Here is a 115,343-nt window from a genome sequence, read left to right as displayed (position 1 = left end):
CTAAAATTTGCTTTTTAATAATAATATCTAGCCCATCCATAGGTTCATCTAGTAATAAATAACGCACATCTAAAGAAAAAGCTAAAATAATGAAAAATAAAGCTTTTCGTCCTTTCGAAAAAGACATTAATTTCGCCTTCATTGGTAATTCGAATTGTCGCATTAAATCATTGAAAAAAGTTTCATCAAAAGTCGGATAAATTTTCCGATAAATCTTGACGACGGTTTGTACACTATATGTATTAAAGTGATTCATATTGTCTTCCAAGAAAAACAACTGCTGCTTGACTTCAGGATGTTCAAAAATACTTTTCCCGTCTAAAAAAACATCTCCCTCATCAGGCAAATAAATTCCCGTCATTGTGGAAAAAAGCGTCGTTTTCCCAACACCATTTCTTCCTATAAGTGCTGTTATCTCTCCTGCTTTCAAACCAAATGAAATATCCTTCAAAACCAAGTTGTCTTCCATCTTTTTAGTTAAGTTCCGAATCTCCATTTTTTCACCTCTTGCACTCATTATATAAGTTCAGTAGTATTTTTTCTACATTTTTTAAAATTTTCTGCACTATTGTAAATCACAAATCAATTATTATACTAATTTCACATATTGCGGTAAAATATCTCTATATGAACTTATTTAAAACCCCTGAGGTGAAAACATGATAAAACTTGATATGACGATGCTCGATTCTTTTAAAGAAAACGAAGCTCTCCGGAAATACTTATTTTCTGGTCATTTTGGTTTGGAAAAAGAGAATATACGCGTAACTTCTGATGGAAAATTGGCTCTTACGCCTCATCCAGCAATTTTTGGCCCAAAAGAAGATAACCCCTATATTAAAACCGATTTTTCGGAAAGCCAAATTGAAATGATTACGCCAGTGACCGACTCGATTGACGCTGTATATGAATGGCTTGAAAATCTTCATAATATCGTTTCACTACGCGCAGAAAACGAACTGCTTTGGCCTTCTAGCAATCCGCCAATTTTACCAGCAGAAGAAGATATTCCCATCGCAGAATACAAAACGCCTGACAGCCCTGATAGAAAATATCGCGAGCACTTGGCTAAAGGCTACGGTAAGAAAATCCAATTATTATCCGGAATTCACTATAATTTCTCTTTTCCTGAAGCGCTAATTGACGGGCTTTATGCCGAAATCAGCCATCCTAACGAATCTAAACGCGACTTTAAAAATCGCTTATATTTAAAAGTAGCTAAATATTTCATGAAAAATCGTTGGTTGCTTATTTATTTAACTGGCGCAAGTCCAGTTTATCTCGCTGATTTTACAAAAACAAAAAGCGAAGAAGTACTGAACGATGGTAGCAAAGCGCTTCATCGCGGGATTTCCCTTCGCAATAGTAATGCCGGCTATAAAAACAAAGAATCGCTTTTCGTCGATTACAATTCATTTGACGCTTATATTTCGAGTATTTCCAACTACATTGAAGCTGGTAAAATCGAAAGTATGCGCGAATTTTATAATCCAATCCGTTTAAAAAATGCCCATACTGATCAAACTGTTGAAAGTTTAGCTAAGCATGGCGTAGAATATTTAGAAATTCGCTCGATTGACTTAAATCCACTTGAACCAAACGGAATTTCCAAAGATGAACTTATTTTTATCCACCTATTTTTAATCAAAGGTTTGCTTTCGGAAGATCGTGAGCTATGCGCGAACAACCAACAACTAGCCGATGAAAACGAAAATAATATCGCGTTAAACGGCCTTGCACAGCCCGCAATTAAAAACTGTGATAACGAGGAAATGTCCCTTGCTGATGCAGGACTTTTAGAATTAGACAAAATGAGCGACTTCATCCAAAGTCTAATTCCTAACGACAACCATTTCCAAGCAATCATCGAAAAACAAAAAGAACGCCTGCTACACCCTGAAAAAACGATTGCTGCACAAGTACAAGCACAATCAGCTATAGAAGGTTACGTCGAATTCCATTTAAACCAAGCAAAAACTTATATGGAAGAAACAGAGGCGCTGGCTTATAAACTCGTTGGCGCAGAAGACATGGAACTTTCCACACAAATCATTTGGAAAGACGCCATCGCACGCGGCATCAAAGTTGACGTATTAGACCGGGCAGAAAACTTCCTTCGCTTCCAAAAAGGCGACCATGTGGAGTATGTGAAACAAGCCAGCAAAACTTCTAAAGACAACTATGTATCTGTGTTAATGATGGAAAATAAAGTTGTCACCAAGCTTGTACTAGCAGAGCACGGCATTCGCGTACCATTTGGCGATAGTTTTAGCGTTCAAGCGCTTGCACTTGAAGCTTTCTCTTTATTTAAAGATAAGCAAATCGTCGTTAAACCAAAATCTACCAACTATGGTTGGGGTATCAGCATTTTCAAAAACAAATTTACGCTAGAAGATTACCAAGAAGCTTTAAATATCGCATTCAGTTACGATAGCTCCGTCATTATCGAGGAGTTCATTCCTGGCGACGAGTTCCGTTTCTTAGTCATTAACGACAAAGTTGAGGCTGTTTTAAAACGCGTACCAGCTAACGTAACTGGCGACGGAATCCATACAGTGCGCCAACTGGTTGAAGAAAAAAACACCGATCCATTGCGCGGAACGGATCATTTAAAACCACTTGAAAAAATCCGTACTGGTCCTGAAGAAACTTTAATGCTATCCATGCAAAATCTTTCTTGGGATAGTATTCCTAAAGCAGAAGAAATCATCTACCTTCGCGAAAATTCCAACGTCAGCACAGGCGGCGACAGCATTGACTATACCGAAGAAATGGACGATTACTTCAAAGAAATAGCTATTCGCGCCACCCAAGTCCTTGACGCCAAAATTTGCGGCGTAGACATAATTGTTCCACGTGAAACAATTGACCGCGATAAGCACGCTATCATCGAGCTAAACTTCAACCCAGCGATGCACATGCACTGCTTCCCTTATCAAGGTGAGAAGAAAAAAATTGGTGATAAGATTTTAGATTTCTTATTTGAATAAAAAAATCCCAGCTACGAGTTTAGTAGCTGGGATTTTTGTTATTTAAGCCCTAGATAACAGCAGCCTATTCGTAATTAAATTTAAAATGAAATAGATTAATACAAAGGAGCCCCAATAGATAAACAAGTTTTCATATCCAAGCAATAATACCCTAAAGAAAACTTTATGAATAAGTACCACTAAGAGTATTAAAAGGCTATTTACTAAAGAAATACCGATAATTTTCATCTTATTTCTCCCTTCTCAATATAAATGACCCGATCTGCTTTTTCGGATATTTCCGGGTCATGCGTAACACAAACGATAGTCTTACCTTGCTTTTTCAAGGCTAAAAATAATTCAATGATTTTTTGTTTGTTTTTATCATCCAAATTGCCAGTTGGTTCGTCCGCAAGTAAAAGTTGAAATGGTTTGAGTAAAATGCGCACAATAGCAATCCGTTGTTTTTCACCACCGCTTAACTGGTATACTTTTTTTGCTAAATAGCTCTCATCCATTCCTACTTCTTCTAAATGCTCTATCATCAGCTTGCGATTTTCCCCACCTGTAATGGATAAGTTTTCAAACACTGTTTCATTTTCCATCAATAGATAATTTTGGAATATAAAACCTAACACCTCTTTTTTTAGAGTCATAACTTCTTTTTTCGTCTGATATTCCATCTCGTTAATAATAACTTGCCCACTATCCTTTGAATCTAGGTGTCCGATAACATTTAGCAGCGTGGTCTTCCCACTACCACTCTCGCCGACGACTGTAATAAATTCGCCAGCTCCAATAGAAAGAGAGACTTTTTCCAAAATCAATTTATCTTGTATCTTTTTACTAACATTAACTAACTCAATCATATTTTTCCCCTTTTAGTATGGCTTTAAAATCTTTATTAATTACTTTTTCCTTTAAGAAATAAATAACACATAGCTCTATGAGGAGAATAACTACACTAAAATATAAAGCAATTGGTTCTTTAGTAATGATGAAAATAACGACTCCCGAAAAAGCACACACGGCCAAATTACTTATAATAAACCATTTACTACTTTTCCAAAACGAATATCCAAATACATGGTAAATAAGTTGTTTATATAAGTTCTCCCGGTAATATGATAATACAAGCAATATCATAAAAGAATAGGAACTTATCGCTAAAATAATCGTACCTATCGATTGCTGATAAATTTGCCATTTTAAAGCAGTTAATTCGCTTGATACTTCTTGATAAACACTCGTTACATTGGTAATTTCTCTTGCATTTGAATTATTAATAAGTGGCAAAATAGCACTAAACGCATCGCCCTTCGTTTTATCAACGAAATATACAGAAGAAGTTACAAGAGCGCCAATACTAGATGAATCAATGTTCCCTGTATAGATAATCGCTATTGGATCTGTGATGTTCCCCGTTCGTAAATCCCCCGCACTACTATCATAGGAAAAATAGTCTTGGTTATTTTGAGCATAAATAATATTGATACTTAAGTCGTCCTTACCTAGCTCTAAAACAGGACGATTCAAAGCCTCATTATACATATTAGCTAGCTTTACCTTTTGAAAATAGAAGTGATCAAGATAAGCTTTTTTTATGTCTTTCTCGAATTCCTTTTTGCTTATAGGAACTATAATATTCAAAACTTTATCATTGATTATTGCTTCATTTTCTACGTTCTGCCCTTGTGCACTTTTAATCGGGTTTAATTTTAAGTAATTAAAATCAATCTCTACGCTGTTACCTTGAGGCGAGTTTATTTCAGAGTCCTTATTCAAATTGGTTTTATATAAAAAAGTATCATTTTCAACCCGCGTAAAATTATTCGAATACATTAAAAACATCTCTTTTTTAGCTGTTCCTTCTTTATAAAAAGCATTTAACTTATCGTTTAATTTTCTATCAGCTTTTAAATCGTCTTCAATATTCTCGGGTAAAATTCCTACGTTTACTTTAAAAATGTTCTTTGCATCATTCCACACGTCCATATTAGCTAGTCTTGTATTTAACGTCTGCAGCGACTGATAGGAAGCTATAATCGTACCTATAAATACACAAAGCAGAGCAAATTTAATAACTAAATTGATAGCCAAATGTTGTTTAGCCGACTGCATATGTTGGTCAGATTTTGGTTGATCGATTTTCTGTATTCTAAGTAATCCAAAGAAATACATCGGAAACAGAATAAAAATCAACAAAAATACATTAAACAAAAGCAACTTCGATACTATTTCTACTGAGTATGCGGATAGCCCTCTTACTAAAACTATGCCAACAAAAACCACCAAAATCACTAACTCACTAAACAATGTAAATTTAATAGTTTTATTGAACAAAGACTTTAATGTAACTAACTTAGAATTTCCCCATATACGATTAACAAATAACCGCTGTTTGGAGTATCTTAAATAGTAATATGTAAAAATAAATAAAATGACAAAACACAAAAGCAAAGTCATAAGTAACGGGATATTAATATATTTCCACCAACTCACGTCAACACTTTTCGTAGTTATTTCCCCGTACTGCTCAAATTCCTTTAAAAAAGCCTGATAAGTATCCTGGTTATCTAAGCCACTTACATAAAAAGTATCACTTAGACCCACATTTTTAATTTGTCCAAAGTCATAAACCTTTAAAGACCAATACTTAGAAGGATGATAAATCACACCCGATTGTTTTTCATCGCCACTTTCCCGATTCGCCAAAAACCGATTTTTATCGGGATAATCTCCTTTTTTAAGCTTTATATTTGGCGAATACTGGGAATTAGAGGCATAAATATTCAAATCACGTTCATCTAAAAATGTATACTGCGCTATGTTAATATTTTTAGTTTTTGAAAATTGCTTTATAGAATTATTAATTTCTAAAACCTGAAAGTCATCTTTATATTTAATCTGCACTTCTGTCTGCCCTTTAAAAAGAAAATCATGGGACAAAGTATTAGTAATAAAATTTAAAAACATTACATTACCAATGACAAGTGTTACTAAAATAATAGTGGAAAGAAACTTTTTCATCACATCATCCTTATCTTAATTCTATTCTTTTAATGTATCATGAATGGACAATGTATAACCAAAATGGTAATGAAATGCCTTATTATCATCATTAATAGCTTAAATCAAAACAATTTAATATTATTCCTGCTCAAATTGTGTAAAAAGCAGCAGAAATTTAATAGATTTGCTTTGAATTAGCTCATTATTCATTTTTCTAATCATCGCAAAACCAATTAGTCACAAAAATTTCGATTTACGCGCATTTTCATAAGTATTTAATTTAAATTTTTAACATAAATACTCAAATTCCGGTAATTTCTATGTATATTTATCCAAACTATCAACCACCCCTTTATCTTTCTTCCCATATATACTACAATAAACTTTAACGAAAAAACGGAACCATCTCCGTTTAAAATAGAAAGGGGTGACTGTATGCTTTTTTATGAGCGAATAAAAATCATGGTCCCACCATTTCCCTGTGAAGGATGTTTTTTTCCCAGATAAATAAATTATTCAGGAGAGTTTTTTATGGAAAAAAACATCGAAACAAAGAAAATCAATTTGGCATTACTTGTTTGTCTTGTAGGGTTTCCACAAATTAGTGAAACTATTTATACACCTTCTTTAACCGAAATTGCTAAGGGCTACGGGGTATCGTTAAACCTGGCTCAGATGACTTTAAGCATTTACTTTCTTGCTTTTGCAGTTGGCGTGTTTTTTTGGGGTGTTAGTTCGGATTATTTAGGACGACGCAAAGCAATGAATTATGGGATATTCATCTATATTCTTGGTTGCTTCGTTTGCCTTCTTTCAAATAATATTACTATGCTTTTTATTGGCCGATTTGTTCAAGCATTTGGGGCAAGTACGGGTTCTGTTACAACACAGACGATTTTGCGCGACAACTATCACGGCAATGATCGCCACCATTTATTTGCAAAAATCTCGGCCGCTTTGGCATTTTCACCAGCAATTGGGCCATTAATTGGTGGGTTTATCGGACAATATTACGGCTTTCGCGTGGTATTTTTATTTTTAGTAGTTATGGGAATGGTATTGCTGTTCTGGAGCTTAAAACGATTACCAGAAACAAAGACAGCGAACGCTACCTCCTTTAGTGTGCAGAAAATGGTAGTAATTGGTAAAAAAATGATATTTGACCGCTATACAATTGCTTTTGGGGTGCTAATTGGAATTTTTAATGGGATATTGTTTAGTTACTACTCTGAAGCTCCCACTATTTTTATTGAGAGGTTTCATTTTAATCAGAGTCAATATGGCTTTATGGGTTGCGCAGTGGCCGTTTCAACTATATTAGGTGCTGGGCTATCGAACTGGCGCCTAAAGCAAAACTCGCCTCATAAAATCATCAAAGAAGGAATTTTATTAGCCCTTATCGGCACACTTGCTCTTAGTATGGTCGCGATTTTCCCGCTAACGAGCCAAGTTGTATTTTATATTCTATTCATCTCTATTATCTTGGCAGGAATCGGCATGGCTTTACCAAATTGTTTAAGTCTAGCACTAGTAAAATTTCAAGAAGTTGCAGGTACGGCTGGTGCCTTTTTAAGCTTAGGTTATTATGTAATTGTCAGTATTTGTACTTTCTTCATTGGCATTTTGCATTCGGGGTCAATGCTTGTATTTCCCGCATTCTGCCTAGTATTACTTCTAATTGCCTTGCTTTGTATAAAAATAGCTACTAGAAATTCTCGCTAAAAAAACCGGAACCGTTTCTAACTTGAAGCGGTTCCGGTTTTATTTTAAATGTCATCGCAATTTAAAAATATTTTATATTTCCCGGAGAATAAAAAAAGTATTAAACTCCTAAAAGTCTAATACTTCTTTGATTAAGCTAATTCTCCATCCATGCTTTCCATTTGAGCAAGGAAGGCTTTTTGCCATTTCTTCTCGTTAAGGAATTCAATTGGAAACTGGGGATCGATTGTATTTAGGATTTTAGCCCAAGCGTCTGTACGTAATGAAGATGCTTGGCGAATCGCTATTACAAACATTATTATTGTTCCGGCAATTAAAAACAGAACTAAAAAAATACCTACAATGATTGTAGCTGGGAAATTTTGGTTTATTGCAAAAAAGTACGTTAGATAGCCTAAAATAAATGCTACTACAAAGAAACTACCGATAAAAGCAAAAGTCTTCTTACGGCTACGTCTATATGTAGAAATACCTAATGCTATTTCCAGCAAAGCCATTTGACGAACTGGGTTATTTTTCTTCGCAACTTGAATACCATATCTATCAATTAGTAAATGCGCTGCTGTTCTTTCCTCTTTGTTATTCTTTGGCATAATGACAAGAAGAACAATTAAAAATGCTATAACCATTAATTGTATCAAAATAACACTCCTATAATAAAAATTTATAGTTAATTATAGCATTATTAAGCTCTTGGCAAATTGTATATTTTGTGAATTAATTATCGCGAGGAGCTCTATAGAAGTAAATAAACTCTTGACAAAGCAAATTTATACTGTAATTGTTTCACATGAAACATTTAGTTCTTAATTTTGGCATCACTAAAGTAACCTAGCGTTTCATCCGTAAATTGACACTCTTACCCCAAATCAGTTAAAGATAGTTCTATTTCTTCCAGTAAAAATTCGCCAAAACTATTAGCAACAACTTTCTTTTCTGTATTGTCTTTGAATGATAAGTTAGTTTCAACTATTACAGGCTCGCCCTCACTCCCAATAATTGAAGTGTCTATCGAAAAAATCGAACCATATCCTGAATTTTTTATCATAATCATCTCTTTATTTATATCCCCAAATGTACGCGCCTGCTCTGTTGCAAACTTGACATCAGGTATGGATGCCGCACTCAAGCCTCGTTTAGAGATACCATAAAAAGATACACCATTAAAAGTTAACGTCCCATATTTTTCTAAAAAAAGCTTATATGTCTCTGGAAATTCGTTCCCTAAAGCATCTTGGTAAATTTTAATTAATTCAGGTGTTCCAGTACCACTAGCATGAAAGGTTATTCCACTTAAAGTTATTAACCGATCTACTTCCTCAAGAAAACTACTAGCCATCATATACACTCCTAAACGAACTTTTATTGTTTTAAGATACTTTTATTATATCACTCTAGGTGTTTATAAAGCTTGTAGAATTCGCGAAAAATATTACAAGAATCGCACTATTTCTATAAAAAAACAATCTTTTGACGCATCTGCTCATCAAAAGATTGTTTCACGTGAAACATATTAAACGTTAAAACGGAAATGAACTACGTCTCCATCTTTCATTTCGTATTCTTTACCTTCTAAGCGTACTTTACCAGCTTCTTTTGCTGCTTGTTCTGAACCGTATTCAAGTAATGCATCATAGGCAACAACTTCAGCACGAATGAATCCACGTTCGAAATCAGTATGAATGATTCCGGCACATTGTGGAGCTTTCATTCCTTTGATGAAAGTCCAAGCACGAACTTCTTGAACACCTGCTGTGAAGTAAGTCGCTAAGCCAAGTAATGTATACGCAGAACGAATCAATTGGTCTAAACCGGATTCTTCAATTCCAAGCGCTTCTAAAAACTCAAGCTTGTCTTCATCTTCTAACTCAGCAATTTCTTCTTCAGCACGAGCACAAACAACGATAACTTCGGAATTTTCACTCGCAGCGAATTCACGCACTTGTTGGACATATTTGTTATCATCCGGGCTAGAAACGTCTTCTTCACTTACGTTAGCTACATATAAAACAGGCTTTCTTGTAAGCAAGAAAAGGTTACGAACGATTTTTTCTTCTTCTTCGTTAAATTCAATTGCACGAGCTGGCTTGTCATTTTCGAAAGCCTCGCGTAATTTAACTAAAACATTATATTCAGCGACCGCGTCTTTATCTTTTTGTTTAGAAAGCTTCTCAACACGCCCAATACGCTTCTCTACTGTTTCTAAATCCGCTAAGATAAGTTCTAAGTTAATAGTAGAAATATCATCCAGAGGGTCTACTCGGCCTTCTACGTGGGTGATGTTTTCGTCATCAAAACAACGAGTTACGTGACAAATTGCATCCACTTGGCGAATATGAGATAAGAATTTGTTTCCTAGTCCTTCGCCTTTACTAGCACCTTTTACAATTCCAGCTATGTCTGTAAATTCAAAAGTAGTTGGAACGGTTTTTTTCGGTTTTACAAGTTCCGTTAGTTTGTTTAATCTGTGGTCAGGAACTTCAACAATTCCTACGTTCGGGTCAATCGTTGCAAACGGATAATTCGCAGCCTCTGCTCCTGCTTTTGTGATTGCATTAAAAAGTGTCGATTTCCCAACATTAGGAAGCCCGACAATACCAGCTGTAAGTGCCATTATATATAAACTCCTTTTCATTAACTTCATTTTGAAAATGCCCGTCAAATAGACATTTTTTCACTAACGTATATTATAAAGGTTTTTCAAATAAAAAGCCACCCACCAAAAAACGAAAACCCTAAAAGGATTTTCGTTTTAAGCTTACTCATTTTAAATCTGCTACATGTTCCTGAAGATTAATACCAGTCCCATCAGCCACTCGATTAGCGAATTCTGGTTCTATTTGGTAGAAGTTTCGCAAATTGCGGATTTTAATATCATCGCGAACGCCAGACCAATCATCAACAATATTTTTCACAAGCGCCGCACGTTCAGCATCGGAATAGCGGTCCCATACTTCTTTTGCATGACCAAAGTTATTTGGTTTTTCAGCAATAAGTCGGCCAGAAATATCACCGCGGATTTCTTGTTCTTGTTCAATAAAAGCTGGATTTTCTTTTGGTTCAGTCTCGTAGCTGTTTGGCTCGTAATTAATTGAACTCGTTTGTTGTTTAAACGGCATATAGCCATCACGTTGGTTGTTGGCAACAGGTGCTTTCGGGCTGTTAATTGGCAGTTGCAAGTAGTTAGGACCTACGCGGTGTCTTTGAGTATCGGAATAAGAGAACAATCTCCCTTGCAGTAAACGGTCCTCAGAAGGAAGCATACCATGAACAAGTACCCCAGGATTAAACCCAACAGATTCAGTCTCCGCAAAAATATTATCCGGATTTCGATTAAGTGTCATTGTCCCTACATGTTCATATGGGAAAACGTCTTCGAACCAATCTTTTGTTGCATCTAATGGGTTAAAATCAAAGCTGTCTAAGTCTTTCGGATCTAGCACTTGCACATATAAATCCCATTCAGGGTAGTCCCCATTTTCAATTGCTTCATACAAATCACGGCTCGCATGGTTAAATTCTTTTGCTTGAATTTGCGTAGCCTGCTCGGTGGAAAGGTTCACAATTCCTGCTTTTGGTACCCAGCGCAGTTTTACGTAAACCGTTTTCCCCTCTTCATTAATCCATTTAAACGCATGAACACTAGAGCCACGGATTTCGCGATAAGAAGCCGGAGTTCCTTCATCACTAAATAAATACATAATCATAGTTGTAGCTTCAGGACTCAAGCTAAAGAAATCCCAGTAGCGGTTACCATCTTGAATATTCGTGCGTGGATCAGGTTTCAGAGAATGAATAACATCCGGAAACTTAATCGCATCACGAATGAAGAATACCGGCAAGTTATTTCCGACAAAGTCATAATTTCCTTCTTCAGTATAAAACTTAACAGAGAATCCACGCGGATCACGCAAAGTTTCTGGTGAATGCTGACCATGAATTACCGTTGAAAAACGAGCAAAAACCTCTGTTTCTGTCCCTTCTTCTTGTAAAAAATTAGCGATAGTATATTTTTTCATGCTTTTTTTAGTGACAAATTTCCCGTGCGCACCAGCACCTCGAGCATGCACAACTCGCTCCGGTACACGTTCTCTATCAAAATGCGCTAATTTCTCAATTAGAACATAATCTTCTAATAAAGTTGGTCCTTTAAGTCCCGCAGTCATCGAATTTTGGTTATCGCCAACTGGCGTACCTTGGTTCGTTGTTAAATTTTTTCTCTCTGTCATATGTAAATACCTCCAATAAAATACTATATCATTTTAATTATAATAATTATTAAATGATACTATTTATATTTTAAAGAAGAAAATACTAAACTTCAACTAAAAGGCTTTAAAAAAAGAGCAGACGACTGTATAAATCGTCTGCTCTCTATTACTCTTCAGCTTTAACTAAAATTTTCTTTACTTTTCGTTCAAATTCACGTCGAGGAATCATGACGCTATGTCCGCAACCTTCGCACTTAATCCGAATATCCATACCCATACGAATAATCTTAAATCGATTGGTACCACAAGGATGAGGCTTTTTCATTTCTACTATATCATTTAAATCGAAATGCTTTTTTTCCATAAACATCACAACCTATTCATCATCAAACTGAATATCTAAAATCTCTAAAATACGATCCAAATCATCATCTGATAAAAATTCAATTTCAATTTTACCTTTTTTATCACGACGTTTAATCGAGACAGCCGTACCAAATTTATCACGTAATTGACTTTCACTCTCACGAATAAAAACAGGCACTCTGGCAGGCTTAATTGTTTCACGTGAAACATTTTCGTTCAAGTTGTTCACAACATCTTCCAGTTGGCGAACTGTTAAACCTTGAGTCGCAGCCTTTTTAGCTGTTGGGATAATATTTTTCTTAAGTTTCAAACCTAGCAACACCCGGCCATGTCCGGCTGACAACGAGCCATCGCGTAACATTACTTGAACTTCTTCAGGCAATGTCAAAAGACGTACAAAGTTAGCGATATATGGTCTACTTTTCCCAACGCGTTCTGCTAATTTGGCTTGCGTTAAGCCCAATTTTTTCATAAGGAACTGATATGATTCAGCTTCTTCAAGTGGAGATAAATCTTCACGTTGTAAGTTTTCAATAACGGAAAGCTCCATCATTTCTTCTTCGGTTAAATCACGTACAACTGCTGGGATTTCTTTTAGTTTAGCTTCTTTTGCTGCACGGTATCTGCGTTCACCAACAACAATTTCATATCCTTTATCTGTATTTCTTAAAATAATCGGCTGTAAAACACCGTGGATTTTAATGGAATCACGTAATTCATTGATTGCTTTCGTATCAAAAATTTTACGTGGTTGATATGGATTTGGCTTAATTTCTTTGATAGCGATATTTTGTACTGTTTCTTCATTCGTATCGACATTGTTAAATAGCGCATTAATTCCTTTACCTAGACCTTTAGCCATGTGCAACCACTTCCTTTGCTAATTCTAAATAAACTTCTGCCCCTTTTGATTTTGCATCGTACAACAAAATCGGTTTTCCGTGGCTAGGTGCTTCACTTAAACGAACATTACGTGGAATGATTGTATTAAATACTTTGTTTTGGAAGTATTTTTTCACTTCTTCTATTACTTGAATACCTAGATTTGTTCTAGCATCAAGCATTGTTAGTAAAACACCTTCAATTTGTAAATCTTCATTAAGATGCTTTTGGACGATTCTTATTGTATTTAGTAACTGGCTTAATCCTTCTAACGCATAATACTCACATTGAACAGGAATCAAAACAGAATCTGCGGCTGTTAAAGCATTTAAAGTCAAAAGCCCAAGTGATGGCGGACAATCAATAATTACATAGTCATAATCATCACGAATTGAGTCGATTGCTTTTTTCAATCTAATTTCACGTGAGATAGCTGGAACTAGCTCTACTTCAGCCCCTGCAAGTTGAATTGTAGCTGGGATAACATTTAGATTATCTAAATCTGTTTTTTGCAACACATCTTGAATCGCCACATCATCAACCAATACATCATAAATGCAGTGTTCGATTTCACCTTTATTTACACCAACACCACTTGACGCATTTCCTTGTGGGTCAATATCTACTAGTAATACTTTTTTACCTAAAAAAGCTAGGCTAGAGCTTAAATTAACGGATGATGTCGTTTTACCAACCCCACCTTTTTGGTTTGCTAGTGCAATCACTTTGCTCAATCTTTTTCACCAACCCTTATTTTGTACCGAGATTTCCGGTTCTTTTATCTTCTATTCTACCAAAAGATTTTCATTTAGTCTTACAAAAAGTAAAAATAAATTGAAATTCGTATTTTGAAAGCTTAAAAATGGTGAAAATGATATTTTTAAAACCTAGAAATGTTTCACGTGAAACATTTTAAAATAAAAAAAGCAACCAACCTAAGCTGATTACTTTTCTATCTTCAATCTACAGAGAATGTTGTCTTAACACCTAGAACCGTGCAGACTTTTTGATACATTCTAAGAGTCAAATCTGGATCCCCTGCTTCTAAACGACCAATAATAACAGGAGATAAATCTGATTTAAGCGCCAAATCTAGTTGTGACCACTTCTTCTCCATTCGTTTAGAGAAAATATATTTACCTAGGCTTGCTGAAAAACTATCTAAGTAATGAGCAATGCCTTCATTTGCTAAAGCTTTATTTTTTAGTGTTTCGAATTGATAGTCTGCGTGACCAATACTTGTTTCTGCTTCGATACGACGCAAGAATACGCGTTTGACTTCTTCGCGGTAAGCGCTCATTTGATCAGTGAACGGGTTTTTATCTTTAAAATAGCCTTTAACGAAGCAATAATATGTTTCATCTCCACTAAATGCAGTGAAGTAAATTAAACGACAATTTTTATCTTTAAAATGTGCTTTCATTTCTTGAATCGGTTGGTCTACAGTTGTTTCCACTCGAGTTGTTTGCAGTGAGTAAGCTTGACTTTTACCGATAATTAAATGGACATCGGGGAGAATTTGCTTACCAGTGCTGAGTTTTCTTGTTTCTGCTGTTTCTAGTTGTAACAGGCCTTGAAATACTAAAGTGGCCATTAGTGGTTCTTCCACAATTAAATTTTGTAAGAAATCATACGCTTGGAACTCATTTTGTTCGTCTTTCACAAAAATGATCTTTGCCATTCGTTTCGTGATTCCACCCAGAGTTGAGTGAATCACTCCCTCCTTTACAACTTTACCTAATTCTATTGTACTTTTTTCTGCTCAAAATTGCACTTATTTTCTCTAATTTTTGTAAAACCGTAAGAAAGTTTATATTCCACTCAAATCGAGTTGTTTTAAATTTAAAAAGAAAAACCCTGCTTTAGTAAGCAAGGTTCGTAACTATTTTTTCGCTTCTTTCGCGATTTGGTACCAACTGTAAATCTTCACTATCGCAAAGAAAGTATAGCCAAACGCGATGAGGTATGCCCCGTAATTAATTAATAGAATGTTGAATCCACTTCCCCAACCAGACTCTTCTGCTACGGCTACTGCTCGGGCATAGGGGCTGGTGAAAAAGCAGGTAATATATAGTGGATTAAAACTTAAAATAGCACTTGTAATCGCTATTACGAAAGATGGAAGTACCATCAAACAACTAATGACACCAACTGCATGTCCAATTATCTTCAAAAACCTCACTGCTACACCTCTTGTTTCTTTTTAGGAATTTGAATGGTAATTTGATAAAAATCATCTGTCTCTTCTTCGGTGAAATCTAGGTCCATTCCGTTATCTTTAACCATTGTGACCGACTGTTTAATCGTGTTCATGGCGATACGTACGTCACGACTAATAGCTTGGCGTTTTGGTTTGTTTTTTTTAGTAGCTACTGGTTTTTTCACGCCTAAAATTTCTTGAATTCTTGCTTCGGTTTGTTTGACGTTCCAGTGATTTTCTTCTATTTCTTGTAAAAGGCTCACTTGCTGTTCTTCCGTTTCTAAAGCTAATAAAGAACGAGCATGGCGCTCTGAAATTTGTTTGTTAAGAACGGCTTCTTGGATAGTTTCTGGTAGTTTTAGAAGACGCATTTTGTTTGCGATGGCAGACTGGCTTTTCCCGACACGTTGCGCAAGGGCTTCTTGTGTCACGTCCTGCATGTCTAGTAAGCTCCGATATGCTTTTGCTTCTTCAATGGGCGTTAATTCCTCACGTTGCAAGTTTTCAATTAACGCTATCGCAGCTACTTCTTCATCATCTAAATTCTGAATAATTGCTGGGATTTTTTCCAATTTCAAAGAAAGTACAGCACGAAAACGGCGCTCTCCTGCAATAATTTCATAATAATCCGGCTCCATTTCTCTAACCACTATCGGCTGAATAACACCGTGAATTCGGATAGTGCGAGCAAGCTCATCAATTTTATCTTGATCAAATACTGTCCGTGGTTGGAATTGGTTCGGGAATATTTTATCCATAGGAAGTTCTAGTACGCGTTGTACTCCTTCTTCTACTATATCATCCATTTGATTCTTATCTTTTTTTCCAAATAAACGTGAAAAAGGCATCTGGGTCCTTCCTTTCCGGAAAATCTTGGGCGCTTCTTTAAATATGTTACTTATCCGCAAGTCTCTTAAACTATTTTAGCAGAAATGTCAGAGAAAAACACGCTTATTCTACAGTTTAAATGCGAAAAAATAGACAGAGCTGCTAAAATTCCCCAGTTCCATCTATTTTCCTAATTTATCTTAATGAAATTCGTCCGTTACCGTATTGATAGTTTTTTCCATATTTTCTCGGTAAGATTCATTTTGTAGTAGCATCATGGAAATAATGTCCATCACATACATTATCGAAAACTGGCTGTTAGCAAAATATCTTTTACTTACGAATAAAGTATTGTAAACCGGGATAGTTACGTCGCTGATTTCGGTCATTTCACTATTTTCAAAACTTGTAAATGTAGCCACTTTACTTTTGTTTTTCTTAGCGATTTTTAGCGCGGTGACTAGCTCTGGGGTGTTACCTGAATTGGAAATACCGATAACGAAATCTTCTTTTGTTGTGATCGAACTGGTAATAATCATCATATGCGGATCGTTGACACTAATAACATTTAACCCCATCCGAATAAGTCGCTGTGACATCTCAACAGCTGTGAGCCCCGAACTTCCGACGCCGCAAATATAGACACGCTTAGCTTCTTGAATATACTGCACCACTTCACGAATCTTCGCTGGTTCAATCAGCTTCACCGTATTATCAATCACTTTATGGTAAAACGAATAAACCTCTTCAAAAAGGTCATCATAACCAAGTGACGGAACCATAGTTGCTGCAGTATTAACCCGCATTTTCAAATCCACAAAACTATCACAACGCACGTGCCGACAAAATCTCGTTATCGTCGAAATGGATGTGCCGGTTTCTTCAGCTAGCTCTTTAATATTAATATTCTTGAGTTCATCACTTTTTTCTAAAATATATTTCGCGATTTGCTTTTCTTTATTCGGTAATCGATTGTAATTTTGCTGAATTTCATTTAAAATCGTCATCTTTTTTGGCCTCTTTCTGGTTTAAGAAATGATAGAGCGCACCAATCATCCCTGCTTCATTTCCCAGCTTTGCAAAAGTAAGATCTGCTGTATCGAACATTGGTGAGATTAATTTAGCTGAAATAGCTTTTTTTAGGCGAGGTTTGAAGAATGACTCTTCTTCCATTAATCCCCCACCAAGCACAATCACTTCTGGGTTGAAAATATAGATTAAGTTTACTACACCTTCGATTAAATTCTCAATCCATTGCTCTATTTCGGTCAGCACAACCGCATCTCCGCTATAAGCCCATTTCATGATTTGACGACCATTTAACGCATTTTCCTCGATATTTTTTCGCGAGGCAACTTGTTTAATTAATGCTTTTGTTGAAGCCACATCTTGGAATTTCCCTTGCGAAAGCTGCATATAACCCACTTCACACGCTGTAAAAGAGTAGCCGTTTATTAATTCATCATTTAATAACATTGCTCCACCGATACCAGTACCAATTGTCAAACAGAGCACGCTCGTTCGTCCCCGTGCTCCGCCTAACCAAAACTCGCCAAGACAGGCCGCGTTTACGTCATTTTCTACTGCGCACGGAAGGTTAAATCGGTGCTCTAATTCTGCTTTTATTTCTGTTCCTGTGTATTCGGGAATTGTATAGCCAGCGTAAATGATATTGCCGTTCAGAGGATCTACAACACCCGCTGAAGCAACACAGACGCCCGCTATGCCCGTTTTTTCCTGTTCGACAATCTGAATAAGCGCCGGCATGATTTGGTTCGCTCCGTCGCTTATAGGGGTCGCACAAGACATAAGCTCACCTATCCGCTTGCCTGCTTGGTTAAACTTGGCATATTTAATACTAGTTCCGCCAATATCAACACAAAGATAATTTTCCATTTCTTCACCTCTTTAGTGAAATTATTATCCTTCTTTTGTTAACTCCTCGTAAAATGCCTGCTCTGAGTTCGCTGCAATCAAACGAGCTACTTTTTCCTCGTCCATGAGTACTTCAGCAAGCTCCGACAATACTTCTAAATGGCTTTCTGAATCTGTTGCCGCGAGCGTAATAATTAGTTTCACTGGGTCGAACATTTCACTCCCAAAATCCACGCCGTCAGCAAGTGTTGCGAAGGTTAAACCGCCGCGAATGACGCCAAATTCTGGTCGCGTATGTGCTAGGGCGATATGTTTAGCAATCACTATATATGGTCCATTATTTTCTACACTTTGAATCATTCCGTCGATATAGCTTTCTTTGATGGCACCTCGCTCTAGTAGAAGTCTCGCGGACGTTTGGATGGCTTCACGCCAATCTTTTGCTTTTAAATTTACCTCAATATCTTCCAAAGTTACTCGGTCCAATAACATGCTCGTGCCCCCTTATTTATTATATTTAGCTATTATTTCTGTTAAATCTACATCCGCCAGCGACTCTCGTTCCATATAATTCGGTGTTAAATCGCTATGTTTCGTTACTTCATTTGGGATGACAAGAACATTTACACCTGCACTATTCCCCGCCAAAAGACCATTGCGCGAGTCTTCTACGATAAGCGCCTCCGAGGGTTTCACATTAAGCGCTCTTAAAGCTTCTAAAAATAAATCTGGTTCCGGCTTAATTCGTGTAACATCCTCCGCCGTAATAATCGCATCAAAATATTCTAACAAGCCTAGTCGTTCCAAATGATAGAGCGGTTTTGGTCGCTGCGATGATGTCGCAAGCGCTAACTTTAAGCCGCGCTCTTTTAATTCACGAATAAAACTTTCCACGCCTTCTTTGGCTGGTAAGCTTTTACTATTTTCAATGAAAGTTGCTTGTGTTTCTGCTTCGAATACTTGGCGATTAATATCCATTTGCTGCGTCTCATTTAATTCACGGAATAAATCGTCCACATTAGATCCGACGCACTGTAAAAATTCCTCAATAGAAAGATCATAATGTTGTTTTGTTTTAAACCAATCTTTAAAAATTTCGTACCAAACTACTTCTGTATCAATAACAATTCCATCAAAATCCATTACAACTGCTTTTAACATCATTTTCCTCCTACCCACTTTACTATTCAAAGCGCTCCTAAAAAGAAGCGCTTACAAATAAGTTAATTCTTTTGTTCTCGGTCTGCAACTATTTTATCTATTAGTTCTTGATATTCAGGTGCGCCGAGGTAATCCGTTATTTCCACATAATAAGCATCTGGTTGTTTTTCTTTGGCTCGGTCGATAAGGGATTTATGCGTCACGACCACATCACATTCGGTCGGCAATTCGTGGATGGCGATGTGGAACACTTTAATATCGTCTAAGCCAGCGTTTTTGATTTTTTTCTGCAGCACAGTCGCGCCCATCGCACTGGATCCAAGCCCAGCATCACAAGCATAAGCGATTCTTTTAACATTTTTAAAATTAAAATCATCTACTGGAGCTTCGAAAACAGAGGAAATGCTACTTTTTTTGCCTTTAAGACCTTCCATTTTCTTCGCCGCGTCTTGTAGCTCTGAATCTTTGTTCCCCATGCGTTTAATAAATGGTATGGCGGTAATGAATGTAACAAGCGCCGCACATAACACCGCGATAATGATTTTAATATGATCGCCGGGTGCTGCCATCATCATGATTGTGATAATACTACCAGGAGAGGCCACACCAACAAGTCCCGCATTTGTCATTGTTAAAATAAATGTTCCTGTCATCCCACCAAGAATTAGCGGTAAAATAAGAATTGGATTCATTAAAACGAACGGGAAGTAAATTTCGTGAATACCACCAAATAGGTGAATAACACTTGCCCCGTAGGAAGATGCTTTTGAGTTTCCTTTTCCAAAGAACATATAACCGAGTAAAATTCCAAGACCTGGTCCAGGATTTGATTCTAGTAAGTAAAGCACCGATTTTCCTGTTTCGGCGAGTTGCAAGGTTGCTAGCGGACTAAGAATACCTTGACCGATCGCATTGTTTAAAAATAAGACTTTAGCTGGCTCAATAATTAAAGCCGTTAGTGGGAGCAAATGATTGTTAATTAACACATCCACGCCACTTGCTAATACTTTTGTTACAGTTTCAACCATCGGAGCAATTGCCACATAAGAAAATAGCGCTAATCCCGCTCCAATAATCCCAATCGAAAAGTTATTAACTAATAGTTCAAAGCCAGCTGGAATTTTTCCATCAATACGTTCATCAAATTTTTTAAGTACCCAAGCAGCAAGCGGACCCATTATCATTGCGCCGATAAACATGGTTATATCCGAACTAATAATTGCTCCCATTGTTGCAACGGTACCAATAACTCCTCCTCGGTAACCGTGAACCGCTCGACCTCCAGCAAAGGCAATAAGCAGTGGTAACAAGTAATTAAGCATTGGTGCGATAAAGCCTTTTAACATCTCAGAGCCTGTTGCGACCCCAATCGCCGTTAAAATCCCCCAAGCCATAAAAGCTCCCAAATTCGGAATGACCATACCACTTAGCTTACTCCCAAACTTCTGTACATGTACCCGAATAGACATATTTCCCCCTCCAATCATATGTGTGGCGCTATTTTATAGTGATACTTCTTTTCCTTCAGCAATGGAACGTTCAATCGCATCTACTACTCGTAAGGAATCATACGCTTCTTTTGGTGTAATGATTGATTTTGTGTTATTCGCAACGTTATTAATAAATGCCATTACCTCCTCAGCTAAATCGCCGGAAACTTCTCCATTTGTGTAATACCAGTGTCTTGAATCCGGATAAGATACCCCTTTTTCACTAACAAAGCGAACGCCGTGATCACAAGAGTCTACATATGCCACACCTTTCGTTCCGACTAATTCTAGTTTGTCGTCAATGATGGTTGGCGAATTTTCTGGCAACACCCAGCAAGCTTCAAGACAAGCAATTGCGCCATTTTCGTACGTAACAATGGCATAAATAACATCATTCATGCCATATTCTTTAAGTAAAACACTGCGGCTTTTGGCGATAACTTTGACTGGCTCGCTATCCATGTACCAGTTAATATAATCAATATCGTGAATCATTACGTGCATACTTAAATCAGAAGCACCTATGTAACGCTTTGGCCCAGTAATTGGGCTGTTACGACGACAATAAAGATGAATAATATCGCCTAATTCGCCGTTATCGAGGCGCTGTTTAATCATATTGAAACGCGGATCAAACCTGAGTAAAAATCCAACTGTAAATACTTTATCGTAGTCTTTTGTAAGTTCATACATTGCTTTGCCGTCTTCTAGTTCTTTTGCAAGTGGTTTTTCAAGTAAAATATGTTTTTTGTGTTTTACAGCTTCCTCCACACAATCACGGTGCATATTATCAGGTAAAACAATGCTCACAGCTTCAATCTCCGTATTTGCTAGGAGTTCGTGGTAGTCTTTATATGCTTTACACTGAAATTTTTCTGCCATTTCTGCGCGTCTTTCATCGTTATACTCACAAATTGCCACTAACTCAACTTGCGGAAGTTTTTGATAAATTTCTGCATGATACTGCCCCATTTGTCCAACCCCAATTACGCCAACTTTGATTTGCTTTGTCATGTCACTTACCTCTTTCTTCTTAGATTTTTTTAATTTCATTTGTAAAGCGGGTGGTTATTTCCTGTGGCCGAGTTACTGCACCGCCAACAACGACGGCATAACAACCTAACGTAAGAACTTGTCGTGCTTTACTAGGCGAGTCAATTTTCCCTTCTGCAATTACTGGGCGCTTCGTACTTTTCAATACTTCTTTCATATGGGAAAAATCGTGGTCGCTGATATTTTTATTCGCCGTTTCCTCGGTGTAGCCGTAAAGTGTCGTGCCAATTAAGTCAAAGCCAAGGGAATCAGCGTAATAAACGTCTTCAATACTGCCTGTGTCTGCCATGAAAAGCGTATCTGGAAACTCTTTTCGAATGGCGCTTAGTATGTCTTTGAGGTCTTCGTTATGTGGTCTTTTTCTCGTTGTTGCATCCATCGCAACAATTTCTACTCCCGTTTCACATATTTCTCTGACTTCTTTTAAGGTTGGTGTGATAAATACGTCGGAATCATCGTAATCTTTTTTGTAAATACCGATAATTGGGACATCCACCTCGCTTTGAATTGCCCGAATATCTTTTGCGGTATTTGCTCGGATACCAACAGCACCACCTTGAACTGCGGCCAGAGCCATTTTCGACATAATAAATGCACTATGAAGTGGTTCGTCTTCTAAAGCTTGGCAGGAAACCACTAACCCACCTTTGATTTTTTCCATAACAGAATTGCCCACTGATACTCCTCCTCTATACTGTGTTTCAGTGTAAAGTATGCGTTTTCAAACAGACTATATCATAAGAAAATGATTTTATCAATATCGATTAAATGAAAATCATTTTCATATTTGGATGTGGTTGCTTATGGAAACTAGCTTTAAAAAATGACGTTGCTGTTAAAAATAAAAAGTCCTTTCGCTTGAAAGGACTTTGTTAGTTTATTCGATTGGTAATTTGTTGGGTGTTCCGGGTTTGCGCGGATATTTATTAGGGGTTTCTTTTGTTTTAGTGATGACGTAGATGTTTCGTTCGCTTTCTTCTACTGGTAATGCGAAAGCGAAATGTTCCTCGACTTTTCCGCCGAATAGTTTGATGGCTTTTTCGGCTGTTTGCAGCTCTTGTTCGGCTTGGGCTGCTTTCATTACTAGGAATGAACCGCCTTTTTTTACAAGTGGCATGCACAGTTCGGATAATACGCTCATTCTTGCTACGGCACGTGCGGTTACAAGGTCGTATTTTTCGCGGTGCGCTTTGTTTTGGCCAAATGTTTCGGCGCGGTCATGGTAGAAATGCACATCGGTTAGGCCTAATTTTTCTGCTAGCGCGTCAAGGAAAGTCATGCGTTTTTTCAAGGAGTCTACGATGCTTACTTTTAGATGCGGGAAGCAGATTTTAATTGGGAGACTTGGAAAACCAGCGCCAGCCCCGACATCACAAATAGTATCGAATTTAGTAAAGTCTACATAAAACGCGGCAGAAATAGAATCGTAAAAGTGCTTTAAATACACTTCTTTTTCGTCGGTAATAGCTGTTAAATTCATTTTTTCATTCCAGTCTACTAACATTTCGAAGTAATCATGGAATTGTTTCATTTGGTCGTCGCTTAGTTCTATTCCTTTTTCAGCGAGCGCCATTTGGAATTGCTCTGGATTCATGTTTTTTCCTCACTTTATTATCGCGATTTTTGCCGTGTTTAGGATGATAGACGGGTTTGGTTTATACTTTTAAACAGGCTTGTACCGTTGATTTTCTATATTTTTAGCTCATTATTTTCAAGTATAAATATTTTCGTGCTATTTAGCAAGCTCGTATTACGTTTAACAATTATCAAACTTATTAGCATTCTCTTTAAAACTTTTTTTGGCTTGGTTTACCCATTTTCCTTTTGCTGTGGTAGAAAGTCCATCTATGTAACCCTGACAATTGCTTTTGATATCGGCTATTTTGTCCCGCTTGATCATTTTTAACATTCGTTTGCGATTTTCTGATGTTGCATGAGTTTGACTCGCCACAAACATCCCAATAAGATTTTTTTCTAGATTTCTGCGTGACTCTAATAATTCTGCTTTTAGTTTATCTATCATGTTATAGATCACGATCCTTTTTTAGCTGATGTAGTTCTTCTTCATAAGAATTCGCTTGTTTCTTATAAAGTGCTTGATGCTCTTCGTGTTCATTTTCTAGTTTTGTTAGTGTGTTTTTTACTGTCCAATCGCCTTCTGCTTGGATAGAACTGATTAAATGGTAGGCTTTTTGCAAGTCTTCAGATGTTTCGTAATCTCTTTTTTGATGGATGTACCTGATTTGTTCAGAAAGGTTTTCTAGTTCTTGGTGAAACCGCCATTTTTCTTGGGATGCATCGTCCATCGCTTCGTCCAATTGCCGTCTTTTTCTATTAAAATCATCGTCCAAATTTTCTAGTTTTAGCAGTAGTTGTCTTTGTTTATCCATACATGCTCCCTATTTGTTTGGCTAATTCTTGGTCGGTTTTTAGCTGGCTTTTTATCGCTTCGTTGATTTGTTCTAGTAATTTATCATATTCTTGCTCTATCTTGGTTGCTTCGACTAAGGATTTTTCGCAATCTTGCACTGTGTCTATCACAATTTTCGGCTCAGTCGCCCCGCCCCAAGCAAGTGCGGCGAGTATTTCTGACTCATATAGATTGGAGCCGATATCCCTTGCATCTGAAAGCGTATCCCGCCACAACTTTTCAGCATTCTCGATTTCTTTATCAAAAACATCTTTTAAAGCTCTAATTTCGCCTTGAATCGTTTGTTTCATCCCTTGCGTAATTGCTAGTGCTTCCGCTGCATCCAAGAATATTTCTTCGGATGAGGATAGGCCACCACCGCTTTTTGTAAAACTGGTTCGCATGATATTGATAGCTGCTAATTGTTGAGCTGTTGCGTATTTGGCAAGTTGAAGGCTTCCTTCTTTATTTGTTAGAATGTTTCCTTCTTTGTCAAACTGATAACCGCCCCACATATGCTGCTCAACCAAACCAGCTTTTTTCGACTCAACCTCTATTAAATGACCAATTGTCGGGTCTCCAATACCATAACCAATTGCCACATAATCCTTCCTATCAATAAAATTAAATAATCTATCTAAAGCGTTTATTGCTTTTACTGTATCTTGTTGTTTTGGCGTTAGGTTGGAGTAGATATTCGGGCCTTGGTAGAAGAAACCGCCGCTGATGCGTTTGATGTCTTTTTTATCTAAGTCTGCGATAGCGTACTGGGCGTTCATGGATCCTAGAGAATGGCCGTATACGTAGATTTGGGCGTTTGGGTAGAGTTTCATTGTTTGTTTTAAGGTTTCTGCGGAGGTTTTTAGTTGGGGTGTTACTGTGGATCCTCCGCCATTTGTGATTTGGATTGCGGTTGGAATATCATTACTTAACCAGTCCTTCCTCACATCTTTATAATCTGGATGTTTTGGAACATTAAAGTTTCCATTAGCAGGTGCGGTAGAACCTTTGTAAAGGATTGTTAGTTCTTTTACTTTGTTTCTTTCGCTGATGGAGGCTGTGGGTGGCGTGTATTTGTCTGTGATGATGTAGGATTGTTCTCCGGTTGGTTTGTTGTTGATTTTTTGGGATACGATTCCTATGGTTTTTTCTTTTTCATCAGAGACAGAGATAATCACTTCTTTCTTAATCTTCAATGGATCATACTCTTTTTTTGCCAGTCTGACTCTGTCTTCATCTGTAATGACTTGATTCATTTATTTTCCCTCCATCTCCCCAATAATTTGGAAAGATTTTCAGACAAACTCGCTCCACCTCCATTTAGCTTGCCATCAAAATTATCCAGGGTATATGTTATATCTAGTTTTGAATCCTTATTTATAATTAATGTAACATTTATCCCTCCCATAGGATTACGCTCGATACTGTTCTTATCGATTTCATAAGACTGTATTTTTCCTTCTTCTGTGAATGCTTTTGCATCCAAGTTTGTCAGCCTTTTTTCAAATACTTGTTTCGCTTCATCACTATAAACTACATTCATCATTTCTTTATTTAATTTCTCTTCGTCCATATAGAATTTCACCCCTAAACCAAAAATGGTTATTACTGTAATTGCTAGTGCTATTATCCATCTTTTTTTCAACTCTTCACCTCTGCTGTATGCTTTTTATTTGTAGGTCTATTTTATCACATGTTAGAAATTTTCACTTTCTTTTTTTTCAGTCTTTTAATCGTCTCTTAGCTCTATAAAAACTCATTTATATCCGTTCAAAAGTCCCAATTTTTTTGTAAGCTCCTTAGATATGCTTGCTCCACCGCTCTTTAATTCTTTATTATTTTTCTTCAGTGTGTATGTTAATTTCAAAGCAGGATCCTTATTAATAACTAATGTAACTATTATTCCACCCATTGGATTAGGCTCTATACTTTCCTCCTCAACTTCATATGACTGAATTATCCCTTCTTTTGTGAAAGCTTTCGTATCAATAAGTTTTATATCATCATTGAATACTTGTTTCGCTTCATCACTATAAACCAGCTTTCTCATTTCTTCGTTTAATTTCTCTTCATCCATATAGAATTTTACCCCTAAACCAAAAATGGTTATCACTGTAATTCCTAGTACTATTACCCATCTCTTTTTCAACTCTTCACCTCTGTTGTATGACTTTTTATCTGTGGGTTAATTTTATTATATGTTAGAAATTTCCGCCTTCTTTTTTCAGTCTTTTTAACATCTATGATTAGTATTGGCGTAATTCATTAGCTCTCTTCTAGTCCATAAGAAGTTTATCAAGATTTCCCGATGTAACTGAAGCTCCACCGCTCAGTTCTCCATTAAAATTGTTCATAGTATATTTTATATATAATTCAGAATTTCCGTTTATAATTAATGTGACATTGATTCCTCCCATTGGATTTTTCTTTATACTTTTCTGATCTATTTTATACGATTGAATTATGCCTTTTTCTGTAAAAGCCTTTGCATCCACAGCTTTCAACCTAACTTCAAATACTTGTTTCGATTCTTCACTATAAACAACCTTCCTCATTTCTTTATTTAATTTCTCCTCATCCATATAGAATTTTACCCCTAGACCAAAAATAACTATTATTACAATCCCTAGTATTATTATCCATTTCTTTTTCAATCTTTCACCTCTGTTTGTCTTGCAAGTTCTTTAGATATAATTGCGCCTCCACCGCCTAATACACCGTTATTCCTACTCATAGTGTAAGATGCATACAACTCAGAATTATTATTAATAATTAATCTAACTTCTATCCCGCCCATTGGATTGTACTTTATACTTCCCTCATCAATTTTGTACGATTGAATTATACCTTCTTTAGTAAATGCTTTTGCATCCAGATTTGTTAATCTTTTTTCGAATACTTGTTTTGCTTCATCACTATAGACTACTTTCAACATTTCTTTATTTAATTTCTCTTCATCCATATAAAATTTTACCCCTAAACCAAAAATAATCATTATTGCAATTCCAAATAGTATTATCCCTCTCTTTTTCACACATTCACCTCTGCAGTATGCCTTCTTCTATGCAATCCCATTCTACCTTAATTAAAAACAAGAAAAAACCACATTATTCAACGGAAACTTTCAACTTAAACGGTAAGTTTGAAGTTTCCGTGAACATGTGGTTTCAGTTATTATAGTAATCCGTGTTCTTATTTACTTATTTTCGCTATCTTCCCTTGCTCGATGTAAACTAGCAATATAGATATATCGGCTGGGTTTACCCCGCTGATACGGCTAGCTTGGGCGATGGAAAGGGGTTCGATTTTCTTTAATTTTTCTAGGGCTTCTGTTGCGAGGCCGCTGATTGCATCATAATCGATGTTTTCTGGGATTTTTTTGTCTTCCATGCGTTTCATTTTTTCTACTTGAAGGTTTGATTTTTGGATGTAGCCTTCGTATTTAATTTGAATTTCTACTTGTTCAGCGATTTCGTCGGTCACAAATGTTTCACGTGAAACAATTTGGGCGATTTTGTCGTAAGTTATTTCTGGGCGACGAAGTAAATCTGCTGCTAGAATTCCGTCTTTTAGTTCACCTGAGCCGATTTCTTTTAACATTGCTTGAACTTCAGCAGTTGGTTTAATGCGTGTTTTTTGTAGTCTTTCTTTTTCTGCTTCAATCGCTCTTTGTTTTGCTAAAAAGCGTTCATAACGTTCGTCGCTAATTAAGCCGATTTCGTGACCGATTTCTGTTAAACGTAAATCTGCATTATCATGACGTAATAGTAAACGGTATTCGGCGCGAGATGTAAGTAAACGATATGGTTCTTCGGTTCCTTTTGTTACTAAATCGTCAATTAAAACGCCGATATAAGCTTGATCGCGACCGAGGATAACTGGTTCTTTTTCAAAGACTTTGCGTGCTGCGTTGATTCCTGCCATTAAGCCTTGTCCGGCTGCTTCTTCGTAACCACTTGTACCATTAATTTGGCCGGCTGTGAAAAGTCCTTCAACTAATTTAGTTTCAAGTGATGGCCACAGTTGGTCTGGCATTACTGCGTCATATTCGATAGCGTAGCCAACACGCATCATTTCTACATTTTCAAGTCCCGGAATAGTTCTTAGCATTTCGCGTTGCACTTCTTCTGGCAAACTGGTGGAAAGACCTTGGACATATACTTCTTCGGTGTTTTTGCCTTCTGGTTCAAGGAAGATTTGGTGTCTTGGTTTGTCGCTGAAACGAACAATTTTATCTTCAATGGATGGGCAATATCTTGCGCCAGTGCCTTTTTTCGTTGCTGTAAACATTGGTGAACGGTGTAAATTTGCTTGGATTATTTCGTGAGTTGTTTCGTTTGTATAAGTTAACCAACACGGTAATTGTTCTAGCATCATTTCTACTGTATCAAAACTAAATGCGCGCGGATGATCGTCACCCGGTTGTTCTTCTGTTTTTGAATAGTCAATCGTACTTGATTTTACACGCGGTGGTGTTCCTGTTTTAAAGCGGCGCAGTTCAAAACCTAGTTCTTCCAAGTGCTCTGAAAGTTTCACAGATGGTTGTTGGTTGTTTGGACCGCTTGAATAGCGCAGTTCACCGACAATAATTTCGCCACGCGAGAAAGTTCCGGTAGTAATAACGACTGTTTTCGCGTAGTAAATTGCGCCACTGTTTGTAATAACGCCTTTACACACGCCATCTTCAATCACTAAACGGTCAACAAGACCTTGGCGCAAAGTGATATTTTCTTCTTTTTCAATCGTGTGTTTCATTTCGTGTTGGTAATCCCATTTGTCTGCTTGGGCACGTAATGCGCGAACAGCGGGACCTTTACCTGTATTTAGCATCCGCATTTGAATGTAAGTTTTGTCTGTATTACGGCCCATTTCTCCGCCAAGTGCATCAATTTCGCGCACAACTACTCCTTTTGCTGGGCCTCCAACAGAAGGATTACATGGCATAAAAGCGACCATATCTAAATTTATCGTTAACATCAGCGTTTTGGCGCCCATTCGACCACTGGCAAGACCTGCTTCTACTCCCGCATGGCCTGCACCAACAACGATGACGTCAAAAGTTCCTGCATCATAGGTTTGCATTTTATAAAAACATCTCCTAAAAAATCATTTTCCAAGGCAAAATTGATTGAACAACTGATCGAGTAATTCATCCTGGACAGAATCACCAGTAATTTCACCTAGTAAATCCCATGCACGAGTCATATCAATCTGGACAATATCCACTGGCATGCCGAGCTGAATCCCTGTTGTAACGCCATTTAAGGCTTCAAGTGCTTGATGAAGGAGCGCAATGTGTCGAACGTTCGAGACATAAGTTGCATCACCCGCATCAATATCACCAGCAAAAAATAGTGTTTTAATTGCTTCTTCCAAAGCCTCTAAACCTTCATCGTTTACTAGCGAAGTAGAGACAATTGGATTTTCTCCCGCAAGTTCACGAACTCTATCTATATCAAGCTTTGTTTCCAAATCTGTTTTATTTAAAACGACCACATAATTATGACCCGCGGCTGCTTCAAATAACGCTTCATCTTCCCCTGTCAGCTCTTCGTTTTGATTTAATACTAGCAGGATAAAATCGGCATCCGCCAAGGCTTTTCTTGAACGTTCTACACCAATTTTTTCCACAATATCTTCTGTCTCACGAATTCCAGCTGTATCGATTAAACGCAGCGGAACACCGCGAACGTTGACGTATTCTTCTATAATATCTCGCGTCGTCCCAGCAATATCTGTGACAATCGCTTTTTCTTCTTGAATTAGTTGGTTAAGCAAGGATGATTTCCCGACATTTGGTCGACCGATAATGGCTGTTGCAAGGCCTTCACGTAGAATTTTCCCTTGGCTTGCTGTTTGTAAAAGTTGCTCGACGGAAGCGCGAACTAGCTCTGTTTTCTCCAGTAGCATTCGCTGGGTCATTTCCTCCACATCATCGTACTCCGGATAGTCGATATTTACTTCGACTTGTGCTAATGCATCCAAAATTTCTTGACGTAAATTGCGAATCAACCGTGAAAGATTTCCGTCCATTTGCCGAATTGCCACGCCCATCGCCCGGTCTGTCTTGGCGCGAATTAAGTCCATCACAGCCTCCGCTTGCGACAAATCAATTCTTCCATTTAAAAATGCCCGCTTTGTGAATTCACCTGGTTCAGCTAAATTAGCCCCATTTCTTAGTAATAGTTGCAAGACGCGATTGACCGAAACGATTCCGCCGTGCGCGTTGATTTCTACCACATCTTCTCGTGTAAAAGTACGCGGCGCACGCATAACCGTGACCATTACTTCCTCAATTACTTCGCCGTCTTCTTTTATATGACCGTAGTGAATTGTGTGACTTTCTGCTTCACTTAAGCTATTTTTGGCATAAAAAATACGATCCGCTATCTGAATCGCCTCTGGACCGCTTAATCTAATAATAGCAATGGCCCCTTCTCCCGGCGGTGTTGAGATTGCAGCAATAGTATCAAATTCCATTCTTTACTCATCCTTTCTCATTAGAAGTTCAGCTCAAATAAGCCTTATCCTATTTTGAATAAATTTTGGCACGTGATTTTGTGCATTTTCAACAACTTACGCTCCGCTTTGACCAAAGCAATTAAATTGTTAGTATTTTGAAGGTTATCCATAGATTTATTAACATATCCACAGAAAAACCATTAATAAAAATTCATCCCTACTATTTTAACTTATCCACATGTGAATAACAATAGTTTTATCTCTACTAGTTAAGAAAACTTAAATTTTCTCGTTAAAGCTTTAACATATCCTTCCACTTCCTTGGATTTAACTCAACTCTTTTACTCTATACTAAAGTCAAAAGGAGGAGAAATAATGAAACTACATAAGCTAACATGGATACTATTAATGTTGCTATTACTACTCTCAGCGTGTTCCACGAAGCAACCAAATGTATACTTATCAGCAAATGCCGCTGCGGTTTATTCGACCGAAAATGGTAAGGCGTTTTACGAAAAAAATGCCGATAAAGTTATGCCAATCGCGAGTTTAACAAAATTAATGACGGCATTTTTAGTACTTGAGGCTGTGGATAACAAAAAATTATCTTGGGATGAGGAGTTAGATCTCATTCGTCTGGATGATCCTTCCGCGGTTTCACTTTACGCAATTACACAAAAAAGAACATGGTCAGTCAGAGATTTATATAGCGCCATGCTCGTTATGTCAGCAAATGATGCCGCAGAGACACTAGGCAACCGTTTAGATGATGCTAATTTCCCCCAAAAAATGAATAATGAAGCTAAAAAATTAGGATTATCGAGTAAAACCAAATTTGTCAGTGCCAGTGGACTCGATGTTGACGGTAAAATGGCTGTTTCTACCACAAAGGATTTATTTTTGCTATCATCTAAATTAATTTCCACTCATCCTGAAGTGTTAGAGACAACTTCCAAATCTAGCATCATAACCGAAGAAGGAGCAACCCTTGAATCAACCAATGACTCTATCGGTTCAATACAAGGTTTAGATGGACTGAAAACTGGTTTTACGGATGAAGCCGGCTATTGCTTTATCGGAACAGCAAAGCGCGATGGAAAGCGTGTTATTTCAATTGTTTTGGATGCGGATACTGCGGAGAAACGTTTTAAGGATACGGAAAAATTGATGGGGATTGGGTTTAAAGGACTTTAGTCACACAAAAAAGGGATTTGCTAAAAAGCAAAATCCCTTTTTGATGGCTTATTTTTTTTGAAAAAGCTGCATTCGCGTCATTGAATCCGCTAATTCTTCGTCATGATCTATACAGAAAAATTTAAAATCCGCTGTTTTATTGATTTTTTTGAAGGTTTTTGTCTCCGAAAATTGAATTATACTTTCTGTAAAAGCATCTAGCAGCTCATTTACAAATGCTTTCCATGCTTGATAATCATCATCAACTTCATTAGGGTAAATTTTATTAAATATGGCGCTCAGCTCTTCTTCACTAAAAACATAAAATGTATCAAAACATTGGTATTTCCAATCGCCTGTATTGTATTTCAATTCTTGAATATTTTCTTCCGTTTGATAGCTTTCACCATACTTGCCACTTTGATAATATGCCAGTATTTCAGCAAAAGCTTCTTCCGTATTTACGCATAAATTGATTTCCGCATATTCAGCATTACAATCGAATGCAAAAGCATAATATGTTAACTCAGGATTTTCTTGCAGGAATTTTTCCACCCCTTCAATCGCGAAATTTACGATTTTTTGTGTATCAATCTTCATGTTGCTCTCGTCCTCTCTGTTTGTTGTTAGATTTTTAAGGCACAAAGGTACTTCTCCATGTACGTATCTTTATTTTTAGAATTATACTGCATGATAAAACGTGGATGTTCTAAAGGTATAATCGTCTCAAAAAAATGATATTCTTCATTTATTTTTGATAAACATTTAAAATTCTCTCCGCTACCAATGCAGTAACAAACCGAAGTATCCATTCCAAAGCCTATTTGACTACGAATTGACTCTAAAATAAACGGCATTAGCGCTTCTTGTAATTGTTTTTTCTCGTAATAGTTACAATTGACTTCATTACCTTTTGCGTTTATACGAACAATCCCTAGCGGACAGACAAAATTCATATAAAAGTCATTATAAAATTGCTCACAACCTCCATATTCATTCATAACATCATATAAAAAATCTGATGAAGACTGATTTATATAAAATGTATCAATAAAAATGCCCGTTTCACTTTGGAGATGTTTGGCATCTTCAAAAGGAACACCTGTCACAGCAGAACCTCGGCGAGCAGGTGAACTTCCGAATATTACTCGGCGTGGTTTCGTGTCATTGTAGTATTTCTGATAAAACCTAGTCGTTATATTTCGCACTAGTTCTTTTTGATCGCCCTCATATGGGTTAATTACGCGATACCCGGCCGGCAAATCCATTGAGTTACTCGAAAGTGTTTCGTTAAAATGTAGTATTTGTTTAGCCAAAGTTGCTTTTTCTGTCATGTAGCACTCTCCTCTCTTCCTACCTCACAACCTGCCAAACACGCTCAAATAATTCCGCGTATCCCGCTTTTTCCCAGCGGCCCGCAAAATAAGGGTTGTGAAAATAAATAAATGCCGTAATAATCGCGTCACCTTGGTTCACCCGGCCGCTAACTTCCTCTGCTTTTTGCGCGAGATGTTCGATATGATTTTTCACTAATTCTTCCTTTTGTTCAATATAATCGGTGTAAAGTAAAAACATTTTTCGGTCGGTTTTATACAGGGTTTTCTTGGTGTCAGCTAAGAGCCATAACCAGTCATGGAGCGCATCGTCCGGGGAAGCATCTTTCTCTTTCGTCCAAGCAAAAATCTCCCGCGATGTCTCCTCTAGCCACCGTAACGCCAGCTTTTGAAATAAATCTTCCTTGTTTCGATAATGCTTATAAAGCGCCGCATGCGTGACGTTCAAATTTCCCGCAATATCATAAAGCGTCGTTTTTTCCATCCCTTTTTCATAAATAATTTGTTCAGCCATATCTAAAATAATTTCTTGGGACAATCTCGCCATTGTAATACCTCGATTCAACTCATTCTTTGTTTCTAATTATACAGGAAAATTAAAAAGTTACAAATCCTTGACAAAGTAACCAAAAGGAGTATACTTCCAACTATAAAGTTACTTAATATAAAAAAAGTAACTAATGAAGGAGCGAATAGATTATGGCTAATAAACGTGTCGCATTTATTTTAGGGGGATCTGGCGGTATTGGAAAAGCCATTGCCGAAAAGTTAGTCGAGCAAAACTTTGCGGTTGCTGTCCATTATTCAGGTAACAAAGTAAAAGCAGAAACACTTGTCGAGGAAATAATAAAAGCTGGTGGTGAAGCGATTAGCGTTGGTGGTGACGTGGCTGAAGAAGCGCAAATGATTGACGCATTTGAATTAATTACAGCCCATTTTGGTGGGGTAGATGTTGTAATAAATACGGCAGGCATTATGAAATTAAGTCCCATTGCTACTTTAGATATGGAAGATTTCGATTTGATTCAACGTACCAATGTGCGAGGAACTTTCGTCGTTTCCAAACAAGCTGCCCTAAGCGTTCGAAAAGGTGGCGCGATTATTAATTTCTCCACTTCGGTAACGCGTACCAGTTTTCCGGCATATGGGGCTTACGTTGCTAGTAAAGCCGCAGTCGAGTCGCTCACTTTAATTTTAGCGCGCGAGCTTCGTGGGAAAGATATTACCGTTAACACCGTCGCACCCGGACCAACTGCAACCCCACTATTTTTAACCGGAAAAGATGATGAAACAATTGAAAACTTAGCAAAAGCCACCCCGCTAGAACGTCTAGGACAACCTGATGATATTGCTGAAACAGTGGCTTTTTTAGCTGGACCGGCACGCTGGGTAAATGGCCAAACAATTTTCACCAATGGCGGATTAGCTTAATAAAAATAGGAGGAAAACCTAGTCTAACTGGTTTTCCTCCCATTTTTTATTCACTGATTACCGAACGTTTTTTTATCGCTAGAACAATAATTCCTGATACTAAGAAAGTGAGCGCCAAGAAGAGAAAAGCTGATTGATAAGAGTTCGTTGCATTAACTAAATCCCCAATAATCATCGGTGCGAAAAAGCCACCTAAAACCCCGCCCGAGTTAATAGCAGCGTATTTTGTCGCAATATGGCTCTGTTTAAATAATTTATGCGGCAACCCCATTAAAGTCGTAAAGGCCATAATTAGAAAAATATTACATAAACACAAACAAATAATCGAAAGTATCAACTGATCAAACAAGTACACCCCGTAAACCGTAAACGCTCCGAGCACACTAAATGTAAAAATGACGATCGGCTCTTTCCCTTTGAAGAAACGACTAATAAAATAGCCACCAATAACACCCGCAATTAAAATACAAAGTCCCGCTAAAGAACTAATATAGCTCACTTCGCTAATAGAAATCCCCCTAGCCTCATTCAAATAAGAAGCAAGCCAACTTGTTAAACCGTAGTTCGCTGCATTTATAAAGAGTGCCGATAATAAAAGAATCCACAGCTGTTTATCCTTTAAAAGCTCTGAGAAAGGTACTTTAATTTTTTCTTTTTGCGTGCTTTTATCTATTTTTGGCGCTTTTGGAACTACTAATAAAATTAATAATCCAATGAAAATCACCACAATACCAATCCAATAATAAGTATTACGCCAGCCAACTGATAGCAATAGTTGCGCAATCAAAAGCGGACCAATAAATGCCGCAAAACCAGAGGAAGCGAGCATTGCTGACTGCGCAAAACCTCGCTTGTTTAATGGAATATGAAGAGAAATATAGTTGCTAACAGATGGCGGATAACCCGCATGCCCGAACGCTCCAGACAAGAAACGAATCACAACCAAAAACAGCAAGGAATAACCAAAACCAAAAATAATAAGAAACAGCCCAACGATAATTATCGATATAGCAAGAACAGGACGCGCACCAATCCGATTATTTAAATACCCCATTGGAATTTGAAAAAGCGTGTAACCAAGAAAGAAGGCACTTAAAATCAACCCCTTTTGACTTGGATCAAATCCTAAATCCTGAGAAACAGTCACAAGTGAAATTCCGATAGTATATTTATCCACGTATACACTGGTATAGCCTATAAATAGAACAAGTAATACCATTAACGAATGCTTTTCTCCTTTTACCTGATTCATTTGACCTCACTCCACTCTTCTGTAGTCCCACTACTAAAAAAAGAGCATACCCAGATTCATTTTCTGACTATGCTCTTTTCAAAGCTATTATCCATTCAATTTAAAATAATCTAAAACGACGTCGGCAACTGATTTAGCAGCAACTAACAACGCATCTTCATCAATATCAAATTTCGGATGATGATTAAAATAAGCGTGCGGGGTGTTTTTCGGTTTCGCACCAATATAGAAAAAGACACCCGGGATTTTTTGTAGATAATATGCAAAATCTTCTGACCCTGAAAGCATATCATACATGGAGATGTCTGTTAAGTACTCTCCTAGACCTTTTTGCAAACTAGCGACAACTTGTTCTGTTACTACTGGGTCGTTGTATAGCGGCGGGTAATCGTTTGTATAAGTGAGTTCCACGCTCACGCCAAACATCGCCTCAATACCAGAAACAATACGGTGAATTTCTGCGTCTATTTTATCACGATTTTCCGTGTTCATATAACGCACATCGCCTTCTAACTCAACCGCATCTTTAATAACGTTAAAACTACCTTTACCGTCAAAAGAACCAATCGTTATAACGCCAGTATCAAATGGGTTCAAACGGCGGCTCACTACTGTTTGAATGGCTGTCACAAAATAAGCACCCGCGACAATCGCATCATTTGCCATATGTGGAGACGAACCATGCCCGCCAACGCCTTGAATTTTAAGTTTAAAATAAGTGCGACCAGCCATCGCGTAGCCACTATGATAATAAACTTGTCCACTTTCACCAAATGGAAATACGTGAATACCAAAAATTTGATCCACATCATCTAAAATACCAGATTCAACAACGCTTTTCGCTCCGCCGGGTGGTGTTTCTTCAGCATGTTGATGAATAATTTTTATCGTTCCAGGGATATTTTCTTTTAGTTGAATTAAACAATCTGCCAAAACAAGTAAATAAGCAGTATGTCCATCATGACCACATGCATGCATTACGCCAGGGTTTTTAGATTTAAATGGTAAATCAGTTTGCTCTTCGATGGGAAGGGCATCAAAATCGGCACGTAACGCAATTGTTTTCCCCGGTTTCCCGCCTTTAATCGTTACAACAACCGCATGGCCATTTCCCACTTCAGTTGCCACTTCCACGTCTTTTCCTTTGTAAAAATCTTGGATGTATTTTGCTGTTTCTGTTTCATGAAACGATAATTCAGGATGTTCGTGCAAATGCCGTCTAATCTGAGTGATTTCATCTTTTCGTTCCTGAAGCATATTCATTAACTGAGTACGCATGATAAATACAACCTCCTATTCTTTTGCGGCTTTTAATTCAAGTGCTTTTTTCGCTGATGGAGTTGTTACAGCGACGGAAATAAGTGAAACGACACAAAAACCGACGTTAGTTAAAAGCCCCACCATTGCAGCTAAATCAATATTTCCAGAAAGTGCAATTACACCATAAATCGTAGCGGAAATTGCCACACCGAATGAGCCACCTAGCGAACTTGCCATTTTGTAAATACCAGAAGCTACTCCGACTTTATCTTCTGGAGCATTAGAGATAGCTGTATCTGTTGAAGGAGTTGCATACATACCAAGTCCGATACCAAATAAAGCAAATCCAACAAACACAAGCACCGTATACAATGTTCCTGGAATAAAAGTGAGCGCCATTAAAGCAATACCAACCGCCGTAATCCCAGAACCTAAAATCATTGGTTTACGCGCGCCAACACGTTGAAGAATTTTTTCACCTATCCGAATCATTCCAAGCACACAGACAAGGTAACCGATAGAAAGTAAACCGGATTGGAATGCTGTAAAACCGCGACCAATTTGCACATAAGTATTTGCAACAACAAGCGTTCCAGCAGCTGCATTTAACAAAAAGTTGGAAAGTGTCGCGCCTGTATAAGCTTTATTTTTAAATAACGAGAAATCAATAAATCCATTTGCTTGTCGTAGTTCCACTCGGAAAAATAATCCCGCAGAAATAAGGAAAACAACGAGCATCGCGATAGTAATTGGGCTTGTCCAACCAAATGTAGCCCCACGAGTGATGATAAGGTTTAAGCAAACCATTGCGATAACAAAAAGAACAAGACCAAATGAATCAAATTTTGCTTTTGTATTTTGAACGACTTTACTTTCTGGAGTACCTTTAATTAGTAGCATTCCAAGTAGTGCGAATACGATGGAAATAATGAAAATCCAGCGCCAGCCCATGTATGTTGCGATTGCGCCACCTGCGAACGAACAAATACCTGATCCGCCCCATGAGCCAATTGACCAGTAACTAAGTGCTCTTTGTCTATCTGCCCCGTCAAAATAAGTTTTCATTAAGGCAAGAGTTGCTGGCATAATACAAGCAGCTGAAAGACCTTGAATAATCCGGCCGATAATAAGTAGCGTCGACCCTTGAGTGACAACAAGTAGCAGTGAACCGATGATACTAAGAATAAGTCCGATATAAGTTAATTTCACGCGACCAAATTTGTCAGCCATACCACCTGCTACAACAATAAAAATACCTGAAAATAGCGCGGTTAAGCTGATGGCAATACTAAGTAAATCAGAGGAAATTCCAAGGTCAGATTGCACGGCCGGAACGATATTCACCATTGATTGAGCAAAAAGCCAAAACGTGATAACCCCAAAAACAATCCCAACGATTAGTTTATTTGTACCTTTATACGCTGTTGAAGTCATTAGTTATTCTCTCCTTTTAAGTAATCTACAACACAAGCTCCCATTGCTTTTGATGCAATTAATAATGAATCTTCATTGATGTCGAATTTTGGATGATGATGCGGATAAAAATGACCATCTGCCGGCATTGCTCCCACATAGAAAAATGAGCTTGGGCGTTCTTTTGCATAATAAGCAAAGTCTTCTGAAGGTGGTTGCGGTTCACAGCGCACAACATCCGTGATTTCAGGGATTTTCGCCCCTTTAATAGATTTAACAACGAAATCAGTCAAAGCTTCGTCATTATTTAAAACCGGATAATCATTTTTGTAATCAAGTTCACAAGTAACGCCAAACATTGCTTCTATGCCGCTAACGATACGGGTAATTTCTTTTTGAATAATGTTGCGTGCCTCTTCAGACATCGAGCGCACATCGCCTTCAAGCTCAACCGCATCCTTTATAACATTAAAACTACCTTTTCCGTCAAAAGAACCAATCGTAATCGAGCCAACATCAAATGGGTTTAAACGGCGACTAATAACAGTTTGAACAGCTACTACAAATTCACTTGCCGCAACAATAGCATCATTCGCTAAATGCGGAGATGAGCCGTGTCCACCTTGACCTTGTACCTTAAGTTTAAAATAAGAACGACCAGTTTGAATCGCACCCTCACGGTAGAAAACTTCGCCTGTTTTCATTGTAGACATCACATGAATTCCAAGTACATTATCCACACCATCCAGCGCCCCATCTTGAATCATTTGAATCGCGCCACCAGGAGGAGTTTCTTCCGCATGTTGATGTAAAATAACAAGTTTTCCTGTTAATTCTTCTTTCATTTCAATAAGTGTTTCGCCTAAAATAAGCATATAAGCAGTATGACCGTCGTGACCACAAGCGTGCATTACACCAGGATTTTTAGATGCAAAAGCTAAGCCAGTTTCTTCTTGGATAGGAAGTGCATCAAAATCAGCGCGAATTGCCAGTGTCTTGCCCGGCTTGCCTGTATCAATCGTTACTACAACGCCATTCCCGCCAACATGCGTCCGCACATCGCAGTCCATTTCTTTATAAAAACCCGCAATATACTTCGCCGTATTCTCCTCTTGAAAAGAAAGTTCAGGGTGTTCGTGTAAGTAACGACGAATTTCTATCATTCGATCTCGTTTTTCGTCTAGTTTTTGAAATAACTTCTCTTTCATTGTCCAAACCTCCATTTTTAATACATCTGCTGGCCAGAACATCCGTATTTTTAACTACACCTTTATTATAAAAAAAAACAAACTAAAAGAAGTTTGCTTTTTTGCTTAGTTTTAGCTTGAAATTTTCTTCTTTTCTAAACCGCGTCAACCAATGTCAAAAATTCGGTGTTAAGGGCATAAAAAAAGCTCAACTGCAAGAGTTGAACTTTTTAAATCGTACTTCTAAACTCATAAAAGTGAATTGCATTAATATCCAAATACGCATAAAACGACCAATCTTCCGTAATCGTCTCATCGCTCACCGTAAGTGTCGGCTGAGAGGCATCAACAATATAATCCAAAATCTCTTTATCCAGTCCATACTTACTATTAAGCTGCCAATACTTCGAATAAAGTGCCCCATTATCGCGGTCGAATTGCCATTTGCACACTTGGTATTCACCCGCTTGAAGCCCCGTTATTCGAATATGCATTTCTTTCTGCTCTTCCTTAGTAAATCTCTCTTCCACAGAATATCTCGGGTTAATATTCGCACAGTTCATCAGAATAAGTTGGTATCCGTCTGTATGCTTCGTCATAATAAAATCCGCACCCTCAGCAACAACAACACCCTTAAGCCTCCTCAAAAACTTCACCGCATAAAACGCCGGTCTTTTTCCGTCAAAAAAGTGGAACATTTCAATCCCATCTAAGCTAATATTTAACTGGCTGTCATCACCTTCATGCAGTTCTGTATTAATCCAAAACCCTAGTGCATCCACTTCTGGCGCCAAATCTAGCATTGTTTTTAAAACCAACGCACCTCGGAAAAACGTACCATTCGTATACCGCGTATTTCCCGTGAGCGTATTCCAGTTCACCAGCATAAGAGGTTTATTAATATGATGATGTTTCAAAAAAGCCTTCAACTTCCGCGTTTTAGATAAACAATAATCTTCGGAAATCATAAACGACTTCATATCTTCTTTCGAAAAATCCACCGCTTCATTTTGATTCGCATTATAGGCCACAAAATCAATTTCATCAGCCACATCTAAAAACCACGTATGCCGTTCTGGAACTTCATTTTTAGAAAGTGAAAACGGGACAAAATTTCCGACTTGGATAGCTTGAAAACGCGATTTTATAATATGATATATTTTCAAATAAATTTTTTTCAGCTCGTCTTTATCAGCATATGTATTTTTCGGTTCAAAAAACATAAAATGCCACTTAGAAACAAATTCCCGCCCAAAAACTTGCATACAATGCTTTAAAAAATGATCCAAGCGCTCAAAAACAGCGGCTTCCTCACCTACAATATCTTGATACTCTATGCGAATGAACAACTGTAAATTTTGCTGTTTTAAAAACGTGAGCGCCAAATCTGCATTAGCGTACGGTGAAGATGTCGGCACTAGCTCGTCCGTTTCCGTTTCAGGCAAGAACGTCGATCCCCTAAACAAATGACGAATGCCAATATAATTAATCCCAATTTCATCGCGTGTCGTAATAATCTGCTTTTGCACGTTAGCTTTAAGCACTTCTTTAAGCTCACCAATGGTTAAAATATTCATATTCTCGCTAAGGCAACGAGCCGCCTTTTCCGTAATATCAATTTTCTTTTTCTCAAATGGCGCTTTATTTAATTCCTTACCCGGCTCCACATCATGATAAAGCCGCGACAAATTCACTAAAATTTCCGGAGATGGTACAATTTGCTCTATACTAGCGCCCAGCTCAGATGTCTTATTGTCTATTAACAAATTCGTTTCCACATGATGTTCGGATCGGTACTCACTTGGCGTTAGCTCAAAATGAAACTTAAACACTTCCGAAAAATGCTTTTGACTCGAAAAACCGTTTTTTAACGCGATTTCCGTAATACTTTCCGCCGAATGCAGTAAATCTTGAATCGCATGCTTCAATCGAACTTCTGTCAAATACTGCAAGAACCCAAGCCCCGTCGTCTTTTTAAAATAACGTGATAAATACGCCTCACTTAAAAACTCTTTTTGTGCAAACTCACGAAGCGACAAGGCTTCATCAAACCGCTCCTCCACTTCTCGAATAATGCGCGAAATCCGTTTATCATTGACTTCTTTCCTAGCAGAAGATGGAATCCCTTTTTTCAAAAAACGCGTAAGTAATAATAAGATTTGGAACAACGCCGATTGCGCTTCTAATTTATTCGCTCGTTTCTTCGTCGCCGAAGCAATCAAAAGCTCACTCACCGACTTCCTCAACGACCCCACAACCCGCTCTCTCCCAGGGTCACTCTCCTTCGAGAAAAATTTAAAAGAATGCTGAAAATAATCCTCATAATAATGCGCAAAAAATGTATCTGAAATCGTTAAATCAATAATTAAGTTAGCTTCATTTCCTTCAATTGTATAAAAAGTGTTGCGATCGAGGACTAAAATATCGCCTTCCTGCAAGTAAAATTTTTGCTCAGAAATCTTGATTGTTATTTGTCCAGAAATAGCAAATACCAATTTAGTTCCAAGTGAGATTTCCGACGTCAGCTGCTTTATGTGTTGAATACCAATCGTATAATCTTTTAAATGAGACACTCGATTCACTCCTTCGTTTAACTTAATCGGACACTTTTATATTATCATAAATAGCGGAAATTGATTGGTTTGTTTTAATTTACTCATGCAAAAAACCAGCCGAAACTAATTCCGACTGGCTCCTGATCTCAATCTTCTTCCACTTGAATAGAAACACCCACATCCAGTAATTCCTCAACCGCATCAATCACAGAAAACTCCCCATAATTGTATATCGCTTCATCTACAACTAAAATCGGCAAAGCTTCCATTCCATTCTTATCAATTAGGGCTTGAACCCGCTCTGGCAAGTCCACTTTCCCGACCTCTCCTAGCTGAATATCAAACACAATACCTGTATGATCAAAATGGATTTTTCGCTCAGCTTCACTTTGATTCATAAACATTTTCCATATCTCTAGGTTAATCTCAGACTCATTTTCCGCAGAATAAAAGTAACTAATTCGCTTCATCTTAAAACTACTTACTTTCTAAATCGTGGACAAACAGCCCACTTAATAATTTCGGTTCAAACCAAGTCGATTTTGGTGGCATAATCTCCGCAGCATCCGCTACACCAAGTAAATCGTCCATTGTCGGCGGGTACATCGCAAATGCCACCGAATGACTGCCATTATCCACCAAACGAGTTAGCTCTTCTAAGCCACGTATTCCGCCGACAAAATCAATGCGGTTGTCGCGACGAATATCTTCAATTCCAAAAATCGGCGTTAAAACTTGCGATTGTAATATCGAAACATCCAACTGACCGATAACATCGTTCGGAATCACATCGCTTTTCGCCGTAAGTTTGTACCAATTTCCATCTAAATACATCCCCACTTGTTTTGGCTTCTCTGGTTTAAATGCTTCTTTCCCAACCTTCTCCACCTCAAAACTAGCTTCTACTTTACTAAGGAAATCCGCTTCAATTGGCACATTCACAACCCGATTATAATCAAGAATTTCTAATTGCTCTTCTGGAAAAACAACCGATAAGAAGAAATTAAATTCTGCTTCTGGTCCAGCCTCTGGAAACTCTTCGCGCCGTTTCAAACCAACTTTTACAGCAGATTCCGTTCTATGGTGACCGTCTGCGATATATAGTGCTGGGACTTCCGAGAACGCCGCTGACAGGTCTTCTAGAATATGAGCGTCCGTAATTGCCCAAGCCTTATGAGTGACCCCGTGGAAGCTCTCAAAGTCGTATTCAGGTTCATTTTCATTCACCCAAGACTCAATAAGGGTATTAATCGCTTCTTTTCCACGATAAGTAAGGAAAATTGGACTTGTATTCGCATCACAAACATCCACATGGCGAATCCGGTCTAACTCCTTCTCTTCCCGAGTCAGCTCATGTTTCTTAATCTTGCCGTTCAAATAATCATCAATCGACGTACAAACAACCAGTCCCGTTTGCGGACGACCATCCATCGTCAGTTGATAAATATAAAATGCCGGGTTTGCTTCTCTTCCAAGCCAACCATCCAGCTCAAATTGCTCCAAATTATCAGCCGCTTTTTGATAAACAGCTGGGTCATAAGGGGAGATTGCCGGATCTAAATCAATTTCCGCCTTATCAATATGTAAAAAAGAATACTTATTTGCATCGCCAAGTTCGCGCGCCTCTTCCGAATTAAGTACATCATATGGCAACGAAGCCACTTTTTCCGCTAGATTTTTAATTGGACGTAATGCTTTAAATGGACGTATATTTACCATTGTTATCCTCCTTTTTAGTAAAAGAGCATGAACCCGTCTGGCAATAACCATAAAGTTTCATGCTCTCATTATTTCCCGGGTAATAATTTTAAACTGTCACACCTAATGGTTCAATAACTCGAACACGCAAAACCCCTTGGACAGCCAATAAATCACTTTTCAGTTGTTCCAAATTAGCTTGCGTTTCCTTATCAATATCAATTAATGTGTAGGCATATTCATTTTTACTACGGTTTATCATATCTAAAATATTTAGGGAATATTTCCCAAGCTCTGTCGTGATTTGTCCGACCATGTTCGGAATGTTTTTGTGGCAAATACCAATTCGCGGATGCCCGTTATAAGGCATTTCCACATTTGGATAGTTAACAGAGTTTTTAATGCTACCAGTTTCAAGGTAATATTGTAATTCTTTTGCAGCCATTTTAGCACAGTTGGTTTCGGCTTCTTCCGTTGATGCGCCTAAATGAGGAAATACATGCACTTTTTTATGGTTTAATAATTCTTTTGTCGCAAAATCTGTAATATATAAACGTAAAAGTCCATCATCTAAAGCTTCTTTCACAGAGGCTGAATCCACTAGCTCACCGCGTGAAAAGTTTAGTAAGACCGCATTATCCTTCACTAATTGTAACGTTTCTGCATTGAACATGCCACGAGTTTTATCCGTTAATGGCACATGAACCGTTAAATAATCGCATGTTGCTAAAACTTCTTCAATCGTCATCGCGCGTTCCACTTCTTTAGAAATTCTCCAAGCAGTATCTACGGAAACGAATGGATCATAACCGACCACGTCCATCCCAAGAGATAGCGCATCATTTGCCACTAAAGCTCCAATTGCACCTAGGCCAATAATTCCAAGTTTTTTGCCAGCAAGTTCTGTTCCCGCGAAAGCTTTCTTCCCAGCTTCAACTTTTTGTTCCACATCATCTTCGGCCGGTAGTTCTTTCACCCATTCCGTACCTTCCAAAATTGGACGCGCCGAAACGAATAAACTTGCAAGAACCAGTTCCTTTACAGCATTGGCATTCGCGCCAGGCGTATTGAATACAACAATACCTTTTTCAGAACAATTTTCTACTGGGATATTATTAACTCCTGCACCAGCTCTAGCAACTGCCTTCACTGTTTCTGGAAAGTCAAAATCGTGTAAGTTATAACTCCGTAGTAAAATCCCGTCTGCTGGCTGGTTCGCATCGATCACATATTTCTCAAGATCAAATGTCTTTAAGCCTTCTTTAGCGATAGCATTAAACGTTTGGATATTAAACACGTACTTCTCCCCCTTTTCTTGCATTGGCAAATTTTTCCATAAAGGCGATTAGTGCTTCTACCCCTTCAATTGGAAATGCATTGTAAAGACTTGCTCGCATACCGCCCACGGAGCGATGTCCTTTCAAGTTTTTAAAACCATTTGCTTCAGCTTCTTTAACAAAAGCTTTATCAAACTCTGCAGAATTCGTCACAAAAGGAATATTCGTAAGCGATCTTGCAGAAGGTTCGACCGGTGAAGAAAAGAAATCCGATTGATCGATATAATCATATAATAATGCCGCTTTTTTTCGATTTAACGCTTCAATTCCAGCAACGCCACCTTGTTCTTTAATCCATTCGAATACTAATTTTGCTACATAAACAGCAAAAGTTGGTGGTGTGTTGTACATGGAACCATTTTCGGCCTGTACTTTAAAATCTAACATAGAAGGAAGTCCCTCTACTTGCCCGATTAAATCTTCACGCACGATGACAAGCGTTAACCCAGCAGGACCAATGTTCTTTTGCGCTCCTGCATAAATCAAACCGAATTTTTTCACATCATAAACGCTTGATAAAATATTAGAGGACATATCTGCAACGACCGGGACAGCTGAGTCTGGCACATCAAACATTGCTGTTCCTTCGATTGTATTATTTGTTGTTACATGTAAGTAAGCAGCATCATTTGAAACTGTAGGAATTTCAGGAATATAGCTGAAATTACGGTCTTCCGATGAGGCAATTACTTCCACCTCAACACCCTGAATTTTTTTAGCTTCAGAAATTGCTTTCTTCGCCCAAGATCCAGTGTTTACATAGACTGCTTTTTTACCATTTGCAAGATTCATCGGCACCATATCAAACTGCAAACTCGCGCCACCTTGCAAAAATAGTACTTTGTAATTTTCTGGAATCCCCATCAATTCTCGAATTAAACTCTCCGCATCGTCTATGATGTTTTGAAATAATTCTGACCTATGACTCAGCTCCATTACTGACATTCCTGAACCATTATAAGAGAGTAGCTCCCTTTGAACCTTTTCAAGTACCGGTACTGGTAAAACTGCCGGACCTGCCGAAAAATTATAAACACGTTCCACTCAACATCTCTCCTGTCATCAAATTTCCCCAATTACTTACAAAAATTTTTCACCAGTAATTCATAACTACTGGCCGGATATGAGCCTTCCTCGTTACACTTATGCTTTTCGAAGTTCTGTTCTTAAGAAATAAAAAAGCCGAACCTGTGATATTCTACACAATATTCGGATTTTTCAGCGCTTAAAAGTAAACACTGCCTTTTGTACTTTTGTATATTATAGCAGAAATAGAGCTGTTTTTCAGAAAATTTATACTAAATCTCCAAATAAATGTGATGTTTAAACATTCTGACATTAAAAAAGTGCGAGAATCCGCTATTTAAAGCAATTCTCGCACATATAAAATTTGAAAACAGCTTCACAAGAGATGTCAGCTATTTTTCACTTTTCGCCCTAAAGTTAACCAATACACCACAAAAAATATGACAAGCGCAATAATTGCTGTGCGGTACATAATAGCATAATTGTAGTAAGTCGCCACAATACTTAAACCAAAACTACCAACAGCCATCCCAATGTCCATTCCTGAAAGAAAAGTACCGTTCGCAGTTCCTTTGTTATGTGGCGCAGCTCGGTCAACAGCAAGTGCTTGGAGTGCCGGTTGTGCCATCCCGTATCCTAGTCCAAAAAACAATGATGCGACAAATAAGCTGATCGCTCCGGTTGCAAAAGAAAGAATTAATATTCCAATAATCATGGATAGCGCACCCGGAATAATAACAAAACGATGTCCTTTTGTATCATAAAGACGCCCAGCAAACAACCGACTAATAAGCACCATAATTGCTTGCCCGATAAAATAAACCCACGTTGTCGAAATCCCAATTTCCGTCCCGTATACCATCATAAACGTCTGAATACCACCAAGCGGAATAGCCATTAGCAAACATAGCCCTGCCGGAAGTAGCGCCGTTTTCTCGAACAATTTCATTTTTTGATGGACGATCTTTTCTGATTTTGGAATTTTCACTTGTGTCATTAAAAGTAAAATAAACACCATCAAAACAAGCGAAAAAGTCACTAAAACATCGAAAGAAAAATAATTCATGATTAAAATAGCAATAATCGGCGCCAATGACATTCCAAGCGCAGTCGTAAGCCCGTAAAAGCCAATTCCCTCTCCCGTTCTGCTCGGCGGTACTAATTTAGATACCCCTGTCGAAATTGACGTCGTGCCGATACCCCAGCCAGCCCCGTGAAAAAGCCGTAACACAAGCAAAGCCGCAACCGCCGTCGACCAATAAAAGTTCACTGTCGTTAAAATTAAAATCAAAAAACCTGCAATAATTAATACTTTAGGTCCAAATTTATCGTTCCAACTTCCAGCGATCGCCCGCATAAGTAAGGCGACAATTGAAAATAGCCCTACCGCTAAACTAGCTTCCATTTGTGTTCCGCCAAGTTCAATAATTCGGGCTGGTAACGTCGGCATAAACACCATAAATCCAATATATAAAAGCACACTACCTAATAATAAAAATACGTAGTCCTTCGTCCAAAGTCTTGTCTTATTTTCCAAAATTTACCCCTCTTTACTCTATATTAGTAGAAATGTTCTTTAAAATAGCCGTGAATTGCTCCAAATCCGCGCGAGTAACCCCAGCAAACATTTTTTCACAACTCGCCTCCACAATATCCCGAAGTTCTGTCGTTTCTTTTCTCCCTTTATCCGTTAATGACAAAAGCGAAATTCGTCTATCTTCTGTGCTAATTTCCCTCACAATAAGCTCTTTTCGAAGCAAAACGTCGACAATCCGGTTCACTGTGGGCGTGTCTTTTTTTGTCCAAAGTGCAATTTCTTTTTGAGAAATCGGTTCGTTCGCCTCAATCCCCTCCAAAACTGACCACTGCTCAGGGGTTACATCATAGCTTGCAATAGAACGCATCAAAAACAAGTGCATTTTCTTCGCAGTCGTATTCACATCAAATGAGATTTCATCATAATATCCGCGCATTTCTAACCTCTTTTCTATTGTCGTAACAATAATTGTCATAACAACTATTATACATATGGATTCCTTTTTTGACAAGAAAAAACAGCCGAATAAACGACTGCTTCTATAATAATTCAACATCTATAATATCTCTAAATTCAATTACATATTCATGTCCAACAATATCTGTAAAAATAACTTCTTCCGTTAACATGTCGATTTCAAGTGGCACCAAGTCTTGTTTTTCAATTTCTCCTAGCCCAAGAAAGGCGGAAGGATATTCAAATGATGCTAGACGTAAAGAAGAAACATCTGCTTCTTGAAAAAATTTTAGTCGAACGACCCATTCGCGCTTCATGGCGTCTTTTAATGTGATAAAGAAGCTCTCGCGTTCTAAATAATCCACTTCTGGCCGACTCGTTAAAAAAGCAGCATTCTTCTCTGTCCGCACTTGCTCTTTCTGAATTGCCGTAACCATAATTATCACCTCTTAATTTTATTATACGAACAAATGTTCTTAAAAGCAAGTTTTTTACTTAAAAAGTTTTTTTATAAGAGCCGTAATCGGTTTAGCGCTTACATAATCTTTTTCCGACAAAAACACTTGCAAATTAATAAATAGTTGCTATACTTATGTAAGTAAATAACATTAACAAAGGAGTTTTATTATTATGACTAATACATTTTTAGATTCTATTAAAGTTCGTCGTTCCATTTATGCACTAGATAAAAACGTTTCCGTAGAGGATTCCAAAATTGAAGAAATCATTAAAGACGCAGTTAAATACAGCCCATCTTCTTTCAACTCTCAAAGTTCTCGCGCTGTTATTCTTTTAGGAGAAAACCATGATAAACTTTGGAATATCGTAGAAGACACATTACGCGCTATCGTACCTGCTGAAAACTTTGCAGCTACTGAAGAAAAAGTTGGTTCTTTCCGCGCTGGATACGGAACAGTTCTTTTCTTTGAAGATACTGCTGTTATTGAAGGTCTACAAGAAAACTTTGCACTATATGCAGATAATTTCCCTGTATGGTCTGAACAATCTTCAGGTATTGCACAACATTCAGTATGGGTTGCTCTTGCAAACGCTGGAATTGGCGCATCTCTACAACATTACAACCCACTAATTGACGATGCTGTTAAAGCTGAATGGAATATTCCTGCAAGCTGGAACTTACGCGCTCAAATGCCGTTTGGTAACATCGTTCAAGAAGCTGGCGAAAAAGAATTCATCGATGACGCTGACCGTTTCCGCGTTTTCAAATAATAAATGTTTCACGTGAAACAAAAAATTCCGCGACCATTAAATTGGATCGCGGAATTTTTATTTTGCTAGACTATTAAACCTACTTCTAAGTTCATCACAACTGACAATACCAGCAATTGCGCCTTTAATTTCTCCATCAACAAGAACAAGCGAATTCGGTATCCCTTTTACATCAAACTTTTGAGCTAATGCACGTTGTTTATCTACATTAATTTTCACAACTTGGACATTACCTTCTTCCACCTCAGAGAATTGCTCAAGCGTTGGCCAGAAACAGCGGCACGGAGCACACCATTCTGCCCAAAAATTAAGTAATATTTTAGGATGGCTACTAATAATCTCTTCCAAGTTCTCTTCTTTTGCAAAAATAATCGCCATACATATCCACCTCACATTCAGAATATTCCAAAGTTGTATCGTGGTCAAGCAAAGGGTTTTAGAATAGCAATATATCTTGCTTTTTGTTCACTTTTTGACACTTTTGTTTCACGTGAAACATTTTATTTGCTATGTAATATCTCTAAAATACGTAAATCTAGCAAACCAGTATTTTTCACTGTCATATCCGCATCACGAAGTCCAGAACCAACACCCACGCTTATAATTCCAGCTGCATTAATTGCTTCAATTCCAGCTTGGGCATCTTCAATTCCAACTACTTCTGATGGTTCTAAGCCTAAACCGCGACATGCTTCCATAAAAATTTCTGGATCAGGCTTTGATTTAGTAATTTTAGCAGCATCAACAATGTAATCAAATTCTTGTTCCATTTCAAGCGCACTCAATACCGTACGAGCATTTTTTGAAACAGATGCAATCGCGCATTTAAGATTTTGCTTTTTAAGAGCTACTATAAGTTCTTTTATTCCTGGTAAAACATCTGCCGGCGTAATTTCTTCGAGCAAGCTCACATAGAATTCATTTTTATCTGCTGCAAGTGCTTCGATTTGTTCTTGTGTGAAGTCATTTTCGCGGCCGTCTTTCTTTAAAATAAGAAGTAGGGAGTCAATTCTACTCACTCCTTTTAAATTCTCATTAAATGCTTCATCGAATTCAATTCCAATGCTCTCTGCTGTTTTTTTCCAAGCCAAGTAATGGTAATGCGCTGTATCTGTGATGACACCATCTAAATCGAATACTACTCCTTTTAATGCTGTTGTCATTCTACTCGTCCTTTCCAAACTGCCGCAACATTTCGTGCGGTTCTTCTTAGATTATTTGGGGTTTCTTTAAGTATTTTTTCTAAAGTTGTTGGACTCGCAATTGAGGGAAATACCGCGTGGATTCCGGCCTTATAGACAGCTTCAAGACCCTCTCCTACGCTTCCACAAATTGCAAAAACGGGTGTTCCATCAGGTACTTCTTTCGCCACGCCCACTGGTGCTTTTCCTTGAGCAGTTTGTCCGTCCATTTTCCCTTCACCAACGATGACTAAATCGGCATCTTTGCAAACTGCTTTAATTTGAAGTGCCTCGATTACAAAATCAATTCCAGACAGCAGATTCGCCTCTGCAAATGTTGCAAGTCCAGCGCCAATTCCTCCCCCAGCACCAGCTCGTGCCATTGTTATCATCGCTGGATTGGCCAGCTGATAAAAATGATGCATTGCCTCGTCTGCGCTCGCGAGATCAGTGGCAGCTAACCCTTTTTGTGGGCCGAATACATAGGATGCGCCTTCTTTTCCACAAAGCGGATTTTCAACGTCGGTTACTATATTTATCGTGATGTTTTTAAGCTCAGCAGGAACATTTTCAGAGCGGATGGTTGCGATGCTAGCTAAATTTGCGCCGATTGGATTTACGACATTGTTTTCTAAATCTAAAAATTCATAGCCGAGCGCGCTAGCCATACCAATTCCGCCATCATTTGAAGCGCTTCCACCTATGCCAATGATAACCTCGGTCGCACCTTTTTTCATTGCGTGCAAAATTAGTTCGCCCACTCCTTTTGTGCTCACTTGAAGTGGATCACGTTTAGTTACTGGAACTAGATGCAAACCGCAAACCTCAGCCATTTCGATCAGCGCTTTTTTATTGCCCTCTGTAAAGGCAACTTTTGCTGAAACAGGCTCGCCAAACGGACCAGAAACATTGATTTTCGTCGTTTTCGCATCCAAGGCTCTACTTAAAACATCAAGCGTACCCTCGCCCCCATCGCCAACTGGGAGTAAATGGTAGTCTGCATGTGGATAAACTTCTTGAAAGCCCTCTTTAATATACTCTGCCACCTCGTGCGCCGTCAAACTTTCTTTAAATGAATCCGGTGCAATGACAATTTTCATAAAGACACATCCTTTTGTTCCATCTTAATCGTTAATGTATCCGTTAATTGCTGTTTTTCTCCGTAGATAACTAATTCTAGCATGCTTTTTGTGTTTTTTGAAAGTTGTAACGTGTTTGGCGCTATTTCTACTAGAATTGTTTCACCTTTCCACATGAATTCAAATTTAACAAACCGCCATGCATCTGGCAAATCTGGCGCTATTTCTAATAATTCTCCGCTAGTATCAATGCCTGCAAACCCAAAAACCACTGCCAGCCAAATTGCCCCCAGTGAAGCCGCATGAAGGCCGTCATCTGATGAATGTGGTTCGTCCCCAAGATCAATTAAACACGCTTCTTGGAAAAATTGATAGGCTTGCTCGCGGTTTCCTGTACGATTTTCCACAATGGCATGAATCGCTTTACTTAAAGATGAATCGTGAATGGTTCGTTTTTCATAATAATCTAGGTTTTTCTTCACAGTTTCTGGCGCAAACCTCTGAGGAAACAAATAGAATAACATCACTAAATCAGCTTGCTTTAAAATCTGTAATTCATTCACTTCTTGCCGCGAGTAATCTAGTAAAATCCCTTGTGTTCCTTGCGCAGCCTTATATTTATCTAAATTTATCCAATCTTTTTGTAAAAAAGTATCATCTTGCGGAATTAAGCCTGTTTCATTTGCGACCGGTAAATATAAGTTTTTAAGAAACGCTTTCGCACGTGACTCAAAAGCTTCATTATCGCGGTTCCATTCCAGCGCCATTTTCACATTATAGTGCGCCATGTAGTTGGTGTAAGTATTATTATCGATGTGCTCTGTATATTCATCCGGCCCAATCACATCGAGAATTTCCAGTCGACCGTTGCGGTTAGTTGCTCGACTTATCCAAAATTCTGCTGTTTCGAGGAGCAGTTCAGCACCACAGTCACTCATAAACTGAGCATCACCTGTTGCAGCTTCATATTCACAAACGGCATAAGCAATATCCGCCACTAAATGATGCTCTGAGATGGCAGAAGCTACTTTTTGCCGTGTTCCAGTCCGGATGTTAATTGCTGCAAACTCCGGCGTTTCTTCCTCACCAGAGAAGGCACTTTCCCACGGGTAAAGCGCCCCATTATATCCATTTTTCAACGCTTTTTCTTTCGCTTCTTTCAAATGAAGATAACGATATTCTAGCAGTTGTTTGGCAATTTCCGGCTTATTATAAAGGAAAAATGGCATAATGAAAATTTCCGTATCCCAAAAAACATGTCCTTTGTAACCTTCCCCGGTCAGCCCCTTCGCACCAACACTACAGCGAAAATCATCTTTCGGCGTCATAATTTCTAAATGATAGCACGCAAAATCTAATGCAAACTGGTCAAAATCATTCGTGCTCTCAACGCGAACACCCGCATGCTCCCAAAAATCTGCCCAAGCTTTTTCCGAATTTGCTTTCAGTTCAGCATAAGTCTCGTTTGGAAACTCCACGTCCACCTCATCAAGAGATGTTTTAACCAGGCTTATTTTCTCCAAAGCGAATGTTTGGTTGGCTGCGATTTCTTGCTCAACTTCAGTCATTAATTGGCGATTTTTAGCAGTGAAAACCCCTTTTTGACTGACTTTTGTTGCCACAGTAATTCGCTGTTTGCTTTCAATCGTTTCATATTCACCAACCATCAGCTCTTCATCAAAAATCCGTAAACTAGATTCTGCCAACTGTTGCGTTCCAAAATTGGTTTGTTGTGCATCAATACCTGTTTTTATTTTCACTTTCGCACATCCACTTAAAGGCGTTATCTCCACTCTTGCCGCAATAACATGTTTCACAACCTTTGAAGCAAATCGATAAAAATTTAGTTGGTACTTGTCGCCGGCGCTGTTTTCCCAAATAATTTTCCTAACTAATTCTCCTGTATTCATATCTAAAAATCGTTCATACCCATGGACTTTCCCTGCTTGCATCGAAAAAACTTCCCCGTCAAGCGTCACTTGGAACCGTGTCACATCCGGCAAGTTCACTAGCTCCGAACTCACTGAACCGCTCGGACGATTATAAATTCCTGCCACATACATACCACGAACTTGCTCCGGATATTCTTCTTCAAGAGCACCGCGCACACCCAAATAGCCGTTTCCGACAGTCATTTGGCTCCCATATTTATTTAGATAATTTAATGCAAATTCCTTCTCGATTATTTTCCTCATAAAAAAACACTCTCACCTTTTTCTGCCGATTCGTATAAACTTTCAACGATTTTTTGTATTCTGTAACCTTGTTCAGCGCCAGCAAGTTCTAAATCCCCCTCGCCAAGAACGCTATCAACAAATGCTTTCATGCTGTTATCGTGTTTATTTTCCTCCAGTTGACCTAAGCTTTCCAACAACTGAAATTCCCCTGCGTTATCCGTATAAATTTCAGCCGGATATAAACTTCCACCAGCTAAATCCCCAAAAAAGTCGACATTTAATGCGCTCTCTGGTTTAATATGTAACGCAAAAGAAGTATCCAGCTCAATTAATCCGCCATTTTCCAGTTCAATAAAACCAAATAAAGCATCCTCGACTGTATATTTTTCTGGATCCCATGACCCGAATGTTCCCGCGCTTTTCTTTGTACCGATTTTTTGAAAGCTTTTTGCCGTAACTTTCTTCACTTTTGGAAAACCAAGGACAAACATCGCCGCGTCGAGCATATGAATTCCCATATCAATCAGCGGACCGCCGCCTTGCATTTCTTTATTCGTAAAAGTTCCCCAACCTGGCACACCAGAACGACGAAGCGCGGTTGCTTTCACACAATAAATTTCACCTAAAAGCGCCGAATTTTTCTTTAAAAACTGTGCTTCACTAGAAAAACGATGATGAAAATCATACGCTAAAATAGCTTCTTTTTCCTTAGCAAGATCCCACATCGCCTTCGCTTCTGCTGCACTCATTGCGGGTGGTTTTTCACACATAACCGCAGCCCCGTGCCTAAGAGACAACATCACATTATCAAAATGAAACCGATTAGGCGTACAAATACTAACTATATCAATTTTTTCTGTAGCAAACATTTCCTCCGCCGTAGCATAATGCTTCAAAAAACCATTGTTCAAACGAAACTCTTCGCCTCGTTCCATACTAGGATCACAAACTGCCACAAGTTCTAACTCATTTCTTGTCTTATAATATGCAGCATGAACCTTCTCAGCGACTTGTCCTGCTCCTATGATTGCAACTCTTTTCTTCATATCCGAAACTCCTTTTAGAAAAATCCGTCCGCTTTGATTGGGACGGATTTTCTATTTTAAATTAAACAGCTTTTTAAATGTGCCAACGCATCTCTATAAGCTTGTTCTGGATTCTCACTACGAACACGACATTCAAAAGTTAAAAATCCGCTGTAACCATTCTTTTTCAGTTGATCAAAACTTGTTTTAAAATCAAGGCTGCCGCTTCCTGGTTGATAGCGATGATTGTCAGCAACATGAATATGACCGATGGAATCTTTATGCTCTTCAAGCGCAGTTGGAATGCTATCTTCTTCAATATTCATATGATAGAAGTCAGCGATAATTTCTACATTTTTAAGTTCATTTTCATCAATATATTTCTGCGCATCACTTAGCAAATTAATCATGTGATCTTGGTATCTATTAAGTGGCTCAAGATAAACTTTCGTCCCAGTTTCACCAGCAATTTTATCCAAATAAATTAACGACTCGCTCACTGCTTTGAAATCTCCGGCTTGGCTACGCGGCGAAACCATTGGTGGAAGACGATAAGTGAACATTCCCCACGCCGCTGGAACAACAATCCCTTGCCCACCAACTTCTGCTAAAGCTTCTAAAATCGCCTTAATTTCTTCTAAACCGTTCAGTCTGCGCTCTTCAATGAAGTCACCAATCCAGCCGTCATAGCCACCACATGCAGTACTAACAGGTAGCCCCGTTTTCTTGATAGCACTCTTCACTTCATCCAAATTCTCAACAAGCAATTTACCATCAATTTCAAAACCTTCAAAGCCCATTTCTTTTACATAAGCAAATTTTTCTTCTATATTTTCTGGGAAAAATGCTTGGTTTTGTGTTCCTAATTTCATTATTATCGCTCCTTAAAGGGTAATCCCCATTTTAATACTTAAATCAGGTTGTTGGTCGACGTATTTCATGTAGCTCTCAGCTGAATCTGCAAACGGAACGACTGGATCAATAATGTCTGAACAATCCAAGTAACCGTTCATCAGTAGTTCCCAACAAGTTTCCTCGATACGCTTACGATCCCAGCGCGGATAATCCGGATTTGGTTCACTAGCCGCACGTGAAAAGACGATTTTCGCATTGTTGAAATGAGCTTCCCGCCCAAGGTTAAATCCTTCTGGGAAAGGTTTCGCGAAGGCTACATAAGAAATTGTTCCACCGTAAGCTACTCCGCGAAGTGCTGCTTGAAGTGCCGCCGCATTCCCGCTTGTTTCAATAATCGAATCCGCACCCAGCTTACCAGTCAGACGTTTTACTTCTAAACCAACATCTGTCGTAATCGGATCAAAAGTAGCATCTGCTCCATGTTTTTCAGCAATTTCACGACGATGACTAAGAGGATCCACCCCGATAACAACACTAGCACCAGCTTTTTTCGCCAGTTGAATTGCAATTTGGCCAATCGCGCCAAGTCCGACAACAACAACGTAATCGCCCGCACGAACATGTGCATCACGCACGCCACTCATCGCAAATTGAGCCGGGTCATAGCAAACCGCGTTTTTCCAATTAGCACCTTTTGGCAATTTCCGTAGTTTATAATTATCGACAGCTTTCACAATAACGGTTTCCATAATTGGACCATACGAACAAACCGTGTCTCCAAGCTCATATTCCGTCACTTTACTTCCACATTCAACTACTTCACCAACGACCATATTGCCTAGCTGAAACTCGCCAAACACAATACCTCGCGCACTATTTGTTTCACGTGAAACAAATAAATTCCATTCAGGAGAAAATTCTTCATCAATAAAAGGACTAATTCCTCTAAAATCAACTACTTCTGTTCCATGTTTTGGAGAAGCGAACTGTACTTTAATTTTCACTTCATCTTCTAAAACTTCACGATCCTGATATTCTACTAATTCCGCCACACGAGGGGCAGTCGCAACTAATTTTTTCATTTTAAAAAACTTCCTTTCTTATCCTTTAACTCCACCGTCTGTTAAGTTTCCTTTGATAAATCGTTCTGAAATTGCGTACATAATAACGACTGGAAGCGCCGTAACAAGCGATGCAGCCATCATTCTACCCCAAATATAATCTGGTGTACTAAATAGTGTATTTAAGCCGATTGGTAACGTGAATTTCTCTGAGCTAGATAGGAAAATCGATGCAAACAGATAATCATTCCAAGCCACCATGAAGCAATATACAAACACAGATACAATACCTGAAATCGCAAGCGGAACAATAATTCGTAAAATAATCTGGAAGCGATTTAGCCCATCCATCATCGCAGCTTCTTCAATATCAGTTGGAATCGTATCGAAATAACTTTTCAGCATAAATACCGCAGTTGGTAGTGTTTGTACAACCATCGTGATAATTAAAGCTGTTTCCGTATCATATAATCCCAAACTCGAAATTATTTTGAACAACGGAACGATTAATAAAATCCCGGAGAACATATAAACCGTATAAAAACTTGCATTAATCGTCATGCGCCCTTTAAAGCGTAATTTCGATAACGCATAAGCGCCTAAAATCCCCAAAACAACCGCAATTCCCGCCCCAAAAACCGAAACAACCAAACTATTTTTAAAATACGTTAAAAACGGAAAAATATCTGGATTAAAAATATCGATATAATGCTGGAAAGTGAAATCTTTCGGGAAAAATGTTGGATGCGTAGAAATGGCTTCTTTGCTGCTCTTAAATGAAGTCATTAACATAATCGCAAATGGGAACAATGTAATACATAAAAATGCAACCATCGTCACATAAAACGCGATTTTCTTTGTTCTTTTTGACTTTTTACTACTTACCGCCATTCAAATCCACCCGCTTTCTTGCAAAAATAATCACAACAAAAATAATGACAAATAATATGACAGAAATCGCTGCTGCTTTTCCTAAATCATTGAATGCGAATGCTGTTTTATATAAATAAACTCCAAGGATATTTACTTTATTCGTGAGTAAGTATACATCGGTGAACATATAGAACATCCAAATCGCACGAAGCGTAATAACTGTTGCAAGTACCGGCATAATCGCTGGCAAAGTAACAATTTTGAATTTATCCCAAATATTCGCTCCGTCCATATCAGCCGCCTCATAAAGCGACTTATCGACCGTTTGCAAAATCGCCAAAAACGAAATAAATGCATACGGAAAATAACGCCATATCGCAAAAAAGGTTACTAAAAAGAAACTAGAAACTGGATTATCAAACCAGAGTGGTGCTTCTTTAAACATATGAAGCACATCTACAGTCATAAAATTAATCACACCATAACCATTATTAAACATATACTTCCATGCAAAAATAAGAGAAATAGATGGTGTTACATACGACAAAATAATAAGCGACCGAGCCGTTCTTCTAAAACGAAATTCACGATTAAAGAAAATCGCTACAAGTAGCCCCATCCCCGTACTCCCAATTACTACAAGTGCTGTATAAGCCACGGTAAGACCTAGTGATTTATAAAACTCTGGATCCTTCAAAATATCTATATAGTTTTGTAAACCGATAAAGACCGATTTAATATTCGGATTTAGCGGCATATCTAAAAAACTAATCTGGATATTTGAAATCATCGGATATAACACAAGTGCTGCCAGTAAAACAAAACTTGGCGCAAGTAAAATCATTGCTAACTTAAAGTCGGACCTTTTATATACTTTTGTTTTCATAATGCCTCCTTAAATCAAAAAGCGACGTGCTAAACTGTATAAAAAGACGGGGAGACTCACCTCCCCGCTATTTGATTATTTACCTTCTTCTGCCTTTTTCTGTGCTGCTTTTAAGTCCGCTGAAACATCGCCACCGCCAACAGTTACGTTGTTAACCATTTGTGCGATAATACCTGAACTAGTTATATCACCCATTTTTGTTAGGTTTTTACCATCAACAAGTCCGAAAACTTGGATGTCGTTGAAAGATGCAGCGATTTCGTTTGGAAGATCACCAAATGATTTAATTACTTCATTTTCTTTGTATGCTTTTTGTTCTACTACTTCTTTATTTACTGGTTGTGCGCCACCTGGAGACATTAATACCCAAGTTGCCATATTTTCTGGTTGAGACAAGTATTCAACAAATTTCTTCGTTGCTTTCTTTTGATCATCATCCAAACCAGCAGAGATAGTCAATCCGGAAACTGTTCCATAAACTGCTTTTTCTTTTTCTTCTGGAATAGCGAATCCGATGTTAGATGGGTCGCCTTCTTCATATACAGATGGAAGAATATACGTAGAGTACATTGCCATTGGAACAGTACCATTCATAAACGCATCTTTAATTTCAGTTACATCATTTGAACCAGGCATTGTGTACGCTGAAAGATCTTTGTAGTACTGAAGAGCCTCTTTCATTTCTGGTGTATCAATCGTTACATTTCCTTTTGCATCTAAAACATTGGCTTTGTTAGAAAGTGCGAATTGAGAGAAAGCTTGCTCACTCATCGTGCTTTCTGCTGTTGGAATTGCAATACCGTATTTTTTATCAGCTTTATTCGTGAATTTTTTCGCTACTTTTTCAATATCCGCCCAGTTTTTCGGTTCTTCAAAACCAGCATCGGCTAAAGCTTTTTTGTTGTACCAAATACCTTGAACCCAACCGCTTAATGGTGCTGCGATATAGCTTTTACCATCTTCAGAACGCACTAAGTTTGTTGCACCTTCATAGTATTTATCTTCTCCAACCGAGTCGATAACTTCTTTCACTGCATCTTGGTCAATTAACTCATCTTTATCCATTACTTTGGCAAAATCTTGGCTTACTTCCATAACTGCTGGAAGTTTACCAGAACGAGCAAGTGTGACAACTTTTGTATTAAAAGCATCTTCTTCAACTGGAATTTGTTTGATTTTGATCGTTGGATTTTCTTTTTCAAAATCAGCAATTAATTTATTAATAACATCTAAACGCTCTTTTTCAACGGATGAATGCATAAATTCAATCGTTACTTCCTTACTACCAGACTCTTTTCCTCCACATGCAGCTAATACCGCACTTAGAACCAACACAACAACAAGTAATACAAGACTCTTTTTCTTCATTTTTGTTCCTCCCTGTAATTTTTGGTTTTTAGCCAGCAGAATTCATAGCCTCTAAGCTTTATGGAATCGCTCCCAGTTACTGCAGAGCCCGTATAAAGATTTGTATAAACACCGCTGTCTAGTGAATAATGCACTTCTTTTTCTGATAAATTATGAATCAATATAATCGATTCCGCGCCGGATGAACGTTTGACAACAAACAATTCCGCCGTAGATTCTAAAACTTCCATCGCGATTTCTGGATGGAAAAGTGATTCCGCTTTTCGTGTGCTAATTAATTTCGTTAACGCATCATAGGTTTCTTTTCGTAAGGAGTCAGCCTGTTCTAGCTCTGCTGTAATTTCCGCTAAGTCGTATTTTTTTCGATTAATAGAGCGATTGTGCCCTGTTGTTTCTACTCCTAAATAATCATTGCGGCTTCCTAAAATACTTTGAACATAAACAGCAGGAACGCCTGGGATAGACATTAATACTGCATGAGCGACGAGAAATCTCGATAGCCTCAAGTCATCAGTATCCGCTTGTTTACTTAACGCATCCATGTAAGTCACATTAATTTCATACGGACTTTTCGTACCATCTGGATTTTGTTTATAAGAAACGAGTGCTCCTTCTTTTTCCAAATCATCTACCAATGCTAAAATGTCCGCTTCTGGAATAATTCCGCGCACTGGATTTAAGCCAATTCCATCATGTGAAGCGAGGAAATTAAAGAATGTGCGCTTGCCTTCTGGGAGCTCTAAACCTTTCGCCCAATTGCTTAAAAACTCCGCATTGCCATGATGTATCGCATGGAGCACAAGTGGTGGAAGCGGGAATTGATAAACCATATGCGCTTCCTTTTCACTATTTCCAAAATAACTAATATTATCAACATGCGGCACGTTGGTTTCGGTTATAATAATCGTCCCCGGAGCTGCAATGTCTACTAAATCTCTAAATAATTTCACGATTTCATGCGTTTCATCTAAGTGAATCGAACTCGTTCCCGGCACTTTCCACATAAAGCCAACCGCATCAAGTCGCACATATTCCGCACCTTCTTCTAAATAGAACATCAACACATCAATCATCTTGTAAAGCACTTCCGGAGAAGCAAAGTTTAAATCAATCTGATCCTCACTAAACGTCGTCCAAATATAACCCTCTTTACCAGAAGCAAATTGAAACGGCGTGAGCACTGGTGTTGCACGTGGTCTTGTAACCGAACTAAGGTCAGTATCAGGATCCAATTCCACGAAAAAGTTTTGAAATTCCTTATCGCCCGCTAAATATCGCTTAAACCACTCACTTTTCGCCGACATATGATTACAAACAAAATCAAACATCAATCGCGCCGACTTTTCCATTTCCTTAATATCTTCCCAATCACCAAGCTCCGGATTAACCGCTTTGTAATCAATAACCGAAAACCCATCATCCGAGGAATAAGGATAGAAAGGTAGGAAATGTACTACCTCAAAAGTCGATTTTAAATAACGATCATACATTTTCTTAAAGGTTGGTAAAGTTTTTTTGGATTCCTCTTTAAATTGGTCTCCATATGTAATTAAAACAATATCTTTCTCGTCCCATTTGTCTTTTCGTACTAACTTTCTTTGTTTCGTTTGGTTTACCCGCGCTTCAATTCTCGTCGCTAAACTCTCAACTACATCTTCAGAATATAACCGCGAAAGTCTTTTTCTTAAATTCGTCATCATTTACCTTCTAACCGGGAGCGCTCCCACAAAAAGAATTATAGTATGGAAAGCGCTTTCTGTCAAACACAATTTAAAAGGAATTTCCTAACATGTTGACAGTATTGAGTTTTTATCCCTATATAACATCTAGTTGGACATTTAGCGTAAAATTGAGTAATATAAACATGGATGATAATGACCGGAACCGATACCGGAAACAATAGAGAAAGGAAGATTACCTTGGCAGCTACCATTTATGACATAGCAAAACACGCGGGAGTTTCAAAATCAACGGTATCCAGAGTACTAAACAATCAAGCTAATATTTCCAAAGAATCAAGACAAAAAGTATTAGAAGCGATTGATGAACTCAACTACCAGCCAAGCAAACTAGCTCGCGCACTTACTTCTTCAGGCTTTGATGCTATCATGGTTATCTCAAATCGCTCCACAACCACAACAACGGGAAATCCATTTTTTTCCGAAATAATTCAATCCATTTCCACTCAAGCTGAGTTGGAAAATTTCGACCTTATTCTTCAGACCGCCAAAAACAGCGAAGACGAACTCAAAAAATGCCTCTCAAAAATCCAAGAAAAAATGATTAAGGGTATAATTATGCTAAGTTCTCCCGCTGATGAAGATTTTTTCCATCAACTAGATCCGTATAATATCCCCATTGTCGTTACCGGAAAAGTAGAAGGACATTACAAAAATATTTATTCTGTTGATACTGACAATTTTGGCGATAGTTATGCTCTAACAAAACATTTAATCAAGCAAGGTCATAAGAAAATTGCTTGTATCCACGCGCCACTTGATTATCATGTTTCGATTGATCGCCTTGCTGGTTTTCGAAGCTGCCTATTTGACCACCAATTAGACCTTCGCAATGACTGGATTATTGATAGCGGTTATAGCATTGAAGACAGTTACAAAGCCGCATTACGCCTAATGGAAAGCACCGATAAACCAACTGCAGTTTTCGCAACCGACGATTTAAAAGTACTTAGTATTTATAAAATGGCAGCCGATAAAAATTTACAAATACCTGCAGATTTTTCTGTCATCGGCTATAATGATAAAGTAGCATCATCTTTCTTGTCACCGCCACTTACTTCTATTGATATACCAATTAATAAACTAGGGAAAAAAGCGACTAACTTATTATTTCGCTTAATCCACCAAGATAAAAACGTACCAAAAACAACCATCATTAAAACCGAAATGATTGAACGTGAATCCATTCAGAAAATAAACGATTAAGCTTATTTTCTGAGTTTACTTGGTCCTGTAGCTCAGTTGGGAGAGTATCACCTTGACATGGTGGGGGTCGCTGGTTCGAGACCAGTCGGGACCATTTATAAAAAAGCACCCCTTATAGAAAGGGATGCTTTTTTTACGTTTATTTAAATAGCTTACCAAGTTTCTTAAACAGACCATCTTCAATGATATCAATACCAATTCCCCAGTTGCTATCTAGAACTTTTTTATTAGCTTTAATATATTCTTCTAGATCTTTACCAGAAATAGTAAGGTTGTGATATGGACGATACTCTAAATAACACGAAGCACCGTTTTTGTGAATTTTCTTCGTCACACGATGATTTAAATACTTAGACTTGATGTCACATTCTTGACGTGTGTAGGAATCCGTCTGATCTATCAAGTGGTCAGTCGTTAAATGAATCTCCATTTTGATGATATTTCGATCAACCCAATACGGGAAATCTTTATGGAAATGTTTTTCCGCGCCATCATCAATAAAATTACCCCAACTCCAAAAATGTAAAAAGCGTTTTTTGTTTTCTACAATATATGGGTCAGTTATTGTTGCTTTATAAACTAGCGAAATCTCATTCATTTCCTTATTATCTTCCACAATTTGAATGGACGTGTTATTAAAGTGCTTATCAATCTCATTTTCTTCATATTTTTTATATAAAGTCATATTGCTATAAATTGCGAAGTTATAGCGATTAACAATATCTTTATTTGATTCATTTTTAAACATTTCACGTGATCCGTTTGCCATTCCACCGCGTAATTTTCTTTCAAAAACAACCTCGGCTTCATTTCCTTTAACATCACATCGGAAAATTTCTTCAACAGAAGGCGTTCTATCTTGAAAAGGCTCTTGTTTTTGTAATTCGGTTCCTGGTTTAATTTCCAAATAATACATGAAACTATTTCTTTGGCGGTTAGCTAAAAAGCCTTGGTCACTACTCATTGTGGCATCAATAAAATAAACTTGATTATCATCTGTTACTTTTAAAATCGCATGGTTAAAATTAAATGGTGACGGCGTATAAACCGGTAAAAAGACATCACTGCCATAATTAACCAAAATCAGCTCTGAATCGACTTCTAAATAATCTAAAATCACTTTTAAAAGAACCGTTTTCGCCTTGCAATCACCTTGTTTCGTCTGATAAGTTACTTCTGCCGCTTGAGGCTCATGTCCATCCATTTCCGTTTCATTATACAAATAGTATATTTCTTTTTGAACAAAATCAATCGCATGCCTAATTTTATGTTTTAAAGAAGGTAATGCATCTAATTCGGAAACCAAATCACCAGCAAAACTGGCTAAATCCACTTGATAGAATTTCTGATAAACGTCACTGATTGCTTTGGTAATTTCTGGATAGGTCTTTTCAGTAACAAAATCAATAAATGGCATAAGTTCAAACTCTTTTGGATCATTTCCAATATAGTCTTCTTTTTCGATTGTATAAGATTGGCTATTTTCAATAATAACTTTTTCTTTATCTAAAATTGCCCCTGCTTCATCGCGGAAATAATGGAAATTCGTTTCTAAATTCTGTCCTGTCTCGTTCTTCAATTCAAAACGATACTTTCCGTAAGCCCAGTAGGAATTTGGAGCCGAATAAATCCAGCGGAAAAATTGGTTACGAATGCTGCTTTCTTCATATTTACGTTCAATAGTTGTTTCAATTAAGAAAATATCATTTAAATGTAAATCACGAATTAGAACCGTTACTTTTTTCTCATCATTAAAACTAGCTTGATTTTCATCACGAACATAATCCAAGACTTTCACATTAATATCATTTATTTTATCAATGACTTTACCGTCGCGAATGACGGACAGAGTGTGTATATATAACACTTCATCTTCTGCCAAAATAAAATTGGTTTTTGCAGCGGAGTTGAGCATATTAGGATCATTCAAAGTATAAGCCATAGAAGTATAACTTTCCCGTGAATTCGTTTTAGCTGTTTCTACAATATCACACCAAAAACAATAATCCCGTTCTTGGGCAATTTGTGCATTATAAAAATCTGTATCTTGGGTATCTAACCAAGAAGAAATGTTTTCTTGCTTTGTTTCAGGAGAGCTTAATTCAGGTTTTATAAAATAATATTCTTTTGTCATTGGATAATCTCCTTGAGTTTGTATTTTTTATAGCTCCTTTTATTTTAGCAATAACTAAATATAATAAACAAGAAATAATCTTATATGATTACTATCTTTCCATTTTTTAGTAAAAAATTCGACACATTTATCATTCTTATGTACAAAAAAAGAGCTCTATACAGCGCTCTTTAAATGTAGCTATTTACCTGTATCTAACCAAGAAAATAACTTCAAACTTTGGTATTCCGTGCCAATTTTTTCATAATCTCTAAGTAATCCTTCTTCTAAAAAACCAAGCTTCTCTAACAAAGTAATTGACGCCTCATTTCTCGGGTCTACTTTTGCTTCAATCCTGTGTAATTTAAAAGATTCTTTTCCCCACTCCATCAAGGCTTTTACAGCTTCTGTAGCATATCCTCGTTTCCAGAATCGTGTTCCTAAATCATAAGCGATTTCTGCTCGGTGATTTTCATGATCAATATAGTTAAAGCCACATGTACCAATAATTTCTCCTGTTGCTTGCAAAATAATTACACATCTAAGTGCTTTTCCTTCTATCTCTAGTTGCCTTAGCATCCGAATCATTTCTTCTACAGGCTGTAAACTTTGGAAAGGCTCAATGTTCATATATCTAGTAACTGAATCATCTGACCAGTATCCAAATAAAATTTCCGTATCAGCCAACGTCATTTCACTTAAAAAAAGTCGTTCGGTTTTTATCATTTGTTTACGATTTTCCATACGTTTACCCCCGTATTGTTAATAAAAAAAGCTTATCAAATCTTGCCCTCAAAGTAAAATGTTTCACGTGAAACATTGGCTCTTTCTTTAATATAGTAACGTTTAGGTTTATAATGAAAAATATCTCAAAAAGCTTCAAAAAGGAGAATGATTCATGGAACAGACGGATAAACGTAAAACTTTAGCACTTATTTCAATAATGCTTGGAGCTTTTATTTCATTATTAGATACGACAATTGTTAATGTGGCCTTGCCTGATATTACGACAGCCCTACATGCGACAAGCGAGACGATTGAATGGGTTATTTCAGGTTATGCTCTTGCATTTGGCCTTGTACTTATTTTAGCTGGACGACTTGGGGATAAACTTGGTCGAAAAAACATTTACATTATCGGGATTACCCTATTTCTAATTATGAGTGTTACTGCCGGTTTTGCGGCTTCGGAAAATAGCCTAATTATTTCCCGGGTAATACAAGGTCTTGCTGCCGGGTTATTTTTCCCGCAAATCAATGCGACGATTATGGATATGTATTCCGGAAAAAGCCTTGGGAAAATTTTCGGGATTCTTGGCTCAGTTATTGGTGTTGGTACTGCCATCGGACCTCTTACAGGAGGACTTTTAATTGAACTGTTCGGCACTACAAACGGTTGGCGCGCAGTTTTCTTCGTTAACGTACCTTTTGTGTTAGTAACACTCGTCCTAGCAATGCTTTACCTTCCTAAAAGAACCGTCTCCACGAAAAAAATCAGCTTTGATTTGCCTGGAGTTGGCCTACTGACAATCGCACTTTTACTATTACTTTTCCCACTTATTTCAAATGGTGCAAATGATTTCAAACCAATAGATTACCTTTTAATGGCGCTTTCTATTCCACTCTTCATCATCCTTTATAAATGGAGTGTTTACCAAGAAAAGAAAGGCAATCAACCATTAATTGCGCCAAACTTACTTAAAAACAATCAATTTGTCTCAGGAATGCTCTTATCACTCGTATATTTTGCTGCATTTACTAGTATTTTCTTCGTTCTATCGCTAACTTGGCAAACTGGTTTCAATCGTTCAGCTATTTTATCTGGACTTGCAATTAGCCCCTTTGCATTAGGTAGCGTACTGGCGGCATCCAATAGTTACCGATTTATCCCGCTACTAGGAAGAAAACTGTTAATGCTTGGGGTCTCGCTCGTTATTGTCGGTCTTGGCACCGTTTCTATAGTTTTCCATCTCAATGACGGCGCTTTTTCTGCTTGGCTCTTATTCCTACCACTTTTCATTGCAGGGCTTGGTAGTGGTTTAACTATTGCACCATTGAATAGTTTTACCCTTTCCACCGTGACTGGGCTAGATCGTGGCGGAGCTAGTGGTATGTTTAATACAGCGCAACGAATTGGTTCGTCCTTTGGGATTGCAGTTGTTGGATCAGTATTTTTCCGCACTCTCGGTAATACTACAGCCACCTCAAAAGCAAGTGCCTTTTCCGATAGTTTGCAAATGAGTATGTACGTTAATATTTTTCTACTCGTAGTTTGTTTTCTACTCATATTCCGCTTACCAAAAAGTATTTAGAAAAAGAGACATGACTTTGCGTTAAAGTCATGTCTCTTTTAATGTTTCACGTGAAACATTCTATTTATAAACAACCTCAAATTCTTCACAAACCACCAAAGCATCTTCTTCAAATGGAATTCCAAGCTCGTCACATTCATTAGTGAAAAAGGATGTATGTACTTCTCGCCAATATTCTAGAGTTCTGTCACCTTCTCCTTCCAAATAAGCAAACGTTTCAGGTACTTCATTAAAAGGCATAATTGTTACGTTTATTAATTTGATAATTCCTATAGCTTCTTCTTCTCCATCTAAAAGTACAACATGGGAGCCAACAGACGGCATCGTTTCTCCGCCTTGATCATACCAATAGAACAAGCTGCTCGTACCGGTTTTTATCCCATCCATAACAAGCCCACCAAGTTCATTTGCCATCTGAGCAGAGTTACCAAATGCCCATGCCTCAAACTTATTGGAAATCATCGGGTGTTCTGTCCGATATTTCTGCCACATTTCATTAACTGAATCCTTATAAATCGCCATTTAAGTCTCCTCCTAAAAAAAGACTGAGGTTCGTTAAAACCTCAGTCTAAGAATTTATTTTCGAACTGGCTTAATCACAATATAACGGTAAGGATCGCGTCCTTCAGAATGTGTTTCAATTTGTTCATTCTCGCTTAAAATAGCATGAATAATTTTTCTTTCAAAAGAAGGCATTGGTTCTAAATGAACAGCGCGCTTCGTTTTAAGAGCTTTATCCGCCATTTTATTTGCTAAAAGTACTAACGTTTCATGACGTCTTTCACGATAGTCCCCTACATTAACAATAATGTTTTTGTATTGGCTCGTTGTTTTATTAGCAATTAATTGTGTTAAGTATTGAAGTGCATTAAGAGTTTGTCCATGTTTGCCAATTAGCATTCCTAGACTTTCACCTTTAATTTGCAACTTCACATCTTTTCCAACTTCTTCTACATCAATCGTGATTACTGCACCCATCTTGGTAGCAACATCTAAAAGATAATCAATCGCTACTTGGATACCATCTTCTTTTTCAATTACTTTTACCATAGCTAGTCTTGAACCAATTCCGAAAATACCTTTTTTACCTTCGTCTAGAACTTCTACTTCGACCTTGTCGCGTGTTGTTTCTAAAGTCGCTAATGCATTTTGGATTGCTTCTTCAACATTTGAGCCTTGCGCAGTTATATCTCTCACTTTCTTTTCTTACCTCCTTTTTTGGAAGCTTTCATGTTAGCTGCTTTTTTCTTCAAACGTTCTTCTTCAAGTTGAGCAGCCGCCAGCGCCTCCTGTTCACGTTTGTTTTTAAAAGGATTATTTATTAAAAGTGTTTGGAATACGGTGAAAATGTTACCGATAATCCAGTATAGAGCAAGTGCAGAAGGTAATGTGATACCCATAAATAGAATCATTACTGGCATGATATAAACAATCATCGCCATTGATTTATTTTGCTGTGTTTGCCCCATCATAGAAATTTTTGATGATAAGAATGTTGTTAGTGCTGCTACGATTGGTAAGATATAATATGGATCCGGATTTCCTAGCTGCATCCATAAGAATGTATCTGTTTTAATTTCAGCAGTTCTACTAATCGCTTGGTAAAATCCTAGTAAAATAGGCATTTGTATCAATAATGGTAAACAACCCATCATTGGATTTACACTATTTTCTTGATATAGGCGCATTGTTTCTTGTTGTAATTTTTGTTTTGTTTCATTATCTTTAGACGAGTATTTTTCTTGTAGTTCTTTGATTTTCGGTTGTAAGCTGGTCATAGCTTTTTGGCTTTTCAGCTGTTTGATCATTAAAGGCATAATTAGTAGTCGAATTAAAATTGTAACGACAATAATTCCGACTGCATAATTTCCCCCGAATAAATCGGAAAACCATGTAATAACCCAAGATAACGGAAACACGATATAGTGACTCCAAAATCCAGTTGAATCTTTTGTAATTGGATCAGTTGAATAGCCACAACCCGAAAGTACAGCTACTAATCCGATTACAAGACTTGCGATGAGCAACTTCTGTTTGAATCGCTTTTTCTTCTTCAAATTGATGTAACCTCCAATTTCGCCTTTTTCAAATTCCCACTCATTTTGAATTGTTTGGTTTTTGCTTTAAAACACGCCCCACTTTTAAAACATGAATCAAACTTTTCTTTACTTCATGAAAATCCATATTGGCCGCCGGTTTTCTGGCGATGATAATATATTCATTTTCAGGATTGATTTGGTCTTCTAATTCATGGAATGATTGTCGTATGTAGCGTTTAATTCGATTTCGACAGACAGCGTTTCCAATTTTTTTACTAACGGATAAACCAATTCGAAAATGACTTGCTTCTTCTTGCTTTAAAGTATAAACAACAAATTGACGGTTAGCAAAAGATTTTCCTCTTCGGAATACTTTTTGGAAATCGTCATTTTTTTTAATTCTATATTTTTTTTTCATACATTCTCCATCTTCTTACATATCTTAGTATAAGGCCGTTTGACTCAGAGATTTTTCAAAAAAAAAACCACTGAGTCGTTTTCAGTGGTCTACGCAGATAAAACTTTTCTTCCTTTACGACGACGACTTGCTAAAACTCTACGTCCGTTTTTAGTACTCATACGCGTACGGAAACCATGCACTTTTTTTCTTTTACGTTTACTTGGTTGATATGTTCTTTTCATTAATTACACCTCCCATGAAAGGGTCCAATCGAATTTATCTATTAGACAGTCTTAGATATTGTACGTGAACTGGTCATTTTTGTCAATACTATTTAGACGAATTTCTATTTAGACTCCGTTCACTATCATATCATATTTTTATAGAGAGAAAAACCATTTTTCTAAATTTATTGTGTCAAATAGATATATTTTTCTCTAGTAGTATCCGGAATAGCTATTTTACGTCCAGAAACCTCTACTAAATATCGCGCAAACTCACCAATTTTCTCAAATTCAGCGGGATATTCAAAAATTAGTTTTTCCTCTATTAAATAATTATCGACATAATGGCTCGTTTCAGGCTGAAAAGATAAAAGTCCTTCTATAAAACGAATTACTTTGGTAAATTTCGGAATTTCCTGTTCTTCTTCTAAATCAGTAAAGTGAAAAAACATCGTGTAAACATGATTTTTTTTTATATTTACGGAAAAAGCTTCTTTATTTATATTACTTTTCGCAAATACTTTAAAATCATCAATTTCTGCTGGTTCCCGTTTGTCGTGAATAAGTAAATAACCAAACACGTCATCAATGTTCCCGTTTTGTATAACTCGGTAAAACTCTGTATCTCTTGTTTTCAAAAGCCGTTGAAATATCATTTTTCACAACCTCATCTTTTGTCTTTTTTTTTCGTATTCTGCTAAATAGTTTAACACATTGTCGCAATGAAATCCTTTCCCAGAAAGTGTGGATAAGTAGTTAATAACGCCTTTTTATTGTGGATAACCTTTTATTTAAGTTTAAACTTATACACAATTAGTGGTTATTTACACACATTGACTTGTGGATAATTAATTCTAACAATTTCGTTACAGATTTCTTTACACACAAGTTATACACAAGTTAACTGGCTGTGGACAACCGTTTTTCACATCTGGACAGTTTTGTGGATAGATTTTGTAAGTCCTTGCTATCAGAGTGATTTTCTGATATTATAATTCCTGTCGAATAGAAATATAGCTGGGGAAAAATAAAGTTATCCACAATACATTTTCACTTTGTGGATAATTTTTTAACAGTGTTTGGATAACCTTATCCATGGCTTTTTCTATCTGTGGATAACTTTAGAGCATCCATTTACATTACATAAAAAAGGGGGGTTACTAGTGCAATCAATTGAAGACATCTGGCAGGAAACACTGCAAATCGTCAAAAAAAATATGAGTAAACCTAGTTACGATACATGGATGAAATCAACAACCGCTCATTCACTTGAAGGTAACACGTTTATTATTTCAGCGCCCAATAATTTTGTACGCGATTGGTTAGAAAAGAGCTACACACAATTTATCGCTAACATTTTGCAAGAAATAACTGGTCGCTTATTTGATGTCCGCTTTATTGATGGCGAGCAGGAAGAAAACTTTGAATACACTGTGATTAAACCAAATCCAGCGTTAGATGAAGATGGTATTGAAATTGGAAAACATATGCTTAATCCGCGTTATGTTTTTGATACATTTGTCATTGGTTCAGGGAACAGATTTGCCCACGCAGCATCACTTGCAGTAGCCGAAGCACCAGCGAAAGCGTATAATCCGCTTTTCATTTATGGCGGAGTTGGCCTTGGTAAAACACATTTAATGCACGCAGTTGGCCATTACGTTCAACAACATAAAGATAATGCCAAAGTAATGTACCTTTCCAGCGAAAAATTCACTAATGAGTTTATTAGCTCCATCCGAGATAATAAAACCGAAGAATTCCGTACAAAATACCGGAATGTTGACGTCTTACTTATTGATGATATTCAATTTTTAGCCGGTAAAGAAGGAACACAAGAGGAATTTTTCCATACATTTAATACGCTTTATGATGAACAAAAACAAATTATTATTTCCAGTGACCGACCACCAAAAGAAATTCCTACACTGGAAGATCGGCTTAGATCCCGCTTTGAATGGGGCTTAATTACTGATATTACGCCACCAGACTTAGAAACACGGATCGCCATTTTACGTAAAAAAGCAAAAGCAGACGGACTTGATATTCCAAATGAAGTCATGCTTTATATTGCAAACCAAATTGATTCGAATATTCGCGAGCTAGAAGGTGCACTCATTCGAGTAGTTGCTTATTCTTCCCTCGTTAATAAAGATATAACAGCTGGTCTTGCGGCTGAGGCTTTAAAAGATATTATCCCCTCTTCTAAATCACAAGTTATTACGATTAGTGGGATTCAAGAAACAGTGGGCGAATATTTCCACGTTCGTTTGGAAGATTTTAAAGCAAAAAAACGGACGAAAAGTATTGCATTCCCGCGCCAAATCGCAATGTATCTTTCAAGAGAACTTACAGATGCCTCATTACCAAAAATCGGTGATGAATTTGGTGGACGAGATCATACAACCGTCATCCATGCACATGAAAAAATATCGCAACTACTAAAAACCGATCAAGTGTTGAAAAATGACCTTGCTGAAATTGAAAAAAATTTAAGAAAGTCACAAAATATGTTTTAATAGACCTGTGTACAATGTGGATAACTGGAACATACTTACCCACAAGTTATCAACATGTGGAAAACTTTATGTCGCATGGCTCAAAACATACTTATCCACAAATCCACAGTGCCTATTACTATTACTACGATTTTTTATTAATTAATTAAAGGTTTTTGAGGTTTTACAAAATATAAAAAAATGGGGGATACTCATGAAATTTGTTATTGAGCGTGATCGTCTTGTCCAAGCAGTCAATGAAGTTACTCGTGCCATCTCTGCAAGAACAACGATTCCAATTTTAACGGGGATAAAAATAGTCGTAAATGATGAAGGTGTTACTTTAACCGGTAGCGATTCTGATATTTCCATCGAAGCATTTATTCCATTAATCGAAAATGATGAAGTAATTGTAGAAGTAGAAAGTTTTGGTGGTATCGTTCTTCAATCCAAGTACTTCGGTGATATTGTTCGTCGTTTACCTGAAGAAAATGTCGAAATTGAAGTTACTACAAATTATCAAACTAACATTAGTTCTGGCCAAGCTTCCTTTACACTAAACGGCTTAGATCCAATGGAATACCCTAAATTACCAGAAGTTACAGATGGTAAAAATATTAAAATTCCTATTAATGTCCTTAAAAACATTATTAGACAAACTGTTTTTGCTGTTTCTGCTATCGAAGTTCGCCCAGTGCTTACAGGTGTTAACTGGATTATTAAAGATAACAAACTTAGCGCAGTTGCAACCGATAGTCATCGTTTAGCATTACGTGAAATTCCACTTGAAACAAATATTGACGAAGAATACAACATTGTTATTCCAGGAAAAAGCTTAGCTGAACTAAATAAAATTTTAGACGATGCAAGTGAATCCATTGAAATGACACTCGCAAATAATCAAATCCTATTTAAATTAAAAGATTTATTATTTTATTCTCGTTTACTGGAAGGTAGTTACCCAGATACATCACGCTTAATTCCAACTGATACTAAATCAGAACTTGTCATTAATTCCAGAGCATTTTTACAAGCGATCGACCGTGCTTCCCTACTTGCTCGCGAAAACCGTAATAACGTTATTAAATTAATGACCCTTGAAAATGGACAAGTTGAAGTATCCTCTAACTCTCCTGAAGTTGGGAATGTTTCGGAAAATGTCTTTAGTCAAAGCTTTACTGGTGAAGAAATTAAAATATCCTTTAACGGTAAATACATGATGGATGCATTGCGCGCATTTGAAGGTGATGATATTCAAATCTCTTTCTCTGGCACAATGAGACCTTTCGTACTTCGACCAAAAGATGCTACTAATCCAAATGAAATTTTACAATTAATCACGCCGGTTAGAACTTACTAATCTCGCAAAAAAGCACATCCGTCTTGGTTTCAAGGCGGATTCTTTTTTTGTTATAGTACAGATTTTGAATAAAAATGTATATTTATGCAAATGGAGGTAATTCTTAGCATGATGAAAGACATGACAACAGGTAACCCGACAAAATTAATCTTTTTATTCGCGATGCCGATGTTGATTGGAAACTTATTTCAGCAATTTTATACGATGATTGATGCCGTTATTGTCGGGAAATTTGTAAGTGTAGATGCCCTTGCTGCTGTTGGGGCGACAAACTCAGTCAATTTTTTTATGATTTCTTTGATTATTGGACTTATGAGCGGTATTTCTGTCGTAGTAGCGCAGTATTTTGGTTTTAAAGATTATGATCGTTTAAAAGATGTAATTGCTACTGCAACGTATGCGGTGGTTTTTTCGGCGGTTATTTTAACTATTGCTGGCGTTTTACTTGCGAAGCCACTTCTTATTTTACTTAGAACACCTGCTAATATTTTGGATGATTCTACTATCTTTTTAACCACTCTTTTTATTGGGATTTTACCGATGAGTCTGTATAACGGGATGGCCGCGATACTTCGAGCTCTTGGAAATTCGATTACACCGCTGATTTTTTTGATTTTATCGTCTTTAATGAATATTGCATTAGATTTTTTATTTGTTGTTTATATGGATATGGGGGTTCGCGGCGCTGCAATTGCAACAGTTTTATCCCAAACAGCTGCAGCAATTGCTGTTATTTACTATGCTTATCGCCACGTGCCTTTTATGCGAATAGAGCGTGCCAAATTCAAGCTATCTACCCCACTACTTAAAGAAATGGTGCGAATTGGGCTTCCTTCTGGTTTACAAGGATCATTTATTTCTATCGGGAATATGGCACTTCAAAGTTTAATTAATGGTTTTGGTTCGTCCGTTGTTGCGGCATATACTGCAGCGAGTCGAATTGATTCACTTACATATCAACCAGGAATTGCCTTTGGAGCTGCCTCCTCGATGTTTGCTGGTCAAAATATCGGTGCTGGAAAAATTGATCGTGTGCGCGAAGGTTTTTGGTCAGGAATTAAAGTAGTTACAGCTATCAGTATTGGAATTACAATTTTAGTTCAACTTTTCGCTCGGCAATTTTTATTACTATTTGTAGATTCTAGCGAGACAGAAGTTATTAATATTGGTGTGAGTTACTTACTTATAGTGTCGCTATTTTACGTCGTTGTAGGGATTTTATTTGTTGTGCGGGAAACTTTGCGTGGTACTGGAGATGCGATGGTACCTTTAGCAATGGGGATTTTCGAGTTAGTTTCAAGGCTTGCTATCGGATTTATTTTATCCCTTTATATTGGTTATGTTGGGCTTTGGTGGGCGACCCCAGTTGCTTGGATTACTGCGACGATGCTCGGAGTATGGCGATATAAATCAGGAGCTTGGCAAAAAAAGGCAGTTATTCGGCGAAAATAACCATTTTAATAAAAAAACGCCACAGAAGCTCATATTTTCTTTTTTTTAATAAATAATATCCCCCCATTAGTTTTGCTAAAAAAAGCTGAAAAACGAATATATGAAAATATTCTTTGTATTATTAGCAAAACTTTAGTAAAATAGAAGGTAGTGATAAAAAAAGATTGGGCGTGAAATTTTTGGCTGAAACAGTAAAGATAAATAGTGAGTTCGTAACGCTTGGTCAACTTTTACAAATGATTGATGTAGTTTCAACTGGAGGAATGGCAAAAGCGTACCTTAGTGAAAATACGATTTACATCAACGGAGAGCAAGATAATCGCCGGGGGAAAAAGCTTCGTAATGGCGATGTTATCTTAGTTCCTGGTGTTGGAAAAGTGAAAATTGAGCAAGGATAATAGCAGATGCATTTAGAAAGCATTGTTTTAAGAAATTTCCGTAATTATGAAAACTTAGAACTAGAATTTTCCCCGTCTGTGAATGTTTTCCTTGGAGAGAATGCACAAGGTAAAACCAACCTTTTGGAAGCTGTGTTGATGCTTGCTCTTGCAAAATCACATCGGACAACCAATGATAAAGATTTTATTATGTGGGAAAAAGAAGAAGCCAAAATGGAAGGGCGAGTAGTGAAGCGCGGGCAAACAGTGCCTCTAGAGCTTGCTATCACCCAAAAAGGCAAGCGAGCTAAGGTCAACCATTTGGAACAAAAGAAATTGAGCCAATATGTTGGTAATTTAAACGTGGTTATTTTTGCCCCAGAAGATTTATCGCTTGTGAAAGGTGCTCCAGGAGTTAGGCGCCGATTTTTAAATATGGAAATCGGACAGATGCAGCCGATTTATTTGCATAATTTAAGTGAATATCAGCGGATTTTGCAGCAACGAAACCAATATTTGAAGATGTTGCAAATGAAACGTAAAGTTGATCCAATGTTGCTTGATATTTTAACAGAGCAATTTGCAGATGTCGCCATTAATTTGACGAAAAGACGAGCTGATTTTATTCAAAAACTAGAGGCATATGCAGCGCCAATTCATCACCAAATTTCACGAGGATTAGAGACACTTAAAATCGAGTATAAAGCTTCTGTCACCCTTAATGGGGACGATCCCGAAGTGTGGAAAGCTGATTTACTTCAAAAAATGGAATCAATCAAACAAAGAGAAATCGACCGTGGTGTCACACTTATTGGGCCACATCGGGATGATTCTCTGTTTTATATTAATGGGCAAAATGTGCAAGATTTTGGTTCACAAGGCCAACAGCGAACAACGGCACTTTCTGTGAAATTAGCGGAAATCGACCTTATCCATGAAGAAACTGGTGAATATCCGGTTCTCTTACTCGATGATGTGCTTAGTGAACTAGATGATTATCGTCAATCGCATTTACTCGGAGCTATTGAAGGAAAAGTACAAACCTTTGTAACAACCACAAGTACGAGCGGGATCGACCATAATACGCTTAAACAAGCAACGACATTTTATGTAGAAAAAGGTACAGTAAAAAAATCCTAATTTAGGTTAATATAATTTGATGAAAAAGAAAGTGCGGTGGAATAATTAATGTCAGAAGAAAATATTACAAATGTACATGAAAGTGCTTCAGATTATAACGAAGATCAAATACAAGTACTAGAAGGCCTAGAAGCAGTAAGAAAAAGACCTGGTATGTACATTGGTTCAACTAGCCAACGTGGACTCCATCACCTTGTATGGGAAATTGTTGATAATGCAATAGATGAGGCCCTTGCTGGTTTCTGTACTGAAATTGAAATTACAATTGAAGCTGATAACAGCATTACTGTTCGCGATAACGGACGTGGAATTCCAACTGGGATTAACGAAAAAATCGGTCGCCCAACAGTAGAAGTAATCTTTACAGTTCTTCATGCCGGTGGTAAATTCGGCGGCGGCGGCTATAAAGTATCAGGCGGACTTCACGGAGTTGGTGCATCGGTAGTTAATGCCCTTTCCACATCTCTTGAAGTATACGTTCACCGTGAAGGACAAAAATATTACCAACGTTTTGAACGCGGCGATGTAGTCATGGATATGGAAGTACAAGGTGAAACAGATTACCGTGGAACTATTGTTCACTTTACGCCAGATCCACAAATTTTCACTGAAACAACAGAATTTGATTTTGACACGCTTCGTACTCGTACGCGCGAACTTGCTTTCTTGAATCGTGGCTTAACTATTTCGATTGAAGACAAGCGTGAAGAGCACAAAGTTCGTAAAGATTTCCACTATGAAGGCGGAATTCGTTCTTACGTGGAGCATTTAAATAAAGCAAAAGACGTTATCCATGAGCCACCAATTTATTTGGAAGGCGAACGCGATGACATTATGGTTGAAATCTCCATGCAATACAATACTGGATTCTCAAGTAATATCATTTCATTTGCAAATAATATTCATACGTATGAAGGCGGAACTCACGAATCTGGATTTAAAACGGCTTTAACGCGGGTTATTAACGACTATGCGCGCCGAAATAAATTATTTAAAGATAGTGATGATAATCTTTCCGGTGAAGATGTTCGTGAAGGTTTAACTGCTATTATTTCCATCAAACACCCAGATCCACAGTTTGAAGGACAAACAAAAACAAAACTTGGAAATTCAGAAGCTCGTTCTATCACGGATAAGCTGTTTTCTGAGGCTTTAAATAAATTTATGATGGAAAACCCAGATGTAGCTAAAAAAATCGTTGAGAAGGGCGTTGTGGCTTCTCGTGCACGTCTGGCTGCTAAGCGCGCCCGTGAAGTTGCTCGTAAAAGCAGTGGTCTAGAAATTTCTAGTTTACCTGGTAAATTAGCTGACTGTTCTTCACGGAACCCTGAAATTAGCGAACTTTACATCGTTGAGGGTGACTCAGCTGGTGGTTCAGCTAAACAAGGTCGTGACCGTTTATTCCAAGCGATTTTGCCGATTCGTGGTAAAATTTTGAACGTGGAAAAAGCTCGTTTAGACCGTATTTTAGCTAACGAAGAAATTCGAACTATTTTTACAGCGATGGGTACTGGTTTTGGTGGAGATTTTGATGTTTCTAAATCTCGTTACCACAAATTAATTATTATGACTGATGCCGACGTTGATGGTGCACATATTCGTACACTACTTCTTACGCTATTTTATCGTTATATGCGTCCTCTGCTTGATGCAGGTTATATTTATATTGCACAACCACCGCTTTATCAAATTAAGCATGGTAAACAAATCGAGTACGTATATAGTGACGGACAATTAGAAGATTATCTAGCAAGCCTTGATGGAGACACTAAATACAGCATTCAACGATATAAAGGTCTTGGAGAAATGAACCCAGAGCAACTTTGGGATACAACCATGAATCCAGAACACCGTACACTACTTCAAGTGAATATCAAAGACGCTATTGATGCCGATGAAACTTTTGAAATGTTGATGGGTGACCGCGTGGAACCTCGTCGTAAATTCATTGAAGACAACGCGCAATACGTTAAAAACTTGGATGTTTAATAAATATTTCCCGGGTAATAATTGGGTTATTAATTGTTTTTAAAAGGTATGAACTAGATTCAGCCTTACTTTTGAAAGGGAGGTTTCTCTAACAATGGCAGAAACACCAAATCAACGAATAACAGAGATAAACTTGAATAAAGAAATGCGGACATCATTCTTAGACTATGCGATGAGTGTAATTGTTGCCCGCGCCCTACCAGATGTTCGTGACGGATTAAAACCAGTTCACCGTCGTATTCTATATGCGATGAATGACCTCGGTATGACTTCTGATAAAGCGTATAAGAAATCAGCACGTATTGTTGGGGAAGTTATTGGTAAGTATCACCCCCACGGCGATACAGCGGTTTATTTTACAATGGTTCGGATGGCGCAAGATTTTAGTTATCGTAATATGCTAGTTGATGGACATGGTAACTTTGGTTCTGTCGATGGTGATATGGCGGCAGCGATGCGTTATACGGAAGCACGTATGTCAAAAATTTCGATGGAACTACTGCGCGATATTAACAAAGACACAATTGATTATGCTGATAACTATGATGGTTCAGAACGTGAGCCAGTTATTTTGCCAGCACGTTTCCCTAACTTACTTGTCAATGGTTCGTCAGGTATTGCGGTTGGTATGGCTACGAATATTCCTACCCATCATCTGGGTGAAGTAATTGACGGCGTTTTAGCCCTTAGTCATGATCCAGAAATTAGTATTCGTGATCTAATGGAACATATTCCAGGACCCGACTTCCCTACTGCTGGGATGATTATGGGTCGTAGCGGAATTCGCCGTGCTTATGAAAGCGGTCGTGGTTCTATTACCGTTCGCGGTCGTGTTGATATTGAAGAAAAGAAAAATGGTAAAGAAACAATCGTTATCACTGAAATTCCTTACCAAGTAAATAAAGCGCGCCTAGTTGAGCGTATTGCCGAACTAGCTCGTGAGAAAAAAATTGACGGAATTACTTCCCTAAACGATGAATCTGATCGTTCCGGAATGCGCATTGTTATTGAAGTTCGTCGTGATATTAGCGCAAGTGTTATCGTGAATAACTTATTCAAAATGACAGCACTTCAAACTACTTTTGGTATTAATATGCTGGCACTTGTCGACAATCATCCAAAAGTACTTAATTTAAAAGAAATCCTTTATCACTATTTAGAACATCAAAAAGTAGTTATTCGTCGCCGTACGGAATTTGAGCTTCGTAAAGCAGAAGCGCGTGCTCATATTTTAGAAGGTTTACGAATTGCGCTTGATAATATTGATGCGATTATTAAATTAATTCGTGGATCAAAAACTTCTGATGTAGCCAAAGAAGGCTTAATGACTCAATTCAACCTTTCTGATAAACAAGCGCAAGCCATTTTAGATATGCGTTTGCAACGTTTAACAGGTTTGGAACGCGAAAAAATTGAAGAAGAATATCAAAACTTAGTGGCATTAATTAACGATTTAAAAGCCATTTTAGCTGATGATGAACGTATTCTTGAAATTATTCGTGAAGAATTAGAAGAAATCAAAGTTAAATATGCGGATAAACGTCGTACTGAAATCTTGGCTGGTGATTTAGTGAGCCTTGAAGATGAAGACTTAATCCCTGAAGAAGAAGTGGCGATTACGCTAACTAAACGTGGCTATATTAAACGTTTACCATTATCAACTTATCGTAGCCAACGTCGTGGTGGTCGTGGTATTCAAGGTATGTCTACTCATGAAGATGATTTCGTAGAGCACCTTGTTGCAACGAGCACGCATGATACGTTACTATTCTTCACTAACACGGGTAAAGTTTACCGTTCAAAAGGTTATGAAGTACCTGAATACGGTCGTACCGCGAAAGGTATTCCAATCATCAACTTACTTGGAATCGAAAGCCAAGAACAAGTGAATGCCGTGATAAATCTATCCGAATTCACTGATGACAGCTACCTATTCTTCACTACTAAACACGGTGTCGTGAAGCGTACCACTCTTTCTCAATTTGCGAAAATCCGTCAAAGTGGTCTTCGTGCTGTAGAACTTCGCGAAAACGATGAACTAATCTCTGTTCAAATGACAGATGGTAGCAAAAACATGATTATCGCAACGAAACATGGCCAATCTATCTACTTCCCAGAAGAAAATATCCGCGTAATGGGCCGTACAGCTGCCGGTGTCCGTGGTATTAGACTTCGTGAAGACGATGAAGTTATCGGTATGGAAGTACTAGAAGACGATGAAAAAGTACTCGTTGTAACAGAAAAAGGATATGGTAAACAAACGCCAGCCTCCCAGTATCCGCTACGTAATCGTGGTGGTATGGGTGTTAAAACCGTTACAATTACTGAGAAAAACGGTAATTTAGTAGCAATGAAAACTGTTACTGGTGAAGAGGACTTAATGTTAATGACCGTGAGTGGCGTATTAATTCGTTTTGAAATCGATACTGTTTCTCAAACTGGTCGTAGCGCAATGGGTGTCAAACTAATTCGCCTTGATGAAGATGAAAAAGTAGCTACTGTTGCAAAAGTGCCAAAAGAAGAAGATGAAGTTGAGCTTGAGGAAGAAATCGACGAAACTTTAATCACGCAAGTTCCTGATGAAAGTTTTGAAGATGCTCCTGGAAGCGACATAGAAGAATAAAACGAAGCTGGAAATGACTCTAATTTATGAATTAGAATGATTTTCCAGCTTTTTTTCAGCATTAAAAAGCGCTTTTTGGCTGTATTTTATGTATAATATCTTTAATACGTCTAAAAAAGAGAAGAGTTGAAAAAATGCGCAAACTGGTCCAATTTCTGTTTATAGCAGTAGTTTTATTTTTAGTGGAATATGTTTTAATCAACCAAGCAGCTATCTTATTCTTAATAACAAGTGGAATCATCCAACTATGCGGGGTTATTATCGCAATTCGGCTACTTCTGTTCGATCAGCGGAATACTAGCTCAAAAGTCGCTTGGATTGCCGTTATTTTCATTTTGCCAGTGCTTGGAACAATTAGTTACCTTGTGTTTGGTAGAAATCCAGCAACTAGAAAATTCAGTACAGCTCAAGTGATGGAAAAAGCTAAATTAATTAATGCGATTCATGCAATTCCAAACAACACCAATGAAAAATTACCAAGGCTTTCTAAAAGAATTGCGCATTTAACGTCCATAGAGCCGATTAAGGGAAATAAAATTGAAATATTAACAAATGGTGAGGAAGCTTTCCCAGTGCTCCTAGACGCGCTTAGAAAGGCTGAAAACCATATTCACATTCAATATTACATTTTTAAAACGGATGCGATTTCTACAGAGATTCGTGATATTTTGGTGGAAAAAGCGAAATCCGGTGTTGAGGTTAGGTTTATGTTTGACGGTCTTGGATCAAGCAAACTGAGTAAAGCCTTTTTAGCTCCTTTGAAAGAAGCTGGAGTTAGTATTCACGCATTTGACCCAATTGCCTCCCCTTGGATTGTAAGAACAGCCAACTTAAGAAATCACCGTAAAATTGTTGTGATTGACGGACAAATTGGCTTTACAGGTGGACTTAACATTGGGGAAGAATATCGCTCTAATACACCAGATTTTCGTGTCTGGCGCGATACACACATGAAAATCACAGGCCAGGCTGTAATCGAACTCCAAGAATCTTTTCTAAATGATTGGATTTATATGGAAAATCAGGCTGGGGCTGCTGATCAATTTATTAGTGAAGCTGGATTACAACAATATTTTTCACCAGTTGATGTAGGTGATGAATGGGCGCAAGTGATATACGGCGGACCATATGATAAAGAAAAATGGGTTCGTGATTCGATGCTTGATTTGATTGATTCCGCTAAAGAATCAGTTTGGATTGTATCGCCCTATTTTGTTCCAGATGAGGAGGCTCTTGCGGTTATTCGCCGGGTTGCAATGAGTGGTGTCGACGTGCGAGTTATTATTCCTGGAAAAGGCGATCGCGGGATTTCATTCCACGGAAGTAATGCTTATGTAAAAACGATGATTGAAGCAGGCGCGAAAATGTATGCTTATGCCGATGACTCTTTTGTTCATGCTAAAGCAATGCTTGTAGATGGAACACGTGCGGCTATTGGAACTGCCAATTTTGACGTGCGAAGTTTTAGATTGAATCATGAATTAATGGTATTCTTATATGATGAAAGTGAGGCTATGCTTCATTTAAAACGTGATTTTAAGAAAGATTTTGAAGATAGCCGACTATTTACGATGAAAGATATGGAAAATAAACCATTATTGACTCGTATAAAAGAAGTTCTTTCCAGTTTACTATCACCAATTTTATAATTTAGGAGTGGAAAAATGAGTGGAGATTTAAAACTTAGACCGCTTGAACGAGAAGATTTAAAATTTGTTCACCGGTTAAATAATGATGCGAAAATTATGTCTTACTGGTTTGAAGAGCCATATGAGGCATTTGTCGAGCTTCAGGAGCTATATGATAAGCACATTCACGACCAATCAGAGCGCCGTTTTATTTTAGAATTAGATGGTCAAATGGTTGGACTAGTTGAGTTAATGGAAATTGATTATATTCACCGGAGAGCGGAATTTCAAATTATTATTGATCCTAAGTTTCAGGGGCATGGTTACGCTGTTTCTGCCACAAAACTCGCGATGAAATATGCTTTTCACGTACTAAACCTGCATAAACTATATTTAGTAGTTGATAAAGTAAATGAAAAAGCAATTCATGTCTATGAAAAAGTTGGTTTTATTCGTGAAGGCGAGCTAATTGATGAATTTTTTGTTGATGGAACATACCACGATGCAATTCGGATGTGTATTTTTCAACATCAATATCAAGAAATGGATATTTAAAAGGTGATTGGCGTGGGAAAAGTTGCGCCAGTCATTGTTTTGGGTCAAAAAAAGTTCTATAATAAGGTTTTAGTGAAAAAATTATGGTATCATGAAGTATTAAAGTTTGTATTATTTTGATGGAGAAAGGATTGGCGTGCATTGGCTACAGGCATTGGGACAGCTAAAATGATATTATGCGGAGAACATGCAGTTGTATACGGAGAACCGGCGATTTCAGTCCCATTTACACAAGCAATAGTAACGACAAATGTAGAAACTTCTACAAAAACCAAATTTTCTTCGGCATTTTTTACAGGTGATTTAGAAAATATGCCTGATTTCTTAGCAGGAATCAAAGCATTAGTAGTAGATGTTTTAAATGAAATTGGTAATGGTGAAAATGTATCTATTCATGTAACTTCAGGCGTTCCGATTGGCCGAGGATTAGGTTCAAGTGCTGCAGTAGCAACAAGTATTGCGCGTGGCTTATATAAATATTTCAATCAAGAATTAGACTCTAAAAAACTATTAGCAATTGTAAATGCAGCGGAAAAAATTGCCCACGGAAATGCTAGTGGAGTTGATGCGATTACAGTCGTGAGTGAAAAGCCCGTATGGTATGAGCGAGATCGAAAACTAGAAATTATGCATTTTCCTAAAAAAATTACTTTTGTAGTAGCAGATACTGGCGTTCCAAGTGAAACCAGAGATGCAGTAAAAGATGTGCAAATTTTATACAAAGAAAATCAAGCTGAAATAGGGAAAATAATCCACCAACTCGGTGATATTTCCCGGGAAATAAAGTTGCATTTAGAAGGCGATGCTGACACTGTGAAGATAGGTGCTGCAATGAATAAAGCTCAATCTTATTTGGAAACTTTGACAGTTAGTGATAGCAGTTTAGAGAAATTAATTAAAGTAGCTAGAAGTAATGGCGCGGACGGGGCGAAACTTACAGGTGGCGGTAGAGGCGGATGTATTATCGCTGTAGCAAAAAATCAAGAAATCGCTAAACAAATAACGACGGCGCTTCATAATGCTGGAGCTGCACAAGAATGGATTTTTACGATTGGAGAAGGTAGTTATGAGAGCGACAGCCATCGCACACACGAATGTGGCGCTAATTAAATACTGGGGAAAACGCGATGAACACTTGATTCTACCTGCAAACAGTAGTTTATCCTTCACGGTAGATAAATTTTATACAAAAACAACGGTAGAATGGGACGGAAACTTAGCCCAGGATACATTTATTCTAAATAATGAACAAAAAACGGATGCAAAAGTAGCTCGTTTTATAGATAAAATGCGTGAAGAATTCGGTATTTCAGCAAAAGCAAAAATCACTTCCGAAAATCACGTTCCAACTGCGGCAGGGCTTGCTTCATCGGCTTCTGCATTTGCAGCTCTTGCACTTGCTGGATCTAGTGCTGCTGGCAGAAAAGACACAAAAGAATACATTTCCAGACTGGCTCGTTTCGGGTCTGGTTCTGCTTCTCGTTCCGTTTTCGGCGATTTTGTCATTTGGGAAAAAGGTGAGCTCGCGGATGGTAGTGATTCATTTGCCGTACCTTTTACCAATAAATTATGTGACAAAATGTCTCTTGTAGTCGCAGTCGTTTCTGATAAAGAAAAGAAAGTTTCTAGTCGGGATGGAATGCGCCTAACTGTTGAAACATCTCCGTTTTTCGAAAAATGGGTTTCTGCTGCTGAAACAGACTTGGAAGAAATGAAACAAGCTATTTTGGAGGAAGATTTCATCAAAGTTGGCGAAATCACAGAACGAAACGGAATGAAAATGCATGCGACAACGCTTGGTGCAGAGCCTCCTTTTACTTATTTTCAACCTTTGTCGCTAGAAATAATGGATGCTGTTAGAGAATTGCGTGAAAACGGCATACCAGCCTATTTCACAATGGATGCTGGTCCAAATGTTAAAGTTATTTGTGAGCGTGAAAATGAAAATATCGTAGCAGATAAGTTGTCAGGTTTGGCTAAAAACGTTCTAATTTGCCACGCTGGTAAGGAAGCGAGTGTTATATCAGATGAAAAATAAACTACAAGTTAAAATACCCGGAAAATTATATGTTGCTGGTGAGTATGCGGTGGTAGAATCCGGTCACACAGCCATTCTAACTGCAGTTAATCGTTATATAACGCTAACTCTTGAAGATAGTGAACGCAATGAATTATGGATTCCACATTATGAAAATCCAGTTTCATGGCCAATTGGCGGAGAACTTAAACCAGACGGGGAACATTGGACATTTACAGCTGAAGCAATTAATATCGCGACAACTTTCCTAAAATCAGAAGGTATAGAACTAACTCCTGTGAAGATGGTCATTGAAACAGAACTAATCGACCAATCTGGCGCAAAGTATGGACTCGGTTCAAGCGCAGCCGCGACGGTTGCTGTAATCAACGCGCTAATGACGAAATTTTATCCAGAAATATCAATGCTTAAAAAATTCAAGCTAGCTGCCCTTTCACATTTAGTTGTGCAAGGTAATGGCTCTTGTGGTGATATTGCTTCTTGTATGTATGGCGGCTGGATTGCTTATACGACGTTTGATCAAGAATGGGTGAAGCATCGTTTAGCTTATAAATCACTCGAATGGTTTATGAAAGAGCCGTGGCCAATGCTTCAAATCGAAACATTAGAAGAACCAGTGCCGACTTTTTCTGTAGGTTGGACGGGCACACCTGTAAGTACCGGAAAACTAGTTTCGCAAATTCATGCTTTTAAACAAGAAGATAGCAAGAATTATCAACATTTTTTAACTAGAAATAACGAGATTATGAAGCAAATAATTCAAGCTTTCCATACAAAAGATGAGGAATTGCTTTATTCATCTATTAAAGAAAATCGTCGCATTCTCCAAGAACTCGGAACAAAAGCTGGCGTAAATATTGAAACCAGCTTATTAAAAGAACTAGCGGACTCAGCCGAAAACATGGGTGGTGCAGGAAAATCATCTGGCTCTGGTGGCGGCGACTGCGGAATAGCTTTCTCGAAAACGAAAGAACTAGCCGAAAAACTTGTCAATGAGTGGGAAAATCTTGGTATTAAACATTTACCTTTCCATACAGGGAGAGTTCAAATTACTGAATAATAGAGATACAACTAAGAAAGCCGAACAACTTTTATGTAAAAGTTGTTCGGCTTTTAGTTTAATCATTTAAAATAAAGTAACAAACTAAATCTTTTATTCAGTCTTATTTTTTTTAGATAAATTATCCGCGTGTATAAAAATACCCATTCCAACAGCTGATATAATGCCAGAGGCTGCACCAGAAATAATATCCATGAAATATAATACGGGTGTAGCGATAATAATTAAAATTCCCAATACCAACTCTATTATTCGAAATGTCCTTCTCATCTTGCCACTCCTTGTGGAATTAAAGTATGCTACAAAACTAATATACCATGAAAAACATCTTTCCATATAAAAATCATATACTTTTTGTTTTGAATTTCACAAACTAGGGAATAGTGAACAGAATAAAAGTTTGTGAAATATTTAATATATCAGGTTTTTGAACTAAGGTATTAAATCAGATATAATGAGTTAGAGTATGAACATAGTGATTCTAAAAATGCTAATCAGTTCAGAAAAAAGTTTGTGAGCTTTTTTAAAAGAATCAAATAGTAAAGCATTTTTTCAGTTACATAGGAGTTCTAAAAAGCTTCTTTCAGCACTCCGGTAATGGTATTTTTGCGCAAAAATACACATTAGAAAACATCAAAAGGAAAAGAGGGGATTCGGGTGTCAAAGGTACTTAAATCTTTGCTGCTTACGGCACTACTTGGGGTTACCGGCCTTATAAGTGGTTGTGGTGACTTGACGGTACTTAATCCAAAAGGGCCAGTTGCAAAAGGTCAGTCGGACTTAATTATTTATTCGATTATATTTATGCTGGTTATTGTTTTGACGATTTTTGTATTGTTTACGATTATGTTGGTTAAATACCGCGAACGGAAAGACATTTCAAACTATGAGCCAGATATGCATGGTAGTAGAAAACTGGAAATTTTTTGGACATTAATTCCAGTTGCTATCGTTATTGCTCTGGCTATTCCGACTGTAAAAACAATTTATGCAGGGGAAGAAGCACCAAAAGTGACTTCGCATAAAGATCCAATTGTTATTTACGCAACAAGTGCAGACTGGAAATGGATTTTTAGTTATCCAGATGAGTCAATTGAAACGGTCAACTATGTAAATATTCCAACCGACCGTCCTGTTCTGTTTAAATTAACTTCAGCAGATACGATGACAAGTTTTTGGGTACCACAATTAGGTGGACAAAAATATGCGATGTCTGGAATGACGATGAATTTATATTTACAAGCAGATGAGGTTGGTACGTATAAAGGCCGTAATGCAAACTTCAATGGTGAAGGTTTTGCGGATCAACGCTTTGACGTAGTAGCTCAATCTGAAAAAGATTTCAAGAAATGGGCAAAAGAAACAAAAGCGAACTCGCCAGTTATTACGCAAGACACATATGACCGTCTTTTAATTCCTGGAAGCTCCAAGAAAAAAACTTATTCTGGTACGCATTTAGCATTTGTTGATGTAGCAGCTGATCCAGAGTATGTTTTCTATGCCTACAAACGTTTTGGTTATGAGATGACAAATCCGCATAATCCAAACACAAAATCAACCATTTCTGATAAACCAATGCTTCCGGTTCGTCCTGTGACAGTAACTAATCCGCAATTTGAGCGTCATGATATGAAGCCACAAATTATTAAAAACGGCGAAGGTTACCACGAGGATAAACACCGCGAAGATGAAATGAAGAAAATGGAAGATGACATCCAAACAAATGAATTCAATAAAAAAGAATCGGATGACGCAGGGAACTAAAAGGGGGGACATAAGGCATGAAATGGAATGAGTTTATCGTAACTGGCGACCCAATGATTTTAGGTGCGCAGATTTCTATCGTACTTGTAAGTATTGGTGTTGTTGCGTTACTAACTTATACAAAAAAATGGAAGTGGCTCATGAAAGAGTGGATTTCTTCCGTTGATCATAAAAAAATAGGTATTATGTACTTGCTTGCTGCTGTCTTAATGTTTTTCCGTGGTGGTGTGGATGCGCTAATGATGCGTACCCAGCTCGCTTTACCGGATATGAAATTTTTAGACGCACAGCATTACAATGAAGTATTTTCTACGCACGGAACAATTATGATTTTATTTATGGCGATGCCGTTTATCATCGGACTGATGAACATCGCAGTACCACTTCAAATTGGTGCGCGTGATGTAGCATTTCCATTTTTAAACAACTTAAGTTTTTGGACGTTCTTTATGGGAGCGATGCTATTTAACTTATCATTCGTAATTGGTGGTTCGCCAGATGCTGGTTGGACAAACTATGCGCCACTTGCGACAGATTTTAGCGCGGGATATGGAATTAACTTCTATCTTCTAGGTGTTCAAATCGCTGGTATTGGTACACTGATGACGGGGATTAACTTTTTCGTTACGATTTTAAGAATGCGTACAAAAGGTATGACGTTAATGAAAATGCCAATGTTTACTTGGTCTTCATTGATTACAAGTTTGATTATTATTTTCGCTTTCCCAGTTTTAACAGTGGCACTTGCTTTGATGTCATTTGATCGACTGTTTGGGACAGCATTCTTCACACTCACGAATGGCGGGCTCCCAATGATGTGGGCCAACTTGTTCTGGGTTTGGGGACATCCGGAAGTATATATTGTTATTTTGCCAGCTTTCGGTATTTTCTCAGAGATTATTTCTACTTTCTCCAGGAAAAAATTATTCGGTTATCCGGCGATGGTTGCCGCGATGGCAGTTATTTCTTTACTAAGTTTCCTAGTTTGGGTCCATCACTTCTTTACAATGGGATCAGGGGCGCTTGTTAACTCCTTCTTCTCCATTACAACGATGATGATTGCGATACCGACCGGGATTAAGATATTCAACTGGCTCTTTACAATGTACAAAGGGCGAATAACCTTTACAACGCCAATGCTTTGGTCACTTGCCTTTATCCCTAACTTTGTTGTCGGTGGGGTAACTGGGGTTATGCTTGCGATGGCTGCGGCCGATTATCAATATCACAATACGTACTTCTTAGTATCCCATTTCCACTACGTATTAATTGCTGGAACCGTGTTCTCCTGCTTTGCCGGGCTTACATACTGGTATCCAAAAATGGTCGGTTACAGACTAAATGAAAAAATTGGTAAATGGTTCTTCTGGATTTTCGTTGTTGGATTTAACGTTTGTTTCTTCCCGCAATATTTCCTAGGACTAGATGGTATGCCGCGTCGTATTTACACTTACGTACAAGGTGATGGCTGGACAACGCTTAACTTTATTTCCACAGTGGGCGGATTCTTGATGGGTGTAGCATTCTTAGTTCTTTGCTACAACATCTACTACAGCTATAAAAACTCTAAACGTGAAGTTACTGGTGACCCGTGGGATGCTCGTACGCTTGAATGGGCTACAAGTTCTGCAGTTCCTCCAAAATATAACTTTGCTGTTTTACCAGAATGGAATGACTTGGATGATTTCTGGAATAGAAAACAAAAAGGCGATCCATATGTAAATGATAAAAATTATAAACCAATCCATATGCCAAGTAATACCATGGTTGGGTTTGTAATGTCTGTCTTCTTCTTCATTGCAGGTTTCGGACTAGTCTTCTACTGGTACTGGATGGGAATTCTTGGTCTAGTTGGTATTTTAGGATGTATGATTTATCGTTCGTTCCAAAATAACGATGGTTACCACGTCGAAGTGGACGAAATTAAAGAAACAGAAGAACATAATGCGCGCGAACTTGCGACTGGTGTGAAGGAGGGTAACCCATGGAATCTGTAGAAACAAACAAAAATCTGCCAATTGAATATAGATCAGAACAAGGTCGATTAAATATTCTTGGATTCTGGATTTTCCTTGGCGCCGAAATTGCATTGTTTGCGACGCTTTTTGCGACTTACTTTGTTATGAGAAAGGCTGGCTCGAATGCGGGTCATCCGCCAGCAGAAATGTTCGAACTTTGGCTTGTACTAATAATGACATTTTTACTATTAGCAAGTAGTTTTACGTGTGGTCTAGCAATTGGTGAGATGCGTAAAGGCAATGTGAAAATGTTGACGATTTACTCGATTATCACACTGATTCTTGGTGCGGGTTTTGTTGGCTTTGAGCTTTATGAATTTGCACACTATGTGACAGAAGGCGTTACAATGCAAATCGGTTCTTACTGGTCAGCATTCTTCGTTCTACTAGGGACACATGGACTTCACGTAACAGTCGGGATTTTCTGGATTAGTTTTATTCTGATTCAAATTAAAATGCATGGTTTGACGCCAAAAACAGCATCAAAAGTATTTATTTCCAGTTTATACTGGCATTTCCTTGATGTTGTGTGGATTTTCATTTTCACCGGTGTCTATTTGCTAGGGATGGTGAACTAATATGGCACAAAATAATAAATCAAATGCAGCTCATGCTGAAGGTGGCATTCCTTGGAAACATATTGTTGGTTTCGCGCTATCGATTATTTTGACGCTTCTAGCAGTCTGGGTAGCCATTTATTCGACGCTAACAACAAATGTTAAGGTAGTTATTATTTTCATCTTTGCGTTCATTCAAGCAGCCCTACAGCTTCTGATGTTCATGCATATGACTGAAGGCCGCGATGGCAAAATTCAAATTGGTAATATTTTATTCGCAGCATTTATTGCGATTGTCGTAGTTATTGGTTCTTATTGGGTAATGGAAATTGGCCATATGAATCACTTGTTATAATTTAAAAAAGACTGGTATGGAATTCATTTTCTGTACCAGTTTTTTTGCAATTTTAAAGGGGTTAACAGCTTTTCTAAAAAAATTTTAAAATAATTGCTTGCTATGTAATGCATTACATATTCTATAGTGGAGAAGTAAAATTATATCCGTGAGAGGAGATACACAAAAATGACAGAATCAAAATTTCCTAAAGGCTTCTTATGGGGCGGAGCAGTTGCTGCCAACCAATGTGAGGGAGCTTATCTTGAAGACGGTAAAGGACTTTCACTTGTTGACATCCTTCCAACAGTAGAGGATGGACGCTGGGAAGCTTTATTCAATCCATCGAAAGCGCTTGCTACAGATTATGGTTTTTATCCAAGTCACGAATCAATTGATTTTTATCATCGTTATAAAGAAGACATTAAATTAATGGCAGAAATGGGATTCAAATGTTTCCGTATGTCCATCAGCTGGCCACGTATTTTCCCGAATGGTGACGAAACGACACCAAATGAAAAAGGTTTAGCGTTTTATGATGCAGTTTTTGATGAATGTCATAAATATGGCATCGAACCAGTTGTTACAATCAACCATTTTGATACTCCGCTTGAAGTTTTCAAAAAATATGGTGGTTGGAAAAATCGTAAATGTATCGACTTTTACTTAAATTTCTGTGAAGCAATTTTCACGCGTTATAAAGATAAAGTAAAATATTGGATGACATTTAATGAAATCAACATGATTCTTCATCTTCCATACATTGGTGGAGGTTTAGACGTTACTAAAGAAGCTAATCCAGAGGAAGTTAAATATCAAGCTGCTCATCATCAATTAGTTGCATCTGCTTTAGCGACAAAACTTGGTCATGAAATCAACCCTGAAAATCAAATCGGTTGTATGCTTGCAGCGGGTAACACGTATCCAATGACTTGTAATCCAAAAGATGTCTGGAAATCTATCGAGGCGGACCGTGAAGGCTACTTCTTCATTGACGTTCAAGCACGCGGATACTACCCAAGCTACACTAAACGTTTCTTCAAAGAACACAACATCAACATCAAAATGGAAGATGGCGATTTAGACGCATTACGCGATCACACAGTTGATTACGTGGCATTCAGCTACTATTCTTCTCGTCTAACAAGCGCAGATCCAGAGAAAAACAAAGAAACAGAAGGCAACGTTTTCGCAACACTAAAAAACCCATACCTAAAAGCAAGCGAATGGGGTTGGCAAATTGATCCACTAGGTCTACGTATTACAATGAATACAATTTACGACCGTTACCAAAAACCACTTTTCATCGTTGAAAATGGCTTAGGTGCAGTGGATACTGTGGAAGAAGACGGCTCAATTAATGATGATTACAGAATTGACTATATGCGTGAACACGTTCGCGAAATGGGCGAAGCAATCGAGGACGGCGTGGAACTTCTTGGTTATACACCATGGGGCTGCATCGACCTTGTCAGCGCTGGCTCTGGCGAAATGAAAAAACGTTATGGCTTCATCTACGTTGACCGCGATAACAAAGGCAACGGAACACTAAACCGCTCGAAGAAAAAATCATTCGACTGGTACAAAAAAGTAATTGAAACAAATGGTAAAGATATCGACTAGGATATAGTAAACCCCCACTTTCATCATCGGAAGTGGGGATTTTATTTTAATAAGAAATCGCGCGTTTTGCTTGTTTACTCCAACAAGTATTAAAATAACTTTGCGAAATTCGCGCATTTTTTTGACCAGACCAGCTGTCGTTATAGTAAAAATTATTTTTATCATAACCGGTAATGGTGATCGCGTGAACGGAAAAACCATGGAAATTACTAACCCAAGCTACGACCGGACGTTTTTTATTCAGCTGATTTTTAATACCAGCTAAATTTGTTCCAGTCATATTCTTCGCGCTGCCAGTATATTTTTTCACTTGATTAACTAAAGCCGGTGGATAAATCGTCCAGCCACTTTTAGAAAAGGGATTCCCAACAAAACCATAATTTGGATTGGATTTATGTCGCTTCATTTCTTTTGCAAGCTTGACTTTATCGACATTTTTCCCAGCATAGCGCAGCATCATCGCAATATTAGTAATCTCACAGCCCGTTGGTAATTGTGGACGCTGAACGATTAATGGCACGTTCATTTGTACAATTTTTGGCGTTGATGGCGCTGGTGCAGGTGCAGCGGTTGCGGCTTTTACATATTTCCCAGATACATAGCCATTTTTCCCTTTAAAACTAAAGCGATACCAGTTGTTGGATGTTTTTGCAATTGCTTTAAATTTAGTATTATTTTTAAGCCAGCCGATGACTTTCCCAGATGTCGCATTAGTTGAACGGACATTAAGGCTTGCGGTTGTTACCATTTGTTTATTAATCACAGTTTCTTTCGCCGCTGCCTGACCGGTCGTTGCTACACTAAATACACTTAAAACTAACCCAAGAACAAGTATCCATTTCCCCCATTTACCAAAAAAAGTCCCCATTATATCCCCCTTTGATTCAGATTACTTATTTATACCCTATTTTTTTAAAATGAAAAGAAAACGCTTGCATAAATAGAATGGCCGTGGTACTATGAAAATGAACTTAACGTGTTAACCGGTTATTAGTATAAAGTTCAGTGATAGCAGGCGAATTCAAGTTTGCAATCAAAAATGTATCATGGTACCATTAACCTAAAACTTAACGTGTTAACGCGCGGGATGCTTTAGGGGGAAATTGTTATGGCAGAACCAAAATACGCTATTATAATCAATGATATTAAGCGATTAATTAGTGACGGAACTTTTAAGCCAGGAGAAAAAATTTATTCAGAAGATGAACTAAAAAAGAAATACAATGTTAGTAATACTACTGTTGTTCGCGCTTTACATGAATTAGTCAGAGCTGGAATTTTAGCGCGTTACCAAGGAAAAGGAACCTATGTTAGTAAATCTATTATTAACGAAGAAGTTATTTTTAATGAATATACGACCGTTCCTAATGGTAAATTCAACCGAAAAACAAAAATTGCTAACGAGCACACAAAAGTTGTAGCTATTAATGAAATTCAGGATGCGAGAATTGCCAAAAACTTGCAAATTCCACCTGAAAACATGATTGTTCATTTTCAACGAATTCGTCTGATTGATGATGTGCCTTGGACAGTACAAAACAACTATATGGCAAAAGCCAATTTGATCAACGTAGATTTAACCAATTTTGAAAGATTTAATTCTTTATCAGAAGTAATTAAAGAGCTTTATGGTATTAATATTCTGCACGAAGCGATGAAAGAGCGAATTCAAGTCGAATTTCCAGTAAAAGACAAAAATAATTTTAAATTACTCGAAATTGACTCCGAACTACCGCTTTACCACATTGAAAGAATAACTTATGTGCCAGAGGGGCAACCCTATGAATATATTGAAAGTTATTTACGGCATAATTTTTACTCTATTGAAATCGAAAAGAAAAAACAATAGAAGGGAGTTAATTACTTGGATTATATTATCGCAGCACATGGCCGGTACGCGCAGGAAGTGAAGAATAGTTGCCAAATGATTACTGGCCAAACAACGAATATCAAAGCAGTTACTTTTACTGAAGAAATGGGGGTGAAAGATGTATTAGAAGCATACGCGGCAGTTTATTCACCTGGAAATGAAACCGCTATCATTGTGGATATTGTCGGTGGAACTCCGTGTAATGCCGCGCAAATGTTTCATGCAAAACACCCAGAAGTGAAGGTTGTGTCTGGGTTGTCACTCGGATTAATCATTCCGCTTAGTCTAGGGGAAACTTTAGAAGGAGCAATGCTTGGCGCGCAAGAAAATATTCAATTTGTGGAATTAAAAGTAAATAATACGATAATAAGCGATGATGGGGAGGAAGAGGACTGATGGGAAGTAACGGAATCAAACACGTTCGCGTAGATGAAAGATTAATTCATGGCCAAGTAGCGACAATGTGGACTAATACAATAAAAGCAACTCGAATCATGATTGTTGACGATGCCGTTGTAAAAAATGACATGGAAAAAATTGCGCTAAAAACAGCAGTGCCAGCTGGGGTAAAACTAAGTATTTTGACAGTAAAAGGTGCTGCAAATAATATTAATAACGATAAGTACGTAGGTCAGCAAGTTTTCTTAATCGTAAAATCGCCACATGCACTTCGCGGTTTAGTGGATGCGGGTGTAGAACTTCCCCAAATCAACGTAGGAAATATGTCAACCAAAGCAGGAAGCCGCCAAGTCAAAAAATCAGTAAGCGTGACAGATGAAAATTTGGAAGATTTTGATTATTTGGCTGAAAAAGGGATTAAAATCACCGCTCAAATGGTGCCTAGTGAGGATGCAGTTGATTTTGCAAGTTTATTAAAAAAATAAGTAATAAGAAGGGAGAACTACAATGGATTTAGCGGTTTGGCAGATTATATTGTTAGTTATACTTGCGGCTTGTACCATTCTTGATGCTTTAACTTTAGTAATAGGACTTAATTTCCCTGTAATAACAGGGACACTTGCTGGAATCATTATGGGTGACATGGTGCTCGGACTTGCAATTGGGGCAACGTTACAGCTGATGGTTTTAGGTGTCGGTACATACGGCGGCGCGTCGATTCCTGACTTTACAACGGGAGCAATTGTAGGAACGGTATTTGCTGTTTTATCTGGTCAAGATGCGGAATTTGCGATTGGACTTGCAATTCCAGTGGGGCTATTAATGGTTCAATTAGACATTTTAGCAAGATTTACGAATACATTTTTCTTACATCGGATTGATTCTAATATCGCTTCGGGCAACATTTCGGCGGTTAAAAGAAACATTTGGTACGGAGCTTTACCATGGGCTTTATCACGTGCGGTTCCCGTATTTATCATGTTGACTTTCGGACAAAGCGTGGTTGATTTTATTCTTAACGAAATTCCAGAATGGCTAATGGGCGGCCTTCGTGTAGCGGGTGGAATTCTTCCGGTAGTTGGTATCGCGATTCTCCTTCGTTACTTACCAACAAACAAATTTGTCGCTTATTTAATTATCGGATTTGTAGCAGCGGCTTATTTAAAAGTACCAATGCTAGGCGTGGCACTAATTGGTGTGGCTTTGGCAATCATCTACTTCAAACAAAATTTCAAAAATCCAGTGGCTGCCGGAGCAAATGGTGCAGCGCTAGTTGGGGAGGAGAATGAAGATGGCGAATACGAAGACTGAGCAGGATTTTGAGAAAGTCCTCAAAAGACGCGATTTAATAGCAGCAAACTTTCGTTGGTTGTTTGCCAGCCAAATCTGTTGGAATTACGAGCGAATGATGTCGACTGGTTATCTTTATAGTATTTTGCCAACGCTTCGGAAGCTTTACAAAACAGATGATGATTTAAAAGATATGATGAATATGCACAACCAATTTTTCAATACGAATCCGATGGTTGGTGGTTTGATTTTAGGGATGGATATGGCGATTGAAGAGCGAGAAAAGAAAGCGTCAAAAGAGGTCGTAACAGGTTTGAAAACGGGTTTGATGGGACCATTTGCTGGTGTTGGTGATACGATTTTCGGAGTTATTTTACCAACCATTTTTGGATCAATTGCAGCGTATATGGGCCTTCAAGGTAATGTAACGGGTGTAGTTATCTGGGTTTTAGTTAATATTTTAGTTGTAGGAGCTAGATTTACTTTACTTCCACTTGGATATAAGCAAGGTGCGAAACTAGTAACTGAATTTGCAGACCGACTTAACGCGTTAACCGATGCAGCAATATTACTCGGTGTCACAGTCGTGGGAGCCCTCATACCAACCGTAATCAAAGCAACGGTCCCATTCGTTTATAAATCAGGAAAAGTAGAACTGAAAATGCAAGACATGCTCGATCAAATTATGCCTTCACTGGTACCAGTTTTACTTGTAGCGCTAATCTATGCACTTTTAGGCCATAAAAAAATGACATCTACGAAGGCGATTTTATTAGTAATGGTTATTGCGATTATTTTATTCAACCTAAAAATTCTAGGTTAAAATATAAAAATTGGAGGAGTAGACAAAATGGGTTTAACATTTTTTGACAAAGCTCGTGAGTTAACGGAAGAACTAGAAAAAACGCAGGCAGAAAACATTCATCAAGCAGCGAAATTGGTGGCGGAGAGCATTATGAACGAAGGCATTATCCAAGCTTTCGGTAGTGGACATTCTTATGCAGCGGCGATTGAAGTTTGTGGGAGAGCGGGTGGACTTATTCCGTCGAAGGTTATTATGGATCCCGCGGGTGGATACTATGAATCTATTGAGGGCGTTGGATCATTATTGACTCATAGGTTACAAGCGAAACCAAACGATATATTCTTTCTTATATCTAACTCAGGTCGCAATCCAATGGGGATAGAACTTGCCGAATGGATTAAGGCACAGGGTTGTAAATTGATTGTTGTGACAGCGCTCGATGCCTCGCAAACAGCAGCCTCAAGGCATTCTTCAGGAAAACTGTTGTATGAATTTGCGGATGTAATTTTAGATAATCGCTCGGTTCAAGGCGACGCGGCACTTGAATTAGATGGCTTAGAAGGAAAAGTTTGTGGAACATCGTCTTTCTCCGCCGTATTACTTCTTCAGCAAACGATCTATGAAGCGGTAGAGCTGATGCTTGAAAAAGGCTATACTCCACCAGTTTATCGTAGTGCTAATATTGATGGTGGTTACGAATACAATTTTGCGATTGAAGATAAGTTCGCTGATCGGATTTTCCATTTATAATAAAAACACGCGCGAAAATGAACACTGTTTTCGCGCTTTTTTGGAGGCTATATGATGGTTTTAAAAGAGGCTTGTATTGAAAACACTACTAATTTAGAAGGGGTTATTGCGGCTGGGGCGAATCGAATTGAACTTTGCGATAATTTGGCAGAGGGCGGAACTTCGGTTAGTTACGGGGTTGCGAAACATGTGGTGGAAATTTGCCACGAACAAAATGTAAGTGTAATGGCAATGGTTCGTCCGCGAAAAGGCAATTTTGTTTATACAAAAGAAGAAATTTCGATTATGATTGATGATATTTTGATGTATAAGAAATTGTTAGCTGATGGCGTGGTTTTCGGCTGTATTACGGACGCGGGATTACTAGATAAACCAGCCATAGATGAATTATTGAAAGCCGCAAAAGGTCTGGAAGTGACTTTTCATATGGCGTTTGATGAGTTAATAGAAAAAGAAAAATTATCGGCAATTGACTGGTTAGCTGAACAAGGTGTTACGCGAATTCTCACGCACGGTGGTGACGGAGCTAAACTTCCCGAAGAAACCTTTGTTCATTGGCGAAAATATATTGATTATGCAGCGGGACGAATCATTATTTTACCAGGTGGAGGAATTAAATCGCACAATCTGGAATGGATTACAAAAGAAACGGGAGCGGCTGAAATACATGGTACAGACTTGTTTGGGGAGCGCTAAAACTCCCCAAATAAAAAAATTTTTAAAAAAGGCTTGCAACCGTTTTCTTTATATGATATATTTATCTCATCACAAAGGATTGTTACCAATTCATTGGGCAAAACCTAAGCTGATTTGTAGGACACGTGTATACGTGAAGTCCTCGAATGAGCTTAGGTTTTTCTTTTTGCCCAAAAAACCAAAAAGAGGAAGGAAGTCGTCAAAATGAAATATGAACAGTTAGCAAAAGACATCTTGAAAAATGTCGGCGGAAAAGAAAATATCAACAGTGTTTTCCATTGTATTACCAGACTTCGGTTTAAACTGAAAGATGAGAATATTGCGAACACAAAAGAAATTGAAAAGCTTGATGGAGTAATCTCCGTAATTAAAAGCGGTGGCCAATATCAAGTTGTTATTGGTAACCACGTACCAGACGTATTCAAAGCAGTATTAGAAGTTGGTGGTATTTCAGCTGAAGGAGACGATAGTAATGTTCCGGCAAGTGGTAATATCTTCAACCGTTTTATCGATATGATTTCCGGCGTATTTACACCAGTTCTAGGTGTATTAGCCGCAACAGGTATGATTAAAGGTTTCACAGCAATGTTTGCAGCATTTGGTTGGATTACAGTTACTTCAGGTACTTACCAACTACTTTATGCAATTGGGGATTGTTTATTCTACTTCTTCCCAATCTTCCTAGGTTTCACAGCGATGAAAAAATTCGGCGGAAACATATTTATCGGGATGGCAATAGGTGGTGCCCTAGTTTATCCGACGCTTGCAGGTATTTCAGCAGGTGACCCAATTTACACACTTTTTGCAGGAACAATTTTTGAATCTCCAATTCACGTAACTTTCTTAGGAATTCCGGTTATCTTGATGTCTTATGCATCTTCTGTTATTCCAATTATTTTAGCAACATACTTTGGTTCAAAAGTAGAAAAAGGCTTCAAGAAAATCATTCCAGATGTAATTAAAACTTTCGTAGTTCCATTCTGTACACTATTAGTAGTAGTTCCAATTACTTTCCTTGTAATCGGACCAATCGCAACTTGGGCTGGTCAATTACTTGGAGCAGGAACAATTTGGATTTATAACTTAAGCCCAGTTGTTGCTGGTTTAATCTTAGGTGGTTTCTGGCAAGTATTCGTTATCTTTGGACTTCACTGGGGTCTTATTCCAGTGGCAATCAACAACTTAACAACACTTGGAGCAGATCCAGTACTTGCAATGATGTTCGGTGCTTCTTTTGCCCAAATCGGTGCAGTATTAGCAGTATTCTTCAAAACTAGAAACAAAAAAATCAAATCTCTTAGTATTCCAGCATTTATTTCCGGTATCTTTGGTGTAACTGAGCCAGCGATTTACGGGGTTACTTTACCACTGAAAAAACCATTCATCATGAGCTGTATCGCAGGTGCAATCGGTGGCGGAATCATTGGTTTTGCAAGTGCAAAAGTTTATATTATGGGTGGACTTGGAATCTTCGGTCTTCCTAACTTCTTCCAACCAGGTGCTGGTATTACAAGTGCATTCTGGTGGGTAGTTATCGCAATTGTTATCAGCTTCATCCTTGGTTTCATCTTAACTTATGTAGCAGGATTCAAAGATCCAGCTGAAGCAGTTGTAGAAGAAACTAACGTAACAGAAGGCGAAACTTTAATCGAACGTGAAACAATTCCAGCTCCAGTAGTTGGCGAAATCGTAACTTTAGCAGACGTAAAAGACGAAGCATTTTCATCCGGTGCACTTGGAAAAGGTGTAGCAATTATCCCTACTGTCGGACGCGTTGTAGCTCCAGCAGCAGGAACAGTAACAACTATCTTCCCAACTGGTCATGCAATCGGTATTACAACGAATGACGGTGCAGAAGTATTAATCCACATCGGTATGGATACAGTTCAACTAGAAGGTAAATTCTTCACAGCACATGTTAAACAAGGCGATGTAATCGAAAAAGGTCAATTACTAACTGAATTTGATATTGAAGGCATTAAAGCAGCTGGATATGATGTTACAACTCCAGTAGTAGTAACAAACTCTAATCAATATTTAGACGTAATGATTACAGATGCAAAAGAAGCTAAACTAGAAGAACGTTTAATCACATTAGTAATCTAAAATCCATTAATAAACAGCTTGGGCGAAAATCTGCTCAAGCTGTTTTTATGTTATACTGAGGGAAAAATAGGCGGTGAGCGGATGTTAGCAAAGGGCGATTTGATAGGGATCATTTGTTGTTCTGATGGTCGGAAAAAAGAAGACGAGAAGGATTTGAAGCGCCTTAAACAAGTCTTAGAAAAGGAATTTGGACTTCAGGTGGTTTTTGCGAAAACTATTTTTCAAACAGATGATTCGCCTTTTAGTGGTACTCCTGAGGAACGAGCAGCCGAATTAATGAAACTATATCAAAATGTGGATGTAAAAATGATTTTTGACATTTCAGGAGGGGATGCGGCTAATCAAGTATTACCATATCTTAATTTTGACATTATAAAAAAAGCAGCCAAACCTTTTATTGGCTATAGCGACTTAACCGTAATATTAAATGCAATTTTTGCGAAGACGAAGCAGCCTGGCTTTAATTATTTACTGCGAAATTTAGTAAGTGAAGCTAGCGAGATACAACGAGTGCAATTCCAAAAAGCGTTTTTCGAGAATCAAATTGAGATAAATGGAAAATTCCTTACTGAGATTGAATGGAGCCCGGGTGAGGTCGTTGGTGGGAATATCCGCTGCTTTTTGAAACTAGCAGGAACGGAATTTATGCCTGATGTCTCGAATAAAATAATTTTGTTAGAAAGTTTAGGTGGAAAAGAGGCGAAAATTGCTTCTTACGTAGCGCAATTAGAACAGTTAGATGTGTTTTCGAAATGCTTAGGAATAGTTGTGGGAGAACACACTGAGGCTGAGAAAAACGGAGAATACGACAGAATAGGCATCTTATATCAACAGATTGGATTAAAATATAAGTTACCTGTTTTCCGAACTAAGGAAATCGGTCATAGTGTCGAAGCAAAACCATGCCTAATTGGAGCAAAAATTAATGTTTCACGTGAAACATTAACAAATTTTTAATATTTTTATTGCGAAATGTTCATAATTAACCTTTAATATAGAACTTGTAAGCAAGGAATACAATTAGTTTTACTCCCTTTTTGCTAATTGTAGAATTCCTTAAAATCCTAAACTCCCTTTTTGGACCGACTTGATTGACGGTCTTTTTTTAATTCTCCAAGCTGAAAACTATTCAATTTTTTGTTAAAATGATAACATAAAAGAAAATGCGTATGAAAAAGGAGTTTTTATCATGAAAGTTGAAGGATTACTTGGCTTTTTAGGGGCGGCAATGGGTATTGGATTTAGTTTGATGGTTCTTGTTATTCCTGATATTTCACAGGCTTTAGAAGAGGAATCGTTTTTCTTCTATATGTTAACGATTGGTTCGCTTGTGCTTTCAGGGGTGGGGCTTGCAGGATCGTTTGTTGTTTCGCATAAACCTCGTCTTGGTGGAGCAATGATGGTTGCAGCTGCAATTGGTTGCACCATGTCGATTTCCATCATGTTCTTACTACCAATCGTGTTACTTGCTGTTGGTGGATTAATTGCACTAATTAACTATGAAGAAGCTGCTTCTGTAGAAGAATAAATGAAAAAAAGCTGTCCACGTGGGCAGCTTTTTTTATTAACGATTAAGATATTTTTTTAAAAAGTAATAAATTCCGTCAGCATCATTTGCAGTAGTAACAAAATCAGCGCTTTTTTTCACTAATTCACTCGCATTTTCCATTGCGACTCCAGCACCAGCTACTTCAAGCATTCCAATATCGTTTTCACCATCACCAAAACTAATAACATTTTCTGGTTTGATGTCTAAATGTGCAGCGAGGTTTTTCACGGCATATTTTTTATCCATATCTTTGGGCAAAATTTCGATATTGTTAGCATGAGAAGAAAGAATAGAAACGTCAGATAGTTTTTCTAATTCGTTTCGAAGGATTGCAAGTTTATCGAAATCCTCTTCTTCAATGACAATGCCGTTAATGAACTGATTAGCATGCTCCAAGAAGGTTTCTTTTGTTTTAATTGCAACGAGTTTTGTTGCATTTACGCGACCTTTATCTTCTTCATCGGTAAAATAATAAGGTGGATTTTTAGTGTAGTAAACCGTGTCAGTCGAGAAGAAAAACACTGGTAGATCATGGTCTTGGCATAATAAAAATGTTTCTAGTAATGCGGATTGTTTCATTTTTTCTTGTTGGATGATTTCGCCGGAAACTGCCACTACGCCACCATTTGAGGCAATAACATCTGCTTTTGGATGAACCAGTTTGGCGAAGTCGGTTGCGGAATTATACATTCGGCCAGTAGAAACGGTGAAATGATGCCCTTCTTCTATTAATTGTTGCAGTAACCCTAGTGTTTTTGGTGAGATTGTTTGATTTTTTAGTAGTAATGTTCCGTCTAAATCAGAACAAATTAAGTATTTTTCCAAGTAAACCTTCCTTTCATTATAGCTTGGAACCGCATGATTCGCGGATGATTAATTCTGGATTATGATTAATTATCATCGGCTCAACTTGACCGTTAATTGCGCTAATCAATTGCAAAAGTGCCATTTTTCCAAGGTATTCATTGTGTTGATCCATTGAAGTTAAGCGCGGGGTTTGATAATCGCCATTCATAAACTGATCGCAGCTGACGATGGCAATATCTTCCGGGCAAGAAAGTTTCGCGTCATTAATCGCTCTAATCGCTCCAATTGCAACATTATCATTGATTGCTACAAGTGCAGTGGGTAAAGTAGTGTTATTTTCCAGAAGTTTAGTCATCGCCGTGTATCCATCAGCTGTATAGTAGTCAGAAAGAACAATCCAATCTTCGTTAACCGGATGATTGTAACTAGCCATAGCAGCCTTAAATGATTCCAATCGGTAGGAGGTGATTTTCACACCAGCTTCCCCGCCAATAAAGCCAATATTTTTGTGATCTAGCGCTGTCAGATGGCTAACTAAAGTTGTTATGCCTTTTTTTAAATTACGTTCAATAAATAAACAGTTGAGTTCGGGAATTTTTGAACCAATAACGACAACTGGAATTTCTCTATTTAGCTGATTTAAAGCATTGATATAGTCTTTTGAAACAACTTCTTTATCAATTTCGCCACCTAAAATAAGTAATCCATCCACTTGTTTTTCTAAAATAATTTTTAAGTAATCTTCTTCCGTCAAAGGATGTTTGTTATTCTTATTATTTGGCTCGGCAAGCATCGTATTAAATAAAATTGTCGAAAACATGTAATCTAGCGCGAATTTTTGGATTTGCGTTATGAGTGAAATGAAATAAGGATTGGAAATATCCGGTAAAATTACGCCAATATTTTTTGTTTGTTTATTGACCATTCCACGCGCAAAGACGCTAGGTGTGTAATTGTGTTCGTCTATAATTGCTTGGATTTTCTTGCGTTTCGCTGCTGAAACCGAGGGGCTATTATTAATCACTCGAGAGACAGTTGAAACGGAAACACCGCTAAGTTTTGCAATTTCTTGTATAGTTATTTTTTTCATTAGGAATATTCACCTCGTAAGCGTTTTTAGCTATTTTAAGTGTAGCTTATTTGGGTCTAAATAACAAGTGAAATTTGGTAACGTTATCAAAAATAAGTGAAAAAGGGTTGACATATTAAATTTATCCGGTTATTCTATGTTAGAAAGCGCTATCAACAAACGTTTTAATTTGGTAACGTTACCAAAAATGAGGTGGAATAGTTGAACATACAAGAATCTGTCATCGGCATTGATCTAGGTGGCACTAAAATTTTAATCGGTGAAGTAACAAAAGATGGGGAGGTGCTGCGGTCCAAAAGCTACCCGAGCAATACAGAAAATCAAGCCAAAGCGGTAGAAGTTCTGCTAAATGCGCTAGATGATTACTCGGAAAATATTGGTTTTATAGCAACGAAACAAATTGGGATCGGTGTGGGCCTAGTAGGGCGCGTAGATTATAAGGCGGGCATTTGGCTGGAAATCGAACCAGGAAAAACAAATCCGATACCACTAGCGAAAATGTTAGAAGCGAAAACAGGATTGCCAGTGAGGCTTGGTAATGATGTAGTTTGCGCAACAATGGCTGAAAAACAATTTAGTTGGGGGCGAGAAACAAATGATTTTATTTATTTAAATGTTGGTACTGGTCTTGCTGCTGGATTTGTTGTAGACGGGCGCATTACGCAAGGCGGGCACTTTAACGCTGGTGAAATTGGTCATGCCGTTGTAGATATTCATAGCGATGTACTGTGTGGTTGTGGCAGATACGGCTGTGTGGAGCGTCTTGCTTCTGGTCTTGGAATAAAAGAAGAAGCGCTTAGACATTTAAATGAATACCCTACATCCCTTCTTGCTAATAATAAAACCGAATTAACTGGAAAAATGGTTCTTCATGCAGCAGAACAAAAAGATGAATTGGCTGAAAAAATCATTGATAATGCCACGCTTCAGCTAGCTAATTTGATTATGAATATGGTTCGGACGACAGATCCAGAATGTGTCATTCTAGGCGGCGGAGTGACAAGAAACGAGCATTTTTTCCAAAAGATAAAAGCTAATCTTCAAAGTAATACAATCCGTTTTGTTACGAAAGGCGTTGTTCGCTCACAGCTTGAGAAGGATAAAGTTGGCTTAATTGGGGCGGCAGTTATTGGAATGAGACTAGGAAATGAAGGAGGACAAGAATGAAGCCGAAAATGAAGCAACAAATTGTGCAAACAGGTATTATTCATCGACCACTTCCAATTGAAACGGAACATGCGCTAGAAACGATAGCGAAAAAGAAACAAGTTTTATCAAGTAGAACGTTACTTAGCTCTGAAAAACAGGTTTCCTTAGATTTTACACATCAAGGCGCTGGCGATTTTGCTATATCTGATCAAGGTGAGATTAAGTTGACTTCTCCAGTTGTTATGCCACATTGGCCAGCAGGTGCGCCAGATGACGGTGACTACACCAATTTTGGTAACGTTCTCATATCTGCGCCACTTCAAAATGAGGATTGGAACAGCTTTAACCGCGTGAGAATTCAAGTTTTCCCAGATTTTCCAGGTGTAACGAATCCATATTTAATGATTAGCTTTAAAAATGATGGAACCGTGAAAGTACCTGATATATATGGACGTGAAGGCGTTCATGGCGTGAATTTAATCAACCATGAATGGAACGATGTCATTTTTGAAATTGAAGGATTGCCACGGGATAAAATGACAGAAATTAGTTTTAGCTATTATTTGAATGGCCCAGAGCGGCTGACTGCTGGAACAATGGAGTTATTAATTAGTGAAATTAAACTAGAGCAAATCAGTGAGCCGGAAATCTCCAAGGGCTGGGTTCCGCAAGATAATTCGCTAATTTATTCCCACAACGGATACGCAAAAGACATGCCAAAAGTGGCGTTTTGTGCCAATAAACTTGAAGCGAATTCCTTTACAATCCACGAAAAAGAAACAAATAAAGTCGTTTTCACCGGAAAAGGGTACCAAAATACAACCGAAACTGGCAATTTCATTATTCTTGATTTTTCAGATTTACAAACTGTGGGTGAGTATTATTTGAAATTTGCTGAGATGCAATCGGAACTGTTCCAAATTGGGACTTCCGAAGTGATTTGGGAATCTTCTATCTGGAAATCACTTAATTTTATTTTCTGTGAACGTTGTGGTTGCCCGATTTTTGGAAAACATACGACTTGTCATGCGGATATTATCGCTGAACATAATGGAAAACAGCTGTCATTCAATGGTGGTTGGCATGACGCGGGTGATGTTTCGCAACAACTTATTCAAACGGCCGAAGTAACGATGGCTTTATATGAAATGGCTGCGAGTTTATCTGAAAAAGATGAAATGTTACGGATGCGCCTTTTAGAAGAAGGTGAGTGGGGGTTAGATTTCATATTGAAAACCCGCTTTGGAGATGGTTTTAGAGCGACAAGTGCTGGTATGACTAGATGGACGGATGGTCTTGTTGGTGGCATGGATGACGCAATCGCGCGAGTTCATAATCAAGCTTATGAGAATTTTTACTGTGCGGGGATTGAAGCGTATATCGGCAGCCAAATCCAGGATAACGCCACTATGCAGAATCATCTACTACGAATTGCGGAAGAAGATTTACTTTTTGCGATAGCGGAACTTGAAAAACATGGAACTGGGCAAAAACCGATTTTCTGGGAGCATACGTATCAAACCTCAGAAAGTTTGTATTACGCAACGGCTTCATGGGCGGCTTCGATGGTTTATCAATTAACAAACAAAGAAATATACGCAGAAAAAGCGGTCGAATGGTTAGATTTGATGTTAGAGGCACAAGAAAAAACTGGGATTAAAGACAGCGAAACTAGCGAACTTTACAAAGGATTTTTCTACCGAGATAAAACGCACAATGTTATTCAACATTTCAATCATCAAGCGCGTGAACATCTTTATTTGATGGCACTTGAGGCGGCTCTTGAAACGCAACCTGGTCACGCCGAAAAACAAACTTGGCTACAAGCGGTCGAAATGTACGGTGACTATTTGAAAAAAGTAACGCGTTTCACTAAACCGTATCCGCTCATTCCAGCCGGACTTTACAAAAAAGACGAGTATTTAGACGAAGCAAGTTTTCACTTACAACATTTACTCATTGATGAACGAGCGATAGAAGAATACCAATTACAATTCGAACAAGGTATCAAAATAAATGACGAGATAGCTTTACGGAAATTCCCAATCTGGTTCTCGTTTAGAGGCAATAACGCCATTTTACTTTCGGCAGGAAAAGCGGCATCAATTGCTGGGAAAATTTTGCAAGATAAGGCGCTGTTAAATATTGCAGAAGGTCAGTTGCAGTGGGTAATAGGAATGAACCCATTTGGACAATCAATGATGCACGGCGAAGGTTACCGTTACGCGCAGCAGTATAGTGTGCTTAACGGCGAAATCACAGGGGAGATACCAGTCGGAATGGAAACCTTTAGAAATGAAGATGAACCATACTGGCCGGAGTTTAATAATGCAACTTATAAGGAAGTTTGGGTCGGTAATGCCGGCAAATGGATGTCAATTGTAGCAGATTTAAACAAAATAACAGGAAAGTCATAGGAGGACAAAAAAATGAGTTCAGAGAGAAGTTTATCTAGTCGGTTTATTGAAGGATTATCAATTTTTGCCCAAAAAATTTCATCGCAAAAGCACATTATGGCAATTCGTGATGGCTTTGCAGCAATGATTCCGATTACGATTATTGCAGCATTTTTCTTACTTGTAAATAATGTTTTGCTTCAACCAGAGAATGGTCTGCTTAAATTCATTCCAAATGTAGAAAATTATTTGGGTGTAGGTGTGCAAGTTTATAATGCGACACTTGGTATTATGGCGATTTTAGCAGCGTTTCTAATCGGGAACTTTTTAGCTAAATCATATGGAATGGAAGGTCGTACGGAAGGAATGGTTGCAGTTGCAGCTTATGTAGTCTTAATTCCCGCGTCTTCACACTTAATGTCTGTTGACGGAAAAGCGTTTGAGGCTGGCGGCGTTTTAACACAAGAAATGACAAGTTCAACTGGGATGTTCCTAGCGATTATTGCTTCTTTAGTTAGTATTACAATGCTTGCAAAATTCTCAAAAAGTAAAAAATTAAAGATTTCCATGCCTGAAAGTGTTCCACCGGCAATTGCAAAATCATTTAACATTTTAATTCCATCTTTCTTAGTTTTAAGTATTTTAGCAATTATTGAAGTGCTCGTAGTTAGTTTTGTATCAATGAGTATTCCAGAAATTATCGTAAAAGTTCTACAAATCCCACTAGTAGGCGGTTTCCAAACGTTACCAGGTATTCTACTTTATGTATTTTTAGCGGGATTCTTATGGGTATTTGGTATTCACGGTGCATTCGTATTAGGCGCAATTTCAGGGCCAGTACTATTAACTTCCTTGCAACAAAATATTGATGCTGTCAATGCAGGATCAGCTTTACCAAATATTGTTACACAGCCGTTTTTAGATGCGTTTGTTTATATGGGTGGTGGCGGAACAATTATCTGTTTAGTTATCGCGATTTTCATTGCCTCAAAACGACCAGATCATCGCATGGTAACAAAATTTGGCTTAATCCCTAGTATTTTCAATGTCAGTGAACCACTTATGTTCGGTTTGCCAGTTGTATTCAACCCGATTTACGGTATTCCGCTAGTTATCGCACCACTTGCTTCAACAGCAATGGCGTATTTTGCAACTTCATGGGGCTGGATTAGCCAAACGTACATCTTGATTCCTTGGGTAACACCGCCTGTACTTTCAGGGTATCTTGCAACAGGTGGGGACATTCGCGCTTCCATCTTACAAATCGCAATTATCGTCGTTGGAACGCTCATTTACCTACCATTTGTACTTGTAGCTAACCGCGCGTACGTTTTAGAACAAAAAGCTGCTGGAAACGTTGAAGCAGAAACAGTAACGAATGGAGAAGTTTAAATGAAACCAACAATGATGACTTATATTAACGAAGAAGAGGAAATGTGCAAATCAATTTTAGCTAATTTCCAAAAAAATGCAGAACAATTAGAAGCTTTAGTAAAAAATGGCGCAAAAGAATGGCTGATTTTAGCTACTGGATCAAGTTTGAATGCAGCCCAAAGTGCCAAATATTACATTGAAAATCTAGCTGACGTACGCATTACTATTGAAGAACCATTCAATCATCTCTATTACGAAAAATTATCAAGTCACCTAGATTTAGTTATCGGTATTTCACAAAGTGGTCAGAGCACATCGACTATTTCCGCGCTAGAACGTGTGAAAAAAGAAGCTTCCGTGCCAGTAGTTGCGCTAACCAGTGATGTAACAAGTGAAATTGCGGAGTTTGCGGATATCACACTTGATATAGGTTGTGGAAAAGAACGGGTTGGTTACGTAACAAAAGGCTTCACTGCAACAGTCTTGACATTAATGCTAACAGGCCTTCATTTCGCTTATAAAACGGCGCAAATTGATGGGACTCGTTTTAATAACGAAATTAGTGCGTTCCGTCGAGCAACTGACGCCATTCCAGAAACAATTGCCCGAACAGAAGCATTTTATGAAAAATGGAAAAATGAATTTGCTTCAGCACCAAAGTTTACTGCGATTGGTTATGGTCCAACAGTTGGAACGTGCAAAGAATTTGAAACAAAATTCTCAGAAACAGTTCGTGTACCATCGCAAGGTCTTGATTTAGAAGCGTTTATGCATGGCCCATATTTAGAAGTAAACCCGCAGCATAGAATTTTCTTCATAGAAACAGAAAGCGCAGTTACAGAGCGATTAGTGCTATTACGCGATTATGAATCCAAATACACGCCATTTACGTATACTATTAAGTTTGGTACAGCTGAGAATGACCGTACGCTAGCGATTCCCGCTGAGTTGGATGAATTTCAAGCACCATTTCTAATGATTCTTCCTTTCCAAATCTTAGCTCATCACATTGCGGAGTTGAAAGGGAACAAATTAACAGAACGTATCTACACAGACTTTGGCGTAGCAATGAAAAGTAAAACAAAACCTGGAGACTACGCTTAAAAATTACTAAAAGACTGGAAAACCCGAAGTAAGTAGGGGTTTTCCAGTCTTTTTTACACACTACTTCCTGAATTTTGTAAGTAAGAGAAAAGACATTTAATTATTAAAAATTGATAAATAAGTCACAAGTCTGATACACGGAGAGTTAACTTGTGGTAAAATGGACTTTGACTTTTAAAAAAAGAAAAGGAAGTGAGTGCCTGGTGGATTTTATTACGTACATCATTGATTTTATTTTGCATATTGACCAACATTTAGTGGAGATTATAAACAATTTTGGAATTTGGACTTACATCATTTTGTTCTTGATTGTTTTCATAGAAACTGGCCTAGTAGTATTTCCGTTCTTACCAGGGGATTCATTACTATTTGCCGCGGGAGCTTTATCCGTGTTGGACGGTTCAATTTTACATATTGTGCCTCTAATTATCACACTTTGGTTAGCAGCAGTCATCGGGGATTCAGTAAACTATCAAATCGGTAAAAAAATTGGAACTTCCATACCAGAAGATAGTTGGTTTGGGAGATTAATAAACCAAGAAAAAATGGAAAAAGCAGAGGCGTTCTTCAATAAACATGGTGGAAAAACGATTTTCATTGCTAGATTTATGCCTTTCATTCGTACATTTGCACCGTTTGTTGCGGGGGCAAGTCGAATGAATTATCGTTATTTCATCAATTATAATATATTAGGAGCAACTGTTTGGGTTCTACTTTGTACACTTGCAGGCTACTTCTTTGGTAATTTCCCAATCGTTAAAGACAACTTCTCATTAGTTGTGATCGGAATCATCGTAGTTTCAGTAATTCCGATGGTAGTTTCCTTTATTAGAAGTAAAATGACTCAAAAAAACGCGGATTAATTTCCGTGTTTTTTTATTTCCCGGGAAATGTATAAATGATAAGTTTTGGGGTAATTGTTTAGGAAGAGGTGGTAGAAATGGAAAATGGTTTAAATATTACATCCGAAATTGGTAAACTGCAAACCGTCCTTGTAAAAAGGCCCGGTTCTGAGTTGGAAAATATCACGCCAGAATATCTAGAGTCGTTATTATTCGACGACATACCTTACTTAAAAATGATGCAGAAGGAACATGATTTTTTTGTCAAAACGATGCAAGACTCGAATATTGAAGTACTCTACTTAGAAAAATTAGCAGCAGAAGCGTTAAAAGAAGCTAGTAATAAAGGACATTTTTTAACGAAAATGATTAAAGAATCCAATCAAATGGATGAAAGTGCTCTCTATGTACGTGATTATTTGATGGCTTTTGATGAAGAAGAAATGATTAAAAAACTGATGTCCGGATTGAAAAAATCAGAAATTCCAGAACGAAAAAAGAAACATTTAAATGAAATGATGGACGAACAATATCCGTTTTTCTTGGATCCGTTACCTAATTTATATTTTACACGTGATCCGGCTGCAGTCATTGGTAGTGGTGTAACAATTAACAAAATGTTCCAACCTGCAAGAAGACGAGAGTCACTATTTATTGAGCTCATTTTAAAACATCATCCTCGTTTTAGTGGTCAAGAAATCCCGATATGGTCTGGTCGAGAAGAGCCTTTCCCATTAGAGGGCGGAGATGAGCTCATTTTGAATGAGGAAACGGTTCTCGTTGGTGTTTCCGAGCGAACTGATGCGCGCGCGGTTGAGCGGCTAGCAGAAAGTTTATTTAGTCGCGCTCCAAAAATCAAGCGAGTACTAGCAGCTGAAATACCAGAAACAAGATCATTTATGCATTTAGATACAGTTTTTACAATGGTCAATTTTGCACAGTTTACAATTCATCCCGCTATTCAAAACCAGCAAGGCGAACTAAATGTCTATATTTTAGAAAAAAGTGAGAACGGGCTAGAAATTACTCCGCGTAGAGATTTTAAGCGTGTAATTGCCGAAGTTCTAGGTGTGCCAGAAGTTGATTTTATTCCTTGTGGCGGAGAAGATGTGATTGTTTCAGCGAGAGAGCAGTGGAATGATGGTGCTAATACGCTTGCGATTGCGCCGGGAGAAGTAATTACATATGATCGAAATCACGTATCAAATGACCTTTTAAGAAAGGCTGGTATTAAGGTTCATGAGGTAATTAGCTCGGAGCTTTCTAGGGGGCGCGGGGGTCCTAGATGTATGACAATGCCGATAACTAGGGAAAATCTAAAATAAGCTTTGAAAAACTGGTATTTCCCCTCAAAAAACGACTTTCACAAAAAGTATTGTCGCTGTTTTTAAGATATGCTATAGTGTTTTCAAACCAGAAATTTTCGAGAAATATCTTGCTGGTTAGTTTGCGCTATGATATAATATTTTATTGTGAGTAATTATAAATTATTCCTTGCTCGCTCTTGATTTTAAGGCTTGCTAAAGGCAGTCTGAATTTCAGGGATATGGTGTGATTACATACCTTATCAGAGCCGCTTAAGACCACAAGGAGGTGTAGAGTAGATGGCTAGAAAGTACGAAATTATGTACATTATTCGCCCAAACATTGAAGAAGATGAGAAAAAAGCTGTTGTTGAACGCTTTGACGGAATCTTAACTGAAAATGGCGCGGAGATCATCGAATCAAAAGAATGGGGTAAACGTCGCTTAGCATACGAAATCAATGACTATCGTGATGGTTTTTACCACATCGTGAAATTGAATGCTGACAAAGCAGATTCTATCAACGAATTTGACCGTTTAGCAAAAATTTCTGATGATATCGTTCGTCACATGGTAATTAAAGAAGAAGCATAAGAATTTATTCAAGGCTAGGACCTTGATTTACTAAACGAGAGGAGGTTGGTTTTGCATGATGAATCGTGTAGTACTTGTAGGACGCTTAACAAAGGATCCTGAATTACGTTACACTCCAGCTGGTGTGGCCGTTGCGACTTTTACATTAGCTGTAAATCGTACGTTCACTAACCAACAGGGAGAACGAGAAGCTGACTTTATTAATTGTGTTGTTTGGCGTAAACCAGCAGAAAACGTTGCTAATTTCCTGAAGAAGGGAAGCATGGCAGGCGTTGATGGCCGGGTTCAAACTCGTAATTACGAGGGAAACGATGGCAAACGTGTTTATGTGACAGAAATTGTAGCTGAGAGTGTTCAATTCCTTGAGCCGCGCAATTCTAATGGCGGTGGCGGAAATAATAACTATCAAGGCGGAAATAACAACAATAATTATAATAACGGTGGAAATAACTTCGGACAAGCACCTACTAATAACGGTGGATTCGGACAGGACCAGCAACAATCTCAAAATCAAAATTATCAATCCACTAACAATGATCCTTTTGCAAGTGATGGTAAGCCAATCGACATTTCTGATGACGATTTACCATTCTAAATTCATTTTAGCGGTTTGAACTTTAAGATAGGAGGAACTTTCAATGGCTGGAGGACGCAGAGGCGGACGCCGTCGGAAAAAAGTATGTTACTTTACTTCCAATGGTATTACGCATATCGATTATAAAGATGTAGAACTTCTTAAAAAATTCGTTTCCGAACGTGGTAAAATTTTACCTCGTCGTGTAACTGGAACAAGCGCTAAATATCAACGTAAACTTACTGTTGCTATCAAACGCTCTCGCCAAATGGCATTACTACCATTTGTTGCTGAAGAAAAATAAGTTAACTATTAACAGTCTAGAATTTATTTCTAGGCTGTTTTTTGTTAAATGGAGACTTTATGCGGAGGAAACTTAGGGCTTAAGTTGGACGTTTAGCATCTTACATTCATGTTATTCTTAAATAGAAGTAAAAAAATACACAGGTGGCAACAAAAATGTATAAAAAATTAGCAACAGTAGGGGTGGCAGTATTATTAGTAGGAGCACTATCTGCGTGTAGTTTTAATGATGATAAGGATACTTCTTCAAGTAATAGCAGTAAAGAAACTACTAGTAGCAAAAGTAACAACGATAAAAGTTCATCCGATAGCTTGCAAAATAAAAGCTTCGATATGAGTTATGAAGACGCGGTGAAAGCATTTAAAGATAAACATAGTGATGCAGAAATTTCTAGCGTTGAATTAGAGAAAAACTTGGGAAAATATATTTATAAAGTAGAAGGTATCTCAAACGATAATGAGTACGAAATGAAATTTAATGCAGAAACAAAAGAAGAATTAGCTGACGAAACCGATAAATTAGATAAAGAAGATACAGGTGGAGTAGAAAAAGAAAACGAAAAAATCAGCTTAGATGGAATTAAATCACCAAAAGAAGCAATGGACAAAGCCGTTAGCGAGCAAGCAGGCGATGTAACAAGTTGGAAAATAGAAAGAGAATTAGATACAACTTATTATGAAGTAACTGTAAAACAAGGTAACAATAAATACGAAATTAAGTTAAATTCAAAAACATTAGATGTCTTACAAACAGAACAAGATGACTAAAAACACGAAAAGTTACCTGTGATTATTCTTTCGCAGGTAGCTTTTTTTATGAATAATATTACTAAAGTTAAAGGTTAATATAGTCTTTTGTTACTATTCAGAGGTACTTTTTACACGTTTGAAAATTCTGAAATGTATCCAAAAAATCGGCATTTTTGCTGTTTTTGAGTCGTTCATGACAAGAATCGGACATTTCATTACATTTTTGGTTATAATGGCTAAATTCGTTGTAAAATGTTAGTGGAGGTGAATTAGTTGAGTAATTTTACTGCAAAAGTACCTTTGTCAGAAAGAATGGCGGATGTTTTGATTTCAAAAGATCGCTGGAAAGATGACGAAGAAGGTTATTTAAAAGTAAAATATGGGCTGGAGATAATTTTAATTAACGTCATGAAGTTTGCAATCGTATACGGTATTGCCTTAGTAACAGGGTTATTACTGCAAACAGTGACAGTGCATCTGTCATATTTATGGCTCAGACGGTATTCTT

Annotated in this window: 114 protein-coding genes and 1 tRNA gene (2 of these 115 running past the window's edge); 46 read left to right on the top strand and 69 right to left on the bottom strand. The window is 37.8% G+C overall.

Annotation, left to right across the window (positions count from 1 at the left end):
* Positions 1–496, bottom strand: the 5' portion of a protein-coding gene (locus AC4PG8_RS11195) for an ATP-binding cassette domain-containing protein (RefSeq protein WP_003764405.1). The gene continues 392 nt to the left of window position 1, outside the view; only the first 496 of its 888 coding nucleotides appear in the window; it begins with the start codon at positions 494–496; its stop codon lies off the left edge, out of view.
* Positions 497–659: 163 nt separating this feature from the next.
* Here AC4PG8_RS11195 and gshAB point away from each other — a divergent pair, with 163 nt between their 5' ends.
* Positions 660–2,990 (top strand): bifunctional glutamate--cysteine ligase GshA/glutathione synthetase GshB, encoded by a 2,331-nt coding sequence (gene gshAB, locus AC4PG8_RS11190; protein ID WP_492170373.1) that lies wholly within the window; start codon positions 660–662, stop codon positions 2,988–2,990.
* 42 nt (positions 2,991–3,032) lie between these two features.
* Here the strand turns inward: gshAB and AC4PG8_RS11185 are convergent, their stop codons facing one another.
* From AC4PG8_RS11185 to AC4PG8_RS11175, 3 genes are read right to left on the bottom strand one after another with little or no spacing between them, the layout of a single operon-like run.
* The gene (locus tag AC4PG8_RS11185; RefSeq protein WP_045552755.1) at positions 3,033–3,218 is read right to left on the bottom strand and encodes a bacteriocin-like WGxF protein; all 186 of its coding nucleotides are present in this window, start codon (positions 3,216–3,218) and stop codon (positions 3,033–3,035) included.
* On the bottom strand, positions 3,215–3,838 hold the full coding sequence (locus AC4PG8_RS11180; RefSeq protein ID WP_003772792.1) for an ATP-binding cassette domain-containing protein: 624 nt from the start codon (positions 3,836–3,838) through the stop codon (positions 3,215–3,217). Before AC4PG8_RS11180 ends, AC4PG8_RS11185 begins: the two co-directional genes overlap by 4 nt.
* On the bottom strand, positions 3,831–5,999 hold the full coding sequence (locus tag AC4PG8_RS11175) for a bacteriocin-associated integral membrane family protein (protein WP_492170372.1): 2,169 nt from the start codon (positions 5,997–5,999) through the stop codon (positions 3,831–3,833). The genes AC4PG8_RS11180 and AC4PG8_RS11175 overlap by 8 nt, the downstream gene beginning before the upstream one ends.
* Positions 6,000–6,512: 513 nt before the next feature.
* On the opposite strand from AC4PG8_RS11175, the gene AC4PG8_RS11170 reads away from it, so the two are divergent.
* Complete coding sequence (locus AC4PG8_RS11170) at positions 6,513–7,703, top strand: multidrug effflux MFS transporter (RefSeq protein ID WP_185625577.1); 1,191 nt, start codon at positions 6,513–6,515, stop codon at positions 7,701–7,703.
* A gap of 131 nt (positions 7,704–7,834) precedes the next feature.
* On the opposite strand, the gene AC4PG8_RS11165 is transcribed toward AC4PG8_RS11170, so the two are convergent.
* The 27 genes from AC4PG8_RS11165 to mnmE all read right to left on the bottom strand — a co-directional run bounded on the left by AC4PG8_RS11165 (position 7,835) and on the right by mnmE (position 30,659).
* Positions 7,835–8,344, bottom strand: a complete 510-nt coding sequence (locus AC4PG8_RS11165) for a hypothetical protein (protein ID WP_045553774.1) — start codon at positions 8,342–8,344, stop codon at positions 7,835–7,837.
* Positions 8,345–8,562: 218 nt separating this feature from the next.
* Positions 8,563–9,042: an SMI1/KNR4 family protein gene (locus AC4PG8_RS11160; protein ID WP_010991448.1), complete on the bottom strand. Its 480-nt coding sequence runs from the start codon at positions 9,040–9,042 to the stop codon at positions 8,563–8,565.
* Positions 9,043–9,216: 174 nt separating this feature from the next.
* Positions 9,217–10,317, bottom strand: a complete 1,101-nt coding sequence (gene ychF, locus AC4PG8_RS11155) for a redox-regulated ATPase YchF (protein WP_003722138.1) — start codon at positions 10,315–10,317, stop codon at positions 9,217–9,219.
* A 148-nt stretch (positions 10,318–10,465) separates the two neighbouring features.
* Positions 10,466–11,932 (bottom strand): catalase, encoded by a 1,467-nt coding sequence (locus tag AC4PG8_RS11150; RefSeq protein WP_492170371.1) that lies wholly within the window; start codon positions 11,930–11,932, stop codon positions 10,466–10,468.
* A gap of 148 nt (positions 11,933–12,080) precedes the next feature.
* Complete coding sequence (locus tag AC4PG8_RS11145; RefSeq protein ID WP_077904843.1) at positions 12,081–12,284, bottom strand: DUF951 domain-containing protein; 204 nt, start codon at positions 12,282–12,284, stop codon at positions 12,081–12,083.
* 6 nt (positions 12,285–12,290) lie between these two features.
* Positions 12,291–13,142, bottom strand: a complete 852-nt coding sequence (locus AC4PG8_RS11140) for a ParB/RepB/Spo0J family partition protein (RefSeq protein ID WP_160464639.1) — start codon at positions 13,140–13,142, stop codon at positions 12,291–12,293.
* Positions 13,135–13,896 carry a ParA family protein gene (locus tag AC4PG8_RS11135; protein WP_003722150.1) on the bottom strand — a complete coding sequence of 254 codons (762 nt, stop codon included), beginning with the start codon at positions 13,894–13,896 and terminating at the stop codon, positions 13,135–13,137. The genes AC4PG8_RS11140 and AC4PG8_RS11135 overlap by 8 nt, the downstream gene beginning before the upstream one ends.
* A 224-nt stretch (positions 13,897–14,120) precedes the next feature.
* Entirely contained in the window at positions 14,121–14,879 is a 759-nt protein-coding gene (locus tag AC4PG8_RS11130) for a helix-turn-helix domain-containing protein (protein ID WP_077957546.1), read from the bottom strand.
* 165 nt (positions 14,880–15,044) lie between these two features.
* Entirely contained in the window at positions 15,045–15,344 is a 300-nt protein-coding gene (locus AC4PG8_RS11125) for a hypothetical protein (RefSeq protein ID WP_492170370.1), read from the bottom strand.
* 2 nt (positions 15,345–15,346) lie between these two features.
* Entirely contained in the window at positions 15,347–16,210 is an 864-nt protein-coding gene (noc, locus tag AC4PG8_RS11120; protein WP_492170369.1) for a nucleoid occlusion protein, read from the bottom strand.
* 180 nt (positions 16,211–16,390) lie between these two features.
* Complete coding sequence (locus AC4PG8_RS11115) at positions 16,391–17,197, bottom strand: MurR/RpiR family transcriptional regulator (protein ID WP_003772775.1); 807 nt, start codon at positions 17,195–17,197, stop codon at positions 16,391–16,393.
* A complete protein-coding gene (locus AC4PG8_RS11110) occupies positions 17,181–18,086 on the bottom strand; it encodes an ROK family protein (protein ID WP_492170368.1) in 906 nt (301 codons plus the stop codon). The genes AC4PG8_RS11115 and AC4PG8_RS11110 overlap by 17 nt, the downstream gene beginning before the upstream one ends.
* Positions 18,087–18,110: 24 nt before the next feature.
* Entirely contained in the window at positions 18,111–18,557 is a 447-nt protein-coding gene (locus AC4PG8_RS11105) for a PTS sugar transporter subunit IIA (protein WP_003764438.1), read from the bottom strand.
* Positions 18,558–18,569: 12 nt separating this feature from the next.
* Positions 18,570–19,226, bottom strand: a complete 657-nt coding sequence (locus AC4PG8_RS11100; RefSeq protein ID WP_185513062.1) for an HAD family hydrolase — start codon at positions 19,224–19,226, stop codon at positions 18,570–18,572.
* A 62-nt stretch (positions 19,227–19,288) separates the two neighbouring features.
* Positions 19,289–20,695, bottom strand: coding sequence for a PTS mannitol transporter subunit IIBC (locus tag AC4PG8_RS11095; protein WP_010991455.1), 1,407 nt, complete (start codon positions 20,693–20,695; stop codon positions 19,289–19,291).
* A 33-nt stretch (positions 20,696–20,728) separates the two neighbouring features.
* Entirely contained in the window at positions 20,729–21,730 is a 1,002-nt protein-coding gene (locus tag AC4PG8_RS11090) for a Gfo/Idh/MocA family protein (protein ID WP_003768738.1), read from the bottom strand.
* Between the two features lie 19 nt (positions 21,731–21,749).
* On the bottom strand, positions 21,750–22,445 hold the full coding sequence (locus AC4PG8_RS11085; RefSeq protein WP_160464642.1) for an N-acetylmannosamine-6-phosphate 2-epimerase: 696 nt from the start codon (positions 22,443–22,445) through the stop codon (positions 21,750–21,752).
* Positions 22,446–22,646: 201 nt separating this feature from the next.
* Positions 22,647–23,363 (bottom strand): 16S rRNA (guanine(527)-N(7))-methyltransferase RsmG, encoded by a 717-nt coding sequence (gene rsmG, locus AC4PG8_RS11080; protein ID WP_003772767.1) that lies wholly within the window; start codon positions 23,361–23,363, stop codon positions 22,647–22,649.
* Positions 23,364–23,525: 162 nt separating this feature from the next.
* Positions 23,526–23,792: a hypothetical protein gene (locus AC4PG8_RS11075; protein WP_003764445.1), complete on the bottom strand. Its 267-nt coding sequence runs from the start codon at positions 23,790–23,792 to the stop codon at positions 23,526–23,528.
* 1 nt (position 23,793) lies between these two features.
* Positions 23,794–24,159 carry a hypothetical protein gene (locus AC4PG8_RS11070; RefSeq protein WP_492170367.1) on the bottom strand — a complete coding sequence of 122 codons (366 nt, stop codon included), beginning with the start codon at positions 24,157–24,159 and terminating at the stop codon, positions 23,794–23,796.
* Positions 24,152–25,435 (bottom strand): Mbeg1-like protein, encoded by a 1,284-nt coding sequence (locus AC4PG8_RS11065; RefSeq protein ID WP_492170366.1) that lies wholly within the window; start codon positions 25,433–25,435, stop codon positions 24,152–24,154. The genes AC4PG8_RS11070 and AC4PG8_RS11065 overlap by 8 nt, the downstream gene beginning before the upstream one ends.
* Complete coding sequence (locus tag AC4PG8_RS11060) at positions 25,432–25,824, bottom strand: DUF1310 domain-containing protein (RefSeq protein ID WP_045553767.1); 393 nt, start codon at positions 25,822–25,824, stop codon at positions 25,432–25,434. The genes AC4PG8_RS11065 and AC4PG8_RS11060 overlap by 4 nt, the downstream gene beginning before the upstream one ends.
* 111 nt (positions 25,825–25,935) lie before the next feature.
* Complete coding sequence (locus tag AC4PG8_RS11055) at positions 25,936–26,328, bottom strand: DUF1310 domain-containing protein (protein WP_010991461.1); 393 nt, start codon at positions 26,326–26,328, stop codon at positions 25,936–25,938.
* A 127-nt stretch (positions 26,329–26,455) separates the two neighbouring features.
* Complete coding sequence (locus AC4PG8_RS11050) at positions 26,456–26,833, bottom strand: DUF1310 family protein (RefSeq protein ID WP_185482422.1); 378 nt, start codon at positions 26,831–26,833, stop codon at positions 26,456–26,458.
* Positions 26,830–27,213 (bottom strand): DUF1310 domain-containing protein, encoded by a 384-nt coding sequence (locus tag AC4PG8_RS11045; protein ID WP_492170365.1) that lies wholly within the window; start codon positions 27,211–27,213, stop codon positions 26,830–26,832. The genes AC4PG8_RS11050 and AC4PG8_RS11045 overlap by 4 nt, the downstream gene beginning before the upstream one ends.
* A gap of 158 nt (positions 27,214–27,371) precedes the next feature.
* Positions 27,372–29,261, bottom strand: coding sequence for a tRNA uridine-5-carboxymethylaminomethyl(34) synthesis enzyme MnmG (mnmG, locus tag AC4PG8_RS11040; protein ID WP_033533759.1), 1,890 nt, complete (start codon positions 29,259–29,261; stop codon positions 27,372–27,374).
* Positions 29,262–29,285: 24 nt separating this feature from the next.
* Positions 29,286–30,659: a tRNA uridine-5-carboxymethylaminomethyl(34) synthesis GTPase MnmE gene (gene mnmE, locus AC4PG8_RS11035; protein WP_492170364.1), complete on the bottom strand. Its 1,374-nt coding sequence runs from the start codon at positions 30,657–30,659 to the stop codon at positions 29,286–29,288.
* 357 nt (positions 30,660–31,016) lie between these two features.
* On the opposite strand from mnmE, the gene AC4PG8_RS11030 reads away from it, so the two are divergent.
* The gene (locus AC4PG8_RS11030) at positions 31,017–31,835 is read left to right on the top strand and encodes a D-alanyl-D-alanine carboxypeptidase PBPD2 (RefSeq protein WP_185501275.1); all 819 of its coding nucleotides are present in this window, start codon (positions 31,017–31,019) and stop codon (positions 31,833–31,835) included.
* Between the two features lie 48 nt (positions 31,836–31,883).
* Here the strand turns inward: AC4PG8_RS11030 and AC4PG8_RS11025 are convergent, their stop codons facing one another.
* Genes AC4PG8_RS11025 through AC4PG8_RS11015 form a run of 3 tightly spaced genes read right to left on the bottom strand, consistent with a single transcriptional unit; the run spans position 31,884 to position 33,695 of the window.
* On the bottom strand, positions 31,884–32,414 hold the full coding sequence (locus AC4PG8_RS11025; protein WP_160466441.1) for a DUF4303 domain-containing protein: 531 nt from the start codon (positions 32,412–32,414) through the stop codon (positions 31,884–31,886).
* 26 nt (positions 32,415–32,440) lie between these two features.
* Positions 32,441–33,148, bottom strand: coding sequence for an SMUG2 DNA glycosylase family protein (locus tag AC4PG8_RS11020; protein ID WP_492170363.1), 708 nt, complete (start codon positions 33,146–33,148; stop codon positions 32,441–32,443).
* A gap of 19 nt (positions 33,149–33,167) precedes the next feature.
* Positions 33,168–33,695 carry a TetR/AcrR family transcriptional regulator gene (locus tag AC4PG8_RS11015; RefSeq protein WP_185541048.1) on the bottom strand — a complete coding sequence of 176 codons (528 nt, stop codon included), beginning with the start codon at positions 33,693–33,695 and terminating at the stop codon, positions 33,168–33,170.
* A gap of 152 nt (positions 33,696–33,847) precedes the next feature.
* Here AC4PG8_RS11015 and AC4PG8_RS11010 point away from each other — a divergent pair, with 152 nt between their 5' ends.
* On the top strand, positions 33,848–34,579 hold the full coding sequence (locus AC4PG8_RS11010) for an SDR family oxidoreductase (protein ID WP_185541047.1): 732 nt from the start codon (positions 33,848–33,850) through the stop codon (positions 34,577–34,579).
* 46 nt (positions 34,580–34,625) lie between these two features.
* On the opposite strand, the gene AC4PG8_RS11005 is transcribed toward AC4PG8_RS11010, so the two are convergent.
* The 12 genes from AC4PG8_RS11005 to AC4PG8_RS10950 all read right to left on the bottom strand — a co-directional run bounded on the left by AC4PG8_RS11005 (position 34,626) and on the right by AC4PG8_RS10950 (position 48,737).
* Complete coding sequence (locus AC4PG8_RS11005) at positions 34,626–35,831, bottom strand: MFS transporter (RefSeq protein WP_185511001.1); 1,206 nt, start codon at positions 35,829–35,831, stop codon at positions 34,626–34,628.
* 87 nt (positions 35,832–35,918) lie between these two features.
* Complete coding sequence (locus AC4PG8_RS11000; RefSeq protein WP_185543358.1) at positions 35,919–37,109, bottom strand: M20 family metallopeptidase; 1,191 nt, start codon at positions 37,107–37,109, stop codon at positions 35,919–35,921.
* Between the two features lie 15 nt (positions 37,110–37,124).
* On the bottom strand, positions 37,125–38,525 hold the full coding sequence (locus tag AC4PG8_RS10995) for an MFS transporter (RefSeq protein ID WP_003768773.1): 1,401 nt from the start codon (positions 38,523–38,525) through the stop codon (positions 37,125–37,127).
* Positions 38,525–39,727 (bottom strand): M20 family metallopeptidase, encoded by a 1,203-nt coding sequence (locus AC4PG8_RS10990; protein ID WP_185541099.1) that lies wholly within the window; start codon positions 39,725–39,727, stop codon positions 38,525–38,527. The genes AC4PG8_RS10995 and AC4PG8_RS10990 overlap by 1 nt, the downstream gene beginning before the upstream one ends.
* 194 nt (positions 39,728–39,921) lie before the next feature.
* Complete coding sequence (locus AC4PG8_RS10985; RefSeq protein WP_185541044.1) at positions 39,922–42,264, bottom strand: helix-turn-helix domain-containing protein; 2,343 nt, start codon at positions 42,262–42,264, stop codon at positions 39,922–39,924.
* Between the two features lie 128 nt (positions 42,265–42,392).
* Positions 42,393–42,716, bottom strand: a complete 324-nt coding sequence (locus AC4PG8_RS10980) for an arsenic metallochaperone ArsD family protein (protein ID WP_185511007.1) — start codon at positions 42,714–42,716, stop codon at positions 42,393–42,395.
* 7 nt (positions 42,717–42,723) lie between these two features.
* Positions 42,724–43,965, bottom strand: a complete 1,242-nt coding sequence (locus tag AC4PG8_RS10975; protein ID WP_033533751.1) for a DUF1015 domain-containing protein — start codon at positions 43,963–43,965, stop codon at positions 42,724–42,726.
* A gap of 88 nt (positions 43,966–44,053) precedes the next feature.
* Complete coding sequence (locus AC4PG8_RS10970) at positions 44,054–45,241, bottom strand: phosphoglycerate dehydrogenase (RefSeq protein WP_003764490.1); 1,188 nt, start codon at positions 45,239–45,241, stop codon at positions 44,054–44,056.
* Positions 45,234–46,325 carry a 3-phosphoserine/phosphohydroxythreonine transaminase gene (serC, locus tag AC4PG8_RS10965; RefSeq protein WP_033533750.1) on the bottom strand — a complete coding sequence of 364 codons (1,092 nt, stop codon included), beginning with the start codon at positions 46,323–46,325 and terminating at the stop codon, positions 45,234–45,236. The genes AC4PG8_RS10970 and serC overlap by 8 nt, the downstream gene beginning before the upstream one ends.
* 370 nt (positions 46,326–46,695) lie before the next feature.
* Complete coding sequence (locus tag AC4PG8_RS10960; protein WP_492170362.1) at positions 46,696–47,844, bottom strand: lmo2826 family MFS transporter; 1,149 nt, start codon at positions 47,842–47,844, stop codon at positions 46,696–46,698.
* Between the two features lie 13 nt (positions 47,845–47,857).
* On the bottom strand, positions 47,858–48,280 hold the full coding sequence (locus AC4PG8_RS10955; protein WP_045553841.1) for a MarR family winged helix-turn-helix transcriptional regulator: 423 nt from the start codon (positions 48,278–48,280) through the stop codon (positions 47,858–47,860).
* A 103-nt stretch (positions 48,281–48,383) separates the two neighbouring features.
* Positions 48,384–48,737: a hypothetical protein gene (locus AC4PG8_RS10950; protein WP_003768791.1), complete on the bottom strand. Its 354-nt coding sequence runs from the start codon at positions 48,735–48,737 to the stop codon at positions 48,384–48,386.
* A gap of 193 nt (positions 48,738–48,930) precedes the next feature.
* On the opposite strand from AC4PG8_RS10950, the gene AC4PG8_RS10945 reads away from it, so the two are divergent.
* On the top strand, positions 48,931–49,530 hold the full coding sequence (locus AC4PG8_RS10945) for a nitroreductase family protein (protein WP_003727590.1): 600 nt from the start codon (positions 48,931–48,933) through the stop codon (positions 49,528–49,530).
* 57 nt (positions 49,531–49,587) lie between these two features.
* Here AC4PG8_RS10945 and AC4PG8_RS10940 read toward each other — a convergent pair whose 3' ends face one another.
* The 11 genes from AC4PG8_RS10940 to AC4PG8_RS10890 all read right to left on the bottom strand — a co-directional run bounded on the left by AC4PG8_RS10940 (position 49,588) and on the right by AC4PG8_RS10890 (position 61,732).
* Entirely contained in the window at positions 49,588–49,908 is a 321-nt protein-coding gene (locus tag AC4PG8_RS10940; RefSeq protein WP_003764496.1) for a thioredoxin family protein, read from the bottom strand.
* Positions 49,909–50,030: 122 nt separating this feature from the next.
* The gene (gene pgmB, locus AC4PG8_RS10935; protein ID WP_492170361.1) at positions 50,031–50,693 is read right to left on the bottom strand and encodes a beta-phosphoglucomutase; all 663 of its coding nucleotides are present in this window, start codon (positions 50,691–50,693) and stop codon (positions 50,031–50,033) included.
* Positions 50,690–51,811, bottom strand: a complete 1,122-nt coding sequence (locus tag AC4PG8_RS10930) for a glycerate kinase (RefSeq protein ID WP_492170360.1) — start codon at positions 51,809–51,811, stop codon at positions 50,690–50,692. Before AC4PG8_RS10930 ends, pgmB begins: the two co-directional genes overlap by 4 nt.
* Positions 51,808–53,985, bottom strand: coding sequence for a glycoside hydrolase family 65 protein (locus tag AC4PG8_RS10925; protein WP_492170359.1), 2,178 nt, complete (start codon positions 53,983–53,985; stop codon positions 51,808–51,810). The genes AC4PG8_RS10930 and AC4PG8_RS10925 overlap by 4 nt, the downstream gene beginning before the upstream one ends.
* Positions 53,982–55,013: a Gfo/Idh/MocA family protein gene (locus AC4PG8_RS10920; RefSeq protein ID WP_185325184.1), complete on the bottom strand. Its 1,032-nt coding sequence runs from the start codon at positions 55,011–55,013 to the stop codon at positions 53,982–53,984. Before AC4PG8_RS10920 ends, AC4PG8_RS10925 begins: the two co-directional genes overlap by 4 nt.
* A 56-nt stretch (positions 55,014–55,069) precedes the next feature.
* The gene (locus AC4PG8_RS10915; protein WP_185541035.1) at positions 55,070–55,864 is read right to left on the bottom strand and encodes a sugar phosphate isomerase/epimerase family protein; all 795 of its coding nucleotides are present in this window, start codon (positions 55,862–55,864) and stop codon (positions 55,070–55,072) included.
* Between the two features lie 12 nt (positions 55,865–55,876).
* Positions 55,877–56,929 carry a zinc-dependent alcohol dehydrogenase gene (locus AC4PG8_RS10910; RefSeq protein ID WP_492170358.1) on the bottom strand — a complete coding sequence of 351 codons (1,053 nt, stop codon included), beginning with the start codon at positions 56,927–56,929 and terminating at the stop codon, positions 55,877–55,879.
* Between the two features lie 18 nt (positions 56,930–56,947).
* Complete coding sequence (locus AC4PG8_RS10905) at positions 56,948–57,799, bottom strand: carbohydrate ABC transporter permease (RefSeq protein ID WP_492170357.1); 852 nt, start codon at positions 57,797–57,799, stop codon at positions 56,948–56,950.
* Complete coding sequence (locus AC4PG8_RS10900; RefSeq protein WP_003764662.1) at positions 57,786–58,667, bottom strand: carbohydrate ABC transporter permease; 882 nt, start codon at positions 58,665–58,667, stop codon at positions 57,786–57,788. Before AC4PG8_RS10900 ends, AC4PG8_RS10905 begins: the two co-directional genes overlap by 14 nt.
* Positions 58,668–58,742: 75 nt before the next feature.
* Positions 58,743–60,035, bottom strand: coding sequence for an ABC transporter substrate-binding protein (locus AC4PG8_RS10895; protein WP_003772736.1), 1,293 nt, complete (start codon positions 60,033–60,035; stop codon positions 58,743–58,745).
* A complete protein-coding gene (locus AC4PG8_RS10890; RefSeq protein WP_492170356.1) occupies positions 60,032–61,732 on the bottom strand; it encodes a sugar phosphorylase in 1,701 nt (566 codons plus the stop codon). Before AC4PG8_RS10890 ends, AC4PG8_RS10895 begins: the two co-directional genes overlap by 4 nt.
* Positions 61,733–61,954: 222 nt before the next feature.
* Here AC4PG8_RS10890 and AC4PG8_RS10885 point away from each other — a divergent pair, with 222 nt between their 5' ends.
* Positions 61,955–62,980, top strand: coding sequence for a LacI family DNA-binding transcriptional regulator (locus AC4PG8_RS10885; RefSeq protein ID WP_003764514.1), 1,026 nt, complete (start codon positions 61,955–61,957; stop codon positions 62,978–62,980).
* Between the two features lie 21 nt (positions 62,981–63,001).
* A tRNA-Val gene (locus AC4PG8_RS10880) sits at positions 63,002–63,074 on the top strand.
* A 45-nt stretch (positions 63,075–63,119) separates the two neighbouring features.
* Here AC4PG8_RS10880 and AC4PG8_RS10875 read toward each other — a convergent pair.
* Positions 63,120–65,114: a transglutaminase family protein gene (locus AC4PG8_RS10875; RefSeq protein ID WP_492170355.1), complete on the bottom strand. Its 1,995-nt coding sequence runs from the start codon at positions 65,112–65,114 to the stop codon at positions 63,120–63,122.
* A 180-nt stretch (positions 65,115–65,294) separates the two neighbouring features.
* On the bottom strand, positions 65,295–65,837 hold the full coding sequence (locus tag AC4PG8_RS10870) for a GNAT family N-acetyltransferase (RefSeq protein ID WP_010991486.1): 543 nt from the start codon (positions 65,835–65,837) through the stop codon (positions 65,295–65,297).
* A gap of 154 nt (positions 65,838–65,991) precedes the next feature.
* On the opposite strand from AC4PG8_RS10870, the gene AC4PG8_RS10865 reads away from it, so the two are divergent.
* Complete coding sequence (locus AC4PG8_RS10865) at positions 65,992–67,404, top strand: MFS transporter (RefSeq protein ID WP_492170354.1); 1,413 nt, start codon at positions 65,992–65,994, stop codon at positions 67,402–67,404.
* A gap of 60 nt (positions 67,405–67,464) precedes the next feature.
* On the opposite strand, the gene AC4PG8_RS10860 is transcribed toward AC4PG8_RS10865, so the two are convergent.
* From AC4PG8_RS10860 to AC4PG8_RS10835, 6 genes are all read right to left on the bottom strand, one after another.
* Positions 67,465–67,926, bottom strand: coding sequence for an ASCH domain-containing protein (locus tag AC4PG8_RS10860; protein WP_160464666.1), 462 nt, complete (start codon positions 67,924–67,926; stop codon positions 67,465–67,467).
* 54 nt (positions 67,927–67,980) lie between these two features.
* Positions 67,981–68,601 (bottom strand): RNA-binding cell elongation regulator Jag/EloR, encoded by a 621-nt coding sequence (gene jag / locus AC4PG8_RS10855; protein WP_070752151.1) that lies wholly within the window; start codon positions 68,599–68,601, stop codon positions 67,981–67,983.
* Positions 68,598–69,461 carry a membrane protein insertase YidC gene (gene yidC / locus AC4PG8_RS10850; protein WP_010991489.1) on the bottom strand — a complete coding sequence of 288 codons (864 nt, stop codon included), beginning with the start codon at positions 69,459–69,461 and terminating at the stop codon, positions 68,598–68,600. The genes jag and yidC overlap by 4 nt, the downstream gene beginning before the upstream one ends.
* A 40-nt stretch (positions 69,462–69,501) precedes the next feature.
* Positions 69,502–69,861: a ribonuclease P protein component gene (gene rnpA, locus AC4PG8_RS10845; RefSeq protein WP_033533737.1), complete on the bottom strand. Its 360-nt coding sequence runs from the start codon at positions 69,859–69,861 to the stop codon at positions 69,502–69,504.
* Positions 69,862–69,950: 89 nt separating this feature from the next.
* Positions 69,951–70,085 (bottom strand): 50S ribosomal protein L34, encoded by a 135-nt coding sequence (gene rpmH, locus AC4PG8_RS10840; RefSeq protein WP_003718062.1) that lies wholly within the window; start codon positions 70,083–70,085, stop codon positions 69,951–69,953.
* 167 nt (positions 70,086–70,252) lie between these two features.
* A complete protein-coding gene (locus AC4PG8_RS10835) occupies positions 70,253–70,723 on the bottom strand; it encodes a ubiquitin family protein (protein WP_033533736.1) in 471 nt (156 codons plus the stop codon).
* Between the two features lie 507 nt (positions 70,724–71,230).
* Here AC4PG8_RS10835 and dnaA point away from each other — a divergent pair.
* From dnaA to AC4PG8_RS10775, 12 genes are all read left to right on the top strand, one after another.
* Entirely contained in the window at positions 71,231–72,586 is a 1,356-nt protein-coding gene (gene dnaA, locus AC4PG8_RS10830; RefSeq protein WP_003759425.1) for a chromosomal replication initiator protein DnaA, read from the top strand.
* 193 nt (positions 72,587–72,779) lie between these two features.
* Positions 72,780–73,925 (top strand): DNA polymerase III subunit beta, encoded by a 1,146-nt coding sequence (gene dnaN, locus AC4PG8_RS10825; RefSeq protein WP_003772721.1) that lies wholly within the window; start codon positions 72,780–72,782, stop codon positions 73,923–73,925.
* 108 nt (positions 73,926–74,033) lie between these two features.
* Positions 74,034–75,377: an MATE family efflux transporter gene (locus AC4PG8_RS10820; RefSeq protein WP_492170353.1), complete on the top strand. Its 1,344-nt coding sequence runs from the start codon at positions 74,034–74,036 to the stop codon at positions 75,375–75,377.
* A gap of 179 nt (positions 75,378–75,556) precedes the next feature.
* Positions 75,557–75,775 carry a S4 domain-containing protein YaaA gene (gene yaaA, locus AC4PG8_RS10815; protein WP_010990152.1) on the top strand — a complete coding sequence of 73 codons (219 nt, stop codon included), beginning with the start codon at positions 75,557–75,559 and terminating at the stop codon, positions 75,773–75,775.
* Between the two features lie 6 nt (positions 75,776–75,781).
* Positions 75,782–76,894, top strand: a complete 1,113-nt coding sequence (gene recF, locus AC4PG8_RS10810; protein WP_033533734.1) for a DNA replication/repair protein RecF — start codon at positions 75,782–75,784, stop codon at positions 76,892–76,894.
* A gap of 48 nt (positions 76,895–76,942) precedes the next feature.
* Positions 76,943–78,883, top strand: coding sequence for a DNA topoisomerase (ATP-hydrolyzing) subunit B (gyrB, locus tag AC4PG8_RS10805; RefSeq protein WP_003772716.1), 1,941 nt, complete (start codon positions 76,943–76,945; stop codon positions 78,881–78,883).
* 94 nt (positions 78,884–78,977) lie between these two features.
* Complete coding sequence (gene gyrA, locus AC4PG8_RS10800; RefSeq protein WP_003772715.1) at positions 78,978–81,506, top strand: DNA gyrase subunit A; 2,529 nt, start codon at positions 78,978–78,980, stop codon at positions 81,504–81,506.
* A 134-nt stretch (positions 81,507–81,640) separates the two neighbouring features.
* On the top strand, positions 81,641–83,155 hold the full coding sequence (gene cls, locus AC4PG8_RS10795; protein WP_492170352.1) for a cardiolipin synthase: 1,515 nt from the start codon (positions 81,641–81,643) through the stop codon (positions 83,153–83,155).
* A gap of 15 nt (positions 83,156–83,170) precedes the next feature.
* Positions 83,171–83,689 carry a spermidine N1-acetyltransferase gene (gene speG, locus AC4PG8_RS10790; protein WP_003725621.1) on the top strand — a complete coding sequence of 173 codons (519 nt, stop codon included), beginning with the start codon at positions 83,171–83,173 and terminating at the stop codon, positions 83,687–83,689.
* 141 nt (positions 83,690–83,830) lie between these two features.
* Positions 83,831–84,799, top strand: coding sequence for a mevalonate kinase (mvk, locus tag AC4PG8_RS10785; RefSeq protein WP_052690306.1), 969 nt, complete (start codon positions 83,831–83,833; stop codon positions 84,797–84,799).
* A complete protein-coding gene (gene mvaD / locus AC4PG8_RS10780; protein ID WP_492170351.1) occupies positions 84,756–85,727 on the top strand; it encodes a diphosphomevalonate decarboxylase in 972 nt (323 codons plus the stop codon). The genes mvk and mvaD overlap by 44 nt, the downstream gene beginning before the upstream one ends.
* The gene (locus AC4PG8_RS10775; RefSeq protein ID WP_492170350.1) at positions 85,717–86,787 is read left to right on the top strand and encodes a phosphomevalonate kinase; all 1,071 of its coding nucleotides are present in this window, start codon (positions 85,717–85,719) and stop codon (positions 86,785–86,787) included. Before mvaD ends, AC4PG8_RS10775 begins: the two co-directional genes overlap by 11 nt.
* A gap of 93 nt (positions 86,788–86,880) precedes the next feature.
* Here the strand turns inward: AC4PG8_RS10775 and AC4PG8_RS10770 are convergent, their stop codons facing one another.
* Positions 86,881–87,057, bottom strand: a complete 177-nt coding sequence (locus AC4PG8_RS10770) for a hypothetical protein (RefSeq protein ID WP_492170349.1) — start codon at positions 87,055–87,057, stop codon at positions 86,881–86,883.
* A gap of 387 nt (positions 87,058–87,444) precedes the next feature.
* Between AC4PG8_RS10770 and qoxA the strand changes: the two genes are divergently transcribed.
* From qoxA to AC4PG8_RS10745, 5 genes are all read left to right on the top strand, one after another.
* Entirely contained in the window at positions 87,445–88,551 is a 1,107-nt protein-coding gene (qoxA, locus tag AC4PG8_RS10765) for a cytochrome aa3 quinol oxidase subunit II (protein ID WP_185323947.1), read from the top strand.
* Positions 88,552–88,568: 17 nt separating this feature from the next.
* Positions 88,569–90,548 carry a cytochrome aa3 quinol oxidase subunit I gene (qoxB, locus tag AC4PG8_RS10760; protein ID WP_185505059.1) on the top strand — a complete coding sequence of 660 codons (1,980 nt, stop codon included), beginning with the start codon at positions 88,569–88,571 and terminating at the stop codon, positions 90,546–90,548.
* Positions 90,536–91,147 carry a cytochrome aa3 quinol oxidase subunit III gene (qoxC, locus tag AC4PG8_RS10755; protein WP_003772709.1) on the top strand — a complete coding sequence of 204 codons (612 nt, stop codon included), beginning with the start codon at positions 90,536–90,538 and terminating at the stop codon, positions 91,145–91,147. Before qoxB ends, qoxC begins: the two co-directional genes overlap by 13 nt.
* 1 nt (position 91,148) lies before the next feature.
* Entirely contained in the window at positions 91,149–91,481 is a 333-nt protein-coding gene (qoxD, locus tag AC4PG8_RS10750) for a cytochrome aa3 quinol oxidase subunit IV (RefSeq protein ID WP_003772708.1), read from the top strand.
* 168 nt (positions 91,482–91,649) lie between these two features.
* Positions 91,650–93,083, top strand: a complete 1,434-nt coding sequence (locus AC4PG8_RS10745; RefSeq protein WP_010990157.1) for a 6-phospho-beta-glucosidase — start codon at positions 91,650–91,652, stop codon at positions 93,081–93,083.
* Between the two features lie 46 nt (positions 93,084–93,129).
* Here AC4PG8_RS10745 and AC4PG8_RS10740 read toward each other — a convergent pair whose 3' ends face one another.
* On the bottom strand, positions 93,130–93,951 hold the full coding sequence (locus tag AC4PG8_RS10740) for a C39 family peptidase (protein ID WP_160464673.1): 822 nt from the start codon (positions 93,949–93,951) through the stop codon (positions 93,130–93,132).
* Between the two features lie 240 nt (positions 93,952–94,191).
* Here AC4PG8_RS10740 and AC4PG8_RS10735 point away from each other — a divergent pair, with 240 nt between their 5' ends.
* The 10 genes from AC4PG8_RS10735 to AC4PG8_RS10690 all read left to right on the top strand — a co-directional run bounded on the left by AC4PG8_RS10735 (position 94,192) and on the right by AC4PG8_RS10690 (position 102,527).
* Positions 94,192–94,932: a GntR family transcriptional regulator gene (locus AC4PG8_RS10735; protein WP_003772703.1), complete on the top strand. Its 741-nt coding sequence runs from the start codon at positions 94,192–94,194 to the stop codon at positions 94,930–94,932.
* A 15-nt stretch (positions 94,933–94,947) separates the two neighbouring features.
* Positions 94,948–95,349: a PTS sugar transporter subunit IIA gene (locus AC4PG8_RS10730; RefSeq protein ID WP_003772701.1), complete on the top strand. Its 402-nt coding sequence runs from the start codon at positions 94,948–94,950 to the stop codon at positions 95,347–95,349.
* The gene (locus AC4PG8_RS10725; protein ID WP_003772700.1) at positions 95,349–95,837 is read left to right on the top strand and encodes a PTS sugar transporter subunit IIB; all 489 of its coding nucleotides are present in this window, start codon (positions 95,349–95,351) and stop codon (positions 95,835–95,837) included. The genes AC4PG8_RS10730 and AC4PG8_RS10725 overlap by 1 nt, the downstream gene beginning before the upstream one ends.
* Positions 95,838–95,859: 22 nt before the next feature.
* Positions 95,860–96,663, top strand: coding sequence for a PTS mannose/fructose/sorbose/N-acetylgalactosamine transporter subunit IIC (locus tag AC4PG8_RS10720; protein ID WP_003725640.1), 804 nt, complete (start codon positions 95,860–95,862; stop codon positions 96,661–96,663).
* Positions 96,638–97,465, top strand: a complete 828-nt coding sequence (locus tag AC4PG8_RS10715) for a PTS system mannose/fructose/sorbose family transporter subunit IID (protein WP_003728733.1) — start codon at positions 96,638–96,640, stop codon at positions 97,463–97,465. Before AC4PG8_RS10720 ends, AC4PG8_RS10715 begins: the two co-directional genes overlap by 26 nt.
* Positions 97,466–97,492: 27 nt before the next feature.
* Positions 97,493–98,197, top strand: coding sequence for an SIS domain-containing protein (locus AC4PG8_RS10710; protein WP_003759505.1), 705 nt, complete (start codon positions 97,493–97,495; stop codon positions 98,195–98,197).
* A 54-nt stretch (positions 98,198–98,251) separates the two neighbouring features.
* Positions 98,252–98,893, top strand: coding sequence for a copper homeostasis protein CutC (locus tag AC4PG8_RS10705; protein WP_185539105.1), 642 nt, complete (start codon positions 98,252–98,254; stop codon positions 98,891–98,893).
* A gap of 204 nt (positions 98,894–99,097) precedes the next feature.
* Entirely contained in the window at positions 99,098–100,999 is a 1,902-nt protein-coding gene (locus tag AC4PG8_RS10700) for a beta-glucoside-specific PTS transporter subunit IIABC (protein ID WP_153648500.1), read from the top strand.
* A gap of 81 nt (positions 101,000–101,080) precedes the next feature.
* Complete coding sequence (locus AC4PG8_RS10695; protein WP_492170348.1) at positions 101,081–101,956, top strand: S66 family peptidase; 876 nt, start codon at positions 101,081–101,083, stop codon at positions 101,954–101,956.
* Between the two features lie 232 nt (positions 101,957–102,188).
* Positions 102,189–102,527 carry a DUF4064 domain-containing protein gene (locus AC4PG8_RS10690; RefSeq protein ID WP_003759515.1) on the top strand — a complete coding sequence of 113 codons (339 nt, stop codon included), beginning with the start codon at positions 102,189–102,191 and terminating at the stop codon, positions 102,525–102,527.
* Positions 102,528–102,563: 36 nt separating this feature from the next.
* On the opposite strand, the gene AC4PG8_RS10685 is transcribed toward AC4PG8_RS10690, so the two are convergent.
* Together AC4PG8_RS10685 and AC4PG8_RS10680 are read right to left on the bottom strand one after the other, a co-directional pair.
* Positions 102,564–103,373 (bottom strand): Cof-type HAD-IIB family hydrolase, encoded by an 810-nt coding sequence (locus AC4PG8_RS10685; protein ID WP_185541020.1) that lies wholly within the window; start codon positions 103,371–103,373, stop codon positions 102,564–102,566.
* Positions 103,374–103,389: 16 nt separating this feature from the next.
* Positions 103,390–104,445 carry a LacI family DNA-binding transcriptional regulator gene (locus tag AC4PG8_RS10680; protein ID WP_185482453.1) on the bottom strand — a complete coding sequence of 352 codons (1,056 nt, stop codon included), beginning with the start codon at positions 104,443–104,445 and terminating at the stop codon, positions 103,390–103,392.
* A 201-nt stretch (positions 104,446–104,646) separates the two neighbouring features.
* Here AC4PG8_RS10680 and AC4PG8_RS10675 point away from each other — a divergent pair, with 201 nt between their 5' ends.
* The 11 genes from AC4PG8_RS10675 to AC4PG8_RS10625 form a co-directional block, all read left to right on the top strand.
* Positions 104,647–105,612 (top strand): ROK family protein, encoded by a 966-nt coding sequence (locus AC4PG8_RS10675; RefSeq protein WP_492170347.1) that lies wholly within the window; start codon positions 104,647–104,649, stop codon positions 105,610–105,612.
* A complete protein-coding gene (locus AC4PG8_RS10670) occupies positions 105,609–108,011 on the top strand; it encodes a glycoside hydrolase family 9 protein (protein ID WP_492170346.1) in 2,403 nt (800 codons plus the stop codon). The genes AC4PG8_RS10675 and AC4PG8_RS10670 overlap by 4 nt, the downstream gene beginning before the upstream one ends.
* A 12-nt stretch (positions 108,012–108,023) precedes the next feature.
* Complete coding sequence (locus AC4PG8_RS10665) at positions 108,024–109,382, top strand: PTS sugar transporter subunit IIC (protein WP_003772691.1); 1,359 nt, start codon at positions 108,024–108,026, stop codon at positions 109,380–109,382.
* The gene (locus tag AC4PG8_RS10660; RefSeq protein ID WP_185521025.1) at positions 109,383–110,468 is read left to right on the top strand and encodes a glutamine--fructose-6-phosphate aminotransferase; all 1,086 of its coding nucleotides are present in this window, start codon (positions 109,383–109,385) and stop codon (positions 110,466–110,468) included. It begins immediately after the preceding gene.
* 203 nt (positions 110,469–110,671) lie between these two features.
* Positions 110,672–111,331 (top strand): DedA family protein, encoded by a 660-nt coding sequence (locus AC4PG8_RS10655; protein ID WP_492170405.1) that lies wholly within the window; start codon positions 110,672–110,674, stop codon positions 111,329–111,331.
* A gap of 77 nt (positions 111,332–111,408) precedes the next feature.
* On the top strand, positions 111,409–112,635 hold the full coding sequence (gene arcA, locus AC4PG8_RS10650) for an arginine deiminase (protein ID WP_492170345.1): 1,227 nt from the start codon (positions 111,409–111,411) through the stop codon (positions 112,633–112,635).
* Positions 112,636–112,914: 279 nt separating this feature from the next.
* The gene (rpsF, locus tag AC4PG8_RS10645; protein WP_003718123.1) at positions 112,915–113,208 is read left to right on the top strand and encodes a 30S ribosomal protein S6; all 294 of its coding nucleotides are present in this window, start codon (positions 112,915–112,917) and stop codon (positions 113,206–113,208) included.
* A gap of 55 nt (positions 113,209–113,263) precedes the next feature.
* Positions 113,264–113,803, top strand: a complete 540-nt coding sequence (ssb, locus tag AC4PG8_RS10640) for a single-stranded DNA-binding protein (protein WP_003759533.1) — start codon at positions 113,264–113,266, stop codon at positions 113,801–113,803.
* A gap of 43 nt (positions 113,804–113,846) precedes the next feature.
* Positions 113,847–114,086, top strand: a complete 240-nt coding sequence (rpsR, locus tag AC4PG8_RS10635; RefSeq protein WP_003721669.1) for a 30S ribosomal protein S18 — start codon at positions 113,847–113,849, stop codon at positions 114,084–114,086.
* A gap of 155 nt (positions 114,087–114,241) precedes the next feature.
* A complete protein-coding gene (locus AC4PG8_RS10630; RefSeq protein ID WP_003759535.1) occupies positions 114,242–114,853 on the top strand; it encodes a PepSY domain-containing protein in 612 nt (203 codons plus the stop codon).
* A gap of 255 nt (positions 114,854–115,108) precedes the next feature.
* Positions 115,109–115,343: the 5' end (the start) of an accessory gene regulator ArgB-like protein gene (locus AC4PG8_RS10625; protein WP_003764750.1), read on the top strand. The gene runs 380 nt beyond the window's last position; 235 of the gene's 615 nt are visible here — the first part of the coding sequence; the start codon lies at positions 115,109–115,111; the stop codon falls past the right edge of the window.

Source organism: Listeria sp. MAN/IMW/UF555 (assembly GCF_058684075.1).
The sequence above is the reverse complement of the archived record's forward strand: the minus strand, read 5'-3'. Positions and strand labels throughout refer to the sequence as shown.

Coding starts and splice junctions, on each gene's coding strand:
- gshAB (WP_492170373.1), top strand. CDS start 660: ATGATAAAACTTGATATGACGATGCTCGATTCTTTTAAAGAAAACGAA.
- AC4PG8_RS11185 (WP_045552755.1), bottom strand. CDS start 3,218: ATGAAAATTATCGGTATTTCTTTAGTAAATAGCCTTTTAATACTCTTA.
- AC4PG8_RS11180 (WP_003772792.1), bottom strand. CDS start 3,838: ATGATTGAGTTAGTTAATGTTAGTAAAAAGATACAAGATAAATTGATT.
- AC4PG8_RS11175 (WP_492170372.1), bottom strand. CDS start 5,999: ATGAAAAAGTTTCTTTCCACTATTATTTTAGTAACACTTGTCATTGGT.
- AC4PG8_RS11170 (WP_185625577.1), top strand. CDS start 6,513: ATGGAAAAAAACATCGAAACAAAGAAAATCAATTTGGCATTACTTGTT.
- AC4PG8_RS11160 (WP_010991448.1), bottom strand. CDS start 9,042: ATGGCTAGTAGTTTTCTTGAGGAAGTAGATCGGTTAATAACTTTAAGT.
- ychF (WP_003722138.1), bottom strand. CDS start 10,317: ATGGCACTTACAGCTGGTATTGTCGGGCTTCCTAATGTTGGGAAATCG.
- AC4PG8_RS11150 (WP_492170371.1), bottom strand. CDS start 11,932: ATGACAGAGAGAAAAAATTTAACAACGAACCAAGGTACGCCAGTTGGC.
- AC4PG8_RS11145 (WP_077904843.1), bottom strand. CDS start 12,284: ATGTTTATGGAAAAAAAGCATTTCGATTTAAATGATATAGTAGAAATG.
- AC4PG8_RS11140 (WP_160464639.1), bottom strand. CDS start 13,142: ATGGCTAAAGGTCTAGGTAAAGGAATTAATGCGCTATTTAACAATGTC.
- noc (WP_492170369.1), bottom strand. CDS start 16,210: ATGCCTTTTTCACGTTTATTTGGAAAAAAAGATAAGAATCAAATGGAT.
- AC4PG8_RS11115 (WP_003772775.1), bottom strand. CDS start 17,197: ATGACGATTTTAAATGAAATTCAGCAAAATTACAATCGATTACCGAAT.
- AC4PG8_RS11110 (WP_492170368.1), bottom strand. CDS start 18,086: ATGGAAAATTATCTTTGTGTTGATATTGGCGGAACTAGTATTAAATAT.
- AC4PG8_RS11105 (WP_003764438.1), bottom strand. CDS start 18,557: ATGTTATTGGACCGAGTAACTTTGGAAGATATTGAGGTAAATTTAAAA.
- AC4PG8_RS11100 (WP_185513062.1), bottom strand. CDS start 19,226: ATGTTAAAAGCAGTTGTAATGGATTTTGATGGAATTGTTATTGATACA.
- AC4PG8_RS11095 (WP_010991455.1), bottom strand. CDS start 20,695: ATGTCTATTCGGGTACATGTACAGAAGTTTGGGAGTAAGCTAAGTGGT.
- AC4PG8_RS11090 (WP_003768738.1), bottom strand. CDS start 21,730: ATGACAAAGCAAATCAAAGTTGGCGTAATTGGGGTTGGACAAATGGGG.
- rsmG (WP_003772767.1), bottom strand. CDS start 23,363: ATGAATCCAGAGCAATTCCAAATGGCGCTCGCTGAAAAAGGAATAGAA.
- AC4PG8_RS11075 (WP_003764445.1), bottom strand. CDS start 23,792: ATGATAGATAAACTAAAAGCAGAATTATTAGAGTCACGCAGAAATCTA.
- AC4PG8_RS11070 (WP_492170367.1), bottom strand. CDS start 24,159: ATGGATAAACAAAGACAACTACTGCTAAAACTAGAAAATTTGGACGAT.
- AC4PG8_RS11065 (WP_492170366.1), bottom strand. CDS start 25,435: ATGAATCAAGTCATTACAGATGAAGACAGAGTCAGACTGGCAAAAAAA.
- mnmG (WP_033533759.1), bottom strand. CDS start 29,261: ATGCAAACCTATGATGCAGGAACTTTTGACGTCATCGTTGTTGGTGCA.
- mnmE (WP_492170364.1), bottom strand. CDS start 30,659: ATGGAATTTGATACTATTGCTGCAATCTCAACACCGCCGGGAGAAGGG.
- AC4PG8_RS11030 (WP_185501275.1), top strand. CDS start 31,017: ATGAAACTACATAAGCTAACATGGATACTATTAATGTTGCTATTACTA.
- AC4PG8_RS11025 (WP_160466441.1), bottom strand. CDS start 32,414: ATGAAGATTGATACACAAAAAATCGTAAATTTCGCGATTGAAGGGGTG.
- AC4PG8_RS11020 (WP_492170363.1), bottom strand. CDS start 33,148: ATGACAGAAAAAGCAACTTTGGCTAAACAAATACTACATTTTAACGAA.
- AC4PG8_RS11015 (WP_185541048.1), bottom strand. CDS start 33,695: ATGGCGAGATTGTCCCAAGAAATTATTTTAGATATGGCTGAACAAATT.
- AC4PG8_RS11010 (WP_185541047.1), top strand. CDS start 33,848: ATGGCTAATAAACGTGTCGCATTTATTTTAGGGGGATCTGGCGGTATT.
- AC4PG8_RS11005 (WP_185511001.1), bottom strand. CDS start 35,831: ATGAATCAGGTAAAAGGAGAAAAGCATTCGTTAATGGTATTACTTGTT.
- AC4PG8_RS11000 (WP_185543358.1), bottom strand. CDS start 37,109: ATGCGTACTCAGTTAATGAATATGCTTCAGGAACGAAAAGATGAAATC.
- AC4PG8_RS10995 (WP_003768773.1), bottom strand. CDS start 38,525: ATGACTTCAACAGCGTATAAAGGTACAAATAAACTAATCGTTGGGATT.
- AC4PG8_RS10990 (WP_185541099.1), bottom strand. CDS start 39,727: ATGGAGGTTTGGACAATGAAAGAGAAGTTATTTCAAAAACTAGACGAA.
- AC4PG8_RS10980 (WP_185511007.1), bottom strand. CDS start 42,716: ATGAAGCGAATTAGTTACTTTTATTCTGCGGAAAATGAGTCTGAGATT.
- AC4PG8_RS10975 (WP_033533751.1), bottom strand. CDS start 43,965: ATGGTAAATATACGTCCATTTAAAGCATTACGTCCAATTAAAAATCTA.
- AC4PG8_RS10955 (WP_045553841.1), bottom strand. CDS start 48,280: ATGCGCGGATATTATGATGAAATCTCATTTGATGTGAATACGACTGCG.
- AC4PG8_RS10950 (WP_003768791.1), bottom strand. CDS start 48,737: ATGGTTACGGCAATTCAGAAAGAGCAAGTGCGGACAGAGAAGAATGCT.
- AC4PG8_RS10945 (WP_003727590.1), top strand. CDS start 48,931: ATGACTAATACATTTTTAGATTCTATTAAAGTTCGTCGTTCCATTTAT.
- AC4PG8_RS10940 (WP_003764496.1), bottom strand. CDS start 49,908: ATGGCGATTATTTTTGCAAAAGAAGAGAACTTGGAAGAGATTATTAGT.
- pgmB (WP_492170361.1), bottom strand. CDS start 50,693: ATGACAACAGCATTAAAAGGAGTAGTATTCGATTTAGATGGTGTCATC.
- AC4PG8_RS10930 (WP_492170360.1), bottom strand. CDS start 51,811: ATGAAAATTGTCATTGCACCGGATTCATTTAAAGAAAGTTTGACGGCG.
- AC4PG8_RS10925 (WP_492170359.1), bottom strand. CDS start 53,985: ATGAGGAAAATAATCGAGAAGGAATTTGCATTAAATTATCTAAATAAA.
- AC4PG8_RS10920 (WP_185325184.1), bottom strand. CDS start 55,013: ATGAAGAAAAGAGTTGCAATCATAGGAGCAGGACAAGTCGCTGAGAAG.
- AC4PG8_RS10915 (WP_185541035.1), bottom strand. CDS start 55,864: ATGAAATTAGGAACACAAAACCAAGCATTTTTCCCAGAAAATATAGAA.
- AC4PG8_RS10910 (WP_492170358.1), bottom strand. CDS start 56,929: ATGAAAAAATTAGTTGCGACTGCCCCTCGTGTGGCGGAATTAGTAGAA.
- AC4PG8_RS10905 (WP_492170357.1), bottom strand. CDS start 57,799: ATGGCGGTAAGTAGTAAAAAGTCAAAAAGAACAAAGAAAATCGCGTTT.
- AC4PG8_RS10900 (WP_003764662.1), bottom strand. CDS start 58,667: ATGAAAACAAAAGTATATAAAAGGTCCGACTTTAAGTTAGCAATGATT.
- AC4PG8_RS10895 (WP_003772736.1), bottom strand. CDS start 60,035: ATGAAGAAAAAGAGTCTTGTATTACTTGTTGTTGTGTTGGTTCTAAGT.
- AC4PG8_RS10890 (WP_492170356.1), bottom strand. CDS start 61,732: ATGACGAATTTAAGAAAAAGACTTTCGCGGTTATATTCTGAAGATGTA.
- AC4PG8_RS10875 (WP_492170355.1), bottom strand. CDS start 65,114: ATGACAAAAGAATATTATTTTATAAAACCTGAATTAAGCTCTCCTGAA.
- AC4PG8_RS10870 (WP_010991486.1), bottom strand. CDS start 65,837: ATGGAAAATCGTAAACAAATGATAAAAACCGAACGACTTTTTTTAAGT.
- AC4PG8_RS10865 (WP_492170354.1), top strand. CDS start 65,992: ATGGAACAGACGGATAAACGTAAAACTTTAGCACTTATTTCAATAATG.
- AC4PG8_RS10860 (WP_160464666.1), bottom strand. CDS start 67,926: ATGGCGATTTATAAGGATTCAGTTAATGAAATGTGGCAGAAATATCGG.
- rnpA (WP_033533737.1), bottom strand. CDS start 69,861: ATGAAAAAAAAATATAGAATTAAAAAAAATGACGATTTCCAAAAAGTA.
- rpmH (WP_003718062.1), bottom strand. CDS start 70,085: ATGAAAAGAACATATCAACCAAGTAAACGTAAAAGAAAAAAAGTGCAT.
- AC4PG8_RS10835 (WP_033533736.1), bottom strand. CDS start 70,723: ATGATATTTCAACGGCTTTTGAAAACAAGAGATACAGAGTTTTACCGA.
- dnaN (WP_003772721.1), top strand. CDS start 72,780: ATGAAATTTGTTATTGAGCGTGATCGTCTTGTCCAAGCAGTCAATGAA.
- AC4PG8_RS10820 (WP_492170353.1), top strand. CDS start 74,034: ATGATGAAAGACATGACAACAGGTAACCCGACAAAATTAATCTTTTTA.
- recF (WP_033533734.1), top strand. CDS start 75,782: ATGCATTTAGAAAGCATTGTTTTAAGAAATTTCCGTAATTATGAAAAC.
- gyrB (WP_003772716.1), top strand. CDS start 76,943: ATGTCAGAAGAAAATATTACAAATGTACATGAAAGTGCTTCAGATTAT.
- gyrA (WP_003772715.1), top strand. CDS start 78,978: ATGGCAGAAACACCAAATCAACGAATAACAGAGATAAACTTGAATAAA.
- cls (WP_492170352.1), top strand. CDS start 81,641: ATGCGCAAACTGGTCCAATTTCTGTTTATAGCAGTAGTTTTATTTTTA.
- speG (WP_003725621.1), top strand. CDS start 83,171: ATGAGTGGAGATTTAAAACTTAGACCGCTTGAACGAGAAGATTTAAAA.
- mvaD (WP_492170351.1), top strand. CDS start 84,756: ATGAGAGCGACAGCCATCGCACACACGAATGTGGCGCTAATTAAATAC.
- AC4PG8_RS10775 (WP_492170350.1), top strand. CDS start 85,717: ATGAAAAATAAACTACAAGTTAAAATACCCGGAAAATTATATGTTGCT.
- AC4PG8_RS10770 (WP_492170349.1), bottom strand. CDS start 87,057: ATGAGAAGGACATTTCGAATAATAGAGTTGGTATTGGGAATTTTAATT.
- qoxB (WP_185505059.1), top strand. CDS start 88,569: ATGAAATGGAATGAGTTTATCGTAACTGGCGACCCAATGATTTTAGGT.
- qoxC (WP_003772709.1), top strand. CDS start 90,536: ATGGAATCTGTAGAAACAAACAAAAATCTGCCAATTGAATATAGATCA.
- qoxD (WP_003772708.1), top strand. CDS start 91,149: ATGGCACAAAATAATAAATCAAATGCAGCTCATGCTGAAGGTGGCATT.
- AC4PG8_RS10745 (WP_010990157.1), top strand. CDS start 91,650: ATGACAGAATCAAAATTTCCTAAAGGCTTCTTATGGGGCGGAGCAGTT.
- AC4PG8_RS10740 (WP_160464673.1), bottom strand. CDS start 93,951: ATGGGGACTTTTTTTGGTAAATGGGGGAAATGGATACTTGTTCTTGGG.
- AC4PG8_RS10735 (WP_003772703.1), top strand. CDS start 94,192: ATGGCAGAACCAAAATACGCTATTATAATCAATGATATTAAGCGATTA.
- AC4PG8_RS10725 (WP_003772700.1), top strand. CDS start 95,349: ATGGGAAGTAACGGAATCAAACACGTTCGCGTAGATGAAAGATTAATT.
- AC4PG8_RS10720 (WP_003725640.1), top strand. CDS start 95,860: ATGGATTTAGCGGTTTGGCAGATTATATTGTTAGTTATACTTGCGGCT.
- AC4PG8_RS10715 (WP_003728733.1), top strand. CDS start 96,638: ATGAAGATGGCGAATACGAAGACTGAGCAGGATTTTGAGAAAGTCCTC.
- AC4PG8_RS10710 (WP_003759505.1), top strand. CDS start 97,493: ATGGGTTTAACATTTTTTGACAAAGCTCGTGAGTTAACGGAAGAACTA.
- AC4PG8_RS10705 (WP_185539105.1), top strand. CDS start 98,252: ATGGTTTTAAAAGAGGCTTGTATTGAAAACACTACTAATTTAGAAGGG.
- AC4PG8_RS10700 (WP_153648500.1), top strand. CDS start 99,098: ATGAAATATGAACAGTTAGCAAAAGACATCTTGAAAAATGTCGGCGGA.
- AC4PG8_RS10695 (WP_492170348.1), top strand. CDS start 101,081: ATGTTAGCAAAGGGCGATTTGATAGGGATCATTTGTTGTTCTGATGGT.
- AC4PG8_RS10690 (WP_003759515.1), top strand. CDS start 102,189: ATGAAAGTTGAAGGATTACTTGGCTTTTTAGGGGCGGCAATGGGTATT.
- AC4PG8_RS10680 (WP_185482453.1), bottom strand. CDS start 104,445: ATGAAAAAAATAACTATACAAGAAATTGCAAAACTTAGCGGTGTTTCC.
- AC4PG8_RS10670 (WP_492170346.1), top strand. CDS start 105,609: ATGAAGCCGAAAATGAAGCAACAAATTGTGCAAACAGGTATTATTCAT.
- AC4PG8_RS10665 (WP_003772691.1), top strand. CDS start 108,024: ATGAGTTCAGAGAGAAGTTTATCTAGTCGGTTTATTGAAGGATTATCA.
- AC4PG8_RS10660 (WP_185521025.1), top strand. CDS start 109,383: ATGAAACCAACAATGATGACTTATATTAACGAAGAAGAGGAAATGTGC.
- arcA (WP_492170345.1), top strand. CDS start 111,409: ATGGAAAATGGTTTAAATATTACATCCGAAATTGGTAAACTGCAAACC.
- rpsF (WP_003718123.1), top strand. CDS start 112,915: ATGGCTAGAAAGTACGAAATTATGTACATTATTCGCCCAAACATTGAA.
- ssb (WP_003759533.1), top strand. CDS start 113,264: ATGATGAATCGTGTAGTACTTGTAGGACGCTTAACAAAGGATCCTGAA.
- rpsR (WP_003721669.1), top strand. CDS start 113,847: ATGGCTGGAGGACGCAGAGGCGGACGCCGTCGGAAAAAAGTATGTTAC.
- AC4PG8_RS10630 (WP_003759535.1), top strand. CDS start 114,242: ATGTATAAAAAATTAGCAACAGTAGGGGTGGCAGTATTATTAGTAGGA.